This window comes from Aeromonas ichthyocola (genome assembly GCF_046087985.1).
In the GTDB taxonomy this organism is placed as follows: Bacteria; Pseudomonadota; Gammaproteobacteria; order Enterobacterales; family Aeromonadaceae; genus Aeromonas; species Aeromonas rivipollensis.
The window spans coordinates 57672-173014 of the sequence record NZ_JBJSWH010000002.1 but is presented as its reverse complement, the minus strand read 5'-3'; the positions used below and the strand labels follow the sequence as shown (position 1 = coordinate 173014).

Annotated in this window: 74 protein-coding genes, 1 tRNA gene, 20 pseudogenes and 1 riboswitch (2 of these 96 cut by a window edge); of the genes and pseudogenes, 67 read left to right on the top strand and 28 right to left on the bottom strand. The window is 59.4% G+C overall.

Features of this window, described 5'->3' with window-relative positions; all coding sequences use genetic code 11:
- The 3 genes from ACF2JD_RS05520 to ACF2JD_RS05510 all read left to right on the top strand — a co-directional run.
- Positions 1-758, top strand: partial view of an acyl-CoA dehydrogenase gene (locus ACF2JD_RS05520; protein WP_440986951.1) — the final stretch only. Its footprint begins 1567 nt before the window's first position; only the last 758 of its 2325 coding nucleotides appear in the window; its start codon lies beyond the left edge, outside the window; the stop codon is at positions 756-758.
- Positions 759-920: 162 nt separating this feature from the next.
- The gene (locus ACF2JD_RS05515) at positions 921-3983 is read left to right on the top strand and encodes an efflux RND transporter permease subunit (protein ID WP_440986950.1); all 3063 of its coding nucleotides are present in this window, start codon (positions 921-923) and stop codon (positions 3981-3983) included.
- Positions 3984-3997: 14 nt separating this feature from the next.
- Positions 3998-5032: an efflux RND transporter periplasmic adaptor subunit gene (locus ACF2JD_RS05510; RefSeq protein WP_440986949.1), complete on the top strand. Its 1035-nt coding sequence runs from the start codon at positions 3998-4000 to the stop codon at positions 5030-5032.
- Between the two features lie 66 nt (positions 5033-5098).
- Here ACF2JD_RS05510 and pyk read toward each other — a convergent pair whose 3' ends face one another.
- Together pyk and ACF2JD_RS05500 are read right to left on the bottom strand one after the other, a co-directional pair.
- Positions 5099-6538 (bottom strand): pyruvate kinase, encoded by a 1440-nt coding sequence (pyk, locus tag ACF2JD_RS05505; protein ID WP_106886329.1) that lies wholly within the window; start codon positions 6536-6538, stop codon positions 5099-5101.
- Between the two features lie 161 nt (positions 6539-6699).
- A complete protein-coding gene (locus ACF2JD_RS05500; RefSeq protein WP_167402227.1) occupies positions 6700-7554 on the bottom strand; it encodes a MurR/RpiR family transcriptional regulator in 855 nt (284 codons plus the stop codon).
- Positions 7555-7902: 348 nt separating this feature from the next.
- Here ACF2JD_RS05500 and glk point away from each other — a divergent pair, with 348 nt between their 5' ends.
- Complete coding sequence (gene glk, locus ACF2JD_RS05495; protein WP_440986948.1) at positions 7903-8871, top strand: glucokinase; 969 nt, start codon at positions 7903-7905, stop codon at positions 8869-8871.
- Between the two features lie 204 nt (positions 8872-9075).
- On the opposite strand, the gene ACF2JD_RS05490 is transcribed toward glk, so the two are convergent.
- The 7 genes from ACF2JD_RS05490 to ACF2JD_RS05460 form a co-directional block, all read right to left on the bottom strand.
- Complete coding sequence (locus ACF2JD_RS05490) at positions 9076-11175, bottom strand: HlyD family efflux transporter periplasmic adaptor subunit (protein WP_440986947.1); 2100 nt, start codon at positions 11173-11175, stop codon at positions 9076-9078.
- Complete coding sequence (locus ACF2JD_RS05485) at positions 11175-12515, bottom strand: HlyD family efflux transporter periplasmic adaptor subunit (protein WP_440986946.1); 1341 nt, start codon at positions 12513-12515, stop codon at positions 11175-11177. Before ACF2JD_RS05485 ends, ACF2JD_RS05490 begins: the two co-directional genes overlap by 1 nt.
- Positions 12508-13278, bottom strand: a complete 771-nt coding sequence (locus tag ACF2JD_RS05480; protein ID WP_440986945.1) for an efflux RND transporter periplasmic adaptor subunit — start codon at positions 13276-13278, stop codon at positions 12508-12510. The genes ACF2JD_RS05485 and ACF2JD_RS05480 overlap by 8 nt, the downstream gene beginning before the upstream one ends.
- Positions 13262-14794, bottom strand: a complete 1533-nt coding sequence (locus ACF2JD_RS05475; RefSeq protein ID WP_440986944.1) for a TolC family protein — start codon at positions 14792-14794, stop codon at positions 13262-13264. The genes ACF2JD_RS05480 and ACF2JD_RS05475 overlap by 17 nt, the downstream gene beginning before the upstream one ends.
- A gap of 12 nt (positions 14795-14806) precedes the next feature.
- Positions 14807-25903, bottom strand: coding sequence for a VCBS domain-containing protein (locus ACF2JD_RS05470; RefSeq protein WP_440986943.1), 11097 nt, complete (start codon positions 25901-25903; stop codon positions 14807-14809).
- A gap of 200 nt (positions 25904-26103) precedes the next feature.
- Positions 26104-27486 (bottom strand): ATP-binding protein, encoded by a 1383-nt coding sequence (locus ACF2JD_RS05465; RefSeq protein ID WP_440986942.1) that lies wholly within the window; start codon positions 27484-27486, stop codon positions 26104-26106.
- On the bottom strand, positions 27486-28160 hold the full coding sequence (locus ACF2JD_RS05460; protein ID WP_042649691.1) for a response regulator: 675 nt from the start codon (positions 28158-28160) through the stop codon (positions 27486-27488). The genes ACF2JD_RS05465 and ACF2JD_RS05460 overlap by 1 nt, the downstream gene beginning before the upstream one ends.
- Positions 28161-29117: 957 nt before the next feature.
- Between ACF2JD_RS05460 and rfbB the strand changes: the two genes are divergently transcribed.
- From rfbB to ACF2JD_RS05365, 19 genes and pseudogenes are all read left to right on the top strand, one after another.
- On the top strand, positions 29118-30203 hold the full coding sequence (gene rfbB, locus ACF2JD_RS05455) for a dTDP-glucose 4,6-dehydratase (RefSeq protein ID WP_440986941.1): 1086 nt from the start codon (positions 29118-29120) through the stop codon (positions 30201-30203).
- A complete protein-coding gene (gene rfbD / locus ACF2JD_RS05450; protein WP_440986940.1) occupies positions 30203-31090 on the top strand; it encodes a dTDP-4-dehydrorhamnose reductase in 888 nt (295 codons plus the stop codon). The genes rfbB and rfbD overlap by 1 nt, the downstream gene beginning before the upstream one ends.
- Before the next feature lie 81 nt (positions 31091-31171).
- A complete protein-coding gene (gene rfbA / locus ACF2JD_RS05445; protein WP_440986939.1) occupies positions 31172-32050 on the top strand; it encodes a glucose-1-phosphate thymidylyltransferase RfbA in 879 nt (292 codons plus the stop codon).
- Between the two features lie 62 nt (positions 32051-32112).
- Positions 32113-32661 carry a dTDP-4-dehydrorhamnose 3,5-epimerase gene (gene rfbC / locus ACF2JD_RS05440; protein WP_440986938.1) on the top strand — a complete coding sequence of 183 codons (549 nt, stop codon included), beginning with the start codon at positions 32113-32115 and terminating at the stop codon, positions 32659-32661.
- The gene (locus tag ACF2JD_RS05435) at positions 32627-33619 is read left to right on the top strand and encodes a glycosyltransferase (RefSeq protein ID WP_440986937.1); all 993 of its coding nucleotides are present in this window, start codon (positions 32627-32629) and stop codon (positions 33617-33619) included. Before rfbC ends, ACF2JD_RS05435 begins: the two co-directional genes overlap by 35 nt.
- Complete coding sequence (locus ACF2JD_RS05430; protein ID WP_440986936.1) at positions 33616-34659, top strand: glycosyltransferase; 1044 nt, start codon at positions 33616-33618, stop codon at positions 34657-34659. The genes ACF2JD_RS05435 and ACF2JD_RS05430 overlap by 4 nt, the downstream gene beginning before the upstream one ends.
- Positions 34656-35429: a glycosyltransferase family 2 protein gene (locus ACF2JD_RS05425; RefSeq protein WP_440986935.1), complete on the top strand. Its 774-nt coding sequence runs from the start codon at positions 34656-34658 to the stop codon at positions 35427-35429. Before ACF2JD_RS05430 ends, ACF2JD_RS05425 begins: the two co-directional genes overlap by 4 nt.
- Positions 35407-36609, top strand: a complete 1203-nt coding sequence (locus ACF2JD_RS05420) for an oligosaccharide flippase family protein (protein ID WP_440986934.1) — start codon at positions 35407-35409, stop codon at positions 36607-36609. The genes ACF2JD_RS05425 and ACF2JD_RS05420 overlap by 23 nt, the downstream gene beginning before the upstream one ends.
- On the top strand, positions 36602-37627 hold the full coding sequence (locus ACF2JD_RS05415) for an ATP-grasp domain-containing protein (RefSeq protein WP_440986933.1): 1026 nt from the start codon (positions 36602-36604) through the stop codon (positions 37625-37627). Before ACF2JD_RS05420 ends, ACF2JD_RS05415 begins: the two co-directional genes overlap by 8 nt.
- Entirely contained in the window at positions 37602-38678 is a 1077-nt protein-coding gene (locus tag ACF2JD_RS05410) for a glycosyltransferase (protein ID WP_440986932.1), read from the top strand. The genes ACF2JD_RS05415 and ACF2JD_RS05410 overlap by 26 nt, the downstream gene beginning before the upstream one ends.
- The gene (locus ACF2JD_RS05405) at positions 38647-39810 is read left to right on the top strand and encodes a hypothetical protein (RefSeq protein ID WP_440986931.1); all 1164 of its coding nucleotides are present in this window, start codon (positions 38647-38649) and stop codon (positions 39808-39810) included. The genes ACF2JD_RS05410 and ACF2JD_RS05405 overlap by 32 nt, the downstream gene beginning before the upstream one ends.
- Positions 39811-40827, top strand: coding sequence for an NAD-dependent epimerase (locus ACF2JD_RS05400; protein WP_440986930.1), 1017 nt, complete (start codon positions 39811-39813; stop codon positions 40825-40827).
- A 12-nt stretch (positions 40828-40839) separates the two neighbouring features.
- The gene (locus tag ACF2JD_RS05395) at positions 40840-42006 is read left to right on the top strand and encodes a nucleotide sugar dehydrogenase (protein ID WP_440986929.1); all 1167 of its coding nucleotides are present in this window, start codon (positions 40840-40842) and stop codon (positions 42004-42006) included.
- A gap of 71 nt (positions 42007-42077) precedes the next feature.
- On the top strand, positions 42078-43130 hold the full coding sequence (wecA, locus tag ACF2JD_RS05390) for a UDP-N-acetylglucosamine--undecaprenyl-phosphate N-acetylglucosaminephosphotransferase (RefSeq protein ID WP_440986928.1): 1053 nt from the start codon (positions 42078-42080) through the stop codon (positions 43128-43130).
- Between the two features lie 126 nt (positions 43131-43256).
- On the top strand, positions 43257-44330 hold the full coding sequence (locus ACF2JD_RS05385) for an LPS O-antigen chain length determinant protein WzzB (RefSeq protein WP_440986927.1): 1074 nt from the start codon (positions 43257-43259) through the stop codon (positions 44328-44330).
- A 94-nt stretch (positions 44331-44424) separates the two neighbouring features.
- Positions 44425-46140: a Wzy polymerase domain-containing protein gene (locus ACF2JD_RS05380; protein WP_440986926.1), complete on the top strand. Its 1716-nt coding sequence runs from the start codon at positions 44425-44427 to the stop codon at positions 46138-46140.
- Between the two features lie 177 nt (positions 46141-46317).
- The gene (locus ACF2JD_RS05375) at positions 46318-46770 is read left to right on the top strand and encodes a glycine zipper 2TM domain-containing protein (protein ID WP_216366572.1); all 453 of its coding nucleotides are present in this window, start codon (positions 46318-46320) and stop codon (positions 46768-46770) included.
- Between the two features lie 170 nt (positions 46771-46940).
- Positions 46941-47345, top strand: a pseudogene (locus ACF2JD_RS05370) (YceH family protein); the annotation flags it as partial.
- A gap of 126 nt (positions 47346-47471) precedes the next feature.
- A pseudogene (locus ACF2JD_RS05365) lies at positions 47472-51326 on the top strand (DEAD/DEAH box helicase).
- A gap of 119 nt (positions 51327-51445) precedes the next feature.
- Here ACF2JD_RS05365 and ACF2JD_RS05360 read toward each other — a convergent pair.
- A complete protein-coding gene (locus ACF2JD_RS05360) occupies positions 51446-52339 on the bottom strand; it encodes a DNA replication terminus site-binding protein (RefSeq protein WP_440986925.1) in 894 nt (297 codons plus the stop codon).
- A gap of 523 nt (positions 52340-52862) precedes the next feature.
- On the opposite strand from ACF2JD_RS05360, the gene ACF2JD_RS05355 reads away from it, so the two are divergent.
- From ACF2JD_RS05355 to ACF2JD_RS05325, 7 genes and pseudogenes are all read left to right on the top strand, one after another.
- Positions 52863-53072 (top strand): DUF1127 domain-containing protein, encoded by a 210-nt coding sequence (locus ACF2JD_RS05355; protein WP_005331430.1) that lies wholly within the window; start codon positions 52863-52865, stop codon positions 53070-53072.
- 273 nt (positions 53073-53345) lie between these two features.
- Positions 53346-54086: pseudogene (locus ACF2JD_RS05350) on the top strand (succinylglutamate desuccinylase); the annotation flags it as partial.
- Between the two features lie 116 nt (positions 54087-54202).
- Positions 54203-55290 (top strand): annotated as a pseudogene (gene pdhA, locus ACF2JD_RS05345) (pyruvate dehydrogenase (acetyl-transferring) E1 component subunit alpha).
- Complete coding sequence (locus ACF2JD_RS05340) at positions 55283-56269, top strand: transketolase C-terminal domain-containing protein (protein WP_440986924.1); 987 nt, start codon at positions 55283-55285, stop codon at positions 56267-56269. The pseudogene pdhA and the gene ACF2JD_RS05340 overlap by 8 nt, the downstream one beginning before the upstream one ends.
- Positions 56270-56363: 94 nt before the next feature.
- Positions 56364-57464, top strand: coding sequence for a 2-oxo acid dehydrogenase subunit E2 (locus ACF2JD_RS05335; RefSeq protein WP_440986923.1), 1101 nt, complete (start codon positions 56364-56366; stop codon positions 57462-57464).
- Positions 57465-57669: 205 nt separating this feature from the next.
- Positions 57670-57879 (top strand): cold-shock protein, encoded by a 210-nt coding sequence (locus ACF2JD_RS05330; RefSeq protein ID WP_005331438.1) that lies wholly within the window; start codon positions 57670-57672, stop codon positions 57877-57879.
- Positions 57880-57974: 95 nt separating this feature from the next.
- Positions 57975-58271, top strand: coding sequence for a hypothetical protein (locus tag ACF2JD_RS05325; RefSeq protein WP_167402303.1), 297 nt, complete (start codon positions 57975-57977; stop codon positions 58269-58271).
- Here the strand turns inward: ACF2JD_RS05325 and ACF2JD_RS05320 are convergent.
- Positions 58258-58506, bottom strand: a complete 249-nt coding sequence (locus tag ACF2JD_RS05320; RefSeq protein ID WP_025327553.1) for a TIGR02647 family protein — start codon at positions 58504-58506, stop codon at positions 58258-58260. The genes ACF2JD_RS05325 and ACF2JD_RS05320 overlap by 14 nt on opposite strands.
- A gap of 248 nt (positions 58507-58754) precedes the next feature.
- Here ACF2JD_RS05320 and ACF2JD_RS05315 point away from each other — a divergent pair.
- Both ACF2JD_RS05315 and ACF2JD_RS05310 read left to right on the top strand, forming a co-directional pair.
- A pseudogene (locus tag ACF2JD_RS05315) lies at positions 58755-59319 on the top strand (hypothetical protein).
- Positions 59320-59413: 94 nt separating this feature from the next.
- The gene (locus ACF2JD_RS05310; RefSeq protein WP_005331447.1) at positions 59414-59806 is read left to right on the top strand and encodes a DUF2750 domain-containing protein; all 393 of its coding nucleotides are present in this window, start codon (positions 59414-59416) and stop codon (positions 59804-59806) included.
- 86 nt (positions 59807-59892) lie between these two features.
- Here ACF2JD_RS05310 and ACF2JD_RS05305 read toward each other — a convergent pair whose 3' ends face one another.
- Positions 59893-61698: an extracellular solute-binding protein gene (locus ACF2JD_RS05305; RefSeq protein WP_440987206.1), complete on the bottom strand. Its 1806-nt coding sequence runs from the start codon at positions 61696-61698 to the stop codon at positions 59893-59895.
- A 137-nt stretch (positions 61699-61835) separates the two neighbouring features.
- Positions 61836-62729, bottom strand: coding sequence for an EamA family transporter (locus tag ACF2JD_RS05300; protein WP_005331452.1), 894 nt, complete (start codon positions 62727-62729; stop codon positions 61836-61838).
- Positions 62730-62943: 214 nt separating this feature from the next.
- Here ACF2JD_RS05300 and ACF2JD_RS05295 point away from each other — a divergent pair, with 214 nt between their 5' ends.
- Positions 62944-63132 (top strand): hypothetical protein, encoded by a 189-nt coding sequence (locus tag ACF2JD_RS05295; protein WP_005331455.1) that lies wholly within the window; start codon positions 62944-62946, stop codon positions 63130-63132.
- Here the strand turns inward: ACF2JD_RS05295 and ACF2JD_RS05290 are convergent.
- A pseudogene (locus ACF2JD_RS05290) lies at positions 63129-64263 on the bottom strand (HD-GYP domain-containing protein). The gene ACF2JD_RS05295 and the pseudogene ACF2JD_RS05290 overlap by 4 nt on opposite strands.
- A 221-nt stretch (positions 64264-64484) precedes the next feature.
- Here ACF2JD_RS05290 and rsuA point away from each other — a divergent pair.
- Positions 64485-65103: pseudogene (rsuA, locus tag ACF2JD_RS05285) on the top strand (16S rRNA pseudouridine(516) synthase RsuA); the annotation flags it as partial.
- 124 nt (positions 65104-65227) lie between these two features.
- On the opposite strand, the pseudogene ACF2JD_RS05280 reads toward rsuA, so the two are convergent.
- A pseudogene (locus tag ACF2JD_RS05280) lies at positions 65228-66126 on the bottom strand (DMT family transporter).
- Between the two features lie 155 nt (positions 66127-66281).
- On the opposite strand from ACF2JD_RS05280, the pseudogene ACF2JD_RS05275 reads away from it, so the two are divergent.
- Together ACF2JD_RS05275 and yfcE are read left to right on the top strand one after the other, a co-directional pair.
- Positions 66282-67918, top strand: a pseudogene (locus ACF2JD_RS05275) (peptide ABC transporter substrate-binding protein).
- Between the two features lie 10 nt (positions 67919-67928).
- On the top strand, positions 67929-68471 hold the full coding sequence (yfcE, locus tag ACF2JD_RS05270; RefSeq protein ID WP_440986922.1) for a phosphodiesterase: 543 nt from the start codon (positions 67929-67931) through the stop codon (positions 68469-68471).
- Between the two features lie 36 nt (positions 68472-68507).
- Here yfcE and flgN read toward each other — a convergent pair whose 3' ends face one another.
- From flgN to ACF2JD_RS05250, 4 genes are all read right to left on the bottom strand, one after another.
- Positions 68508-68924 (bottom strand): flagellar export chaperone FlgN, encoded by a 417-nt coding sequence (gene flgN / locus ACF2JD_RS05265; RefSeq protein ID WP_440986921.1) that lies wholly within the window; start codon positions 68922-68924, stop codon positions 68508-68510.
- Positions 68921-69241: a flagellar biosynthesis anti-sigma factor FlgM gene (flgM, locus tag ACF2JD_RS05260; protein WP_005334177.1), complete on the bottom strand. Its 321-nt coding sequence runs from the start codon at positions 69239-69241 to the stop codon at positions 68921-68923. The genes flgN and flgM overlap by 4 nt, the downstream gene beginning before the upstream one ends.
- A 91-nt stretch (positions 69242-69332) precedes the next feature.
- Positions 69333-69572 (bottom strand): flagellar basal body P-ring formation chaperone FlgA, encoded by a 240-nt coding sequence (gene flgA, locus ACF2JD_RS05255; RefSeq protein ID WP_440986920.1) that lies wholly within the window; start codon positions 69570-69572, stop codon positions 69333-69335.
- The gene (locus tag ACF2JD_RS05250; protein WP_440986919.1) at positions 69551-69889 is read right to left on the bottom strand and encodes a hypothetical protein; all 339 of its coding nucleotides are present in this window, start codon (positions 69887-69889) and stop codon (positions 69551-69553) included. Before ACF2JD_RS05250 ends, flgA begins: the two co-directional genes overlap by 22 nt.
- 268 nt (positions 69890-70157) lie before the next feature.
- On the opposite strand from ACF2JD_RS05250, the pseudogene ACF2JD_RS05245 reads away from it, so the two are divergent.
- The 14 genes and pseudogenes from ACF2JD_RS05245 (at position 70158) to mgtE (ending at position 84959) form a co-directional block, all read left to right on the top strand.
- Positions 70158-71066: pseudogene (locus ACF2JD_RS05245) on the top strand (chemotaxis protein CheV).
- A gap of 17 nt (positions 71067-71083) precedes the next feature.
- Positions 71084-71943: pseudogene (locus ACF2JD_RS05240) on the top strand (CheR family methyltransferase).
- Positions 71944-72118: 175 nt separating this feature from the next.
- Positions 72119-72518: pseudogene (gene flgB / locus ACF2JD_RS05235) on the top strand (flagellar basal body rod protein FlgB).
- Complete coding sequence (gene flgC / locus ACF2JD_RS05230) at positions 72518-72937, top strand: flagellar basal body rod protein FlgC (protein WP_005329775.1); 420 nt, start codon at positions 72518-72520, stop codon at positions 72935-72937. The pseudogene flgB and the gene flgC overlap by 1 nt, the downstream one beginning before the upstream one ends.
- A 101-nt stretch (positions 72938-73038) precedes the next feature.
- Positions 73039-73730, top strand: a pseudogene (locus tag ACF2JD_RS05225) (flagellar hook assembly protein FlgD); the annotation flags it as partial.
- 10 nt (positions 73731-73740) lie between these two features.
- Positions 73741-75099, top strand: a pseudogene (flgE, locus tag ACF2JD_RS05220) (flagellar hook protein FlgE).
- A gap of 146 nt (positions 75100-75245) precedes the next feature.
- Positions 75246-75992: a flagellar basal-body rod protein FlgF gene (gene flgF / locus ACF2JD_RS05215; RefSeq protein ID WP_111910120.1), complete on the top strand. Its 747-nt coding sequence runs from the start codon at positions 75246-75248 to the stop codon at positions 75990-75992.
- 93 nt (positions 75993-76085) lie between these two features.
- Positions 76086-76874 (top strand): flagellar basal-body rod protein FlgG, encoded by a 789-nt coding sequence (gene flgG, locus ACF2JD_RS05210; protein ID WP_033131136.1) that lies wholly within the window; start codon positions 76086-76088, stop codon positions 76872-76874.
- Positions 76875-76900: 26 nt separating this feature from the next.
- Positions 76901-77572, top strand: a complete 672-nt coding sequence (flgH, locus tag ACF2JD_RS05205) for a flagellar basal body L-ring protein FlgH (protein WP_111910119.1) — start codon at positions 76901-76903, stop codon at positions 77570-77572.
- A 61-nt stretch (positions 77573-77633) separates the two neighbouring features.
- On the top strand, positions 77634-78731 hold the full coding sequence (locus ACF2JD_RS05200; RefSeq protein ID WP_234569703.1) for a flagellar basal body P-ring protein FlgI: 1098 nt from the start codon (positions 77634-77636) through the stop codon (positions 78729-78731).
- 118 nt (positions 78732-78849) lie between these two features.
- Positions 78850-79962, top strand: a complete 1113-nt coding sequence (gene flgJ / locus ACF2JD_RS05195; RefSeq protein ID WP_262110829.1) for a flagellar assembly peptidoglycan hydrolase FlgJ — start codon at positions 78850-78852, stop codon at positions 79960-79962.
- Positions 79963-79965: 3 nt separating this feature from the next.
- The gene (locus tag ACF2JD_RS05190) at positions 79966-81954 is read left to right on the top strand and encodes a FlgK family flagellar hook-associated protein (RefSeq protein WP_440986918.1); all 1989 of its coding nucleotides are present in this window, start codon (positions 79966-79968) and stop codon (positions 81952-81954) included.
- A gap of 3 nt (positions 81955-81957) precedes the next feature.
- Positions 81958-83166: a flagellar hook-associated protein FlgL gene (gene flgL, locus ACF2JD_RS05185; protein WP_163149759.1), complete on the top strand. Its 1209-nt coding sequence runs from the start codon at positions 81958-81960 to the stop codon at positions 83164-83166.
- 155 nt (positions 83167-83321) lie between these two features.
- Positions 83322-83491: riboswitch (M-box (ykoK) riboswitch) on the top strand.
- 124 nt (positions 83492-83615) lie between these two features.
- Positions 83616-84959: a magnesium transporter gene (gene mgtE, locus ACF2JD_RS05180; protein WP_440986917.1), complete on the top strand. Its 1344-nt coding sequence runs from the start codon at positions 83616-83618 to the stop codon at positions 84957-84959.
- A 58-nt stretch (positions 84960-85017) separates the two neighbouring features.
- Here mgtE and ppx read toward each other — a convergent pair whose 3' ends face one another.
- From ppx to ACF2JD_RS05165, 3 genes and pseudogenes are all read right to left on the bottom strand, one after another.
- Positions 85018-86508 carry an exopolyphosphatase gene (gene ppx / locus ACF2JD_RS05175; RefSeq protein WP_106886364.1) on the bottom strand — a complete coding sequence of 497 codons (1491 nt, stop codon included), beginning with the start codon at positions 86506-86508 and terminating at the stop codon, positions 85018-85020.
- Positions 86498-88567, bottom strand: coding sequence for a polyphosphate kinase 1 (gene ppk1 / locus ACF2JD_RS05170; RefSeq protein WP_111910114.1), 2070 nt, complete (start codon positions 88565-88567; stop codon positions 86498-86500). The genes ppx and ppk1 overlap by 11 nt, the downstream gene beginning before the upstream one ends.
- 76 nt (positions 88568-88643) lie before the next feature.
- Positions 88644-89155: pseudogene (locus tag ACF2JD_RS05165) on the bottom strand (glycine cleavage system protein R).
- Positions 89156-89449: 294 nt separating this feature from the next.
- Here ACF2JD_RS05165 and ACF2JD_RS05160 point away from each other — a divergent pair.
- The 5 genes and pseudogenes from ACF2JD_RS05160 to ACF2JD_RS05140 all read left to right on the top strand — a co-directional run bounded on the left by ACF2JD_RS05160 (position 89450) and on the right by ACF2JD_RS05140 (position 95331).
- Entirely contained in the window at positions 89450-90226 is a 777-nt protein-coding gene (locus tag ACF2JD_RS05160; RefSeq protein WP_440986916.1) for a DUF2726 domain-containing protein, read from the top strand.
- Between the two features lie 254 nt (positions 90227-90480).
- Positions 90481-91898, top strand: a pseudogene (locus ACF2JD_RS05155) (sigma-54 dependent transcriptional regulator).
- A 105-nt stretch (positions 91899-92003) separates the two neighbouring features.
- Entirely contained in the window at positions 92004-93038 is a 1035-nt protein-coding gene (locus ACF2JD_RS05150) for a sensor histidine kinase (RefSeq protein WP_440986915.1), read from the top strand.
- 55 nt (positions 93039-93093) lie between these two features.
- Positions 93094-94428 (top strand): sigma-54-dependent transcriptional regulator, encoded by a 1335-nt coding sequence (locus ACF2JD_RS05145; protein WP_393935239.1) that lies wholly within the window; start codon positions 93094-93096, stop codon positions 94426-94428.
- A gap of 142 nt (positions 94429-94570) precedes the next feature.
- Positions 94571-95331 (top strand): annotated as a pseudogene (locus ACF2JD_RS05140) (Nif3-like dinuclear metal center hexameric protein).
- A gap of 109 nt (positions 95332-95440) precedes the next feature.
- On the opposite strand, the gene purN reads toward ACF2JD_RS05140, so the two are convergent.
- Together purN and purM are read right to left on the bottom strand one after the other, a co-directional pair.
- A complete protein-coding gene (gene purN, locus ACF2JD_RS05135; RefSeq protein ID WP_163153701.1) occupies positions 95441-96079 on the bottom strand; it encodes a phosphoribosylglycinamide formyltransferase in 639 nt (212 codons plus the stop codon).
- Positions 96080-96087: 8 nt separating this feature from the next.
- Complete coding sequence (purM, locus tag ACF2JD_RS05130; protein ID WP_139744143.1) at positions 96088-97125, bottom strand: phosphoribosylformylglycinamidine cyclo-ligase; 1038 nt, start codon at positions 97123-97125, stop codon at positions 96088-96090.
- Between the two features lie 175 nt (positions 97126-97300).
- Here purM and upp point away from each other — a divergent pair, with 175 nt between their 5' ends.
- From upp to hda, 3 genes and pseudogenes are all read left to right on the top strand, one after another.
- Positions 97301-97927: a uracil phosphoribosyltransferase gene (gene upp, locus ACF2JD_RS05125; RefSeq protein ID WP_005302745.1), complete on the top strand. Its 627-nt coding sequence runs from the start codon at positions 97301-97303 to the stop codon at positions 97925-97927.
- A 150-nt stretch (positions 97928-98077) separates the two neighbouring features.
- Positions 98078-99098: pseudogene (locus ACF2JD_RS05120) on the top strand (DUF2066 domain-containing protein).
- Positions 99099-99201: 103 nt separating this feature from the next.
- Positions 99202-99903, top strand: a complete 702-nt coding sequence (hda, locus tag ACF2JD_RS05115) for a DnaA inactivator Hda (RefSeq protein ID WP_440986914.1) — start codon at positions 99202-99204, stop codon at positions 99901-99903.
- Positions 99904-100000: 97 nt separating this feature from the next.
- Here the strand turns inward: hda and aceA are convergent, their stop codons facing one another.
- The 4 genes from aceA to ACF2JD_RS05095 form a co-directional block, all read right to left on the bottom strand.
- On the bottom strand, positions 100001-101314 hold the full coding sequence (gene aceA / locus ACF2JD_RS05110) for an isocitrate lyase (protein ID WP_111910109.1): 1314 nt from the start codon (positions 101312-101314) through the stop codon (positions 100001-100003).
- 72 nt (positions 101315-101386) lie between these two features.
- On the bottom strand, positions 101387-102994 hold the full coding sequence (gene aceB / locus ACF2JD_RS05105; RefSeq protein ID WP_440986913.1) for a malate synthase A: 1608 nt from the start codon (positions 102992-102994) through the stop codon (positions 101387-101389).
- 688 nt (positions 102995-103682) lie between these two features.
- Positions 103683-103823 (bottom strand): hypothetical protein, encoded by a 141-nt coding sequence (locus ACF2JD_RS05100; protein WP_172956306.1) that lies wholly within the window; start codon positions 103821-103823, stop codon positions 103683-103685.
- Between the two features lie 223 nt (positions 103824-104046).
- Positions 104047-104123, bottom strand: a tRNA-Pro gene (locus tag ACF2JD_RS05095).
- 340 nt (positions 104124-104463) lie between these two features.
- On the opposite strand from ACF2JD_RS05095, the pseudogene tadA reads away from it, so the two are divergent.
- The 9 genes and pseudogenes from tadA to ACF2JD_RS05050 all read left to right on the top strand — a co-directional run.
- Positions 104464-104944: pseudogene (gene tadA, locus ACF2JD_RS05090) on the top strand (tRNA adenosine(34) deaminase TadA).
- A gap of 205 nt (positions 104945-105149) precedes the next feature.
- Positions 105150-107389 (top strand): annotated as a pseudogene (locus ACF2JD_RS05085) (phosphate ABC transporter permease).
- Between the two features lie 51 nt (positions 107390-107440).
- Positions 107441-109090, top strand: a complete 1650-nt coding sequence (pstA, locus tag ACF2JD_RS05080; protein ID WP_262110819.1) for a phosphate ABC transporter permease PstA — start codon at positions 107441-107443, stop codon at positions 109088-109090.
- 107 nt (positions 109091-109197) lie between these two features.
- A complete protein-coding gene (pstB, locus tag ACF2JD_RS05075) occupies positions 109198-110016 on the top strand; it encodes a phosphate ABC transporter ATP-binding protein PstB (protein ID WP_005328825.1) in 819 nt (272 codons plus the stop codon).
- A gap of 171 nt (positions 110017-110187) precedes the next feature.
- On the top strand, positions 110188-110898 hold the full coding sequence (gene phoU, locus ACF2JD_RS05070; protein ID WP_025327511.1) for a phosphate signaling complex protein PhoU: 711 nt from the start codon (positions 110188-110190) through the stop codon (positions 110896-110898).
- Between the two features lie 192 nt (positions 110899-111090).
- The gene (locus tag ACF2JD_RS05065; protein ID WP_106886381.1) at positions 111091-112410 is read left to right on the top strand and encodes a hemolysin family protein; all 1320 of its coding nucleotides are present in this window, start codon (positions 111091-111093) and stop codon (positions 112408-112410) included.
- 19 nt (positions 112411-112429) lie between these two features.
- Positions 112430-112972 carry a hypothetical protein gene (locus ACF2JD_RS05060; RefSeq protein ID WP_162627170.1) on the top strand — a complete coding sequence of 181 codons (543 nt, stop codon included), beginning with the start codon at positions 112430-112432 and terminating at the stop codon, positions 112970-112972.
- A gap of 275 nt (positions 112973-113247) precedes the next feature.
- The gene (locus ACF2JD_RS05055) at positions 113248-114150 is read left to right on the top strand and encodes a homocysteine S-methyltransferase family protein (protein WP_440986912.1); all 903 of its coding nucleotides are present in this window, start codon (positions 113248-113250) and stop codon (positions 114148-114150) included.
- A 9-nt stretch (positions 114151-114159) separates the two neighbouring features.
- Positions 114160-115343, top strand: the 5' portion of a protein-coding gene (locus tag ACF2JD_RS05050; RefSeq protein ID WP_440986911.1) for a basic amino acid/polyamine antiporter. It continues 217 nt past the right edge of the window; only the first 1184 of its 1401 coding nucleotides appear in the window; it begins with the start codon at positions 114160-114162; the stop codon falls past the right edge of the window.

Sequence of the window (115343 nt, the reverse complement as noted above, 5' to 3'; positions counted from 1 at the left end):
GTCAGTTCAACAATGCCCCTGTGGCTGGCGAAACCGCCCGCTACTACAAGCAGCTTTCTCGCATGAGTAAAGGGCTGGCCCTGTGCGCCGACGTCTCCATGCTGATGCTGGGTGGCGATCTCAAGCGCAAGGAGATGATCTCCGCCCGTCTTGGCGACGTGCTGAGCCACCTCTACCTGGCCTCCGCCACCCTCAAGCACTACGAGGATCAGGGCCGCATGGTCTCGGATCTGCCGTTCGTGCAGTACGCGGTGGAGCGCAACCTCCATCTCATTGGCAAGGCGTTCGAGGGCTTCTTCCAGAACTTCCCGAACAAGGTGGTGGGCGCCGTGCTCAAACGCGTGGTCTTCCCGTTTGGCGTGGGCTACAAGATGCCGGCAGACGAGCGTTGCCACGCCATCTGTCTGGCCATGATGACCCCGGGCGAGTTCCGCGATCGTCTGACTGCACTCTGCTACGTGGGCAAGGATGACGCTGATCCGGTCGGTCTGATGGAGCGCGCCTTCCAGGCCATGGTGGCGGTGCAACCCATCGAGAAGAAGCTGGTGCAGGCCCAGAAAGAGGGCAAACTGCCCCGCAAGATGGCCCTGCCGGAGCTGGTGGCCGCGGCCCTGTCCCAGTCCATCCTCGGCAAGGAGGAGGCGGACAAGCTGCTGGCCGCCGATGCCCTGCGCTACGAGGCCATTCAGGTGGACAACTTCGCCCCGGGTGAGCTGGAAGGGCTGTCTCAACCGAACCCGGTTGTGCACGCCGCCTGATCCCGAGAGTAAACCGACAACCGGCCCATGTGGCCGGTTTTTTTGTTTGTTAACCAGGCATTTACAACCTCGATTAATTCCAGTTAAATGCAATGGCCCCCACCCTTGGGGCAGGAAGCAAGGCCAGCGGAATGGCCGATAACAACAACTCAGGAAGAGTGAATGAACCTCGCCAAAACGGCGATCGAACGCCCCATCTGGGTGGCGGTCTCGGTCGTGCTCATTTTTTTGCTGGGCCTGCTCAGCATCCGGGGACTGCCTGTCCAGCTGTTTCCCGACATCGATCGTCCTCACCTCAACATCTCGGTGGACTGGCGCTCGGCCTCGCCCCAGGAGATGGAGTCGGAGATAACCGACCCCATCGAGCAGGAGATGCAGGGGGTACAGGGGCTGAAAAACCTCACCAGCAACAGCTATCCCGGCTTTACCGAAATCGACATGGAGTTTGCCCTCGGCACAGACATGCAGCGGGCCCAGCTCGACGTCATCTCGCGCCTGAACCGGGTCTCCGGCCTGCCGGACAAGATCGGCGGCCCCTACGTCAACAACTACAGCAGCAACGACACCCTCACCTTCTTCTTCATCCAGCAACTGCCGGGTGCCAAGGGGGCGATCGACGATCACCAGGCGCTGATCGAGGCGAGGGTCAAGCCTGAGCTTGAGCGCATCCCCGGGGTGTCGACCGTGGAGGTGGAGGGGATCAACGAGCGTCAGATCCAGATCCGCTTCGACCCCTATCGCGCCGCCGAGCTGGGGGTGGAGATACCCGTGCTCGCCAGCCGGGCAACCACTGGCTGGGACGTGTCGGCCGGCACCCTCGACATAGGACGCTGGGAGTACAAGTTGCGCTTCGCCGGTCGCTACGACGTGGCCACCCTGGGGGACAAGGTGGTGGACTGGCGCGACGGCCTGCCCATCTACCTGCGGGACGTGGCGGAAGTCAGGGTTGCCCGGGAGGAGAACCCTGTGCTGCGCATCCAGAACGGCAACACCGCCATAGCGGCGCAGATCTTCAAGGAGAGCGGGGCCAATGCCCTGACGGCGCTGGAGGGGATCAAGCTCAAGGTGGAGGAGCTCAACCTGAAGGTGCTGGAGCCGGTCGGGCTGCACATGGAGCAGTCGTTCGATGCCTCCCTCTACATCAACCGGGCGGTGGGCATGGTGACCGCCAACCTGGGACTGGGGGTGCTGCTCTCCTGCGCCATCCTCTGGGTCTTCCTGCGCCAGCTCAAGGCGACCCTGATGATAGCGGTCGCTATCCCCATCAGCATCATGCTCACCTTCTGCCTGCTCAAGGTGATGGGCAGGACGCTGAACATCATCTCCCTTGCGGGGATCGCCTTCGCGGTCGGCATGGTGCTGGATGCCGCCATAGTGGTGCTGGAGAGCATCTACCGGCGCCATGAGCGGGGGGATCTCGGCAAGGCCGAGGCGGCGCTGGAAGGCACCAGCCGGGTGTGGACCGCCCTGGTGGCCTCCACCCTCACCACTGTCGCCATCTTCCTGCCGGTGCTCTTGCTCAACGATGTGGAGGGGCAGCTGTTTGCGGATCTCGCACTCACCATCGCCTGTGCCGTCACCGTCTCCATGCTGGTGGCGGTGACAGTGCTGCCCGCCGTGGCGGCGCGCTGGATGGGGCGCGAGCGGCTGGTCGATCCCTATGAATCACTGTGGCAGCGCACTACCCGCCATGTGATCCGCTGGACCGGCACGGTCCCCCGACGCTGGACCCTTATCGTCCTGATGATGAGCGGGCCAGTGCTGGCCAGCTGGCTGCTGTTGCCCAAGATGAACTATCTGCCGGACGTGAAGCGGGATGCCATCGACGTCTGGATGAGTTTCACCCCAGGGGTCAACCTCAAGGCCCAGCGGGAGGAGGTGATCGATACCCTGATCGCCCGCCTCGACCCCTACATGAAGGGGGAGAAAGAGCCTGCCCTCAAGAACTACTACATATTGCGCTACCCGGGTGGCGCCCAGATCGGGGTGCGCCCCAGGGACGAGACCCGGATCAAGGCGCTGGAGCAGCTCCTGATGAAACAGCTGCTGGTGGGCATACCCGATACCCGGGCCTTCGGCGGTCAGGGCTCCCTGTTTGGCGGCTTCGACAGCGAGAACGGCATCTCGTTGCTGATCCAGGGGGGCGAGCTGCCGGCGCTCTATCAGGCAGCCAGAGAGAGCATGGCCATGGTGCAGCGCGACTTGCCGGGGGCCCAGATAAGGCCTGAGCCCGGGCTCGACTTCAGCGCCCCCGAACTGCGGCTGGTGCCGCAAGACAGGCGTCTGGCCGAGGTGGGCTGGGATCGCAGCCCCTTGCCCGCCATCATCCAGACCTTTGGCGACGGCCTGCGGGTCGGGGAATATTTCGACGGGGAGGAGCGGCTCGACATCCTGCTGATGGGCCAGGCCTCCGCCAACCCGGACGAGCTGAAGGCGGTGCCGCTCGCCACCCCGTCCGGGCGCATAGTCCCCCTCGGCGAGTTGCTGCGGGTGGAGCCCGGCCTCGGGCCTGAGAGCATCTTTCGGGCCGACGGGCGGCGCAGCATCAGCCTGCAGATCACCCCGCCTGAGGGGATGAGCATGGAGCAGGTGCTGGAGACCCTGCAGACCAAGAGCTTCGCCGCCATCCGGCCGCTGCTGCCAGTCGGGGGCGAGCTGAGGGTTGCCGGCAATGCCGACAGCCTGCAGCAGGCGCTGGACAACCTCGGCGGCATCTTCCTGTTCGCCGTGATGATACTGCTCATCTTGCTGTGGGGGGTCTTCGCCTCCCTCAAGGATGCCGTACTGGTGCTGCTGACCCTGCCGCTCGCCACAGTGGGCGGCGTGCTGGCGCTGCACCTGAGCGGCCTGCTGGTGCCGCTGCCGATGGACCTACTCACCCTCATCGGCTTCGTGATCCTGCTGGGGCTGGTAGTCAACAACGCCATCCTGCTGGTGCACCAGACCCGCATGGCCGAGCGGGAAGGAATGAGCCGCCAGTCGGCGGTGGCCGATGCCCTGCAAAGCCGGATGAGGCCCATCGCCATGACCAGTCTCACCAGCATCTTCGGCATGCTGCCGCTGATGCTGAGCCCGAGCGAGGGGAGCGAAATCTACCGGGGGCTCGCCACCGTCATCGTCGGCGGCATGAGTTGCAGCACCCTGTTTACTCTGATCCTGTTACCCGCCTTCCTGCGGCTGGGTGAGCGGGTCGACGCCCCCCACGCCATCCGGCAGCGGGCCTGAGAAGGAGCCTATCGATGATGCAGATGTTCACAAGGATGATGATGACCCTGGCCCTGCTGGCAGCAGGACCTGCCGGGGCAAAAATGGTGACCCTGGCGGAGGTTACCCAGGGGGAGGCGGGGGCCAGCATCTGGGTCAGCGGCACTGTCGCGAGCCGCCAGCAGGCGGCCCTCAGCGCCGAGGTAAGCGGGCGGGTGGAGTGGATTGCCGAGTTCGGCAGCCGGGTGAAGGCGGGGGACGAGCTGCTGCGCCTGGACGCCGCCACCCTGCGCCTCTCCCTCGAGCAGTCCCGGGCCGAGCAGGGGAGGGAGGCGAGCAAGCTGCACTATGCTCGCGCCGAGTTCCAGCGCCTCGAGCGGCTGCACCAGCAGAAAAGTGCTTCCCAGAGCCAGTACGACAAGGCGCGCTATGAGGTGGAGCAGGCAGAGCTGGCGGAGCAACTGGCCCGGGTACAGGTGCGCCAGATCGAGGCTCAGTTGCAAAGGACCCACATCTTCGCCCCCTTCGACGGTGTGGTGAACGAGCACTTCATCCAGCCGGGGGAGCATGTGGACGCGGGGGAGCGGGCGCTGGAGCTGGTCAACCCGGCGCAGCCTGACATCCGGTTGCGGGCACCCATCGTCTGGGCCAGCCAGCTGGAAGCTAAGGCCAGGTTGCGGGTGGAGGGGGATCAGCTCAGCGGCCACGCCGTCTATTACCAGCGGGCGGCGAGCGCGGATCCCAAGTCGCGCCTCATCGAGCTGCGCCTCAGGCCAGAGCCGGGCCGTTTCATCATCGGCTCGCCGGTGCGGGTGGCGCTGCCGCTCGGGGAGCAGCAGACCATGTTGCTGCCGCGGGATGCCCTGGTGCTCGGCACCGAGGGGAGCGTGGTCTATCAGGTGGAGCAGCGCGGCGAGGCGCTGACCGTGAACCGGGTGCCGGTGACTGTGCTGTTCGGGGACAACCGGCAGGTGGCGGTGAGCGGTGCCCTCAAGCAGGGGGACAGGGTGGTGGTACGCGGCGCCGGCAGCCTGCAGGATGGGGACAAGGTGGAGCTGTTTCGTGGCTGAATCTGGTTTGGCGCCATAAAGAACGGCTCCCGCGGGAGCCGTTGTTGTCGATGTCCAAGCGAGGGATTACTCGACCATCATCACCTTGCAGGTGTTGGTACTGCCCACGGTTTCCATCTTGTCGCCATGGGTCAGCAGCACCATGTCGCCGCTCTGGACCAGGCCCTTGGCCTTGAGCACGTCCAGCGCCTCGCGGCACACCTCGTAGACCGGCTTGCTCTCGTCGCCGTCGAACAGCACAGGGGTGACACCGCGGTAGAGGTTGGTCCAGGCCAGCGTCTTGTTGTGGGGAGACATGGCGAAGATCGGCAGGCCGGAGCTGATGCGGGACATCAGCAGCGGTGTGGTGCCGGACTCGGTCAGTGCCACTATCGCCTTGACCCCTTCCAGGTGGTTGGCCGCATACATGGTGGACATGGCCACGGCCTCTTCCACCGAGGTGAAGGTGTAGCTCATGCGGTGGTTGGAGACGTTCAGGCTAGGGTGCTTCTCGGCACCCACGCAGACGCTGGCCATGGAGGTGACCGTCTCTATGGGGAACTGACCGGCGGCGGTCTCGGCGGAGAGCATCACAGCATCTGTGCCGTCCAGCACGGCGTTGGCCACGTCCATTACCTCGGCACGGGTCGGCAGCGGGGCGTTGATCATGGACTCCATCATCTGGGTCGCTGTGATGACCACGCGGTTCAGGCGACGGGAGTGACGAATGAGCTTCTTCTGCACACCCACCAGCTCGGGGTCGCCGATCTCGACGCCGAGATCGCCACGGGCCACCATGACGGCATCGGAGCCAAGGATGATGTCTTCCATCGCCTCGTCGCTGGCGACGGTTTCGGCGCGCTCGACCTTGGCCACTATCTTGGCGTTGGAGCCGGCTTCGCGGGCCAGTTCGCGGGCGTAGCGCAGATCATCGCCGCTGCGGGGGAAGGAGACGGCCAGGTAGTCCACGTTCATGCGGGCGGCGGTCTTGATGTCTTCCTTGTCCTTCTCGGTCAGGGCCGGTGCGGAGAGGCCGCCCCCTTTCTTGTTGATGCCCTTGTTGTTGGAGAGAGGCCCGGCCACTGTGACTGTGGTGTGAATGCGAGTGCCTTCGACCTGCTCGACTTTCAGTTGCACGCGACCATCGTCCAGCAGCAGGATGTCGCCGGCCACCACGTCGTTTGGCAGACTCTTGTAGTCGATGCCGACCTGCTCCTGGCAGCCTTCCCCCTTGCCGAGGGCGGCATCGAGAATGAACTTGTCACCGATGGCGAGGTAGATCTTGCCATCCTTGAAGGTGGAAACGCGGATCTTGGGGCCTTGCAGGTCCCCCATGATGGCCACATGACGGCCCAGCTTGGCGGCGATTTCACGCACCTGGTTGGCGCGCAGGATATGATCTTCAGGAGTGCCGTGAGAGAAGTTCATCCGCACCATGTCGGCACCGGCGCGAATGATCCCCTCGAGGATGCCGTCGCGATCGGTTGCCGGACCGAGTGTGGTTACAATCTTTGTACGTCTTGGCATGAAAGACTCCAATGTGAAGTTGATATGACTTGAAATACTGCCCCGTCAAGCATGTGGCATGGCGCCTGCTTGCAGGCCATCTGGGTGGCCTTGTGTTATTAAATTACGATACTACACCAAGCCCGGTGGCATAGACAGTCGGGGGCGGACCCCCGAATGATTCAGGAATTATGTGGGGTATCAAAGCGGGATTCGCGCAAACCTTCTTTGACTTTCTTCAGGTTTTCGCGAAATTTCATGCCACGGCGCAGGGTAAAGCCGGTTGCCAGCACGTCCACCAGGGCCAGCTGGGCGATGCGGGACGCCATCGGCATATAGACGTCGGTGTCTTCCGGCACGTCCATGGAGAGCACCAGGTTGCACTCCCGGGCCAGGGGGGAATCCTTGGCGGTCATGCCGATGACGGTGGCATCGTTTTCACGGGCCAGGGCCGCGATTTCCACCAGCGCCTTGGTGCGGCCGGTGTGGGAGATCAGCACCACCACATCCCCTTCGCTGCTGTTGATGCAGCTCATGCGCATCATGACGATGTCGTCGAAGCTCACCACGGGAATGTTGAAGCGGAAGAATTTGTTCTGGGCATCGCGGGCCACGGCGGAAGAGGCGCCCAGGCCGAAGAAGCTGATCTTCTTGGACTGGGTCAGGATATCGACGCAGCGGTTGATGGCGGAGATGTCCAGGCTGTTCTTGGCGGCATCGAGACAGGCCATGGTGGATTCGAAGATCTTGGCGGTATAGGTGTCGGGCCCGTCTTCCGCTTCCACGTGGCGGTTCACATAAGGGGTGCCGTTGGCCAGGCTCTGGGCCAGGTGCAGCTTGAAGTCGGGGAAGCCCTTGGTATCGAGACGACGGCAGAAGCGATTGACGGTCGGTTCGCTGACATCGGCCAGCTTGGCGAGGGTGGCAATGCTGGAGTGAATGGCGGTCTGGGGCGACGCCAGGATCACTTCAGCCACCTTACGCTCTGATTTACTGAAGCTTTCCAAATTGTTCGTAATTTTATCGAGGGTATTCATCATTACCACCAGGCATTTTTGTAATTTAACTTCAGTGTCTGTGCACTAAATTCACAGCTCAAGCAGGTTTCCAATCTACTTGATGACTATACAAGACAAGCGCTTATCGGAACTAATCTCGTCCCCACAAAGTATGACTCATGTCTAATTATTTCGTGCTTTTGGTTACAAACTTCCATCCGACCCTTGAAAACGCTTACAAATGTTGCAAAGCAACAACACTGTGAGCGGGCGCACAGTTGCATTCATCCGACGCGCCGCAAGGGAAGGGGCTCGGGTAGTATTGCAACCAAATAACAATGTCGGGACGGTAAGGGCCGCCCCGAGTCGGTAACGAAGGAGTTTGTTATGCAGCATACCCATGCGCTGGTGGGCGACGTAGGCGGTACCAATGCCCGGCTGGCCCTCTGCGAGTTGGCGACCGGCGCCATTTCCCAGGCAAAGACCTATTCCGGGCTGGCCCACCCCAGCCTCGAGGCCGTGGTGCGCCTCTATCTGGAGGAGCATGGCGTCAAGGTGGGCGAGGCCTGCATTGCCATCGCCTGTCCCATCAATGGCGACTGGGTCGCCATGACCAACCACAGCTGGGAGTTCTCCATCCGCGAGATGCAGAGCAACCTCGGCCTGGATCGCCTGCAGGTGATCAACGATTTCACCGCCGTCTCCATGGCGGTGCCCGTGCTCGGTGAGAGTGACCGCATCCAGCTCGGCGGCGCCGCCCCGGTGGCTGGCAAGCCCATCGCCATTTATGGCGCAGGTACCGGCCTTGGGGTGGCGCACCTGGTGCAGGCGGGCGAGCAGTGGCTCAGTCTGCCGGGGGAGGGCGGTCACGTGGATTTCGCCGCCAACACGGAAGAGGAAGATGCCGTGCTGCAGGTGATGCGTGGCGAGCTGGGCCATGTGTCGGCCGAGCGTTTCCTCTCAGGCCCGGGGCTGGTCAATCTCTATCGCGGCCTGGTCAAATCCGACGGCCGCGAACCCGAGCCCTTTGCCCCCAAAGACATCACCGAGCGGGCGCTGGCGGGTGACTGCCTCGATTGCCGCCGCACCCTGAGCCTGTTCTGCGTGCTCATGGGCCGCTTTGCCGGCAACCTGGCGCTCAACCTGGGCACCTTCGGCGGCGTCTATATCGCCGGTGGCATAGTGCCCCGCTTCCAGGAGTTCTTCATCGGCTCCGGCTTTCGGGTCGCCTTCGAGGACAAGGGTCGCTTCAAGCCTTATCTGAAGGACATCCCGGTGTTCCTCATCACCCATGAGGGCCCCGGCCTGCTGGGGGCGGGCGCCTATCTGCGCCAGTCCCTCGGGATACGCCTCTGAGGCGGATAAAGAATGCACAAATGGTTCAGTCCCGATTCAGTGACCCTGGCGTAGAGTGAGATCACGTACTCAAGAGGGCAGGGTTTCACAGGGAATTGGAAGCTGTCTTCATCCGCTGGGTGCGAATTGTCACCTGACAAGCCTGAACTGTTTCACCGGCCCTTGCGGCCGGTTTTTTTATGTCCGCCATTTCATCCATGGGGCCTAGAAGCCGCTTTCCCGCAGCAGCACGGCGAGCAGCCAGGTGCTCCCCTCGGCCAGCAGGCTGCGTCGGCTCCCCTCCAGCACCAGGGTGCCGCGGGTCTCCCGCAGGGTGGCCGGGGCCTCATCCAGCCGGATCCGCACCAGGAACAGGGGATGGGCTGGTTGCAGCTCCTCCCCTTGCGGGCTGGTGGTGATGGGGCCCCCGAAGCGGGCGCTCAGCATGGGGTGCTTGAGCTTGGCGACCCGGGTGGTGCCCAGATCGACCAGGGTGCCATGGAGGGGCGAAAGGGCGCCGTCCGGATAGAAACGTACCGGATCGCCGACCCGCAGACGCGCTATCTCATCCGCCGCCACATAGGCATCGACCTGCCACTGGCCGGGATCGATCAGGACGCCTATGGGGTGCTGGCTGTTGAGCCACTGGCCGGGCCGCTGCTCGGGATCCACATCCAGCCAGAGGCCGCTGAAGGGGGCCGCCAGCCTGAGCCTGTCTATCTCAGCCCGTGTCGCATTTGCCTCCCTGTATTGCACCCTGAGCCGCTCACGGGTCGCTATCTGTTCACTGAGCCCGAAGGGGTCATCCAGCATGCCGCCCAGGCGCGCCCCATAGGTCTGGATGCTCTGGGTGTTGCCCTGCACCTTCCAGTCGAGATCGGGATCCACCAGTTGCAGCAGGGATTCCCCCGCCTTGACGGGCCCGGCGGCCCGCAGGCTCTCCAGGCGGGCGGGGAAGGGGGTGAACACCTGCAGCTGGCGCTCCGCCCGCGCGACCCCGACTCCCTTGATTTGGCTATGCCATGGCAGGGCCAGCAGGATGAGCAGGGTGAGCAGCCCCAGCGCGAGCCCGAGCCGGCGTGGACGGGTCACCCTGGCGCGAGCCCGCCACCAATGGGTCAGCTCCCGCCAGACGGGAAGAAGGATGAACCAGCCGATTTCGACCATGAACAGGAGTATCCCCAGCAGTTTGAAGAACAGAAAGTAGACGGCGACCGCGATGCCGAGGAACAGCACCAGGCGATAGAGCCAGGTCAGGATGGCAAAGCCGATGAGCGCCCGGCGCTGGCGCACCGCAAAGGGCTCGGGCCAGGGCTCCATCAGGCCGAGCAGGGAACGGCGCAGGGCCACCCTGGCCAGGGCCGAGGCCCGCTCGTGCAGGTTCGGGAAGTTGAGCAGATCCGAGACGATGAAGTAGCCATCGAAGCGCATGAAGGGGCTGGCATTGAGGGCGAGTGAGAGGATCCAGCTGGTGGTGGCGAGGTAGAGCAGGCCGTTGCGCAGCGCCCCTTCCGCACACAGGGCCCAGCCCAGGGTGGCCAGCCCGGCCAGGGCCAGCTCGGTCAGTATGCCGGCGCTGGCGATGGCGAGCCGCTGGCGGGAGCGGGCCAGCTTCCAGCTCTCGCTGGTATCCGTGTAGAGCATGGGCCAGAGCACCACGAAGGCGATCCCCATGTGGGCCACCCGCACCCCGAGCCGGGTGGCGACCAGGGCATGGCCCAGCTCATGGAGCGTCTTGGCCAGGATCAGGGCGAGGGCGAAGCTCAGCAGGCCGTCGAGGGAGAAGGACTCCACCACGGCGTGGGTGAAGCTGTCCCACTGCTGCAGGGTCAGCAGTATGCCGAGCAGGCTGGCCCCCGCCACCAGCCAGGCGGTGAGGGGGCTGAACAGCCAGTCAAGCCGTGCCGCCAGCCGCTGGAGATGGCCCTGGGGGCGTAGCAGGGGGACGCGGAAAAACAAGTAGTGATGCAACCACCACTGTCCCTTCAGCCAGGCCCGGCCTTCGCTCGCCTGGCGCAGCCTGTCCACTGCCTGGGGGCTGGGGCGCACCAGCTGATGGCGCTCGAGAAACTGGCTGAAGGCGAGGATCTGCTCCACCTCGGGATGCAGGGCCGTCTCGTGCTGCAGCGCCTGCTGCAGGCGGCGGGGCGTCTGCCCGGCCCAGCGTACCAGACACTCGAACTCGAACCAGCCGATGCGGTAGAAGCGGTTGATCACCATGTCCTGAATGAGCCAGGCCGGCTCGCCGTTGGCGGTTCTGTCCGCCGGGCAGAGTCGCAGATCATCGCGCAGGCTCGGCAGGGGCAGATCGGCGGGATCCAGCATCAGAGGCCGCTCCAGGCGCGCAGGGCCGCCAGGGGACGGCGCAGCAGGTAGTAGCCGAGCAGCACGCGCTCGCCATAGAGCTTGGCGGTGCCGTGCAGGCCGAGACGGGCATGGGAGGGAGGCGACTCTATGGTGGCGAGCAGCCGGTAGGCGACCACGCCGTCGGCCCCCGGCTGGGCCTGATAGCTGGTCTCCAGGATCTTGCCGCGCAGGGGATCCAGGGGATAGGCGCTCAGGAACAGGGTGACGTCGGCCCCGGGTTCGAGGGCGATGGCATCGGCCACCGGCAGCAAGATGCGCATGGCGGGCTGGTGGGGATCGGCCAGCTGCATGATGCGCTCCCCGGTCACCACAGGTTTGCCGAGCCAGTCGTTGGCATCGCTGAACACGGCGACCCCGTCCCGGGGGGCCGTCACCTGGCTGCGGGACAGTTGCAGCTCGACCCCCGCCAGCTCGGCACGCTTTTGCTGGGCCCGGCCGGTGAGCAGGGTCAGCTCGCGCCGGCTCTGGGGATTGTCGAAGGCGCGCTGGCTGGCGGCGAGCAGTTCGGCATCGGCCACGGCCACCTCCTGGGTCAGCACCTCAGCCCGGTTGCGCAGCGTGGTCTCGTCCAGGCGAAACAGGGGAGCCCCCGCGGCCACCGCCTGATTCGGGCGCACCGCCATCTGCTCTATGACACCGGCGAGGGGGCTGCTGATCACCAGGCTGGTACGGGAGACCACTTCGGCCGGCGCCAGGGCGCTCTGGCGTGTGGGGATGAGCAGCATGACGCCGGCGGCCAGGGCCAGCAGGATGAGCTGACGTCGACTGGGCCGCCAGCCGAGCAGGGGCGGCTTGTGGGTCAGGCTGTGCCAGCAATAGGCCCAGGTCTGCCAGAGACCTTGCAGCAGGGGCAGCAGGGGGGCGGGTGGCTCGCTCTCGCGCAGCAGGCAGAACAGGCCAAGCCGCTCGCCATCGTCGCGCTGGATGGGGACGCAGAACACCCCCTCCGGCCACCACTCGGCCCAGCCTTCGGCCAGATCCTCCGGCAGGGAGAGGGTCTCGCGCGCCAGCCAGACGGGGTCATGACCCGAGATCTGGGCATCGAGCCAGCGGCTCATCCTGCCGAGCCAGATGAGATAGGGGGAGTCTTCGCTGGGCCTGGCCAGTCCGGAGACGCAGAGCAGCTCCTGGGACTGGCCATGGCGGGCAAACACCAGCGCCTGATGAAACGGCAGCAATTGATAGAGATCGTTGGCCATGGAGAAGGCGAGGGCATTGAGACTTCGGGCGGCCAGGGCCCGGTCACGCAGGGCATGCAAGGCCAGCAGCAGTTGAGGCGGCGGGAGCGATTCAGTCATGGGACTCCAGAATGCGGGCCACGCCACTCATGCCCGCGACCAGTTCGGGATAAGGGGCGTCCAGTCTGGCCTCCAGCTCGACTGTCTGGGCCACGGCGTCGACCCGGGCATTGATGTGGCTGATCCTGGCCTGGTAGGGCTTGCCCGTCTCCAGCACGTTGATCTCGAGGGCCTGCCCCTGTTGCAGCCCGGACAGCAGCCGGGAGGGGACGTTGAGGCGGACCTTGAGGGGGCCGTCACTGACCAGATCGAACAGGGGGGTGCCGGCGGTCATGGTCTGATAGGGCTTGGCCTGCACCTGGGCGATGCGACCCGCGAAGGGGGCCCGCACGTCGCAGTAGCTGGTGCGCGCCTGGGCCAGGGCATGGGCGCCCTCGGCTTTTTGTACCCCGGTGGCGGCGATGGCCACCTCGAGATCGCCCACCGCATCGAGCTTGCGCAGGTTGCGTTTGGCGGCGAGATCCTGGCGGGCCATCTGCAACTCCGCCTGGGCGACGCGGGCCTGAGCCTCGCCTTCCCGACAGTCGAAACGGGCGAGCAGGGCCCCCTGCTTGACGGGCTGGCCGAGACTGGCCTGCAGTTTACCCAGGGTGCCGCTCATCTGGCTGGAGAGGGTCGTCTCCAGGTTGGCGGTCAGCAGGATGCGAATGGCATTGGGATCGTCCTGCAAGGTGCCTGTGGCCGGAGCCAGGGCGGGGCTGGCCTGCGCGGCCAGCGGCAGCAGCAGAAGCCACCAGGGGCTGGTGTTAGTTGGGAAGGGCATAGGGCACTCCGCCATTGGAAGTCAGCAAGGCCTGGTTCTCCTGTTTCTTGATGGTTTGCTCGATGGCTTTCGCCAGGGTCTGGACGTCGTGCTGGGCGATGGCCTCTGGCTGCACGTCCAGGCCGACCGAGTTGTAGAGCCGGCCCCAGGCGGCCTGGGCCTGGGAGTAGGCGGCCTCGCGCTGATAGCGGGAGAGCAGGTAGCGCCCTTCGGTGCGGATGACCTCGAGCTCGGACCCCTGATCGCTGGTACGGGCGGCCTGGGCATAGCGGAGCAGGCTCTCGTCGACCCGCAGGCTCTCGTCGGCGAAGGCCACTTCCTGGGCGGCCAGGTTGTAGCGCAGCACCCCGACCCTGACCTGGGTCAGCACGGCCATGGAGAGGGCGACACGTCTGGCATCATCCGTGACCTTCTGGGAGACCTCCAGGTTCTGGATGGCGGGCAGACGCAGGAACTTGAGCAGGTTGATGGAGACCTGCAACCCTGTCTCGGACCAGTGGTTGTTGTACAGGTACTGGTTGGAGTCGTAGTTGTAGCCCCAGTTCAGGCTCACGTTGGGCCAGAGTTCGGCCTTGGCTATCTTGATGTCTTGCTGGTTGGCGCGCTTGCGATACCACTCCTCCATGATCTCGGGGCGGTTTTCCAGCGCCATCAGCTCCAGGTTGTCGATGCTCTGGGCCAGGGTTGGCAACTGGGGTTCGGGGGTATCATCGGCCAGCACCATCTTGCTGCCGGAGGGAAGGGAGATGAGGGCGGCGAGTTCGGCCCGGGCGAACTCGAGATCCTGGCGGCGCTGATTGAGCAGGGAAACGGAATCGATGAGGGCGCGCTGGTAGGCTAGCGCCTGCTGGCGCGGCAACAAGCCTTGCGTCTCGGCCTGGCGGGCAGAATCGAGCGCCACCCGGGTTCTGGCCAGCAGCTTGTCGACCTCGGGCAGCAGGCGCTGTGCCCCCAGGGCACGCCAGTAGGCGCTGCGCACATCTTGCAGCACGTTCTGGGCCACCTTGCGACGGCGCTCTTCGGCCATCAGCACCTGATCCCCCTTCTGCTGGTTGCGGTAATAGGCGACGCCGAAATCGAGCAGACTCCAGCTCAGCCCCAGACCGCTCAGATCGCGGTAGCGCTCCTGGGAGGTGGAGGCGCGCAGGCTCTCCTCACCGTCCTCGATCCCGATAGAGGTGCCACCCGAGTCGTTGCTGCGTCCGGCCAGCCCGGCGGAGGCGACCAGCTGGGGCAGCATCTCGTGGCTGGAGAGATCCCGCAGATCCGCCGCGAGCGCGCCCTCCATCAGTTTGAGGCGGTAGTCCAGGTTGTATTTGAGGGCCCTGGCCGCCGCTTCATAGAAGGTGAGGGGGTGGATCACGGGCTCTTGCTGATCGTACATCAGCTGACGATCGAAGCGTATCCGGTCTGTCTTGTCCTGCTCCGTGTAGGTCTCGGGTGGCAGGGTGCTGCAGGCACAGAGCAGCAGGCTGGAAGTCAGGGTCAAGGGGCGGGGAGCGAGTCTGGGCATCATCTGTCCTTAGAATCAAGTGCCTGATTTGGTGGCAAGGGTGGCTGTGCGCGCAGTGCCTGTCATGGCGCGGCCTGCCGCATCCTGCAATTGCCTGGTAAAACTGCTGGCCTTGCCAGCGGGATCGGGGGCGCCATGGGGCCGCATATCCTGTGGCGTCATGGCAAACACCGACTCATCGCTGAGCAGGCCGTCGGCGCTGAGGCTGACCCGGCCGTGACGACCGAGGAAGCTGGCCAGATCCTGTTCCTGGGCCAGCCAGCTCTCCTGCACGCTCTGGCTGACGAAGGTCCCCTCCAGCTGGCCCAGGCCCTGGCCTATGCTCTGGCTGTGGATCTCCGGGGTCAGGCCGAAGAACAGCAGGCTGCCGTCGGTGCGCTCTGAACTGGCGCCGAGCAGCCGGTTGATATTCTGCACCACTGGGGTGACGAAGATGGCCGGGGTCAGGTCGGGGAGCGGCGTACCCAGACCCCCCACAGTCCCCTGATCGAGATCATGGGGGCCGGCCCCTTTGGTGTCGGGCGGGGGCACATAGGGGGCTGAGATGTCCAGGTGGATCACCAGCTGGGCCTGATCGGTGGCCCCGCTGCCATCCCCCAGGGTGTAGGTAAACACATCCTGCAGCACCTGGCCGAGGCCGGCGGCGGCCAGCACCTCCGGGTTGGTCAGATCTATGGTGTAGCTATAGCTGCCATCCTGGTTGAGGGTCAGCCAGCCGTAGCGCCCGGCCAGGGGCTGGCCGAGGGTGCCCCCATTGCCGCTGCCGTCCTCGGTGCCGCTACGCACCCCGGTGACGCGCAGGGGATCATCGCCATCGACGTCACCATCGTTGGGCAACACCTGGCCCGAGGCATGGGGGGCCTGCACCTGATCGTTTGCCACAGCGCTGTCATCCTGGGCGACCGGGTTGTCGTTGGCCCCCTGAATGACGACGGTCAGGCGGGCCTCGGAGAGGGCTCCCCCCTGATCGCGCATGCGGTAGCTGAACACCTCGGTGAGGGTCTGGCTGGCCAGTCGCAGCGCCTCGACCTCGGGGTTGTCATTGTCAATCAGGTACTGGTAGCTGCCATCGGCATTGAGGATGAGTTGGCCATAGCGTCCCTGCAAAACCTGACCCGCATTGACGCTGTTGCCGAGCGCGTCGCTGACGGTGAGCACTGTCCTGGTCTCGCCATTGGCCTGGCTGTCCACGTCGCTATCGTTGTCCAGCACATTGCCGACGGGATCCAGCCCCGCCGCCGTGTTGTCAATGCCGCCGGCTTCGATGGCATTGGCCTTGTCATCCACGGCGATCGGCGTGTCGTTGCTGCCGCGAATGGTCAGGGTGAGCGTGCTGGCGCTGGCGGCGCCCCAGAGATCCGCGATCTGGTAGTTGAAGAGCTCGGTCAGGGTCTGGTCAGGCCCGCGCAGGGCCTGCACCTCGGCGAGGCTGTTGTCCAGACGGTAGTGCCAGCTGCCATCGGCATTCATCACCAGCTCACCATAGCGCCCCTGCAGCACAGTCCCCGGGGCGGCACTCTGGCCATCGGCATGCTGAACGCCCGTCACCGTCAGGGCATCGCCCTCCAGATCGCTGTCATTGCCGAGCACATTGCCGCCGGGATCCAGACCGGGTTGCCCGTTATTGAGCCCGCCCGCCTCGATCACCTGGGCCTGATCCGGGTTGGCGACCGGGGCATCGTTGCGCCCCCGTATGAGGATGGTGAGCTGGGCAAGATCGACAGCACCCGCCAGATCTTGCGCCTGGTAGGTGAAGTGGTCGTTCAGGGTCTGCAGGGGCCCCAGCCCCTGAACGGTGGCATTGCCGGTATCGAGGGCATATTGGTAACGGCCATCCTGATACAGGGTGAGGGTGCCATAGAGCCCGGTCAGGGTGAGGGGAAGGACCTGGGTGACGGCGGCCAGCGTGCCGCCTGCGGCTTCAGTTCCCGCTCGCCCACCGCTGAGGATAAGGCTGTCGCCGCTGTCGATGTCGGTATCGTTGCCCAGCAGGTTGCCGTTGGGATTGACCACATTGCCTGCACCATTGTCGGCGACGGCGATCCCGATGTCGTTGCTGGCCACGGGGGTGTCGTTGGCCCCCTGGATACGAATGGTCAGGGTGGCTGAGCTGCTGGCACCGTTGGCGTCCGTCATGCCGTAACCGAAGCTGTCGGTCAGTGTGTCGGCACTGGTTCGCAGGGCCTGGACCGCGGCCAGGCTGTTGTCGATCACATAGGTGTAGCTGCCATCCCCGTTGAGGGTGAGCCAGCCATAGTTGCCCCTCAGCTGGCTGCCAAGAGTGCCGGCTGTGCCGGCACCGGTCCGCACTGTGCTGACCGTCTTGCGCTCGTTGGGGTTGCCCGATTCGGGATCCGTGTCGTTGCCGAGCACGTTGCCGGTGGCGTTGCTGCCCAGGGTGCTGTTGTTGACGCCCCCCGCCTCGACGGCGGTGCCGTTGTCGGCGACTGCCACCGGGGTGTCATTGCGCCCCTGGATGCTGATGGTCAGGGTCTGGGCACTGACGAGGCCCCCGAGATCCGTGATCTGGTAATCGAACTGCTCGGTGAGGGTTTCCCCCGGCAGCAGTCGCTGCACTGCGGCATTGGCATTGTCCAGCACATAGCGGTAGCTGCCGTCGGCGTTGAGGGTGAGGGTGCCATAGAGACCGTTGAGCCCGCTGCCAATGATGCCGCTGGTGGCGCCTGTGCTGACCCCGGTGACGGTGAGCTGCTCCCCGTTGCGATCCGGATCAGTATCGTTGGTGAGCAGGTTGCCGGTGGGATCTGTCCCCAGTAGGCCGTTGTTCAGGCCGCCGGCCTCGATGGCGGTGGCGGTATCGGCCGTGGCGACGGGGGCATCGTTGGCTCCCTGGATGGTGATGGTGACGCTGGCCTGGCTGGTCGCGCCATTGGCATCCTGCATGGTGTAGCCGAAGCTGTCGGTCAGGGTATGGCTGCTCAGGCGCAGGGCCTGAACCGCCGCCAGGCTGTTGTCGACCACATAGGTGTAGCTGCCATCCCCGTTGAGGGTGAGCCAGCCATAGTTGCCTCTCAGCTGGCTGCCGAGAGTGCCGGCGGTGCCGGTGCCTGTCCGCACGGCACTGACCGTCTTGCGCTCGTCGGGGTTGCCCGATTCGGGATCCGTGTCGTTGCCGAGCACGTTGCCGGTGGCGTTGCTGCCGAGGGTGGTGTTGTTGGCCCCCCCCGCCTCGACGGCGGTGCCAGTGTCGGCCACCGCCAGCGGGGTGTCGTTGCGCCCCTGAATGGTGATGGTCAGGGTCTGGGCACTGACGAGGCCGCCAAGGTCGCGCATCTGATAGTCAAATGCTTCGACCAGGTTCTCGCCGGGCAGCAGTCGTTGCACCGTGGCATTGGCATTGTCCAGTACATAGGTGTAGCTGCCGTCGGCGTTGAGGGTGAGGGTGCCATAGAGGCCGCTTATTGCACTGCCGACGGTGCCGCTGGTGGCCCCGAAGCTGACGCCGGTGACGGTGAACTGCTCCCCGTTGCGATCGGGATCCGTGTCGTTGGTGAGGACGTTGCCGCCTGGATTGGTGCCGCTTGCCTGATCGATGCCTTCGATGGCGATGGCCGCATCCGGGACGGCGGTGGGGGTATCATTGGCCCCCTGGATGGTGATGGTGATGGTGGCCAGGCTGCTGGCGCCTGCGGCATCCACCAGGGAGTAGGTAAAGCGGTCGGCCAGAGTATCGGTCGCCAGACGCAGGGCCTGCACCGCCGCCAGGTCGTTGTCGATCACATAGGTGTAGCTGCCATCCCCATTGAGCAGCAGCCAGCCATAGTCGCCCCGCAACTGGGAGCCCAGGGTACCAGCAGTGCCCGTGCCCCCTGTGGTGCCGGTGCGGACAGTGGCGACATGCCGGGTTTCATCGGGGTTGCTGGCGTCGGGGTCGCCGTCGTTGGCGAGCACGTTGCCGGTGGCATTGCTGCCGAGGGTGGTGTTGCCGAGTCCCCCGGCCTCGACGGCGGTGCCCGTGTCATCCACCGCCACAGGGGCATCATTACTGCCGTTGATGGTGATCACCAGGGCGGCGATGTCGTGGAGGTTGCCCAGATCCGTGACCCTGTAGCTGAAGGTCTCGGTGAGGGTGTCCCCCTGCCTCAGGGCCTGGACGGCGGCATTGCTGTTGTCCACCAGGTAGCGATAGCTGCCGTCGGCCCCCAGGGTCAGGGTGCCGTAGAGCCCGACAATGACGGCACCATTGGCGCTGGTGCTGCCGCCGGGCACATCGGTTATCTGGCTGAGGTTGGTGTCCGGTCCCAGGGCGACCTTGCTGACCCCCTTGCCGTCTCCCGCATCGATGTCGGTGTCGTTGGTGAGCACATTGCCGATGGCATCCGTGCCGGCCTGGCCGACCCCCTGCTCGGTGGCGCTGCCTGCATCGTCGCTGCCCAAGGGGGCGTCGTTGGCGCCCTGGATGGTGATGATGAGACTGGCCTGATTGCTGACGCCCTCGTCATCGATCACCTGATAGTCGAACTGCTCGGTCAGGGTGTCACTGCCAAGGCGCAGCCTCTCCACATCGGGGTTGTCGTTGTCGAGGACGTAGCGATAGCCACCCCCGAGCAACACATAGAGGGTGCCGTACTTGCCGGTAATGCTGGCCTCGACATCGACCGAATTGGTGGTGGCACTGTTGCCGGTGGCCGTGCTGGTCACCTGGCCAAGGTGCAGGATGTCGCTGTTGGTGGCGATGTCCACGTCGGTGTCATTGCGCAGCAGATTGCCCTGGGGCGAGGTGCCGGGCAGGTTGTTGGCGGTACCGCCCGCTTCCCGCGCCGTGGTGGTGTCGTTCTGGGCGACGGGGGCATCGTCGACCGGGTTGAGGGTGATGAGGACGCTGGTGGTGGCCGTCAGGGCATCCTCGGCATTGCCGGGAATGCCGTCGCCGTTGAGCTTGTCACCCAGTTGGCCGTTGTCGTTGATCAGCACCGAGAGGGTGTCGCTGCCGTTGTAATCCTGGTTGCCACGGTAATTGAGGGTCAGCAGGGCGGCATTGAGGGCGGCCAGATTGCCGGTCAAGACCAGCTGGCCACCGCCGTTGTTGGTGACCACGCTCAGGCCGGTTGCGCTCCCCAGGGAGAGCACGCCCTGGGTCACCGTCAGGGTGAGGGTGAGAGTACCGCTGCCCGCGTCCATGTCGGCCACCGAGAGCCCGACCAGCTGGAGATCCTGATCTTCATCCACGCTCTGGGCCGGGGTCGTGTTGCCCAGGGTGGGCGCATCGTTGAGCTCCACATAGCCGATGTTGGCACCGGCTTCGAACTGGCCGGCGTCGATGCCGGCCTCGGTGAGCACTAGCCCGATCTGCCCCAGGGTGCCGCCGTCGCTGTCGATGCGAACCTGCAAGGTGCCATAGCCTGCATCCGTGACGGTGCTCCCCGCCGGCCCATCGAGTCGATAGACGCCCGCCGGCAAGATGCCAAAGGAGAAGCGGCCACTGCCATCCGTGGTGGTGGTGAAGCTCTGGTTGTCCCCGGCGGTGGCGAGGTCCCCATCCAGCCCGCCCCAGACCAGGGTGACCGTCTGGCCCGCGAGCCCGGGTCCATCCGGCTGGGTGCTGGCGGTGGCGCTGGCGGTGTCGTTCCACAGGGTGCCGCTGACGAGGCCAAGCCCGGCTGTGCTGGCGAGCACATAGTTGTTGAGGGTGTTGCCCTGGCCATCCTGGCCGGTGCGCTCGCCGCTGGCGCTGCCGTCCGTGCCGACGGTGGAGCCGCCCCAGCCGCTGAAGTCTTCCGGCAGGCTGGACCAGGTCAGGGTGGCGTCGGTGCCGGCAATGGTGGCGCCATTGGGCAGATCGACGCTATAGACCAGGGTCACCTCTGCGCCGCCATCGAGCCGGGAGAAGTCGACCGCGAAGCTGGCGCCCTGGGTGACCATGACGGTGACGCCCGGCGGCAGGCCATAGTTGTTGGCACTGTCGCCGCTGTCGTAGGTATAGAGGGTCCCCCCCAGGGTGATGGTCAGGCTGGTCAGCGCATAGTTGCTGCCGCCGGGGAAACCGTCGGTCAGGCGCGGCTCGAAAGCGGCCAGGCCCCCGGACTGCGCGAAGCTTATCTGGACCTGGGCGCGGCCGGTGTTGCTGTCGATGGCCCTGGGGTCGAAGGCGATCACCGTCTTGTCCAGGCCACCCAGGCTGGGCTCTATGATGTCCTGATAGAGGGTCTGGCTGGCCCCGCGCTGGATCAGATTGTCCGGATCCGCGCCCACATAATCCCTGGCGAAGACCCCGAGCTGGGTGCCGGCCTGATTGCCCGCACTGTTGTCGACCCGCACGTTGAACTCGATGGCAATGCCCTCGAGGTCGCCGTCCGCATCCAGGTTGGAGATATCTCCCAGCCGGAAGATGATGGTCTGGTTGCCATTGGCGTCGGTCACTATCTCGATCTGGGCCGCGTCGAGCAGGCCCTGCAAGCCATTGGCCAGGGTCGAAGAGATGGCCTGGGCGGCGCTGCTGGTCTCGTTGCCCGCCACGTCGGCGCCCGTGATGGCGCTACCGCTCAGGCTGCTGGTCAGCCCTCCGCTGGAGATGAGGGCGAGGCGCACCTGCTCCTTGTCGAGGAAGCTCAGCCCCTTGGGCAGGCTGACCCTCAGTTCATAGTTGTCGTTCTCCCCCTCGGGGATCAGGGCCACCACCTTGTAGCGGATGATCTCGCCGACAGTGACCTGCTCATGGCTGGCATCGGTGGCACCGCCCCCGGTGTCATCCACGCCGCCGACCCGGGAGATGAGGATGCCGCTGGCGATGGGGATCAGTGACTGGTTGATGGCGCGGTAGTCGTTGAGCACCTGGCTGGCGGGCAGGCCGTCGGCACCGGTGCGTTCACCGGCGGGATCGGCCGCGGTGCCGAGGTTGCCGTTCAGGCTGGTCCACTGCACCTCGGCCTGGTTGGTCAACTGGGCGAAGTTGGTGGCGCTGGCATTGACCACACCGCTTAGCACCAGGGTCAGCTGCTTGCCCACGGCGATATCCAGGTTGGCATCGGCCCTGGTCTGCAACTGATTGCCTACCAGTTCGAACTGGCTGCTGACATCGACGCCATCATAGATGACCGATACCAGGTTGTAGCCACTCAGCTGGCCGGGCAGCAGATCGCTTAGCCGGATGTCGAAGGCGTCGAGGGGGCCGTTGTTGCTGATCACTATGTTGAAGCTGACCGCATCCCCTTCTTCAAAGCCGTAGGGCGGCGGGGTCGTGATGAGGTTCTGGGCTATGGTGAGCACCGGCTCCTGGATGAAGGCGGAGGGAGCGGGGGCCGTGGTGACCTCTCGCGTCAGGGCGCTGCCGCCGGCGACGTCACCGTCGGGATCCAGGTAGTGCAGGGTAGCGCCATTGCTGAGGCCGGTGCCGGCCTGGTTGGACGCGACATTGTCGGCGACCAGCCGCAGCCGCAGGGTGAAGCTGTTGTTGCCCTCATTGTTGTCGGCGTTGGCGCCGCTTGCGCTGAAGCTGAAGAGGGCATCAGCGCCATTGGTGCCGACCCCGGCGCCCCCCAGGATTGGCTCGCTGATGCTGCCGGCAAAGCCGGTGGTGATGAGCTCATAACCCTTGCCGCCGTTGAAGCTGGTGTCGAGCCTGAAGCCGGGGGGAATGAGATCGCTGATGTTGAGCTGCTGGGTACTCCCCTCCGGCAGGGTCACCCGGATGTCATAGCCCATGCTCTCGCCAATCACCAGATTGGCCCCCGAGGTGTGGCCCGCACTGGAGGCGGAGGCGGCATCGCCATTGCTGAAGTCGATGGTGAGGGTCGGGGCGGCGATCTGCGCGTTCCCCTTGTCGGTCAGATCGACGGGGGTGAAGTCTTGCCCGTTGTTGACGCTGGCGTAATTGCTGAGGATGGCGCTGGTCTCCAGCGTGCTGCTGGCCCGGATGTCGCTGGCGACCTCCACCTCATAGGTGATGACGATGAGATTGCTGCCTGCATTGGCTGCCGCAGTGCCATCCCGTCCCGGCAACAAGGTCGCCACATTGCCGGCATCCAGGAAGCTGATGGTGTTGCCGCTCACCTGGTAGTCGGTCCCCAGCACCAGCGGGGTGCCATCGCCCCGATAGATCTGCAGGTTGGCCGCCGCCAGCGAGCCGTTCAGGAAAGAGAGGCCGGCGGGCAGGGTGATGCTGGTGACCACATCGAAGGCCCCGCCACCGCCCCGGTTCTCGATGGCCGTCGCCAGGCGCAGCCTATCAGCGCCATCTATGTCGGTGACGCTGCCATTCACCGCATTTATGTCGGTGATCGGGCCGGTGAAGGGGACCCCGCCGCTGCCCGGTGCCTGCCAGCTGCCGGTGGTGCCGGTCACTGTGCCGTTGCTCGATGAGACGACCCCGTGGCCGATGGCGAGATCCGGCTCGGCGATGGAGGTGATGACGGTGACGTCAGAGCTGCTGAGCTGGGTCTTGTTGAGGGTGGTCACCTGGCTCGATTGCGCCAGCACGTCCAGGGTGCGCTGATCGGCGAAGGGTTGATCGCCGACCCTGAGGGTGAACTCCACCTCGATGCGGCTGCCCCCCAATGCGCTGGTGGCATAGCTGCCGAAATCGAAGACGAGGGAGTTGCCGGGGCCATTGCTGATGCTGACCAGATTGCCGAGGTTGGTGTCACCGCTGCCGAAGTGCCACTGGCCGACGCCGCTTCCTTCGCTCCAGTTGATGCCCGTCAGATCGAACAGCGGCAAGGGCAGGTAAGCCGTCAGCTTGAACTGTTCATAGTCCCCGGTGACCAGATCGTAACTGAGTCGGAAGGTCACCTGATCCCCCGGGCGCAGCTCGATGGCGCCCCCCGGGCTGCCGACCCCATTGATGTTGGTCAGTGCGATGTCGACCTGGCTGGTGGGGATGCGCGTCGTGGTCTGGGAGCTGTCTGACTCGGTACCGCCGGTCAGGTTGGTGCCATTTTCAAGGACGCTGGCGGTGACGCTGGCGCTGTTGCCGATGGTATCCCCCTCGTTGATCTCGCTCTGGGGGTTGCCGGCCGGCGGTGTGTAGCTCTGGCTTATCAGGGCGCTGTAGCTCAGCAGCGCCAGGGTGGCCCCCTGCTGGTCGTCATCGAAGGCAAGATCCCCGGCAAGCCAGCTCAGCAAGGGGAAGGCGTTGACCAGGGACTGGCCGATGTCGAAGCTGATGCTGGTGGAGCCGTCGGCATTGACCGTCGTGGTGTAGACCAGGGCTATGGTCTCGTTCGTGCCATTGCGCGTCAGGGTCAGGGTGGGGGTGCCGGTCAGGGTCTGGCCGTCCCCCAGGGTATCGGTGACGACAAACTGACCCTCGCCAAACAGATTCTTGCCGAAGGCGAAGTAGTCGGAGAGGGTCATCTTGATGCTGTAACCCAGGGTATCGCCCGGCGAGATCCCGGCCTTGCCGCCGTCGATGGCGAGGCTGACCTCTTTTTGCAGGGCGATGGAGCGGGCGGTGAAGCCGATGGGGTCACCCTGGCCGGCGAAGTCGATGCTGGTGGCGGGAGGCGTCAGATCCCGGCTGTCGAGCGGGGTCCACTCACCGCTGGCGGTGGGGGCCGCGATCGTGATCTGTACCGCATCCCCACTGTTGGGGTTGATCACTTGCTGACCGTTGGCATCGGCCTCGGGTACGTAGAACTTGACCAGGGTATCGGTGGCGGCGGCGAGGCTGCTGTAGGTCACGGTAAAGGCCTGGATGAAGAGGCTGTCGCTGTTGATGGCCGCCGTGATGAGGGCCGGGTTGGTGAGGACACGACCATCCGAGAGGGTGACCGAGGTGAGGATGCCATTCTGCCCCGGGGTGATGGCGGTGACCTGGATGGTGGCGGGCAGGGTCTGGCTGATGACGACGTTGTTCAGGGTCTGGCCATCGGCCGGGATGGCCGTCAGGACCAGGGTGTGGTTGAAGTTGGGGCCGGTCGCCGTTTCGCCTTCGGGCATGTCGAGGCTGTGCTCGAAGCGGATGACGGTCGGTTTGACCACAAAACTGTGCAAGTCCCCCTCGACCAGGCTGGGATCGTCGAGGGGATTGTTGAGGGCGTCATTGCCATACTGGAAACCGCTGCGAATGCCGATGGTCAGATCCGGCGACGCCGCCGAGTAGCTGGTGTCGGCCAGATTGCTCAACTGGGCGGTGATCTGGATAGGAATATCCGGTTGACCCTGATTGACGCTGCCAAAGGGGATCTCGACGACCACCAGGGTGTCACCGGCACGCAGGCCGACGTCAGCCGCCCGGATGACGAGGGGGTTGCCGCTGTCATCGACCGCGAGGGGATGGGTGGCATTGCCAGAAGCGTCGAACACCACGCTGTGGGTCTTGAGTGCCTGGCCCAGATAGCTGGCCTTGATGAAGCTGACCCCATCGTCTCCATCCTTGCCGGTGCCGGGCAGGTAGAGATCCAGATAGGGGGCATAGCCGGTCTGGCTCGCCTCGTTGCTGACGGTGACAGTGAATTCGAACTGCTCGCCCAGCAGGACATTGGCGCTGCCAAGGGGCAGGCTGCTGCTGGGGTCGGCGTTGGCGAGCAGCCGATCGTAACTCTGCATCGCCGCCCGATCGAGTGAAAGGGGTTGACTGATGAGGCCCTTGCTCACCTCCAGCTCCCAGTTCCCCCCCTTGCTGCTGGCGCCGGTATCATCGCTGGATGCCGCCACATCGGCGCCGGTCCACTTGGCGAGGGCACTGACCAGCGCTCGTCCCGACTCCCCGGCACCGACCCGGCAGCCATACAGCTGGATGTCGGCTTGCTCGCTCAGGTGGGATTGCCAGCCTTGCAACTGCTGGCTGATGCTGGCCAGGTTGTCGGCCGTCAGGGTGCGGTTGCCGAGGGTGAACTGGCCGGCCGCGCCGTGGGAGAGGATCTGGACGGCATCAACCTGACCCAGCTCCGCCAGTTTGGCGCCGATGGCGGCCAGGGCGTCGGTCTGCTTGTCGATGAGCAGCAGGCTGACATGGCTGTCGAGGTTCTTGGTCAGCTGGCTTGCCTGCTCGATGCGGGAATCGATGACCAGCAGTTGGCGAGGCTGGGCCGTCTGCGTAGGCGCCCCATGATCCGGGGCGTCAGCCGGGGTGGCCTGGTTATCCTGGTTCTGATGCTCGGCGGCGACGGCGGCGGCGCCATCAAACAGAATGCGCGGCTCCAACGCCAGCATCTGCTGTTGGGGCCTGAAGAACGGGTTGGCAGGCTTGTTGACCGTGGCTATCGCATCCGTGCGTTAGTTAATGGTGTTAAGTTATGCCACAACCTTGGTTAAGTTTCTAATGCAGCCAGATGATAAATATGTATTTTTTGAGACCAAATGGGTCTGGAAATCACCTCTGGTATTCGGCCCCATATCTGGGGCCTGGGGTGTCAGGGGAGGGTGATATGGAACCTGGCACCGCCGAGTGGTGACTCGTCCACCCGGATCTTGCCGCCATAGCTGTGCACGATTTCGGTCACCACCGCTAGCCCTATCCCCTGGCCCGGGGAGCTGTCTGCCCGCACGCCGCGCTGGAAGATCTGCTGCGATTTGCCGGGGTCTATGCCGGGACCGTCGTCTTCCACCACGATGAGCAGGCCGCTGCCCTGGCGGCTGACCCGCACCTGGATCTCGCTGATGGCGAACTTGCAGGCGTTGTCGAGCAGGTTGCCCATCAACTCCATTAGGTCGCCCTGTTCACCGTGAAAGAAGACGTCGTCATCAAACTGGAAGACGGTTTGCAGCTTCTTGTGGCGGTAGACCTTGGTGAGGCTGGCCAGCAGCTTCTCGATGAGGGGCACAGGCTCGGTACCCTTGCTGGCAAGGCGTTTTCGTCCGGTGACGGCACGGCGCAGCTGGTACTGGATGATCTGATCCATGGTGGTGATCTGCTCACTGATGTTGTCATGGATATCGTGGCCGAGCTTGAGCTCCTGGGCGGTGATCTGGATGAGTGCCAGCCGGGTTTTCAGGCTGTGGGCCAGATCGTTCAGGGCGTGCTGATAACGCTGGGTCTGCTGGCGTTCGTTCTCCAGCAACTGGTTGACCGACTCGGTCAGCGGTGTCAGCTCCCGCTCGTAGTCGTTGGAGAGCGACTCCCGGGAGCCTGCGCGGATCTCGTCAATCTGCCGCGCCATGGTGCGCAGGGAGGAGAGACTCCAGAAGCTGGTGAGCAGCAGCAGGGCCCCGAGCAGGCAATAAGAGAGCAGCGCCTGACGAATGCAGCGGTAGAGATACTCCCGGGTCTGGGCCTGGTAACGCTTGGCGGAATCGACCATGACCACGTAGTAGGTGGTGGGGCCGTCGCCATGGTTGCGCAGGAAGCGCAGGCTGTAGATGAAGTAGCTCTCACCGTTCTTGATGGTGTGCAGCTTGAAGAAATAGTCCTGATCCAGGCCGCCAAGGTATTTCATCAGATCCCGGCAGATGGTCCCCTTCATGGTGATCACCTCGGGCATGTGCAGGCTGGACCAGCTCAGCTCACCATCGGAGCGGCAGATCAGGGTGTCGAGATTGGGGTCGATGGCATCCGGGGTGATGTTGCCGAGATCCGTGATGGCATGGGGATCGGGCTGCTTGGAGGAGAAGAGCTTGGAGAGATTCTCCTGCATGCGGATGCTGGCCTTCTGCGCCTGCTCCTCGGCGTGACCAAGATAGAGGATATAGACGGAGAAGGTCATGATGAGCGCGATGACCAGCATGGCGCTCAGCATCAGCTTGAGGTGCAGCGAGCGGCGGATCAGTTGCATGGGGTGCAGCATGAAACGGGGCATCAGCTGCAGGAGAGGTTGAAGATGTAACCCTGACGGCGGATGGTGGAGATGGGTGATATGACCCCTTCCGGATCCAGCTTCTTGCGCAGTCGGCTCACCATCACCTCTATGGTGTTCGGATCCCCTTCGCCATCACCATAGAGCTGATCCAGCAGCTGTTGCTTGGAAACCACCTGGCGTGCGTTGCGCATCAGGTATTCCAGGATCAGATACTCGAAACTGGTGAGCACAGTGACTTCGCCGGCGACGGTGAGCTCCTTGCGGGAGAGATCCAGCTCGTAGTCACCCGCCTTCACCCGGGGGGAGATGAAACCGGCGCTGCGGCGAACCAGGGCATTGAGGCGGGCCAGCAGCTCGTCTTTCTGGAAGGGCTTGACCAGATAGTCGTCGGCGCCGGCCTCCAGACCCTCCACCTTGTCTTGCCAGTTGCCCCGGGCCGTCAGGACTATGATGGGGAAGGGGATCTGCTGTTCGCGCAGCCGGCTGATGAGCTGCAGGCCGTCCATGTCCGGCAGGCCCAGATCGATGATGCCCACGTCGATGGGGTAGTCGGCCGCATAGTGCAGCGCCACCTGGGCACTGTCGGTGCTGTGAACTTGATTCTGGGCCTCGGTCAACAGCGTGGTGAGGTGATGATTGAGCAGCTTGTCGTCTTCGACCAGTAGGATTTTCATAAGATGCATGATGATAAGGGTCCAGGCTGTCAATTAGAGGGTGTCTAAGGGGGAGAGTCAACGAGGATCCTACATAACCCCCCTGTATCGGGACTGAATCATGTCAGCCTTTGTCTCCTCTACCCGTCCTTGCATCGGCAGCCATGCCTTTCGTGCTTTATTGTGAGTCATGCTGTCGAATCAGATGAGGACTGTTGGGGTTCCATTGGTGACTACTTGCGACTGTTCTGATCGCACTGATGGGGATGGATATGAGTTGTGCTGTGTTTGTCATCACGACTTGGTACCAGTCATTCCGGTCGTTAGGCCGAAGTCGGTATACTGTTGTAATCAATTGAACGGATTCAGTTTTATTGTTTGGCTCGGATGATTGGGGATAGCTCCGAGCGTGGTGCAGAGAGGAATGTTGAGCGTGAAAGGCCGGAAGGCTGAATGGGGGGGGGTTTTGAATCCCTACCGTACGAGAGGTTTTCTGCGGTTTTGACTATTCATCCCTGCGTCAAACGAGATAGAATCTGGCTCAAAATCGGGTTTGGGGCATAGATTGCCCAAGATGTGAGCAATGCAGGCTGCGGACTGCCTGGGTGTGCAATGTAATGCAACAACATTGTTAAACATCAATCAAAACAACAAGCTGGAGGATATTATGGCCAACAGCACGCACAATCAGGTTAAAAGCAGCATGTTGGGAGCTGTAACTCAGGGGCGGTAGCGTCATCATTTATGCATTTCAATCTTCCTCTGGTTTATCACGGTTAATCCTCTCGCCTTGAGGGCCATTTCTTAGCATAGGCAGATAAATATACATGCCTAAACGAGGAGCCTGGTCTGGAATTCAAGCATTCGTGGTCTCAGTGCAATCATTCTGCTCTACGAAGAAAAAACCAGAGTGATACGCAACTGCAGACCCTAACCGAAAATCTTCCTTTTCATTAGATTGCAATCGGGAACCTTTCAATGAAGATCCTTGTAACCGGTGGTGCCGGTTTTATCGGTTCGGCAGTGGTTCGCCACATCATTTGTGACACCCAAAATTCTGTCGTCAACCTCGACAAGCTGACCTATGCGGGCAACTTGGAATCCTTGGCGAGTGTGGCAAACAGTGAGCGCTATGCCTTTGAACAGGTGGATATCTGCAACAGCGCCGAACTGGATCGAGTTTTTGCCACCCACCAACCAGACGCCGTGATGCATCTGGCCGCCGAGAGCCACGTTGATCGCTCTATCACCGGTCCTGCGGCCTTTATCGAGACCAATATTGTCGGTACCTATATGTTGCTGGAAGCGGCACGCGCCTATTGGAATACGCTGGATACGAGTCGCAAGGCAACATTCCGCTTCCACCATATCTCTACCGACGAGGTGTATGGCGACCTGCCTCATCCAGATGAAGTCGCTGCCGGCACAGCGCTGCCACTGTTCACCGAAACCACTCCTTATGCCCCCAGCAGCCCCTATTCTGCTTCAAAGGCCTCCAGCGACCATCTGGTGCGCGCCTGGCGCCGTACTTACGGCCTGCCAACCATAGTCACCAACTGCTCCAACAACTATGGCCCCTATCACTTCCCCGAGAAGCTGATCCCGCTGGTGATCCTCAACGCGCTGGATGGCAAGCCGCTGCCGGTGTATGGCAAGGGCGACCAGATCCGTGACTGGCTCTATGTGGAAGATCATGCCCGCGCGCTCTATGCCGTGGTCACCACTGGCGTGATGGGTGAGACCTACAACATCGGCGGTCACAACGAGAAGCAGAACCTGGAGGTGGTGCATACCATCTGCGATTTGCTCGATGAGATGGTGCCGAAAGCCGGCTCCTATCGCGATCAAATCACCTATGTGACCGATCGCCCCGGCCACGACCGTCGTTATGCCATCGACGCCAGCAAGATGAGCGCCGAGCTGGATTGGCAGCCGCAAGAGACCTTCGAATCCGGTATCCGCAAAACCGTGCTGTGGTACCTGGAAAATCAACAGTGGGTCAACAACGTGAAGAGCGGGGCCTATCAATCCTGGATCGAGCAGAACTACGGAGAGCGTGCCTGATGCATATCCTGCTGTTTGGTAAAAATGGCCAGGTAGGTTGGGAGCTACAGCGTGCCCTGGCGCCACTGGGGCGCATCACCGCAGTTGACTTCGATTCCACCGACTATTGCGGTGATTTTAGCAACCCGGCCGGCGTGGCCGACACGGTACACCTGCTCAAGCCGGATGTGATTGTCAATGCAGCGGCCCACACCGCAGTCGACAAGGCCGAGAGCGAGCGGGAGTTTGCCGAACTGCTCAACGCCACCAGTGTGGCTGCGATTGCCAAAGAAGCCGAGGCGCTGGGTGCCTGGCTGGTTCACTACTCCACCGATTACGTATTCGATGGCAGTGGCGAACGCCCCTGGGTCGAGATCGATCAGACTGCACCGCTCAACGTCTATGGGGAGACCAAGTTGGCTGGGGAACAGGCTGCAGCGCTTTGTGCTCGCCATCTTATCTTCCGCACCAGTTGGGTGTATGCCGCCCGTGGCGCCAACTTCGCCAAGACTATGCTGCGTTTTGGCAAGGAGCGAAGTGAAATGTCGGTTATCAATGATCAGTTTGGCGCTCCGACCGGGGCCGAACTACTGGCCGACTGCACCGCTCACGCGATCCGCACTGCGCAAAGTAGGCCTGAGGTTGCAGGTCTCTACCATCTGATCGCTTCCGGCACCACGACCTGGTTTGACTATGCCCAGCTGGTGTTTGCCAAAGCGAGGGCTGCCGGGGTTGAACTGGCGGTCACGCAAGTCAATGCCGTATCCACCGGCGCCTTCCCTACCCCGGCCAAGCGCCCACGTAACTCACGCCTAGATACCAGCAAATTCCAGCGCACCTTTGATCTGGTATTGCCAGATTGGACCGTTGGTGTGGAGCGGATGTTGACCGAGATCCTGGGCAAGTAAATCAGTGGCAAGGGCTAAACGTAAATGTGAGCCATCAAACCACTCTTTTCTTTTGCAATTTAAAAATAAGAAACAAGCATCATGACCAAACGTAAAGGCATTATTCTGGCCGGTGGCTCTGGCACCCGTCTCTATCCGGTGACCATGGCAGTGAGCAAGCAGTTACTGCCCATTTATGACAAGCCGATGATCTACTATCCACTGAGCACCCTGATGCTGGCCGGTATTCGCGATATTTTGATCATCAGTACGCCGCAAGATACTCCTCGCTTTGAGCAATTGCTGGGTGATGGCAGCCAGTGGGGCCTGAATTTGCAATACAAGGTGCAGCCAAGCCCGGACGGGTTGGCACAAGCCTTTATTCTGGGTGAGGAGTTCATAGGTTCAGACCCCTGTGCGCTGGTGCTGGGCGATAACATCTTCTATGGCCACGACCTGCAGAAGCAACTGGAAGCTGCCGCCGCCAAAGAGATAGGTGCTACTGTCTTTGCCTACCACGTACACGACCCTGAACGTTACGGGGTAGTGGAATTTGATAAGCAGGGAACCGCTATTTCTCTGGAAGAGAAACCGCTGGAACCCAAGAGCAATTATGCGGTCACCGGTCTCTATTTCTATGACAACAGCGTGGTTGAGATTGCCAAGAGTCTGAAGCCATCGCCCCGTGGTGAGCTGGAAATTACCGATGTAAATCGAATCTACCTTGAGCAAGGGAACTTGTCGGTAGCCATGATGGGCCGTGGTTATGCCTGGCTTGATACCGGTACCCATGAAAGCATGATTGAAGCGAGCAACTTTATTCAAACTATCGAAACCCGTCAGGGGTTGAAGGTGGCGTGCCCGGAAGAGATCGCCTATCGCCAGAAATTTATTACTGCCGACCAGGTACGTGAGCTGGCTTCGCCATTGGCAAAAAATGCCTATGGGCAATATCTGTTGAAGATGGTCTCGAAAGACTGATGTGAAATTGGGGGAGGGAATATGCTTCCACAATAAAGATCAAATTAAATATGGATAGACAGATGAATGTAATCAAGACAGCAATTCCTGATGTGCTTATCTTGGAGCCCAAGGTATTTGGTGATGAGCGTGGTTTTTTCTTTGAAAGCTTTAATCATAAGCAGTTTGAAGAGGCTGTAGGATATCCTGTTACCTTTGTACAGGACAATCACTCAAAGTCGTCGAAAGGCGTGCTACGTGGATTACACTACCAGTTGCCACCCCATGCTCAGGGGAAACTGGTGCGATGTGTAGCTGGCGAAGTATTTGATGTGGCAGTTGATATCCGCAAAAGTTCACCGACCTTCGGACAATGGGTAGGGGTACACCTTTCAGGGGAAAATAAGAGACAGTTATGGATCCCGGAAGGGTTTGCTCATGGATTTTTAACGCTGAGTGAAACGGCAGAGTTTTTATATAAAACAACAAATTATTATAAACCAGAATATGAAGGCTCGATCAGATGGGATGATGTGAATATGGCAATAGATTGGCCATCCATTGATGTCTTAATCTCCTTGTCTATAAAGGATAGAAATGCAGATACTCTATCCCTTTGTGAGCTTTACTGATAATGGAATCAAATTTTTCGGATATTATATGGTAAGTGTTAGTGTGTTGATGCCTGTGTTTAATGTTGAAGAGTATATTTCAGAAACATTGGATAGTATTTTAAGTCAAAGTTCAATCGATTTTGAACTGGTTATAATCGATGATGCATCTACTGATAATACAGTTAGTGTGGTTGATCGATATAGGTCAATTGACTCAAGAATTAAATTTATAAAGAATGAAAGGAATTTGGGTATATCAGGAGCCTTAAATAAAGGGCTAGCAGTATGTACTGGTGAATATATAGCTAGAGTTGATGGTGATGACCTTATGTCTCCAGAACGGCTCATAAAACAATATGATTTTTTAGAAAAAAATCGAGACCATGCATTAGTCGGTTGCTGGGTAAAAAATATAAATGTGAACGGAGATATTATTGCTGAATGCAAGTATCCATGTGACCATGCAGCCATCACAAGTATGCTTCAATGGACATCCCCTGTATTGCATATATGGATGGCAAGAAAGTCTGTATATGATTCTTTGGGAGGCTATCGCAATACCAACCCAGCAGAAGACTATGATTTTCTTCTCCGCTGTATTGCGAAGGGGTTGAAAGTTGCAAACATTCCTTTTTACGGTGCATTTATTCGATTAAGGCAGGGGAATACACTATCAGTCGCTTCATTGAAACAAAGAAAAGCATTTAATTACTTATATTCATTATATAAGCTAGGTGCTATAAATAATAGTAACCATATGGACTTAAATGAAGTGGATGAGTTGAAAGTTACATATTTAATGAATCGCATTCATCTTCTATCATCAAAATTTTTGAGTGCTGGATTCGAGAGACGAAATAGCTATAAAAAGTATGTATATTTCTTTTTGTCATTGATTAGTCCATATACTATCCAAGATATATATAGGCGACTTATGTTTAAAAGGGCACTTAGAAAGTATAGAGGTGAAGAATGAAGGTAGCTATAGTACTTCCTTCATTGAAAAATGTGGGCCCCGTAAAGGTCGCGTTTGATTTGGTATCATCACTTTCTAGTGAAATTGATTTTACTGTCTTCTATATAAAGGAGTCATCTGGTTTCGTGTTTCCATGTATTACCAAGAAACTAACATGGCAAAATATTTTATCGTTATATAAATTTGATGTAATCCATAGCCATATGCTACGACCTGATTTTATAACCGCAGTTCTTCCTTTTTATAGAGGAAAAAAAATAACCACCATTCATAATATGGTTAAGGAAGATGTGTTCTTTACTCATGGTAAGTTTATTTCATCTCTTATTTCTCCTACTTGGATGAATATATGGAAGCGTTTTGATAGATTGGTTGTTCTGACTGATGTAGCAAGAAATTACTATCTTAACCTGGGTTTGTTAAATCATAAACTACATGTCATAAATAATGGTGTAGCGATATCAAAAGTCCCTGTATGTATTCCTAAAGAGGATAGAAAACTAATTTATGATTTTTCAAAGGGAAAGAAAATATTAGGTTCAGTATGTTTGTTTAATCATAGAAAAGGTTTAGATCAAATCATCCGTGCATTACCTATATTAAAGGATTTTTGCTTTGTTGTGGTTGGTGATGGACCAATTAAAAATGAGCTGAGCGAACTTGCTGAGTCATTGGGAGTGAGTGATAGGTTTTTAATTATAGGGTTTAGGGAAAATGCGAAAAAATATATAGATTTATTTGACATATACATGATGCCAAGCCGCTCCGAGGGCTTTGGTTTAGCAATGGTAGAAGCAGTCAGTGTCAAAAAAGCAGTAGTATGTTCAAATATTGATGTCTTTAAATCTATGTTTTCTGAAAATGAAGTATCTTACTTCAATCTTGAGGATATTAGCTCACTCGTTACTGCAATTTTCAATGCAGTTGAGCATTCCGATACATATTCTAATAATGCTTACTCAAGATGCCTACAATTTTACACAACAGATATAATGGCAAAGAAATATTTTGACGTATACAGTTTGAAAGGTGTGAATTGAAAAAAATATTTATAAGTGTTATCTCTCACAACCATGCCAACATGATTAAAAACATGGGGGTACTGAAGAGATTAGCATTATATTGCAATGTTGTAGTTAGATCTAATGTTAATGAAGATATTCAGGAGTATTGTTCTGAACATGGAATTATATATATTAATCCATCAGTAGTGATGGGTTTTGGGGAGAATAATAATATTGTATTTAGCTATTGTGTAAACTACTTGGGGATGGGAGAGAATGATATTTTCATTGTTCTTAATCCTGATGTGGATATTGAATGGAGGACCATACTATCTGTTGCCACGAAGATGGATGCTAATGATATAGATTTAGCTACAATAAATCTATATAGAGATTATAATATGGTAGCGTATGATAATTCGGTAAGAAAATTCCCTAATTTTCTTACCTTTATATCTAGTTATCTTGGATTTGGTAATAAGACTATACTAGATAAGTCTAAAATTAATGAGGATTGTTTGGTAGATTGGGCTGCGGGCTCATTCTTGGCAATTAGAGCATCTCTTTACAAAAAAATAGAAGGGTTTGATATTAAATATTTCATGTATTGTGAGGATATTGATCTCTGTTACAAAGCTCAATGTGCTGGCCATGGGCTAATGTACTTTCCCTCATTAAAGGCAGTACATTTGGCTCAGCATGCAAATAGAAGATTATTTTCAATTCATTTCATTTGGCATGTAAAAAGCGCTATACGCTTCTTAATAAAAAAAGTAGTGAGTGATGTTAAAAGAAAAATTAAATAAGATACTGAAGATAGTTGGAGGGAATGCATTTTCCCAAATAATAGTTATTATTGGTACGCCATTTCTTACTCGAGTCTATGAGCCTCAAGAATTTGCAGTTTTAGCTATAGTTACCTCTATTGTCATGGTTTTAGGTGTTGTTGGTTCTGGCCGCTATGACCAGTTGATATATAGCTTTGTAAAACATAACGATCATGCTAGATGCTACACTAATGGTTTATATATCTCATGTATTATTTCATTTTTAGTGTTCATTGTATCTATATTGTTATTTCTCTCTGTATCAATGAATATATCATATCTATTTCTAGCTCCATTGGTATTTTCATTTTCTTTGTATCAGTTATATGCATCTCTGGCCAGTATAAAAGGAGATTATGATTTTATAGTTAAGGGTAATCTCATTAGGTCCTTTTCATTGATATTCTCACAATACGCACTGGCTTCCTTTGGGGCTTTTGGGTTAGTCGTTGGGTTGTTGATTTCCCAGTTATTATCATTGCTAGCGATAATGTATTTTTATTATTCTAAATATGATTATAAGATTATAACAAGCCCTAATTTTTTTGATTTTAGAACCGCAGTTCTTAGTTCAGCGCAGTCTCTCGCTAATTCAGTATCATCTCAGTTACCCGTATTGGTTATTCCCATGCTATTTGGAATGACGGCATTGGGTTATTACAGCCTTGCCGTCAGACTTACTCAGCTGCCAATTACTTTTTTTACTAATGCGATAAGGCCATATGTCCTTGGTGAACTAAATAAGTATAAAGATAATCCTAGAACTACAGAAAGAATCCTAACTTTAGGGTCTTCATTTCTCCTAGGGTTAGGTGTGTTGGGAGTTTTTTTAATAAATTTATTCTCAACAAAATTCTTTTATTTTTATGCGGGGCCGTCTTGGGAAGTTTCTGGGGACATAGCATCCGGTCTATCATTATGGTTAATGATAGCTTTTGCTAATATAATCGCCGTCTCATATTTGACTGTAGCTACAAGATTTTTGGTTCTATTTTGGTATGACCTTTTATTGTTGATTTCACGTGTAGCTGTTTTATTGTTTAGTTGTTTTTTTAGTTTTGATTTCATATGTTTTATATACATTTATTCTATTGTTGGTATGGTGTTTAACCTATATATAATAAGTTATGCTATTTATACAGGGAAAAGAAATGCGTAATATATTGATCGTTACTACCTCGACAGGTTTTTTTGCACAAAACAAGATGCCGTGGAGTAGTATGGATGTTAGGGTAATAGCTGATTTTTTCAGTGATGCTGGTTTTAGTGTTGATATTGTTGATTTTAATTACTTATGTGAAAATATAAATGGCATCACTGAAAATATTATTATATATACTAGCTCTCAACGCGTTGAACATAAAAAATACATTGAGGATGTTGTTTTTTTATTGCAGGAGAATAATGTATTAGTACCTAGTTTTGAGGCTTTCATGGCTCATGACAATAAAGGGTTTCAGTGTATTTTAGACAAAAAATATAATTTGAGTCTAATCCCTTCAAAATATTATTCTGATATTAGTGAAATTGATGATGATATCTCATTCCCATGTGTTTTTAAACCAGCTAACGGAGCATCTTCAACTGGAGTCTCTATAGTTCATGATGTGGGACAACTTACTGAAATTTTAAATGATGTGAATACTTATACCATTCAGGACCTGAAGCGTAATATAAAGAAATATTTTTTCCCGAAAAAGTATAATCGCCATTGGGAAGAATATATCTCTTTTGGTAGAAAAAGGTTTGTTTTGCAGGAATTCATCCCAAACCTGAAGTATGATTACAAAGTTCTTATTTTTGGAAAGAAATTTTATGTCTTGAAACGTTTTGTAGCTAAAAATGATTTCAGAGCTAGTGGGAGTGGGATTCATGCAAGAGATTTGACTTTAGACGATAAAGAATTACTTATTGTTTTAAACAAAGCTGATGAGTTTAGAGGGAGTTTCAGATCGCACATATACTCTTTGGATGTCTGTGTTGTTAATAATGTAGCCTACCTTATCGAGTTCCAATTTACACATGTGGGTCCAGTTACTTTAAGTGAGTCGGGCTTATATTATGCTCGAGATGACTCAGGTGAATGGGAGGTAATAATTACGAAAAGCAATCTTGAAAATGAATTCTGTTTGGCTGTTTTGGAATATATAAATGAAAATTCTCCATCTTGTGCATAATTATTATGGGTTCAGTGGGGCTAGTCGCCAAGCCAAAAATATTGCAAAAGGTATTTCTGCTGCACACCCTGATATTGAGCAGCGTTTTTTTACCTTTAAGAGCAAGGTGTGTGAGCATGATGACGGGGACAAAAGTGATTTTATTGTGTATTCCTCAAAGCCTCATTCTATATCCAAAATATATAGTTTGTTGAAAGTTATAATTCTATATAGGCCGGAAATTATTCATTTCCATGGGGCTGACTTCTTAATGCTTATTGTATGCAAATTAATGGGCATTCAAGTTTACTGGAAGACGACTCTTTATGGCTCTGATGACTTTACCTCCCTTTTTTCTGGACGATTTGGTATCATAAAAAAATTTTTGACTCGTTTTATTGATATGAATAATACATTGACACATCAGATCCGGAAAGAACATAAAAATTTCTTATTGCCTGAGCGAATGGTGACAATTCCAAATGGCGTTAATATTCCATCAATAGTTAATGTTGATGAGAAAATAAACTTGGCTGTTATTGTTTCTGCAATTATCCCCAGAAAATCAGTTCTTGAAGGGATTTTTTTCTTTAATAAAAATCTCAGAGGATTGGGTTATAAGCTATTTATAATTGGTCCTAGCTCGCCTAGATTGGACGGTTTTTCTCCAGAGTATTTTGATGAATGTAAAAACCATCAGGACGACAATGTGATATTCCTTGGTGAAATATCGCATGAAAAGACATTGGACATACTTCGTAGAGCTCGCTTTCTCATACACCTTTCTCGAAGTGAAGGAATGCCTAATGTTGTGCTAGAAGCTATGGCATATTCAGTTTATCCTATTCTTTCTGATATGAATGGTCTTACTGAAGAGTTAATTGATGATGGCGTCACAGGTTTTAATGTAGAGAAGCGGAATGATTTTTCTTTGTTGAAACATTTATCTGATAACGCTAAGGGAAGAGATAGTGTTATTGAAAAAAATAGTTTTGATATTATTAGTTCGAAAACTGTAGACGTTTATGAGGTTTTAAAGAATGGTACGTCTCAAAGAAAAAATCACTCATGATAGCCGCATGAAATATAATGGAGTTGGTTTTTTTGGGCTGTTATGGTTTTATTTATGTGGGTTTTATTTAACCCAAGTAACATTTGTTAGCCCAGTGTATGTTGCTTATTTTATAACTTTTTTATATGCTCTTTTGATTTTTTCCTATAATAAGAATAAGCATTTCCCACTCTCAATATTTATTGTTTTTGTTTTTTGCTTTTTCGGTTTTGTTTTGGCTACATATTCTCCGTTATCTTTATCAATAAATTATTTTATATCTATATCATCCGTTCTGATAGTGGTTGTACTTTTCAGGAATAGAACTATAAAGTTATATCATTTTTTATTTATGCTTGGTATGTATTCTTTATTATTCGGGCTAGATGGAATTTGGAGATTCCTCAATCCTGATCTAACTCATATAGATAAGCTTGAAGAAATTGGTGTTGGATTCCAAATATATAAGGTTAACTCATTTATGTATGCGGATTCTAATTTTGTTGGAATCCAATGCGTTATGTTTTTTTCTGTGCTTCTGTATGTTTTTAATAATATAGAAATGTCTCGTAAAGATGCGTTTTTTTTTAAAATTGTTTTTCTTACACTAGTTTTTTCTACATTCCTGACGTTTTCTCGCTCTGCATATTTAGGTATTATATTAGCTTTATTGATGAATTTCCTTTGTAACAAAGAGAGAGCTTTTTATATTTTTTGTTTTTTTTTTCCTATATTTGTTTTTTTAGGGGGGTATTTAGTAAGTGATTATTTTTCAAATGATATTAGTTTTAGTAGTAAGTTTCATATCCTTCATCTTACTAATGAATATCTGAGTAATGCTGATTTACTAACGCTCCTTCTTGGCGTTGGTTTAGGAAACGCTGAGATGGAAATAGGTATGGGGGCTCATAACATCATTGTATCCCTTATGATTGAAACTGGAGTTTTTGGGTTGTTGTTTTTCATTATTTCAAATTTTATTTTTTTAGCTAAGCTGGGACGATACTTTTTTGTAATTTGTTTTCCTTTTTTATTTTCATCTCTTTCCTTAGGGACGACAGCCATACCATACTTCTATACACTTTCAGTATTTTGTATATTAATTAGAGGTGGTGATTTGTTAGTCACAACCAAGATCATTAAGGAGTGTTAATTGTATAAATATCTTGTAACCGGTGCTGCTGGATTTATAGGGGGCGCTGTAAGTAAAAGGCTTTGCGAGCAAGGGCATAAGGTCGTCGGTATAGATAATATAAATGACTATTATGATGTGTCATTGAAATTGGCACGTTTAGATAAACTAAGTGATGAGGTAAATTTTTCCTTTCACAAGTTGGATTTAAGTGATCGTGAGTTGATCGCCAAGTTATTTGCTGAAGAAAAATTTGATCGAGTTATTCATCTAGCTGCTCAAGCTGGTGTCCGCTATTCAATAGAGAGTCCATTTTCTTACGTCGATAGTAATCTCATCGGGCATCTTTCTATCCTTGAAGGGTGTCGTGACACTGGTGTTAAACATCTGGTGTATGCATCTTCTAGCTCAGTGTATGGCATGAACGCTAAAATGCCGTTTTCTACTGCTGATGCTGTTGACCACCCAGTTTCCCTGTATGCGGCGTCGAAAAAAGCCAATGAGTTGATGGCACATACCTATTCTCATCTTTATAGTATACCGACCACCGGCTTGCGCTTTTTTACAGTCTATGGCCCCTGGGGGCGACCTGACATGGCGCTGTTCAAGTTCACCAAAGCCATGCTAGCTGGCCAGCCAATCGATGTGTATAACAATGGCCAACTGAGCCGTGATTTTACCTATATCGACGATATCGTTGAGGGGATTTTGCACATTGCTGATGTAGTTCCGGTGGCTAATCCTGGCTGGCAGTCAGAGAACGGCTCGCCCGCTGACAGCAGCGCCCCTTATCGTATCTTCAATATCGGTAACGGCAGCCCAGTCAAATTGATGAGCTTTATTGATGCCCTTGAAAAGGCGCTTGGTATCGAGGCAATCAAAAATATGATGCCGATGCAAGCGGGTGATGTATACGCAACCTGGGCCGATACCGAAGATCTGTTCAAAACCACGGGCTATCGACCCGCCATGTCAGTTGAACAGGGTGTTCAGGCATTTGTTGATTGGTATAAAAATTATTATAAAGTTCAGCAGTAAGCGAGGTTAGTTGTGAAAATTGCTATTTGTGGTACGGGATATGTGGGTCTTTCCAATGCAATATTGCTGGCACAACACCACGAGGTGGTGGCTGTCGATGTGATTGCCTGCAAGGTTGAACTGATCAATCAGCGCCGCTCCCCCATCGTCGATAAAGAGATTGAAAGCTATCTGGCCAGCCATGATCTGAATCTGCGAGCCACCCTTAATAAAGAAGAGGCTTATCAAGGGGCTGATTTCGTTATCATTGCGACGCCAACTGATTACGATCCCGAAACCAACTACTTCAATACCAGCACGGTGGAGTCTGTGGTGAAGGATGTGATGGCGATTAATCCCAATGCGGTGATGGTGATCAAATCGACCATTCCGGTCGGCTTTACCGCTCGGCTGCGTGAAGAGTTGGGGTGTGACAATCTTATTTTTTCACCGGAGTTTTTGCGTGAAGGGCGCGCCCTTTACGACAACCTGCACCCGTCTCGTATTGTGGTGGGTGAACGTTCCGAGCGGGCTCAAGTGTTCGCCAATTTGCTATTGGAAGGGGCGATCAAGAAAGATGTGCCCGTGCTGTTTACCAACAGCACCGAGGCCGAGGCTATCAAGCTGTTTGCCAATACCTATCTAGCCATGCGAGTTGCGTTTTTTAATGAGCTCGATACCTATGCTCAGCTGCATGGTCTTGATAGTCGCCAGGTTATAGATGGTATCGGTCTCGATCCCCGTATTGGTAGCCACTACAATAATCCGTCATTTGGCTATGGTGGTTACTGCTTGCCTAAAGATACCAAACAGCTATTGGCCAACTACAACAAGGTACCGAATAACCTGATCCGGGCGATTGTTGATTCCAATACCACGCGTAAAGATTTTGTTGCCGACTCGGTGATCTGCAAGAATCCAAAACGAGTGGGTGTATATCGACTGGTGATGAAGGCGGGGTCCGATAACTTCCGAGCTTCTGCTATTCAAGGGGTCATGAAGCGGATCAAGGCGAAAGGGATTGAAGTGGTCATTTATGAGCCCACCTTGAGCGAACCCGAGTTTTTCCGCTCCAAAGTCATTACCGATTTGGCACAATTTAAAGAGAGTTGTGATGTGATCCTGACCAATCGTATGGATCCGGAACTGGCCGATGTAGCGGATAAGATCTATACCCGCGATCTGTTCGGTAGCGATTAATCAGACCTGATAGAAGATGCCTTGGAATTTTATTCAGTACATTGTATGCATGTGCTGTTAGGATGAAAAAAATGGAATATATCTATTTTTTTATTACAGCCTTCTTGTTTTTGTTTTTACTTCGCAAGCTGGCAAAAAAAATCAATCTCGTTGATCGCCCTAATGGGCGCAAGCAGCATCAAGGGGTGATCCCGTTGGTGGGCGGAATCGCGATCTATCTGACCTTGATGTTGGCGTTATGGTTTAAACCTGATTTATTAACTAGTTCAGATATCTATGTTTTGTGTGCCTCCGTCTTGGTTATCATGGGAGCAATAGACGATAAATATGATGTTGACTATCGCATTCGCTTAGTCGTGCAGATATTAATTTCTTGTGCAATGATATTTGGTGCAGGTCTTTCTCTCAAGAGTTTGGGGGGGCTGGCCTTTGGTCACGAAATTGTATTAGGACCTCTTGGTTATATTGTGACTGTTTTTGCTGTTCTTGGCGCAATCAATGCCTTTAATATGGTAGATGGTATCGATGGCTTGCTAGGTGGGCTCACTCTGGTCACTTTTGGAGGATTAGCTTACCTTAATTATGTTGATGAACAGTTATTATTGGCTCGTTTTTGTTTGTTAATGATGATCGTTGTAATCCCCTATGTTGTTCTGAATTTAGGTTTCCCTTTTGGAACTCGACGTAAGGTTTTTATGGGGGATGCAGGCAGCATGTTGATCGGCTTTACCGTGATTTGGGTATTGTTGCAGGGAACCCAAGGGCCAAAGGCACAGATGAACCCGGTCACTGCATTGTGGCTCATCGGCATTCCGCTGATGGATATGACCTGCATCATGGTTAGGCGTATTCGTAAAGGCGTCTCGCCATTCAGGCCGGATCGCGAGCATCTGCATCATATCTGCCTGCGGGCTGGACTTTCATCCCATCAAGCCTTGGTGGTGATTTGCGGTACTGCGGCCCTGCTGGCTGTTGTGGGCATTGCACTCGAATATGGCTCAGTGCCGGAGTGGGTCAGCTTGTTGTTATTTTCTCTGGTGTTTGTTCTCTATTATCAGTTGCTTAACAATATCTGGCGTATTCTCGCCAAAATTAAGCCAAAAACTGCCAGTGAGCCTAACTAAATTGGGGCTCTCCCACACAGGCTTTTGCCTGGCCGCTTATGGAAAATATACCCTTGGTCCTGTCTGACAAGGATCGTCAGGCCCCTTTTATTAACTCTCCAAACTGATTAGGAAATGACAGTTGTTATGACCAACAAAGAGATAACCCCCAAATCTGAAGCTCATTTACCACAGGGCTGGCAAGCCTCTTCCGGTGACGAGATCGATCTGCGCGAGCTGATCCTGGTGCTGTGGCGTGAGAAAGTGCTTATTCTGCTTATTGCGGTGTTATTTGCCGCTGTTGGTGTAAGTTATGCGCTGACAGCTCCCCAGCAGTGGTCCGCCAAGGCAGTGATCGCGGAGCCCAAGCCGGAAGATTTGCTACCGATGAAAAAGATATCGGTACAAGCCTCTGCACTAGGGCTCACAGGGTTTCCAGATGAAAAAAAACTCTATCAGGAATTTGTACAAGAGTTCAACGCCTATGAAAATCGTCGGGATTATCTGAAAGCCAGCCCGCTATTTGCTGCGCAGATAAAGGAATCAGCTTTGGATGCCAAGGCTCAGAGACGTTGGCTGCGTGACTGGGCCAATCTGGTGACGGCTAAACCTGTAGATAAGAAGGGCGAAGAGCCAGGGATTGCAATTACCTTTGCGGCTCCAGCCGCTGAAGCGTCGTTGGCGATGTTGGAAGGATATGTCGGCTACATCGTCAATTTGCAACAGCAGAAGTTGATCGAGCGACTAGGAGCACAGCGTGATCTGCAACTGGAAGAGATGAACACGCGCTATACCGTGATGCAGGAAGAGGCCAAGCGTGCGCTGCAGCAGGAAATCTTCGAGATAACATTGGCTAGCAGTGTGGCCAAGGCGGCTGGTGTGAGTACGCCACTGGAAAGGACCAGCAGCCAGGAGCGTTTCTCCATCGTGCAGGGTTCCAAGGCGCTGGAAGAGAAACTGGCCTTGCTGAAGTCACTCGATCTGGCGCTCTATCAGCCCGAATTGCAGAAGTTGCAGGCACAGATAGCGCATTTGAAGCGCATCTCTCTGGAAGGGATAAGCTTCCGTCCATTTTCTTATCTGGATGCACCCGATGAGCCCCAGAGCCGTGACAAGCCCAAGCGTCCCTTGGTCGTGGTATTGGCTACCTTGCTCGGCGGCATGCTGGGAGTGGGCATAGTGCTGGTGCGTCATATGTTTCGCAGGCCAGAGTCGGCATGATGGCAAGGAAGTGAACAAGTGGGCGATTGCCCCCTTTTACGTATTGGTTGCTTGGTGACGACACATGGAAATGACACTGCAGGGATCAGGGACGATGAGGACAACAACAGGGATCTTCGGCATGCTCAGCATCCTCTATTGGCTACTGGGCATGCACTTTTTCATGCACAACCCGGGCGGGGCCGGGCTCTATCTGCCTTTCAACGCCTGGGGCTGGATCTTCGCGAGCCTGGTGATGGCGCTGGGACTGTGGCAGGTCACCCTCAGCCAGCGGCTGGTGGTTTCGCCGCTGCTGACGGTCCTGTGGCTGGGGGCCTTGCTGCTGCTGTTGCCCATGGCATATCCGGGCTTCGAGCTCAAGGACTATGCCATCCCCCGCCTGTTGGGGCTCTTTGCCGGTCTGCTGTTTCTCGCTTGTCTCTATCAATGGCGACTGGACCGTCAGATGCGGGCTCGCTTGCTCTACCTGCTGCTGGGGGCGGTGGCCATAGAGGCGTTGCTCGGCCTGGTGCAGTACTACCTGCTGGTGCCGGGCAACTGGATAGGCTATGACACCAGGACCAATCGCCCCTATGGCATTTTCCAGCAACCCAACGTGATGGCGACCTTTATGGCAACCGGGTTTGCTTTGGCGATCTGGCTTCAGATGCGAGGGCACGCCAACCCCTGGCTCAAGGGGCTGCGTCATGGCGTGATCCTGGCGACCGCCTTGCTGCTGGTGGTGCTGCAGTCCAGGGTGGGCCAGCTGGGCGGAGCCTTGGCCCTGATCCTGCTGCTGCCGCAGTTGCATCGCGAGCGGCAACTGGGGCGGGTGTTGGGGCTGGTTGGGCTGGGCATAGCGCTCGGGCTGGCATCCCAGTACTGGATGGCGGGGGTCAGGCGGGGGCTGGAGATATATCAGTCCGGCGGCATGAGATCCATCTACTGGCCTTATGCCGCCAAGCTTATCGCCGAGGCGTCCTGGAGCGGCTGGGGCTATGGCAGTTTCGAGTCCGTGTTCCTCCAGCATTACATGGCGGACAAGGCGCTCAATCCCGCCATGGTGCAGATCGAGTACAACCTGGATCACCCCCACAACGAGTTTCTCTACTGGGCGGTGGAAGGGGGGCTCGCCCCCATGCTCGGCATGGCGCTGATGGGCGGGGCTCTGCTGTGGCGACTGGGTAGGGCTGGCTGGGTGAAGGGGGCAGCCTTGCTGGCGCTGGTGATCCCCATACTGCTGCACACCCAGACCGAGTATCCCTTCTACCACGCCATCGCCCTGTGGTGGGCGCTGCTGCTGCTCATCCATGTGCTGGATGCGGAAGTGGAGGAGGGGGGAACGGCTGGCCACGCCAACTGGCGGGAGTATGTCTACCGCCCCTGGCTCTTGCTGCGTTTCCTGGCCATTGGCATTCCCCTGATCGTCGTCCCCTTCATGCTGACGGCTCTGCATACCGCCTGGGTGGTGACCAAGTATGAGCGCGGCGGCTACAAGCAGCCTGCGTTGCTGCTCGACATCGTCAACCCCATGGCCTGGCTGACCCGGGTGGAGTTCGACGTCAACGCGGTGCGCCTGATGGTGGGCTTGCAGGCCAACAACAAGTCAGAGCTGGAAGCCTATCTCGACTGGGGGCAGGCGTTCGTGCGTCATACCCCCAGGGCCAACATCTACGCCAACATGGTGATTGCCCTCAATGCGCTGGGGCGGACCGAGGAGGCCGACCGCCTGCGCACCCAGGCGCTGATGCTCTATCCGGGTGAGCCCTTGCTCACCGCCTCGGCGGCCAAGTCGGTCGCCGCTACCCTGGAGCCCAAGCCCTCCTCATGAGCGGGCCGGGCACCGCTTTCCCTTCTCCCATCACGGCCGCCTTGCGGCCGTGATCATTTCCACCTCAGGCAAGCTCACAGTCAGGATCGGCGGTGTAGTCTCCCGAATGGGGATGGCGGGGCCGCGCAGGTGCGGTGCCGGCGCCATCGGGTCTCAGTCGTCATCGGAGTCGACATAGTGAAGAAGATTGCATTCATGGTTACCAGCCTGCTCATTCTGATGGGCACACCGGCCCTCGCAGGCACCAGCGCCCAGGTGGAATACGGCACGGTGCAAGAGAGCCGCATTTTGACCCAGGAGGCGGCGCCCCAGCAGGGCGGAACCCGGCCACTTCGCACCATAGGGGCCGCGGCCCTGGGGGCGGCAGTCGGCAGCCAATTTGGTGGTGGCTCGGGCCAGACTGTCGCCACCACTGTGGGGGCAGTGGCGGGGGCCGAGGCTTCCCGTCGCCGTCAGGGCAACCAGCAGAGCGTGCAGGGCAAGCAGACGGTCGAGCTGCTGATCAAGACCGAGGCGGGAAAACTGCTCAGCGTCGTGCAGGATCAGGAGCCCGCGCTCACGTTCAACAAGGGGGACAAGGTGCGCATCCTGACCACGGGAACGGATACCCGGGTCGACAAGTCCGTCTAGGGGGCTGCCTGGCGGTATGATGCCAGGGGCTAGCCCCTGGTTGCGGCCGGATTGTACGATGTTTCATCAAGGGTTTCATCGGCTCGCAAAAATGCGGTTCTGTGCTGGACGGCGAGAGCGCCTTGGCTAAGATAACCGTCTTAACGTCTTGTTTGGCAAGGGAGTATGAAATGGAGATAGTACTAGGCCCATTAGAGGCTCGCGTGATCGGCTGCCTGATAGAGAAAGAGATCTGCACGCCGGATCAGTACCCTCTCTCTCTCAATGCACTGGTCAATGCCTGCAACCAGAAGAGCAATCGCGAACCCGTGCTCGAGCTCGCCGAGCTGGATATCCGCGCCGTCATCGACGAGCTGATCCGCCGCCGTCTGGTGGTCAACACCGCCGGCTTCAATGCCCGGGTGCCCCGCTATCAGCACCGTTTCTGCAACACCGAGTTTGGTGAACTGAAGTTCAGCGCCCAGGAGCTCGGCATTATCTGCGAGCTCTTGCTGCGGGGCCCCCAGACCCCGGGCGAGCTGCGCTCGCGCACCAACCGGCTGTGCAGCTTCGACGATGTGACCGAGGTGGATGCGGGGACCCGATCCCGCTAAGCGGGAATCCCGCTATGGCCGTTTTTTTTGAGTTATTTCGCGGTTAAGGGTCGAGCCGCCGACGCTTTACCGTTAAAATTCCGCTTTTGCACCTGCCCGTGAGTCTTGATGTCTGCCTCCACCCTCTCTTCGGATAGTTATGCCCTGCTCAGCGACCCTGCAATTGCAGCGCGTCGCCAGTACCCGTTTGCTGCAAGATACGCTGGCGGTTGGCCATGCCCTGGCAGGCGCTGACGGACGCGCTGCAGTTGCCGGGTTGGTGAGATTGCGGCTGCGCAACGAGCAGCAGTGGAGCCTGACGGCGGAGGGCACCCTGGCCTTGATCCTGGCGGTGCGTGCCGGGGCTCTGCCCCATGCCGGACTGGACCCGGGTCCCCTCGGTCACGGGTCAGGAGATGGCACAAGGGGTGGTGCGCGAACTCTGCCTGGGGCAAGGCGGGGGAGATCCCGACCTACTTCCAGAGCGCGCGATCTGCTGACCCTGCTGGATACCCCGGATGCCCACCAACTGCTGGCGGGCTCCAGCCCCGCCTGGCAGCAACTGTTGCTGGAGCACTTCGCCCTGCAGACCCTGCTCGATGCCCCCTATGAAGCAGCGCTGGCCGCTGGCGTCCGTGACCGCGGTGCTGCGCCCCCGAGGTACAGCCCGGCAAGCCGAGGCGAGTGGCGCTGGCTCAGCGGGGATGGTGAGAGCTGGCCCGCTGGCCGGCGAGGTGCCGCCACCCACTGGCCGGCCCTGCAGGCGCTGGCCCAGCAGAGCCAGAGCAGCCCGCTGGCGGAGCGGCTGCTCGGCGCGCTGGGTCAGTGGCAGGCAACGGTGAGGGTCATGCCGGGCCCTGGCCCCGTGTTCAGCGCCCTGCTCTGGCTTGGCTGGTTGCAGCAGGCCGATCCCGTGCTCGCCAGCGAGCAGCGCAAGAAGTGGCAGCGCAGCCTGACCGGCCAGTTCCCCTGCTTTCGGATCTGTTGGGACAGTGGGCCGGTGATCGCCACGGTCAGGCGATAGGCCTGTTCGATACCCTGCAACTGCCGTTGGAGGAGCTCCACTGGGGCTACCTCTGGCTGGATCTCTGCGCCCTCGCGCGCCACGGCGAGCAGAGCCCCCAGGTCGCCATACTGCACAAGTGGGACCTCTCCCATGTGCTGGAGGCCGAGCCCCGTCATCGCCTGATGGCCTTCTGCCAGGATCTGTTGCGCCTCTTGCTGGGAGAGGGGGCCGAGCGTCCCCCGTTGCAGCAGTTGCGTGCCACCCCGATCCCCGAGGCGGCCAGCGACGCAGAGGATGAGGACAAGACCCCCGCCTCGGCCAGCTGGCTCAACTGGCTGCAGGGGCTGGGGCGCTCCAGCGGCGTGCGCAAGGCGCAGGAGCGGCTGGTATGGCTGCTCCACGCGGACGGGCCCGAGCTCGAGTGCAAGATCCAGAAGCAGAGCACCAAGGGGGAGTGGACCGCCGGGCGCCGGGTCGATCCTGCCCTGCTCTCCACCCAGTATGCCGCCCTGCTCGACGAGGCGGACTGGGCTCTGGTGCGCACCCTGCCAAGGGGCATGAGCAAGCTGCCGCGGGACGCCTGGGCTCCCCTGGCCAGCCATCCGCGCCTGTTCAACGCCAAGGGGCAGAAGCTGCAACTGGCCATTAGCGCCCCCTTGCTGCAGGTGGTCGCCACCGAGCAGGGCATGAGCGCCGTTTTGAGCCCGGCCGCTGCGGCGCGAGGGGCGCACATAGTGCCGCTTGCCCAGGATCTGTGGCAGCTCATCCTGACCCCGCAGGCCCTGCTGGACAGACTGCCTGCGCTGGAATCCATTCCGCTGCTGCCAGCGGACGGGCTCGCCGAGCTGCAACGTACCCTGGATGCCATTCCCGAGCTGCCCTGGCACAGCCAGGTGGTTGGGCTCAGTGGCAATGCCGAGTTGACCCCCTGGCCCGGAGTGCCCTCGGTCCAGCTGGACTGGCAGGATGGTCAGCTGCTGGTCCAGCTGGTGACCCGGGAGGGGGAGCTGCCGCCGCTGCCCCTTGGCAAGGGGGAGGCCATAGTGCGCCAGGGCGTCAGGGACTATCACTACTGGCAACGGGATCTGGCTGCCGAGAAGGCCGAGGCCCAGTTGCTGCGCAACCAGCTGCCCATAGGCCTGCCGGGCAACGAATGGAAGCTGGACGGTGAGCAGGCACTGACCCTGGTCAATGCGCTGCCCGAGCTGGTGGACGCCGGAGTGGTCGTTCACTGGCATCAGGACAGCGCCCGTCTCAAGAGCCTCGACGAGGCGGCCCTGAGCCTGCGCATCGAGCGTCGCCAGGACTGGTTCCAGGTGGAGGGGGCACTGGCGCTGGACGAACATCAGATCCTCGACTTGCGCCTCATCCTGCGCCAGCTGACCCCGGGCCAGCGCACCGTTCAGCTCGACGAGAAGACCAGCCTGATGCTGAGCGACAAGCTGGTGGAGCGCCTCACCATGCTGGGGGCCATGCTGGACACCGAGCAGCGCATCAACAACAAGCTGGCCTACCCCCTGGCCCGCCTGCTGTCGGCGGTGACCACGGCAGGGGATGATGCCTGGCACTCCCTGCAGCAGGAGTGGCAGCAGGAGGTGGAGTGTGCCCCCGAGCTCTTGACGGCGCTGCGGGACTATCAGAAGGACGGGGTGCGCTGGATGGCGACCCTGGCCCACCATGGCTTTGGCGCCTGTCTCGCCGATGACATGGGTCTTGGCAAGACGCTGCAGGCGCTCATGGTGCTGCGCATGCGCCAGCACCTCGGCCCCGCTCTGGTAGTGGTGCCCAAGTCCGTGGTCACCAACTGGCAGGAGGAGGTGACCCGGTTCGCCCCCGAGCTGGAGGTGGTGGTGTTCGAGAATCCCGCCGAGCGGGAGACCCTGATCCAGGAGGCCAAGGCGGGCCAGATCATCCTGGTCAACTACGGCATGCTCGGCAGTCTGGCCCAGTCCCTCAAGTCCCGCCGCTGGGCGAGCATGGTGCTGGACGAGGCGCAGCAGATCAAGAATGCCGGCACTCAGCGTGCCAAGCTGCTGTTCCAGCTCGAGGGGGATTTTCGCCTGGCCCTCTCCGGCACCCCCATCGAGAACCACCTGGGGGAGCTGTGGAGCCTGTTCACCTTCATCAACCCGGGCCTGCTCGGCAGCCTCGGCGAGTTCAAGCGCCGCTTCGGCAAGGCGGTGAAGGATCCCCAGCACATGGCGCTGCTGCGGGCGGTGATCAGCCCCTTCATCCTGCGCCGCCTCAAGCAGCAGGTGTTGACCGAGTTGCCGGACAAGACCGAGATCATCCACCACATCAGTCTCTCCCCCGAAGAGCGTCAGCTCTACGAGGCGACCAGGCGCGAGGTGGTGCAGCAGGTGCAAAGCGCCGATGGCCGCGCCCTGATGCACGTGCTGAGCGGCCTGACCCGCTTGCGGCGGCTCTGCTGCTCCCCCGAGCTGGTGATGCCGGAGTGGTCACAGACCAGCAGCAAGCTGGACGAGGCCATGGCGCTCCTGGAAGAAGCCATAGATGGTGGCCACCGGGTGCTGGTGTTCAGCCAGTTCGTCGATCTGCTGAGCCTGTTGCGAGCCCGCATCGAGCTCAAAAAATGGGACTACTGCTACCTGGACGGGGGCTGCTCCGCCAAGTCCCGCCAGGAGTCCATACTGCGTTTTCGTCATGAACCGGTTCCCCTGTTCCTCATCAGCCTCAAGGCGGGGGGCACAGGCCTCAACCTGACCCAGGCCGATACAGTGTTGCACCTGGATCCCTGGTGGAACCCAGCGGTGGAGGATCAGGCGAGCGATCGGGCGCACCGCATGGGCCAGACCCAGCCGGTGACAGTCTATCGACTGGTGTGCGAGCAGACGGTGGAGGAGAAGATAGTGGCGCTGCACGACGAGAAGCGGGCCCTGGCCGATGGCCTGCTGAGCGGCCAGTCCGAGGTGCGAGGCCTGGATGTGGAGAGCCTGCGCGCCCTGCTGATGAGCTAGGAGCGGTGCTGCCTGCCTGGGTGCGAGAGGGGGATGGTTCTGGTGGCCATCCCCCTTCTCTGTTTCAGGGGCTCATTGCCCGCGTCTGGGGCCCCTCTCATGGGTCTGGTTAAGAGGCGCTAGCCCTGATAGCGATAGAGGTGCAGCCGCTCTATGATGGCCTCGCCGCCAATCTTGCGATCCCGCCGCGCCTGGCGCAGCTTGGGCGGATAGTGGCCGAGGTGAGTGACGCTGGGCGGGTTGTCCGAGCAGAGCAGCAGGGGCAGGCTCGCCTTGAGCTGCTGCTTGCGGGGCTCCCTGTCCAGCCAGAGCAGGTTGATCATGGGGTGGGTCTTGACCGGTCGGCGGATCCGCAGCTGCGCATCCGCAGGCAGGCGGCGAATGTCATACACCTCCTGATCCACCATCTTGCTCCACTCCTCGTTGCTGGAGAGCGCCGGCACATAGCGGCGACTGCGCTCCAGCATCTCCAGCACCTGCTCGCGGCTGAGGCGGCTGATGCTCTGCTTGTCGGCCCAGGTGAAACCGAGGGAATGCAGCTCTCCGGTGAGCAGGGTCAGCTTGCGATAGACCTGCAGGGTGATGACCCCGGGCAGTGCGCTGTGCACCAGCTCGAACTTCTCGTCTCGCCCACCGGCGGCCTGCACCAGGGCCTTGAAGGCGAGCTTGTGGCCGTTGATCTCATCGAGCAGCGGCTGCAGCAAGGGGGCGCTGGTGGCGGGGAAGCGCAACCAGCCAGGCAGCCGGTGAGTCGCCTTGGTGGAGCAGCCGGGGCGGGCGCTGTGATCCTGAAAGGCCGTCACGGCCGCGGCCAGTGCCGCCTCGCCCGAGAGATAACCCACCTCTATGGCCTCGATAGGGTCATGCTCTTCCCCTTGCGGCACGGCGGGCAGGGGATAGACATGGGCCTCCAGCAACTCGAGCTGGCCGAGCAGTCTGGCGAGACGGGCAAGGGCCTCTTCCAGCGCGTCCATCTGTTGACGCAGGGCGGCGGTGGGGGTAAAGGTGTCCATCGGCATATCCTGTGTGTTCCCCCAATCCGTCGCCCTAAAGGCGGCGATCGGGGGGCATGATTAAACCACTGTATAAATAACCATACCAGTATGGCGGGAAGGCGCCAAGTGCCGCCTTTCAAGCGCCGTGCAAGGGCGGCTGCCGTGGCCGTCTTTCGGGGGTTGCCTGTCTGTATCATCCTGTTAAATAACGATCTTTAAGTGATCCAACGGTTAACAATTGGCGGTGCGGCAGGGGTGGCAGCGTCCTGTCTCGAACTCGGGCTCTGCATAGCTAACGTGGGAAACTGCATAGTTAGAAGCCGATGGGGCAGGAGAAAATGCTGCACGGCTGGGGGAGGGAATCTCTGGCTAATATTTCACATATAAATCAATATGTTGTATTTTACCCCATGGCGAGATCAGCCATTACTTTTACTAATCTCATGTATCAAAATTCGTCAATTGAGGCGCCTCCTCGCCCTGACTAAGCTTTGCGCATCAAATCCGAGCCTTGCGCAGAACTAGAGAGAGGAGCCATATCATGGCCAACATGACTTATACCGAAGCCGGTTACCAGGATTCCAGCGAATCGAATCTGGTTGCTCGCGTCAAGATGACCGTCCTGACCTGGCTGGAACGCAGCCGCAGCCGTCGCCAGCTCTCCGAGCTGCCCGCCTACCTGCTCAAGGACATTGGTCTGAACGAAGCTGACCGCTATCAAGAGACCACCAAGCCGTTCTGGCGTGGTTGATATACCGGGCATGGATGCCTCGTTTTCTTGCTGATCTGAACGGCTCTGCCTGATGCTCTTTGCCCCATAACGGGCCTGACTCTTCCCCTGTTGCCGCTTCCTGTCATTTCCCCTTGTCTGTTTTTCCTTCCGTTTGCCCCCTGCGGCATGAGTTGTCATCATCCCTCGCCAACTTTGTATCCTTACTGTTTGAATTTGTTTAAAAATTGATTTTAAGCCCGCCTGCCTTGCGTATAATCCGGCCATAGCATTCCAGACAAGAGGGTGAGATGGATGATTCCCCAGCATGACTTTTTGGCCCTGACCCGCCGCCACGAGTGGCAGCTCGAGCCCTTTGCCTTCGACCTGGCCAACGGCACCCGGGTGAGCGTGTGGGACACCGGCGTGCTCTGCCTGGAGCCCATGGGTGAGTCGCCTGGCGGGCGCAAGGACATAGTGCTCTCCTGCGGCATTCACGGTAACGAGACTGCCCCCATCGAGATCTGCAACCAGTTGCTGACCCGGTTGCTCGGCGGGGAGCTTCAGGCCCGCCACCGGGTGCTCTTCCTCTTTGGCAACCCGGCCGCCATGAATCAGGGCGCGCGCGAGGTGGAGGAGAACATGAACCGGCTCTTCTCTGGAGCCCACAGCAAGGGGGAGGGGCTGTGCAACAGGGAGCGCATTCGGGCCATGCGCCTGGAGCAGTATGTGAGCCGCTTCTTTGCCGATCCCGCCCGGCCCCGTTATCACTACGATCTGCACACTGCCATTCGCGGCTCCCGCCACGAGAAGTTTGCGGTCTACCCCTTCCCCCACGAGCGGCCACACTGCAAGGAGCAGGTGCAGTTCCTCGGGGCCTGCGGGGTGCGCACCATACTGCTCTCGAGCGGCCCGACCACCACCTTCAGCTATTACAGCTCGCACCAGCATGGCGCCCATGCCTTCACGGTGGAGCTCGGCAAGGTGCGTCCCTTTGGCGAGAACGACATGACCCGCTTCATCGAGGCGCGTCGAAAATTCAGCTCCTTCGCTACTTTAAAGAAGTTTCTACTGGTCTTACCTGAGTAAATCCCTTTGCTTTTTATTTAACAAGGTATTTACATCTAGGTGTCACCAGCATCGGTGACGCTCACAACGGCAAGGAGCCAGTTATGACCCATGTCGACATCCCTTTCCTTCGTTACCTCGATGCGGAAGGGTGCCCGGTCGCCACCTTACCGACCTGGCTGGACAAGGCGATACTGCACACCTTCTACCGCAATATGGTGATGGTGCGCAGCTATGACAAAAAAGCGATTGCGCTGCAACGAACCGGCAAACTCGGTACTTTTCCCTCCCATCTCGGCGCAGAAGCCGTGGGGATTGGCATTGGTCTCGCCATGCAGCCGCAGGATGTCTACGTTCCCTACTATCGGGACATGCCCACCCTCTATGTGCGGGGCGTGCCGATGGAGAAGAACCTGCAATATTGGGGCGGTGACGAGCGGGGCAGTTATTTCTCAAACCCGATGGGACTCCCTCTGAAGACTCCCCCATCTGCGTCCCCATCGCCACCCAGATCACCCACGCCTGCGGCATTGCCTCGGCCTTCAAACTGCGTAATCAACCGCGGGTCGCCGTAGTCACCATCGGCGATGGCGGCACCTCCAAGGGTGATTTTCTGGAGGGGCTCAACTGCGCCGGTGTCTGGCACCTGCCGATGGTCATCATCGTCAACAACAACCAGTGGGCCATCTCGGTGCCACGCAAGCTGCAATCGAGCGCTCCTACGCTGGCCCAGAAGGGGATTGGCGCCGGGGTGCGCAGCCTGCAGGTGGATGGCAACGATGTGGTGGCGGTCTACGATGCCGCCCGCAGTGCCGTCGAACGGGCCCGCAGCGGCAAGGGGCCGACCCTGATAGAAGCGGTCAGTTATCGCCTCGGCGATCACACCACGGCCGACGATGCCACTCGCTATCGCGATGGGGCCGAGGTCGAGGCCGCCTGGGCCAAAGAGCCGGTCAAGCGGCTGCGCCAGTTTATGCACAGCCAAGGCTGGTGGGATGAAGAGCAGGAGCAGAGCCTGCTGGCGGAGGCCGCCCGAGAGGTAGAGCAGGCGGTCGCCCGTTATGAGGCGATGGCGCCCCAGCCGCCGGAGGCGATGCTCGATTATCACTACGCCAGCCTGCCCGCCGAACTCTTGCCCCAGCGCGAGCGAGTGATTGCCAAGGGGATGAAGCAGGAGGTTGGCCATGAGTGAGATCAGTTTGCTGGAAGCGATCAATCTGGCGCTGCATCACGAGATGGAGCACGACCCCGACGTGGTGGTGCTGGGTGAGGATGTGGGGGTCAACGGCGGTGTGTTCCGTGCCACAGTGGGGCTGCGCGACAAGTTCGGCTTCAAGCGGGTGATAGACACGCCGCTGGCGGAGGGGCTGATCGCCGGGGTGGCGGTCGGCATGGCGACCCAGGGGCTCAAGCCAGTGGCCGAATTCCAGTTCCAGGGCTTCATCTTCCCCGGCATGGAGCAGATCATCTGTCAGGCGGCGCGGATGCGAAACCGTACCCGTGGCCGGCTCTCCTGTCCCATCGTCTACCGCTCCCCCTATGGCGCCGGCATCCATTCGCCCGAGCACCACAGCGAGAGCGTCGAAGCTCTGTTTGCCCATATCCCCGGGCTACGGGTCGTGATCCCTTCCAGCCCGAGACGGGCATATGGCCTGCTGCTCTCGGCCATTCGCGACCCGGATCCGGTGATGTTCTTCGAGCCGGATCGCATCTACCGCTCCATGAAGTCGGACGTGGTAGATGACGGCGTCGGCCTGCCGCTGGATGTCTGCTTCACCCTGAGGCCGGGACGGGATCTCACCGTGGTCGCCTGGGGGGCCTGCATCCAGGAGGCGATGAGAGCCGCCGCCCTGCTGGCGGAGCAGGACATCCAGTGCGAGGTGCTGGATCTCGCCACCATCAAGCCGCTGGATATGGGGAGCATCCTGGCCTCGGTGCGCAAGACCGGGCGTCTGCTGGTGGTGCACGAGGCCTGTGGCAGCTTCGGGGTCGGTGCCGAAATCGTGGCGCGGGTCACCGAGGAGGCGTTGACCTCCCTCAAGGCGCCGCCAAAGCGCCTCACCGGGGTGGATGCCGCCGTCCCCTACTACCGCAACGAGGAGTATTACCTCATCACCGAGCAGGATATCGCGGATGCGGCTCACCAACTGATGGAGAACAAGTGGCTATGACGTTTCTCAACTGTTGGCGCCCAGGCGTCCGAGCAAGGAAGAGCCATGAAGTCGGTCAATCTTTGGTGATGTTCCCGCGGATGGAGAACTGGTCATGAAATTTTTCAAATTACCGGATCTGGGCGAAGGCTTGGCCGAGGCCGAGATAGTCGAATGGAAGGTCAGTGCCGGCGATACCGTGAGTGTCGATCAGGTGCTGCTGTCGGTGGAAACTGCCAAGGCGCTGGTGGATGTGCCCTCGCCAGTGGCGGGGGTGATCGCCAGGCTGTGCGGCCAGGAGGGAGACATACTCCACATCGGCGCTCCCCTGGTGGAGTTTGAGGGGGGTGAGGACGACGGCACCGTGGTGGGCAAGGTCAGCGCCCATCAACAGCACATCGAGGATCACTTCGTGGTGGGTGCCATGGCGCCCGGTGGCGCCCTGGTGCAGGCCATGCCGGCGGTGCGTCTGCTGGCGCAAAAGCTGGGGCTGGACATCGATAGACTCAAAGGCACTGGCAGCGCCGGCATGGTGACCGAGCAGGACGTGCAGAGCGCCTTCGAAGTGTTGCAGAGCAGCGGCAACGAGTTCCTCAAGGGCTCGCGCCGGGCCATGGCCAAGGCGATGGAGCACTCCCATCAGTCGGTGGTGCCGGTCAGCATCACCGACGAGGTGGACCTGCGTCACTGGCGGGCAGACGAAGACGTGACGGTGCGTCTCATCAAGGCCATCGGTGTGGCCTGTCGCGCCGAGCCCTCCATGAATGCCTGGTTTGACGGGGATACCCTGTCGAGACGGCTGTTCAGGGAGGTCAACGTGGCCATCGCCGTTGACTCCAAACACGGGCTCTATGTGCCGGTGATGGAGAACGTGGCCGAGCGGGAGAGGGCGGACATTCGGCACGGGCTGGATCGGATGATCGCCGATGTGAAGGCGCGCGCCGTGCCGCGGGAGATGCTGCAGGGGGCGACCATCACCCTCACCAACTTTGGCGCCATCGCGGGCCGTTATGCCAGTCCTATCGTCACGCCACCCCAGGTGGCCATCATAGGGGCGGGCAAGCTGTTCGAAAAAGTGGTCTTCATCCATGGGGAGGCGCGGCCGGTCCGGGCACTGCCCTTGTCGATGACATTTGACCACAGAGCCTGTACCGGCGGGGAGGCAGCGCGCTTCCTCAAAGCCCTGGTTCAGGCACTGGAAGCGGCGGATGCGTAAGTGATTGCACCCTGCCCCCGGCGGGGTGCAAATTTGGTTGCGTAATCGACAAAGGCACGTATAATCTAAACCAGCTTGAAAGGGCGTTAGTTATGTCAATGAATATGATGTTTTGCATCTTTTCCTGTTGTTCATAAGTTAATCCCGTTTTTGAGCTTTATCCGCTGAAAAGCATAAGTAATTATTTTGAATACAGGTTAAAGATATGTCTAACATGATCACCGGTACCGTTAAGTTTTTCAACGAAACCAAAGGTTTTGGCTTCATCCAGCAAGAAAACGGCCCGGACGTTTTCGTTCACTTCAGCGCTATCAGCGGTAACGGTTTCCGTACCCTGGCTGAAGGTCAGCGCGTACAGTTCTCCGTGACCCAAGGTCAGAAAGGCCCGCAGGCTGAGAACGTAACTGCTCTGTAATTCTTACAGAATTTAAGAAAGCCGTGGTACATCTGGTGCCACGGCTTTTTGTTTTATGGCATATTCATAAACCACGTTTGCCAATGACCATCATCATGATCCCATCACTCTTGCTGACAGTGGCGCTTGCCAATACCACCGTGCCGGATCCCGCGGCAAACGAGGCCGTGACAGTGTGCCAGCAATTCGTGCAGGTCCGTTTGGGCAAGGCTGAGCAGCCCGAGGAGATCAAGGCGCAGCCTGTCCCGAAGCGGGCGGGGGAGTGGTTGATCGATGGCAAGGTAAAAGGACCCGAAGGTCCTTTGTTGTTTGCTTGTCTGCTGCGGCAGGGAAAGCGCTGGGAATTGCTCAACTTCTCGCTCTGGGCGCCGCAGGAACTCAATTCGGCTTGAGCGCCACCAGCAGGTGTTGAAGATGCTCCAGCATGGTCATGCCGAAGGGGGTCAGATAGCCGCCATCGACGGCACTGATCATGCCTTGTTGATGCAGACGCTGCGCCGCGAGGCACAACTCTTCAGACATGTCGCTGCGTAACTTGATCCCCAGACTCATGTTCGCCGGATCAAAGCATGCCAGTATTTTCAGCTCATTCACAAAATCGTCAGAAACCTGGTCGATCCCACTCATGGATGCACTCCTTACGCTAAAGATGTATGCAAACTAGCATTCCCGGTTTGACTTTAGTGGGCGCTGGCTCAAAGTATTGGGCTTTCTCTGGGCCGGCTTTGCCTGAACGCTGCTTTTTTGGCCGGAAGCGTCATGCCCCGGCTGGTTGGACGAGCAGAGTCTGCGTGCCAGCAAACATGGTAGAATAGTCTCTCTTTTGTCCTCCTGGCCAGGTACGAACCCAGGTCTTCCAGCTCAAGGCGCGTCTCATGATCACTGTCACTCTGGTATCTCTGCTGCACACCCTAGGTCCCCGCTTTCCTGTTTATGCACCTTCCTTGTTGCTCCCCTTGCTCGATGAGCATCAGGGGGATCTCTGGCTGCCATCCATCAAGGGGGCGGATGTCACCGCCCTGCGCCAACATGCCAAGGGGCGCGAGGCGCAAAGTCTGGCTCCTCTGGCGGCGGGATGGTGCGATTTCGGGGCTGGCGGCGAGGGTGAGACTCCCGAGCTGGACGCGCTGGCGAGTTACGACGAAGAGATGCTGGACAACCTGCTGATGTACTGGCACAGCCCTGGCAAGATCAACAGCCCGATCACCGATAACCTGTTCGAGCTGCGCCGTGGGGTAGTGGATGAAGCCCATGGCTCCAAGCTGGCGGTCGCCTGGGAGCAGCAGCAGCAGAGACGCTTCGAGCAGATCATGGCAGGGGCTTGGGCCTTGGGCCGGTCGGGCCCAGCTTTGCTTCGTGGAGGTGGAGTCCGCCTACTGGCTGCGCCAGCGTTTCTGCGAGACGGCGGAGATCACCCTGGTGACCCCGGTGCTGGGCTGAGATAGCCGAAACAGGAGTGACTGAGCACTCTTGCTGGACAAGGCGCCAGCAAGATGTGAACATGTCGCCCTTTATTGAATGAGAGACTTGACCAATGAGCTATGAACTTAGCGACACCGAGCGCAATGCCGCGCTGCAACTGAACGCCGACTACCGCTTTGATCACTTCATCAGCAAACTGGTCGAGCACGAAGAGCTGTTTGTTCTGACCGACGAGCACGGCGTCATGATGCTGACCACCGAAGACGAAGACTGCATCCCGGTCTGGCCGCATCCGGAATACGCCAAGGCGTGGGCCGAAGGCGAGTGGGCAGACTGCAAGCCGCAGTCCATCACCCTCAAGGTGTGGCTGGATCGCTGGGTAGACGGCATGGAGCAGGACGAGCTCTGCGTGGCCGTGTTCCCGACCCCGGAGCAGGAAGGCATAGTGCTGGATCCGGCCGACGTGGCCGACGCCATCGCACAAAAGCAGGCCAAGCGCGGCTAAGTCCCGCCCAGGCGCTGCTGCCACAAAAAAGACCCCGCCACAGTGCGGGGTCTTTTGTTTGTGCCGAGCGAGAGCGTGGAGAGGGCTCAGGGCTTTTGATAGCGGGTGTCGATCAGGGTGACGGGAGGGAAGGTCTTGCCCTGCTTGATGGCGGCTTTGGTCTCCGCTTTCAGCTCCTCGTCAATCCAGAGCAGGCCGCCGAAGCTGTAGCCCGAGTTGGCGCCATCCAGGGGCCAGTAGAGCAGATCGCTCTGGGGGGTTGCCGGGATCTTGGGCAGTTTTATCCAGCGCCAGGCGCCTGCCCGGGTATAGGGGACCTGATAGGCGGGGACGAAGCTGGCCAGCTCATAGAGCCGCTGCTGGATCTGCCGTGAGAGCTCGGCCTTCTTGCCGAAGTCGAAGGCCTTGTCATATTGCTCCACCAGGGCCGAGATGGCGTCGTCATCGAGGTTCATGATGTTGTTGGTCTGGGGCTTGTTGGCGTTGACCTTATGGAAGTGCTCCCAGTAGGCGGGATAGCGGCCACTGCTCCAGGCCATCCAGGCGCTCTGATGCTTCTTTTCCAGCATGGATTTGAAGCCGGCGGAGGCATCCATCAGGTTCAGCTCCAGATTGAGGCCCGCCTTCTTCGCCTCTTCCCGCAGCAGGGTCAGGCGCTGGGCATGCTCCGCCGTGGTGTAGGTGATGCTGAGGGAGAGGGGCTGGCCCCTGTCATTTTGCAAGATGCCATCCGGCCCCGTCTTGGTGAAGCCCGCCTTGGCGAAGTAGTCCCGCGCGAGCCTGGGATCGAAGGGGCGTGCCTTGATGTCGGTGTTGGTGAAGGCCCCCTGGCCCGAACCGTAGCTGTTGAGGCGCTGGTAGTCTCCCCGCAGCAGGGTGGCGATCATCTTGTCGAGGGCGAGGGCATGCTGGATGCCGAGCCGCACATTGAGATCCTTGAGCAGCGGGTCTGCGGTGTTGAGGTAAAGCCCCATGGGGGACTGCGGGGTCTGGTTGTAGAACCAGAGCCGCTCGATATAGCCCTTCTCGAATTCGGCTGTCTTGCTCTTGTCGTGCCACCAGTTGGGCATGACCAGCGGGAAGCTGTCGAGATCGCCACGCAGGAAGTGCTGCCAGGCGATGTTCTGATCCCTGAGCACCTTGATCTCTATCCGGTCCGGGTTGAAGCGGTGCTGGAAGTAGCGCTCCCCGTCACCCCACCAATCCTTGACCCGGTTGAAGGTGACCGACTTGCCCTTCTTCAGCTCGCCAATCTGGTAGGCACCGGTGACCGGCAGCACCTTCCAGTTGTACTCCTTGACCCAGTTGGCCGTGAGCTTGATGGCATGGCTCGGCTCCGGGCTGAACGGCAGGGATTCCAGCAAATCCTCCCGGCTCTTCTCGGTGCCGCTGGTGATGGCGAGGGTGTGATCGTCGAACCTGGTCACCTCGCTTATCTGGGTGCTGTAGTAGTTGTTGTACCAGGGATCGCTTATCTCCTTGCTGCGCATCATCTTGAGGGTAAAGAGCCAGTCATCGGCGGTGACGGGCTGGCCGTCCGACCAGCGCGCCTTGGGGTTGAGGCGAAAATAGAGGGTCTTGTGATCGGCTCCGAAGGCCCACTGGTTGGCCAGCATGGGAATGGGATTGCCGGTCACCGGATGGGTGGCGAGCAGGGGCAGATTGGTTTCACGGACGTAACCGGCGAAGCTGCCGTTGGAGTCGGGCCCGTACTTGCGCAAGGTGAGCGGGAAGCTCGACATGAAGTCACGGAAGGTGCCGCCCCGTTTGGCCTGTGGATCGGCATAGACGGGGTCTGTGTCGTTGCTCTCCCACTTGAGATCCGCCGGCAGGGTGGCACTCCAGCCGAAGGCGCTCCAGCAGAGGGGGAGCATCACGGCCGCGACCCGCATGACACGCGGCAAAGTGGGGATGACCGAGGGTGAACTGTGCAGCATGTCCTTGCTCTCCTGATGGTTGGCGTCCTGCCGGGGTCAAGCTGTGAGGCCCGTGAGGGCCTGATCCATCATGGGAAGTTTCCCCATCGAGGTCAATGTTCGGCTTGTGCCTTGAACAGCCTCATTTTTCCGCCCAGCAGATGGACCACGAAGCCGAGCAGCACCAGACCCGAGCCCAGCCACTGCAGGGTCGTGGGGTGCTCATCGAGCAGCAGGGCGGCCGCCACCATGCCGACGCAGGGCACCAGCAGGGAGAGTGGCGCCACCTGGGCCACCGGATAGCGCATCAGCAGCCGCCCCCAGAGGCCGTAGCCAAGCCAGGTGGCGACCAGCGACAGATAGAGCACGCACAAGAGCCCCTGCCAGCTGAAGTTGAGCAGGCTGGTGGCAATGACGTCGGGCCCCTCGAACAGCCAGGAGAGCGCGAAGAAGGGCAGTATGGGCACCAGGCCGCCCCAGGCGATGAGGCTGGGTAATGAGGTCTGATAGCGCAGCCCAATCTGGCGATTGATGACGTTGCCAAGGCCCCAGCAGGCGGCGGCGCACAGGGTCAGCACGAAGCCGAGCAGGGTCAGGTTGCCCTCGCCGTTGGTGGCGATGAGATAGAGGCCGGCCCCCGCCAGCGGCAGCGCCACCCAGTGGTGGGGCTGCCAGCGCTCCCCCAGCCAGATCATGGCGAACAGCAGGGTGAACACCACCTGGGATTGCAGCACCAGGGAGGCCATGCCCGCCGGCATGCCGAACTTCATGGCGCAGAACAGGAAGGCAAACTGCCCCAGGCTGATGGCACCGCCATAGGCCAGCAGCCAGCGCCAGGGCATGGCGGGTCTGGGCACCAGCAAGATGGCGGGGAAGACAACGCCGACGAAGCGCAGCGCTCCCAGCAGCAGCGGCGGTATGCCCTCCAGCCCCCATTTGATCGCCACGAAGTTGAGTCCCCAGCAGAGAATGACCAGGGCAGCCAGACACTTGTCCTTGGCTTGCATACAGCGTCCTTGTGTGAGAAGCAGAGCCATGAGATGGCGCCGGAAGGCAACGAGCATACCCGCGATGGGGTGGTCGGCGTCAAGCCGCAAGCGGGGTGGCGTGCGATCGCGCCGGGTGTTCGGGAGGAGAGGGCGGCATGTCGGGGGAGGACTAAGCTAGTAGGAGAGCGCCCGATGTGACGGGCGGGTTTCTATGGCTGACTGGAGGTGTACCATGAGCGACCATACCCTGCTGCCCCATGGTGAGGATCTGCGCCGCGCCGTACGCTGGCTCAGCGAACACCATGAACACGACATCCGGGCCATCGAAGAGGCCTGCGTCCGCTTCGATCTCTCCCCGCTGGATGAGGAGTTTCTCCTCCGCTACTGCCGCGAGCAGGCACCTGAGTCCCAGGCTCGCTAGACGAAGTTGGCCAGGTTGATGCCAAACTCCTTGGGATCGACCGTGCTCTCTATGCTCTCCTGCCCCCCGTTTCTGGCGAGATCCAGCCACTGCACCTCGAGGTAGTGGCGCTGGGTGGCGTGATAGATCACCTTGACCACCGGCTTGAGCGGTTGCTGTTCGTTGCGCTGCATCACGACCGCCAGCCGCTGGTTGGAGAGCTGCACCAGGGTGCCCACCGGATAGACCCCCATGCATTTGATGAACTTGGTGACCAGCTCGGCATCAAAGTGCTGATCGATGCCTTTGAGCAGGATGCGAAACGCCTGGGTCGGTTGCATCCCCTGCTTGTAGACCCTGTCTGCCGTCACCGCATCGTAGACATCGACGATGCCGCTCATGCGGGTATAGAGGGAGAGCTGTTCCCCCTTGAGCCGCTGGGGATAGCCGGTGCCATCGAGGCGCTCGTGGTGGTTGGCGGCCACCTCCAGCATGGTGGGGGTGATGCCGGCGGTATTGCTGAGGATGTCGTAGCTGTGCACCACGTGCTGGCGCATCACGCCAAACTCCTCGTCGGTCAGCTTGCCCGGCTTGTTGAGCACCTCGTCCGGGGTCATGATCTTGCCCACGTCGTGGAGCAGGCCGCCCAGGGTCAGCTCCTTGAGCACGTTGCGCTCAAGCCCGAGATAACGGCCGAAGTTGGCGAGCAGTATGGCCACGTTCATGGAGTGTTCCATCAGGTAGGCATCCTTGGCCCGGATCCGCGCCAGACAGAGCATGGCGTCGCCATGGGTGAACATGGTGTCCACCATCTCCTCGGCGACCGCCGCCAGCGGGGTGATGTCGATGGGTTCCCCGGCCTTGAGGTGGCGAATGAACTTGCCTTGCAGCTCGCGCGCCTCCTGATAGAGACGGCGGATCTTGAGCTCGCGCCCTTCGCCACTGCCTGTGGGACGCGCCGAGCCGGCGCTGTGGGACGGGTCGGGGAGGTAACGGCATCACTCTTGGCACTGCCCAGTTGCTGCGGGCCAGATCGATGCGTACCGTCAGTACCCCCTGACCACCAGGCTGCAATCTGGCCTCGTTGCTGACCAGCCCGCTCTGGGCGATTTCCATGGCACCGGTCTGGCTGGCGATGCCCATGACGTACATGCCAGGTTGCAACTGGTTGACGGGAATGACGGGATGGGGGGAGGCTTCGGCTTCATGAAGGGCTTCCTGCGCTTATTATTATGGTGTCGTGTCGGATTGCTCTGTCGGAGAGTGTAACATCGGATGGACGGTGGCGTCATAATTGGGCTCCCTTAACAGTGGCGTTGTCACGGTTGGACTATATAATGACGCCCCTTTATCGTTGGACTCCGAGGTTGTGAATGCGGCTCGATAAATTTCTTTGCGATTGTTCCGATTTGACCCGCTCCCTGGCGGGCAAACTGATCCGGCAGGGGAGAGGTCATGGTGGATGGCATTGTGGTCAAGCAGCCCGCTTTCATATCAATGAGCAGAGCCAGATCAAGTTTGACGGCGTGCTGCTGACGCCTGGAGCAGCGCAACCGCTATTTCATGCTGCATAAGCCGGAAGGGTATGTCTGCTCCAACGAGGACCCCGATCACGCCACCGTCTTCCACCTGCTGGATGAGCCCGCCATGGGCAAGCTGCACGTGGTGGGTCGGCTCGATCTCGACACCACAGGCCTGGTGCTGATCACCGACGATGGCAAGTGGTCCCACCGTATCACCTCGCCGCGCCACGAGTGTGCCAAGACCTATCACGTCTGGCTGGCCGACCCCGTGAGCGAAGAGGCCATCTCGCTGTTTGAAGATGGGGTCTACCTGCGCAACGAGACCGATAAAACCCGTCCTGCCCAGCTGGAAATTCTGGGCGAGTGCGAGGCCAGGCTGACCATCCACGAAGGCAAGTACCATCAGGTCAAGCGGATGTTTGCCTCCATCGGCAACAAGGTCGTTGGCTTGCATCGCGAGCGGGTCGGCGTCGATGCTGGACGAGACTGGATGAAGAGTTGGCTGACCCGAGGAAGTGGTGAATACCCGCGAACAATAGCTGACCGCTATCGATGGAGATTGCCCTGTTTTGTATTCGGGATGGTGCCGGGTGTCAGTGAGTGCTGAAACCCAGCACCAGCGCGGTGCCCAGGGTGGCGAGCAGGGCCCCCGCCCAGGCGGCAACAGGATGGCCGCTCCCCGAGTGCCACCACAACAGCGGCAGCAGTAGTACCGGGGTGGTGGAGGAGAATGGCCACCATGCCCACCTCGCCCTGCCGCAGCGCCATCAGGATCAGCGTCATCCCCAGCCCCATCGCCAGAAAACCGTTGGTGGCAATCATGGCGAGGATATGGCGATTGACCGGTTTGAGCGGCATGGCCAGGGGCAAGCGCCCCAGCCGCAGGACGCAATGGGCCAGCAGGGCACTGCCCATCCGTATACCCGAGGCGCTCACCGCATCCACCTCACCACTCATCATCACTGGCTTGGCAATGATGGCTCCCACGCTCTGACACAGTGCCGCCGTCAGGCCAAGGCCAATTCCCAGCGCCAGATTGCCACGGATCTGCTCCCACTCGTTGCTGCTATTGCGTCTGCCAAACAGGATCGCCAGCATCACGCCGGCAAAGACCAGCACGGCCCCCAGCAGTCGCCAGCCAGTCAGCTGTTCATTAAAGAGCCAGAGCCCAAGCAGGGCGGAGAAGAGCGCATGGCAGGAGAAGAGCAGGGCACTGCGCCTTGGCCCCAGCCGGTTCATGCAGGCAAACAGCGCGGTATCGCCCACGAAGATGCCGACCAGCCCCGAGATGGCGAGCAGGGGCAGGGCGCTTGCGGTGAGGGTCTTGCCAGCCACCGGTGAGCAGACTCATGGTGCCGAGCATCAGGCTGACCAGAAACATGCGCCAGCGGCTGTAGGCAAATGCGCCGAGATGACGGGCCGGTTTGACCGAAATTAGCGCTGCAATTGCCCATAAACTGGCCGACGCGAGGGCCAGCCACTCATAACCCATAAAAACTCCTGAAAAAATTAACCCGAAAGACTCCATCTCCCGGGCAAGCCCGATACAATACGGGGCGTTTTCGGGGATAACAAGAGCGGCATCAGGCATTCATCAGGCGCGCCGTCGGCCTTCCCCTCCTGCAGTGTTTTATTCGAGGTTTTTTCATGAGGTATGGTTTCTTCCCCAAGCTGGCGCAACGCTGGCTCTCCCCGCTATTGCTTGCCGTGCTGGCTGGGCCCCTGGCCCATGCCACCACCGTTGAGCAGCAGCCTCTGCTTGCCGATCGGCAAACCCTGGTCAAGGGCAACGGTGCCGAGCCGGAGTCACTGGATCCGGCGCTGGTGCGATCCGGTTTTCCGGGGGAGGCGGTACTGGTCGATCTGTTTGAAGGGCTGGTCAGCGATGATGGGCAGGGGCATATTGTCCCCGCTCAGGCCCAGCGCTGGGAGGTGAGTGAAGATGGACTGGAGTGGCGATTTTTCCTGCGCCCTCAACTGAAATGGTCCAATGGCGAGCCGCTGGTGGCCGCTGATTTCGTCTATGCCTGGCGCCGTCTGCTCGATCCGGCCATCAACTCTCCTTCTGCCGGATTGCTGCTGGCCACGGGGATCAACAATGCGCAATCCATCTATGCCGGTGCGCTGGAGCTCGGCAATCTGGGCATTGAAGCGCAAAGCGATCAGATTTTGAAAATCACCCTGGAGCGGCCGGCTCCTTATTTCCTGCAGCTCATCAGTCAACGCCCCTTTGTGCCGGTCAATCAGAAGGCGATAGCTAAATTTGGCAAGCAGTGGACCGAGCCCGGCAAGCTGGTGAGCAATGGTGCTTACCGGCTGGCAAGTTGGACGCCAAACGAGCGGATAGAAGCCGAGCGCAATATCCACTACTGGGATGACCTTCACACCCGTATCGGACGGGTCACCTATCTGCCTATCACTTCGCAACATGCCGAACGGCTGCGCTATGAGGCTGGTGAAATACAGCTCACCAACAAGGTCTCCCTCGGCTATTACCAGAAGATGAAGCGCGAATCTCCGGAGCGGCTCTGGGGCTTGCCGCTGTTTGGCACCTATCTCTATGCGTTCAATCTGAAGCGCCCCGAACTGCAGGATGTGCGGGTGCGTCAGGCGCTCTCGATGGCGGTTGATCGACAGCAGCTCATTGAATCGGTGAGCGGGCAGGATGAACAGGCGGCATGGTCGCTGTTGCCGGAGATGCCGGGTTATCCCCGGGTGATATTGCCTGTGGCGCTTGAGGATATGCCAACCCGCCAGGCCAAGCAGCAGCCCTGCTGTCTGCGGCCGGGTATAACAGTGCGAATCCACTCAAGCTGAGCATTACCTACAACAGCGCCGAAACCCACAAGCAGATGGCGATGGCCATCGCCGCTATGTGGCAGAAGCTGGGGGTGCAGGTCACCCTCAACAGTCTGGAGTGGGGTGCCTATCAGGTGGCCAAGGATAGCGGTGATTTTCAGGTGGCCAGAAGCTTCCTGTTTGGCGATTACGTGGAGCCGTCTGCCATGCTGGGCAGCTTCCGTTGTCAGGATCTGCGCAACGAGAGCGGCTATTGTAATCCCGACTTTGATCTGCTGCTGGAGCAGGCAGCCAATACGCTGGACAGCGCGAGTCGGGTTGAACTCTACCGGCATGCCGAACAGTTGCTGCTTGAGGAGGCGCCGATCCTCCCCGTGTATCATTACAATCAGATGAGACTGGTCGATCCCGCGCTGCGAGGGCTGCCCAGCCAGAATTTGAAAGGGACGATTGCCACCAAGGATCTCTATTTCAGCCCGCAGTGAGGAGCATTTCATGAAACTTGCCATCATTTCCGACATCCACGGCAGCATCATTGCGCTGGAGCGGGTGCTGACCCAACTTGAGCCCTGGCAGCCGGATCACTATCTGCTGCTCGGCGATCTGCTCAACCATGGCCCGCGCAATCCTCTGCCGGAAGGGTATAACCCGGCCGCGGTGGCCGATCGGCTCAATGAGTTGGCACCGCAGATCATCGCGGTGCGGGGCAATTGCGAGTCCGAAGTGGATCAGATGCTGTTGCACTTTCCCATCACCGCCCCCTACAACCAGTTGCTGGTCGATGAGCGGCGCTGGTTTGTCAGCCATGGCCATCTTTATCGCCCGGACGAGGTTCAGCTGCCGGCAGGTAGTCTGTTTCTGAGCGGCCACACCCATGTGCCGGTGCTGGAGTGGCAGGGGGAACGGATATTGATGAACCCGGGGTCGATCTGTTTCCCGCGCGGTGAGTTGCCTGCCAGTTACGGGTGCTATGAGGACGGGGTACTGCGCGTCAATGCGTGTGAGGACGGGCGAGAGCTGTTGCGACTGGTGCTTTAAAACGGAGATAAAAAATGCAAGGCCTGATAAGAGATGTCAGGCCTTGATACCGTAGGAGCGGGTGCCAGAGCGAGTATTACCCTTGGCGTCATAGGTCAGGCTGTTGCGATCGCGCAGCTGACTCAGAAAGGTTGCCAGACGACGGTTGGAGACGATGCTCAATTCAAGCAAGCGACCGTTGATATCATTTTGTGCCTGGCAAGCATCCAGTTTTGCACGAAGCTGCGCCATCTCGTCGGGATAGGCTGCCAGCTGCAGTGCCAGTTCCGGCATCTCTGCCAGGTCTTGTCCAGGGTTTCTATCGCAGCAAGCAACTGCTGTTTGCGCTCGGTCAGTGCGGGCAGGGCCAGTGCCTGATGCTGCTTCGAGCAAGCTGAACTCCTCTTCCAGAATGCCTTGCATCTGGCTGAGGTAATCATCTTGGGTGTGCAGTAACGAAGGTAAATCCATCATCCCAGAACTTTGTCCAGATTGGCCTCGAAACTGAACATCTTCTTGGCCACAGCGTCGCTGTTAACCTGATATTCGCCACTGGCAACGGCTTTTTTCAGCCGTTCGACCTTGCTCTCATTGCCGGTGGAGGCGGTATTGAGGTTTTGTTGCATCTTTTGCAATTGTTGCGCCTCACTGGTCAAGGAGACAGAGTCCAGCTTGACAGTAGCCGCTTTGTTTTCGGGCGATGAGGTGACTGACTTGCTGCCTGTCCCCTGGCTATTAGCGGTATTTTGCAACCGATTATTCGCCAAGTTGTTGATATTGTTGATGGCCATTTTAGTTACCTTCGTCTGCTTTAAGGTTTGCTTACCTGTTTATCGGTGCGGCAGGTCAAAACTTTAGAAAAAAGTTGTCAAGGATCCGGATTTAAAACGTGACCGATACGGCACCTACCGCACTGACTTTACCCTCAACGGTTTTGCCGGAGCGAATATTGACGAGTTTGATGATCTCTCCGAAGCTGCCATCTTGCAAGGCTCGGGCCATGGTTTTGATCTGGAAGTTGCTGTTTTCTGCCGTCAGGGTGACCTGATCCCCTTTGCACACGACACAAACCTGGCTCAAACGGATGGGCTGCCCCGGTTTTAGCTCCCGCTTGCTGCGCACCCCGATAAGAGGGCCGTGTCAGTCAGGTAGTCGCCGCGGATCAGGGTCTGATCCTGATAGGCCAACACCAGCTGGCTTTCGCTCAGCAGGTCCCCCTTGGCGATGGGGTTGGTCACAGTGACATAGGGCTTTTGAATGCTGACACGCACCGGGAGATAGACGTCCCAAGGTTTGTCTTCCTCACATTTAAGGTAAACTGTTGTATTACGGCGAATTTCCATTTTTGCTGGTAAGCTGATAGTGAGCAGGTTTTCGCAGCGGGTCAGTGGGAGCCGTTCATCCAGCGTGGCAGAGGTGACCTCGGCTCTGGCATCCAACGGAATATCCAGCTGGCTATAAACGAACTCTTGTGCCTTTTCTTGCAGATAAGTAGTGACGTCCGAGGCGTAGCTGGAAGATATGCTGCAAAAAGAGGCTGATGAGTAAAAGTCGGTTAATCATTTTCGCTCGTTGGTCGATAAGTTGTTCACGCATATCACCATATTTAACTATGATTGCTTCAGAATCTGTTCGTTGTCACATCGATAGTCTGACGCAATCCATCACGCATGCATGATTAATGCCAAGCGTTTTTAGGGAGTGTTTATGGCCAGTATCCTGGACTCGGTCAACCAACGTACCCAGCTAGTGGGGCAAAACCGGCTGGAGTTGTTGTTGTTTCGTCTCAATGGACGTCAAAGATTTGGCATCAACGTATTCAAAGTGCGTGAAGTGTTGCAGTGTCCCCCCTTGACCGTGATGCCCAAATTGAACTCCTGCATTCGTGGGGTCGCACATATTCGTGGCCAGACTATCTCGGTCATCGACCTCAGCATGGCGATGGGTAAACGCCCGATTGAAGATCTGAGCAAGTGCTTCATTATCATCTCCGAGTACAACCGCTCCATTCAGGGTTCCTGGTGCATTCGGTCGAGCGCATCATCAATATGAACTGGGAATCAATCCTGCCTCCGCCCAAAGGTGCGGGTCGCATCAACTACATGACAGCGGTGACCGAGGTTGATGGCGAGTTGGTCGAAATCTCGATGTTGAACGCATTTGAACGAAATTTCGCCGGTTGCACCGAGGTGAGTGAGGAGTTGGTGGAGGCCAGCGTCGACCATCCCCACTCTGGGGCGTCCTGTTCTTGTCGCTGATGACTCTTCGGTGGCACGCAAGCAGGTACAACGTGCGCTTGAGGCCATCGGCGTGCAGTGCGTGTTGGCAAAAGATGGCCGGGAAGCATTGAACATGCTGCTGGAGATGACCAAAAATGGTCCTATCAAGGATCAGATTGCGCTGGTTATCTCCGACATCGAGATGCCGGAGATGGATGGCTACACCTTCACCGCCGAGATCCGCAACAATCCCAACCTCAAGGATTTGCATGTTATCCTGCACACATCCCTCAGTGGGGTGTTCAATCAGGCCATGGTGCAGAAAGTTGGCGCGAACAACTTCATTGCCAAATTCCAGCCTGATGAATTGGCCAAGGCCGTACAAGGCGCTCTCTAATAAAGAAGAACAACTGCATGAAGACACTTTCGGACGACTTATACAGGCAATTCAGCAATTTTCTGGCGCAGCAGAGCGGCATAGTGCTGGGTGACAACAAACAGTATCTGGTCAAGAGCCGTCTTTCACCTTTGATGGCTCAGTTTGGCATCGAGAGTCTGTCTGATCTGGTTACCCGTGCAATGAGTGTGCGAGAGCGTGACCTGAAAATGGCCGTGGTGGATGCCATGACGACCAACGAGACCCTCTGGTTTCGCGATACCTATCCGTTTCAGCTTCTTACCGACAAGATTTTCCCGAGTTGGGGAAAAGTGGCCGCCCCATCAGATTTTGGTCGGCCGCATCCTCGTCAGGTCAGGAGCCCTATTCCATTGCCATGACGGCATTGGAGCAGCAGATGAAAAAGCCGGGTACCTTGCCTGGTGGCGTTCAGATTGTGGGGACAGATATTTCCACGACCATGCTCAATCAGTGTAAGGAAGGGGTCTACGACAGCCTGGCACTGGCTCGCGGCCTGTCACCCGAGCGCAAGCGGCTGTTCTTTGAGCCCTGTGGCGACAACAAGATGCGGGTATCGGAGCGTGTCAGAAAATTGACCAGCTTCCGGCCCCTGAACCTGCTGGAGAGCTACAGCCTGCTCGGCAAGTTTGACATCATCTTCTGCCGCAACGTGCTCATCTACTTTGCGCCAGAGGTGAAGTCCAAGATCCTCAACCAGTTTGCCAGCAGCCTCAATCCTGGTGGATATCTGATGTTGGGTGCGTCGGAGTCATTGGCCGGGTGGCGGGCCTCACCGACAAGGTTCGAGGCCTTGATATGCGGGTGCAACCCCGGCATCGTCTTCTTTATCTATACCTCAATCTCTCTATTCACCTGACATCTCCTGCCATTGCAAAAGTGGTTGAAACGCTGTGTTGGCCAGATGCCGCTCTCTGGCCGTAGGCACGACCTGACGTTTTCGGTCTGAAAAAGAGCTCATATTCAAATCATCGAAAGCGTTCTGCTTATGGCACACCTCTTGCTAAAGAAATATACCAAGCAGGAGGTGTGCTATGGCTATTTCATTTGACAAGGCATTCGGTGTGCATCAACACACCATAAGCGTTCGCGCCAAGCGTGCTGAAGTGCTTTCCAGCAACATTGCCAACGCCACACGCCGGGCTTCAAAGCCAGGGATATCAACTTCTCGCTCAGGCGTTGCAGGAGGCCCAGTCGCATCAGGGTTTTGGTCTGGCAACGACCAGTGAAAAGCATTTTGCCTTGAATATGGACGCGCCAGGCGTGACCCAGTATCGCAACCCCCTGCAACCGGATACAGGTGACGGCAATACCGTGGATGTGCAGCAGGAGCGCAGCGAGTTTCTGCGCAACAGCCTCGAGTACCAGGCCTCCCTCGAATTCATGAATAGCAAGATAAGCGGCCTGCTCAAGGCGTTGAAAGGAGATCAGTAATGAGTTTGTTCAAGGTCTTTGACATTGCAGGCTCTGCCATGAGCGCGCAGTCCGTCCGTCTCAATACGGTGGCCAGCAACATGGCCAACGCCGACAGCGTCAGCTCCAGCGTGGAAAAAACTTACCATGCCAGGCGGCCAGTCTTTGCCGCCCAGCTGGATCAGGCCATGTCAGACAAGCAGGCCTCGGTAGGGGTGGATGTGAAGGGCATAGTCGAGAGTGATGCGCCGCTGCTCAAGGAGTACAACCCGAACCACCCCATGGCGGACAAGGATGGCTTCATCTTCAAGCCCAACGTCAACATGGTGGAGGAGATGGCGGACATGATAGCCGCCTCCCGCAGTTACCAGACCAACGTCCAGGTGGCGGATGCGGCCAAGAAGATGCTGCAGCAGACGCTCGGCCTCGGCAAGTCCTGATAGAGGTGAACCCGGATGAGAGAGATCAGTGACGGTCTGCATGACCGCGACCATGGGTTCGACCTGAACGGCGCCCGGCATCAGCCGTACCGCAGCCCCAGACCAATACCACCAACACCCCGACCCAGAAGAAGGAGCTGGATCAGGAGTCTTTCCTGAAGCTGCTGACCATGCAGCTCTCCTACCAGGATCCGTTCAAGCCGGTGGATAACGCCCAGATGCTCTCCCAGATGACCTCGATGTCGACGTCCCAGGGGATCAGCAGCCTCTCCACCCAGATGGAGAGCCTCAACAGCCTGATGACCTCCAGCCAGGCGCTGCAGGCTTCAGCCCTGGTAGGACAAAACGTGTTGTTGCAGAGCAATATGGGTTATTTGGAAAGGGGAGCACTCTCTCCGGTGTTGTTGCTGTGGGAACGTCGGATAAATATTCGAGCATTAAGATAACCGTAGAGGATGAGAAAGGTCAGGTTATCAAGGAATTTCCCCTCGAAGGAGACAAGCAGGGCAACGTCGAAATTGTCTGGGATGGCAAAGACAAAGATGGAAACCGGGCTGCGCCAGGAAAATATGTCCTCAAAGCAAGCGGTACCGTAGATGGCAAATCGGAAAGCATCGCAACATTTGCCTATGGCAAGGTTGATAGCGTTGCCCTGGGCAATGCAAGCAATCCGACAATGCTCAATGTGAAAGGCCTTGGCAGCACATTATTGAGCAGCATCCTGCAAATTTCAGGAAGCAATTCAAATCCGGTGGTAACACCGTCAAAAACCACGTCGACAGCATCGATCTAAGGAGCTGGATATGTCATTTAACAATGCCTTGAGCGGTGTCAATGCGGCACAAAAAGATCTGAATGTCACCGCCAACAACATTGCCAACGTTAACACGATTGGCTTTAAAGAGTCTCGTGCCGAGTTTGCGGATGTTACGCCAACTCCATCTTTGTCAATGCAAAGACCCAGGTCGGTAACGGTGTGGCAACCGGTGCAGTGGCACAGCAGTTTCACCAGGGGGCGCTGCAGTTCACCAACAACGCCCTGGACTTGTCCATTCAGGGTAATGGTTTCTTTGTGACCTCCGATGGCCTGACCAATCTGGATCGCACCTTTACCCGTGCCGGTGCCTTCAAGCTCAATGAAAACAGCTATATGGTCAACAATCAGGGCCATTATCTGCAAGGGTATGAAATCAACGCTGATGGCACGCCCAAAGCGGTTAGTATCAATGCAACCAAACCATCCAGATACCGGACAAAGCTGGTGAACCTATTCAAACCAGCAACATTGACGCTAGTTTCAACCTGCCATCTAACGCTGATCCATTACCATCCGGTTTTGGTGGTGGTCACCGAGCTCAACGTTTGATCCCAAGGATTCCAAAACTTACTCATCATCCACTTCAGTCGTGGTATATGATTCGCTGGGGGAAACCCATGTGATCACCCAGTACTTCGTCAAGGAAGCGGATCCCGCGAACCTGACCCAGCCTGCGAGCCCGACGGCCTGGCGCATGTACATGTATGAAGGGGACAAGCCCATCGACGTCGTGGGCGGGCAAGCTACCACTATGGCCACCGGCGTCACCCAGGCCCCCTTGAGTGCCCGCGTCACCTTCGATGCCTCCGGCAAGATGCAGACCCCCACCACGCCAGCCGTCATCAAGACAGAGCCGCTGGGCACCCCGGGCGCCGGCATCATCACCAATGGCGCCGATGGCACCCAGGATATAGAGCTGAAGCTCGGCACAGTGACTCAGTACGCCTCGCCGTTCGAAGTCAACAAATTGACCCAGGATGGCTCCACCGTCGGCCGGCTGACCAAGGTTGAAATCACCGCAGACGGCATAGTCTCGGCGACCTACAGCAACGCCACCACCGTCAAGGTGGCCATGGTGGCCATGGCCAAGTTCGCCAACTCCCAGGGGCTGACCCAGGTGGGGGACACCTCCTGGCGCCAGTCCCTGCTCTCCGGTGATGCCCTGCCGGGCACCCCGAACTCCGGCACCTTCGGCTCCATCAAGTCGTCGGCCCTGGAGCAGTCCAACGTGGATCTGACCACTGAGCTGGTGGACCTCATCACCGCCCAGCGCAACTTCCAGGCGAACTCCCGTTCGCTGGAAGTGAACAGCTCGCTGCAGCAGAACATACTGCAGATCCGCTAAGGTTTTTCGCGGTGGCAAGGGGCGCTCATGCGCCCCTTGTCGTTTTCGGCGCGGCGTTTTTTCCTCCGCTGTTTCGCCCTTCCCATTCCTCTTGGCACTCAATTTGCAGTTGTCCTGCGAGAGTCATCTGTTTGACGGAGGATCCCATGGATCACCTGCTTTATATCGCCATGTCCGGGGCCAAGGAGAACATGAACAGCCTGGCTGTGCGTGGCAACAACCTGGCCAACGCCAACACCATAGGCTTCAAGTCTGACTTCGAGCAGGCGCGCAGCATGCAGGCGTTTGGCGAAGGACTGCCCACGCGGGTGTTCGCCATGACGGAGCGGCCGGGTCAGAATCTGCAGCACGGCCTGCTGCAGACCACGGGGCGGGATCTTGACGTCGCCGTCGACGGCCAGGGCTGGATTGCGGTGCAGGATCCCAATGGGGCAGAGGCCTATACCCGCATGGGCAATCTGCAGCTCAATGCTACCGGCAATCTGCAGACCTCCACCGGGCTCAACGTGGTGGATGACGCCGGTCAGCCCATAGTGCTGCCGCTGCCCATGGAGAAGATCGAGATCAACCGGGATGGCACCATCAGCGGCCGTCCCGAGGGGGCCGCCGCCAACCTGCCGGAGGATTTCCAGCGCATCAAGCTGGTCAATCCCCCGAGCGATGCGGTGGAGAAGGGCCAGGATGGCCTGTTTCGTCGCAAGGATGGCCAGAAGGAGGCCGCTTCTGCCGAGGTGGGCCTGATCGCCGGCTCCCTCGAGGGGAGCAACGTCAACGTGGTCGACGAGATGACCAACCTTATTCGCTTGCAACGTCAGTTCGAAACTCAGGTCAAGATCATGAAGACCGCCGAGGAGAATGACGAGGCCCAAACCCAGCTGCTGCGTATCAGCTAATCAAGGAGCATGACATGAACTCTGCACTCTGGATTCGCACATCAAAAGATGACATGACCCTGCACCCTAGATCCGCTAATTAAGGAAGATGAAATGAATCCTGCACTCTGGATCAGCAAGACCGGCCTCGATGCCCAGCAGACCAACATTTCGGTCACCTCGAACAACCTGGCGAACGCCAGCACAGTGGGCTACAAGAAGGCCCGCGCCATCTTCGAGGATCTGCTCTATCAGAATATCAACCAGCCCGGTGGTCGCTCTTCGGCGGATACCGAGCTGCCCTCCGGCCTGATGCTGGGGGCGGGGGCCAAGGTGGTCGCCACCCAGAAAAACCACAGCCAGGGCAACGTCCAGACCACGGACAACTCCCTGGATCTGATGATAAGCGGCCGCGGCTACTTCGAGATCCAGTTGCCGGACGGCAGCGCGGCCTACACCCGCAACGGCCAGTTCACCCTCAATGACGAGGGCACCATAGTGACCCCGGGCAACGGCTACCCGCTGCAGCCGGAGATCCAGATCCCCGAGAATGCCCAGAGCGTGACGGTGGGGGAGGATGGTCAGGTGTCCGTCCAGCTCAAGGGGGATGGTCAGTCACAGGTGGTGGGCCAGATCAACACCACCGACTTCGTCAACCCGACCGGCCTGCAACCCATGGGGGAGAACTTGTTCCTCGAGACCCAGTCGAGCGGCGCCCCCATCCAGGGCACGGCCGGCGCGGACGGCCTGGGGGTCGTCAAGCAGGGGATGCTGGAGACCTCCAACGTCAACGTGACCGAGGAGCTGGTGAACCTGATCCAGGCCCAGCGCGTCTATGAGATGAACTCCAAGGTCATCTCGGCAGTAGACTCGATGATGTCCTTCCTGACCCAGCGCACCTAATCCTGAAACATAAGCGGAGGCCCATGATGAAAGCCCTATGGATGCTGGGCCTGCTGACACTGGCAGGCTGTACCAGCACCCCCAATACCGCCAGACCCGACGACCCCGAATTCGCCCCCGTGTATGGCGAGTCGGAGCCGGTGTCGGTGCGCCCGACCGGGGCCATCTTCCAGCCCGAACAGGTCAACGGCATCTACTCGGACATCAAGGCCCATAGAGTGGGTGACATCATCACCATAGAGCTGGCGGAATCGACCTCGGCGTCGAAGAAGGCCAATACCCAGAGCGGCAAGAACAACAAGATGGAGCTGGAACCCGTCACTCTGGGCGGGGTGCCGGTGACGGCAGGCGCCTATGATCTGTCGGCTTCCATCGGCCAGAGCAGCGCGTTCAAGGGGCAGGCCAAGGCGGATCAGAGCAACAGCCTGCAGGGCAACATCTCGGTCAGCGTGATCAAGGTATTGCCGAACGGCAACCTGCTGGTGCGCGGCGAGAAGTGGATCATGCTCAACAACGGCAACGAATACATCCGCATCACCGGTCTGGTGCGCCCGGAGGACGTGAGTTCGGAGAACAGCGTCTCGTCCCAGCGGGTCGCCAATGCGCGCATCCATTACGGCGGCACCGGCGATCTGGCCAACACCCAGGAACAGGGGTGGCTGACCAGCTTCTTCAACGGTCCCTGGTGGCCCATTTAATACTCGGGCCCCGGGTCGTCAGTGGCGACCTGGGGCCGGAATGGTTTAGTTAGGAGATGTCATGAACCGACTCCGTTTGCTCGGCCTGCTGTGCTGTATCTTGCCGCTTGGGCTGGCGCACGCCTCCCGCATCAAGGATCTCAGCTCGGTGGAAGGGGTGCGCAGCAACCAGTTGATCGGCTACGGTCTGGTGGTGGGCCTGCCCGGCACGGGCGAGAAGAACAACGCCTTCACCGAGCAGACCTTCAGGACCATGCTCAACAACTTCGGCATCAAGGTGCCGGACAACATCAAGCCCAAGATCAAGGACGTGGCGCCCGTGGCCATCCACGCCGATCTGCCCCCCTTCTCCAAGCCGGGGCAGACCATAGACGTCACCGTCTCCGCCATCGGCGAGGCGAAGAGTCTGCGGGGCGGCACCCTGCTCCAGACCTTCCTCAAGGGATTGGACGGCCGCGTCTATGCGGTGGCCCAGGGCAGTCTGGTGGTCGGTGGTCTCGGGGCCGAGGGGGCGGATGGCTCCAAGGTAGTGGTCAATACCCCGACAGTGGGGCGCATCGCCAACGGGGCGACAGTGGAGCGTGAAGTGCCAAACTCCTTCTCCCAGGGGGACACCATCACCTTCAACCTGAACCGGCCCGACTTCACCACGGCCCGCCGGGTGGCCGACGTGGTCAACGATCTGGTGGGCCCCAATACGGCCCAGGCCCTGGACGCCACCTCCATCAAGGTGTTTGCCCCGCGGGATCCGAGCCAGCGGGTCTCCTACCTCGCGACCATCGAAAACCTGGAAGTGGATCCGGCCACCGAGTCCGCCAAGATCATCGTCAACTCGCGCACCGGCACCATAGTCATCGGCAGCGAGGTCAAGCTGCGGCCTGCCGCCATCAGCCATGGGGGCCTGACGGTCACCATAGCCGAGAACCAGCAGGTCTCCCAACCCAATCCGTTGGCGGGGGGCGAGACGGCGGTCACCAACAACTCCACCATCAATGTGCAGCAGGATCCGGGGCGTATGTTCAAGCTCGACACGGGGGCGACCCTGGACGATCTGGTGCGGGCGGTGAATCAGGTGGGGATAGCCCCGGGGGATCTGATGGCTATCCTGGAGGCCCTGCAGCAGGCGGGCGCCATTCAGGGACAGCTGGTCATCTTGTAACAGGCTGTCCCGGCGAGTCTCTGGGTTGGCGGCGCAGCAGCCAGCCCAGAGAGCCAATAGGTAATACAGTCATTTCTTGAGCGGCAAGAGGTTGCCACGGGCGGCAAAGAGGAAGGTTATGGCAGAGTTCGACACCCAGAGTGGTATCAATCTTGGCATGGTGCAGGACGTTCAGAACCTGGACAAGCTGCGCCAGATGAGCCACAGCAAGGAAGGGAAGCAAGAGGCACTGATGGCGGCGGCCCGCCAGTTCGAGTCCATCTTCACCCAGACCCTGTTCAAGGGGATGCGCCAGGCCAACTCGGTGCTGACCCAGGATAACCCGATGAACAGCAGCTACACCCAGTTCTACGAGGGGATGCTGGACGAGCAGCGGGTCTCCGATATGTCGAGCAAGGGGGGTCTTGGCATCGCCGAGATGGTGGCCAAGCAGTTCTCTCCCGAGAAGACCTTCACCCATAACGACGGCCGGGTTCTCAAGCTGCCCCAGCGCACCGAGCGGGTCTACAAACCCTATGAAGCCCCCAGCGCCTCCAACGATCTGATCGCAGCCTCCAAAGTTGGCAAAGATTTTGCTGATAACGAAATGAAGAGTGAGATGAAGGGTGAGCTGAATGGGGCCGAGTCTCCGTTGAACCTGCCCAGACGCCCCCATCGCACCGTGCCTCCCATGGGCAGCAGCCCGCGGGCCTCGGCCCTGGATGAGAGCGCCAAGGTGTTCGACAGTCCGGAGGAGTTCGTCGAGCGTCTGATGCCGCTGGCCAAGAAGGCGGCGGACAAGCTGGGACTGAGCCCGGCGGTGCTGGTGGCCCAGGCCGCCCTTGAGAGCGGCTGGGGCAAGCGGGTGATCAAGGATGGGGAAGGGCAGATGAGCCACAACCTGTTCGGCATCAAGGCCGATCCCCGTTGGGAAGGGCCCAAGGCCGTGGTGAGCACCCTGGAGTACGAGCAAGGGGTGGCGTCACGCCAGAAGGCGGCGTTTCGCTCCTACGAGTCGTTTGAAGAGAGCTTCAACGACTATGTGGACTTCCTGACCTCGGGGACCCGCTACAAGGGGGCGCTGGCCAAGGTGGACAGCCCGGATCGCTACTTCGAGGCGCTGCAGCAGGCCGGTTATGCCACCGATCCCCAGTACGCCAGCAAACTTAAACAAGTGTTGCGCAGTGATGCCATCGCCGGCTACTCGATGCCCGGCAACGCTGCGACCAGGAACACAGAGATGGAGCTGTAAGCTATGGCAAGCGATCTGCTTGGAATCGGGACTTCGGGTGTATTGGCCCAGCAGCGACTGCTGCAGACCACCAGTAACAACATAGTGAACGTCAACAGCCAGGGCTATGTACGTGAACGCACCCTGATCTACACCAATTCCGTCGGATTGGGCACGGGTGACATGGTGAGCGAGCGGGTCATCAACGCCTACGCCCAGGCTGAGGTGCGCCGCGATACCTCCGCCTACCATGCCGCAGGCTCGCGCTACGATCAGCTATTCCAGCTCGACAGCCTGCTGGGGGATGCCAGCAACAGCGTGGGCACCACCATCACCTCCTACTTCAAGGCCTTCCACACCGCCAACGAATCGCCGGCGGAAGTGGGCGGGCGCAAGACCACCCTGAGCGAGCTCAGCGGCATGGTTGATCGCTTCCACACCCTCTCCGCCCAGCTCGACAAGCAGAGCGACACCATCAACTCCACCATAGGGGACGAGACGGACAGGGTGAACAGCCTGCTGAACAGCATCAACGATCTGAACCAGGCCATAGTCCGCACCCAGGGCTCGCCGGAGGAGAACCTGATGCTGTTCGATCAGCGTGACGAGGCGATCCGCCAGCTCTCCGAGAAGATGGAAGTCCGCACCGTGACCCAGCCCAACGGCAGCATGCTGGTCAACATGAGCACGGGGCACTCCCTGGTGCTGGACGGCGGCGTGGCCCAGTTCAAGGTGGTGCCGGGCAGCCCGGACTCCCGGGATGCGAGGCTGCAACTCACCCTGGGGGCCAACCAGGCCAACATCAATGACAAGGATCTGGGGGGCGCCATCGGCGGCCTCTTCACGGCGCGCAACGATCTGGAGCCCGCCAAGCGGGAGCTGGGCCAGTTGGCGGTCGCCATGGCCGATGCCATGAACCAGCAGAACCGCCTCGGCATGGATCTGGACAACGAGCTGGGGGGGGATCTCTTCTCCCTCAAGGGGAGCAAGGGGCTCCCCTATGCCGGCAACCAGGGCAACGGGGCGGCCAGCGTGAACTTCGTGCCCGGCAAGGGCTCAGAGGTGACCACCTTCGATTACGAAGTGCAGTTCAACAGCGCCACCGGTTATGAGGTCTTCTCCATCGACGGCTCAGGCCAGCGGACCTCGGTGGCGACCGGCACCACCCCTCCCGCCAAGTTCGAGGTGGCGGGGCACGGCATCGAGATCGACCTGTCCGGCACCCCGGTCGGGGGCGACAAGATAGTGCTGCAACCCACCAAGCACGCCGCCGCCGGCATGGAGCAGGCCGCCACCAGGCCGGAAGACATTGCCCTGGCATCCCCCATCAAGGCGGACAAGAATTCCCAGAACCTGGGCTCGGGCGAGATCAAGGTGAACAGTGTCTACAACACAGGCACGGGGTCTGGCTTTGGCACCAATAGCCTGGACCCGAACGCTCCCCAGGTCATCAAGATCGACGGCAGCGGCAACTACGAGGTCTATGACAAGAACAACAACCTGCTCGGGGTGGCCCCTGCCTCCAGCAAGGGGCAGAACCTGATGTCCGCCCTCGAGATGCCGCTGGGGACGCCCATAGTGCCGGCCCTGACCCCGGGCTACGACTTCAGCATCACCGGCAAGGTGGAGGCAAACGACAGCTTCACCCTGAGCTACAACAAGGATGGCTTTGCCGACAACGGCAACGGGCTGGCGCTGGCGGAGCTGCAGAACAAGGAGCTGGTGCGCAAGAACAACAACGCCGCCACCAGCAACGACAAGATGACCTTCAACGACGCCTACAGCGCCCTGGTGACCGGGGTGGGCAACAAGGCCAGCCAGGCCAAGACGCTGCTGCAGGCCAATGAGGCCAAGCTGACCCAGAGCACCGCCATCTTCGAGAGCGTCTCCGGGGTCAACCTGGAGGAGGAAGCGGCCAACCTCATCCGCTTCCAGCAGTCCTATGCGGCCTCGGCCCAGATAGTCAATACCGCCAAGACCATCTTCGATACCCTGTTGTCTTCCGTGAGGTAAGTCATGCGCATCACCACCAACATGATCTATGACCGCAACCTTGCCTCCATGGGCAAGGTCAGCGAGCGTCAGAATACCGCCTATGAGCAGCTGATCTCGGGGGACAAGTTTTCCCGGGCGGGGGAGGACCCCGCCGGCATGAGCCAGAAGCTGGCGCTGACCAAGGAGATCGATCTCTTCAAGCAGTACGGCGTCAACGGCAGCCTGCTGGAGAACAGCCTGGGCCACGAGGAGACTGTGCTCACCTCCCTCAACAACGCCATGCTGAGTGCCCAGACCCTGATCCAGAAGGCGAACAGCTCGGCCATGGGCTCGGAGGAGCGCAACGCCATCGCGAGCGAGCTGGAGGGGCTGCAAAAGCAGATGTTCGATCTGATGAACAGCAAGAACTCCCAGGGGGAGTTCATCTTCGGCGGCAACCAGAGCAAGACCCAGCCCTTCGTGAAAGATGCGAGCGGCAACTATGTGTTCCAGGGGGACACCGGGCAGCGCAGCATCCAGGTCTCCTCCACTGTGCAGATCCCGGCCAATGACTCCGGCTTCGATCTGTTCGAGATGGTGGCGACCCGGCGCACCGCCAGTGGCACCAGCGCCAACATCAAGGTAGGGGTGGGGGATCAGGGGAACTTCGAGAGCTTCTATCGCAACAACTACGATTCGTCTCTTGCCAGCAACCAGTTCACGGTGAGCACTCAGGTGGGACCGCCGGACAGGTACGAGATCCGGGACAGCGGCGGTGGTCTGATCCAGGACGGGGACTACAGCGCGGGCAACAAGATAGCCTTCAACGGACTGGAGCTGACCCTGGACCTGCCGGCAGGGGGCGCGGATCAGACCTTAGTGCTGGACAAGCCGAAGAACGACAGCGTGCTCAACGGCATGTCCGATTTCCTCACTGCCCTGCGCGACCCCAGCCTCTCGGCTGACGGCTTCCAGCTGGCGGTGGCGGATGCCACCACCCACATGAACAACGCCAGGACCAAGATAGACAGAGGGCTCGGCGAGCTGGGTGGCCGGATGAACAGCCTGGAGCAGGTGATGGGGTCGAACGACGGGCTCAGCACCCTGAACCAGCAGGCGCGGGCCAAGGTCTCCGAGGCGGACATGTACGAGGTGATTGCGGCGCTCTCCAAGGAGGACGCGGCCATGAGCGCCTCCCAGCTCGCCTTCGGCAAGATAAGCAAGCTGACCCTGTTCGATTACATCCGCTGATGGCTGACTCCCCGGGCAGGGGGAGTCCGCTCTACCTACTGCCCCTTTTCCCCTCCAATTTGTAACAACCCGTTGCCAGCAGCCCAATGGCCTTGACTCGGGGAGGCCCCGGATAGATGATGCCGCCCGCACCACCCAGGTGGCGCGCATTTTTCGCAGCATCTCGTTAGGCGAGGCTCCTGCATAAACACAGGCCACTGATCTCACGACGTCCAGAGACGCCCAAGATCAGGACAGTTTTCATCGGATTAAGGTGTCAACCCAAGTGGCTTCCGGCGTGCCGGATACGTTATGCAGTGCTAAAGCTGGTACGTGGGGATGAAGACACGCCGGACGGCGTCATTTCCTGCCTGTTACTCGTCAATCAAATTGCTGTTTTCTTGTCGACAGCGACCGGTGCGAGCCGGTTGCCTTCAGGCCCTGCCTGAAATCACATGAGGATATCTGTGATGAAGAAAACACACACCCTGCTCAACCGTCATCAACTGCTCGATCTCGCCGCCCTGCAGGGCTGGCTAGACCATAACCTGGACCCGGTGCAGCGTGCCGATCAACTGCTGACCCTGCGCCCGGAAGAGCTCAACTGCGTCTTCGATACCCTGCCTGCGCCGCGAGGAGCCGCCCTGCTCGCCTCCCTGTCGGCGGAGAGCGCAGGCCAGCTGCTGCTGCGCCTGCATGGCAGCATAGTGGGCGTGCTGCAGGAGGCCATTCCCCGGCGTGATATGGTGGCCATCTTGCGCAAGCTGGGCTCTCAGGATCGCACCAGGCTGCTGGCCCGTTTCCCGACCCAGGCGCAGGCCATCTACGATGCCCTGCTGGACTGGCCGAGCGAGTCGGTCGGTGCCAACATGCGCCACGAGTACCTGACCGTCGACCAGGGGACCACGGTGGAGAGCGCCAAGCGGCTGATCCACGACGCCTGGGACAAGGCCCAGCTGTTTCAGCACCTCTATGTGGTCGACGGCGAGCGGCGCCTGCTCGGCAGCGTCTCCCTCAAGTCCCTGCTGATCGCCGATCCCCTGCGGCCGGTGAGCGAGCTGATGGAGCGGGAGGCGGTGCGGATCAATGCTCGGGCGGATCAGGAGCTGGCCGCCCGTCTGCTGATCGATCGCGACATCTCGACCCTGCCGGTGGAGGATCAGGGGCGTCTGGTGGGGGTCTTCCACGTGGATGACGCCGCCGACATCCTGGAGCTCGAATCCACCGAGGATGCGGAGTTGCAGGGGGGCTCATCCCCCCTGGATACCCCCTATCTGCAGGCCACTCCCTGGCAGCTGTGGCGCAAGCGGGTGGGCTGGCTGCTGATCCTGTTCGTGGCGGAGGCCTATACGGGCACAGTGCTGCGGGCCTTCGAGGAGCAACTGGAGGCGGCTATCGCCCTGGCCTTCTTTATCCCGCTGCTCATCGGCACCGGCGGCAACAGCGGCACCCAGATCACCACCACCATAGTGCGGGCCATGGCGGTGGGGGAGGTGAGCCTGAAAAACCTTGGCACAGTGCTCAGAAAAGAGCTCTCCACCGGTCTGCTCATCTCGGTGGCCATCGCCATCGCGGCCTGGGTGCGGGCCTGGAGCCTGGGAGTGGGCCCCGAGATCGGCATGGTGGTCACCCTCACCATCATCGCCATAGTACTCTGGAGCGCGACGGTCGCCTCCATCATCCCCATGGTGCTGCGTCGCCTGCGCATCGATCCGGCCGTGGTGTCGGCCCCCTTCATCTCTACCCTGGTGGATGGCACCGGCCTCATCATCTATTTCGAAATCGCCAAGTGGCTGCTGCCCGAGCTGCAGTGACAACGACAGAAAGCGAAAAGGCAGCCATCGGCTGCCTTTTTTCGTTTGAGGTGAACGATCACCCGAGCTGGAACAGCAGGGGCCAGCCCTGCTCCTGGCAATAGCGGTGCTCCTTCTCCAGGTTCTGGATCAGCAGGCGGTTCTCCTCGCACCAGTCGGTTGGCAGGGTGACCACCAGCTGATCCCCGGCGGCCTGCACTCGCCACTCTGGCAGCAGGTTGTCCTGGCGCCTGTGGTGGGCGGCCACCGCGAGGCGCAGTATGCGGATGCAGCGCAGCACCGTCTGCTCGTCGTGGTTGGGCAGGGCGGGCAGCTCGGAGAGCTTGAGCCCCTTGCGCTGGAAGCGCACCAAGGCGGCCAGCAGGGCCTGATCGTCCTGGTTGAAGCCGGGCAGATCCGTGTTCTGCAGAATGTAGGCGGAGTGGCGATGGATGCCGCTGTAGTTGATGGCCAGACCAATCTCGTGCAGCCGCGCCGCCCAGCCGAGGATGGCGCGATAGGGCTCGATGGGCATCTCCCAGGGATCGCTCAGGGCATCAAACAGGGCCAGCACGCTCTGCTCCACCCGGGTGGCCTGGCGCTTGTCGATGTGGTAGTGGGAGCTGAGGGCCAGGGCGGTGCGCTCGCGAATGTCGTGGTGCTGCAGCCGCTCCTCGAACTCATAGAGCAGCCCCTCGCGCAGGGCGCCGTCGGAGTACTCCATCCGATCGATGGGCAATGAGGTGAAGAGCCCGAGCAGTATGGCCACGGCGGCGGCAAAGACCCCCTGGCGCTCCTCGGTGAGGCCGGCGAGTTTGAGCTGGTCGACCCGCTTGTGCCTGAGCATCTCCTCTTTCAGCCGCTCCAGTCCCGCCAGCGTGATGGCGCCATCTGTCCACTCTTCCCCCTGCAAGACGTCGCGCACTGTGCGAATGGAGCCCGAGCTGCCGAGGCAGCTCTGCCAGCCGAGCTTGCGGTACTGGTTGATGATGGGGGCGAGCTGATGCTGCGCCTCCAGCACTGCGCTGTTGAAGGCCTTCTCGCTCAGCTTGCCGTTGCCAAAGAAGCTCTGGGTGAAGCTGACGCAGCCCATCTTGCGGCTGGTGAGGGCCTTGTGTTCGAAGCCCTCACCTATGATGAGTTCGGTGCTGCCGCCGCCGATGTCCACCACCAGCACCTGGCCTTCGATGTGCTGGGTATGGGCGACCCCCTGATAGATGAGGCGCGCCTCTTCCTGGCCGCTGATGATCTCGATGGGATGGTTCAAAACCTCGGCCGCCTCGCGCACGAAGTCGCGGGCGTTGCTGGCGCGGCGCAGAGTGTAGGTGCCGGCGATGCGGATCTGATCCGGCTTGATGTTGGTCAGCCGCTCGGCGAACAGGGCGAGACAGTCGAGCCCCCGGGCCATGGCTTCCGCCGACATGCGGCGCTGTTCATCCATCCCTTCGGCGAGGCGAACCCGCTCCTTGATGCGATCGACTATCTGCATCCGCCCCTCGTTGAGGCGGGCGATGACCATGTGGAAGCTGTTCGACCCCAGATCGACAGCGGCGTACAGACTATTGTCCATTGTTTGACTCGATACGTTTGAGATAGTCGTAAATCGCAACCTGGGAGCGAATCTTGCGGCGGTTGCCCCGCTTCACGTATTCGTTCTTCTGGTCCGCATCGATGACGCGCGCCTTGCAGGTGTCGCTCAGCTGCAGTTCGAGGATGTCCAGGATGCGTTGTTTCAGCCGATCGTCGTAGATGGGGGTGCCCACCTCGATCCGGCCATCGATGTTGCGGCTCATCCAGTCGGCGCTGGAGATGAACAGCTGGGGGTTGCCCTTGTTGTGGAACACCATCACCCTGGGGTGCTCGAGGAAGCGGTCTATGATGCTGATGACCTGGATGTTGTCACTGAGGCCAGGCACCCCGGGACGCAGGGCGCACATGCCGCGGATGATCATCTGGATGGGCACCCCCGCCTGGCCGGCGGCATAGAGGCGGTTGATGAGGTCTCTGTCCACCAGGTTGTTGATCTTGAGCGTGATGCCGCTGGGCTGGCCCGCCTTGGCGTTGGCCAGCTCGCTGTCGATGAGACGATAGAGCTGGCGGCGGCTGTTGATGGGGGAGACCAGCAGGTGGTTGAATTTGTAGCGTTTATAGGGGTATTCGATGTATTCGAACACCCCCTCCACCTCGGCTGTGATGTCTGGGTGGCGGGTCAGCAGGGAGAAGTCGGTGTAGATCTTGGCGGTCTTCTCGTTGAAGTTGCCGGTGCCGATATGGGCGTAGCGCACCGCTTCCCCATGCTCATGCCGGGTGATGAGGCAGAGCTTGGAGTGGATCTTGAGGCTCGGCACCCCGAACACCACCTTGACCCCCGCATCGGTCAAAATGTTGGCCCAGTCGATGTTGGCCGCCTCGTCGAAGCGGGCGCGCAGCTCCACCACCACTGTCACCTTCTTGCCGTTGTTGGCGGCGTCGATGAGGGAGTGGATGATCCGCGACTTCTTGGCGACCCGGTAGATATTGATGCGAATGGCGCTCACCGCCGGATCGAACGCCGCCTGGCGCACCAGCTCGGTGAAGTGGTGGAACTTGTGATAGGGGTAGTAGAGCAGTATGTCCTGCTTGGTGATGGCGTCGAAGGCGTTGACGAAACCGTCGAAATCGCGGCAATCGAGGGCCGGCAGCTTGGGGTTTTCCAGATAGTCCCGGCCCACGTTGGGGAAGCCGATGAAATCCTTGAAGTTGTGATAGCGCCCGCCCGGCATGATGGCGTCGTAGGAGCTGATCTGCAGCTTGAGTTTCAGGAAGCTAATCATGGCCGCGGGCATCTCCCGCTCGTAGACAAAGCGCACCGGCATGGCGGTGAGGCGCTGCTTCAGGCCATCACTCATCTTGTCCACCAGGCTCAGGTCCAGCTGGTCGGAGAGATCGTACTCCGCATCCCGGGTCAGCTTGACCGCATAGGCCGCTATCTCGTCGTAGTCGAAGAAGCCCTTGAAGATCTCGTCGAGACAGAAGCGGATGACGTTGTCCAGGATGATGATCTGCTTCTTGCGGCGGGTCCCCTCCGGCGGCAGCTGGAAGAAGCGGGGCAGATCGTCGGTCGGCACCTCCACCAGGGCGTACTGGATCACCTGGCCGTTCTTCTTCATCTCGATGGCGAGATAGGTGTGCTCGTCTTTGAGGAACTTGACCGGGTTGACCTCCTTGTTGAGGAGGATGGGGATGATGTGGCGCAGCACCTTCTCCCTGAAGAAGACCCGCAGCCACTGCTGGATCGACTCGGAGAGCTGGTTCTCGTTGACCAGGAAGATGTTGTGGCGGGCCAGGGCGATCAGCAACTCCTTGTAGGTGTTGTCAAACGCCTCGCCGAGCGCCATCACCTTCTGCTGGATGGCGCGCAGCAACACCTTGGCCTCGTCATCGCCACCGTGCACCTCGTTGATGAGGATACGGCGCTTGACGTCCGAGACCCGTACCTTGAAGAACTCATCCTGGTTTGAGGAGAAGATCCCCAGAAAACGGACCCGCTCGATGAGGGGGACCGTCTTGTCCATTGCCTCTTGCAACACCCGTTCATTGAATGAGAGCCAGCTAAGCTCTTTCTCTTCATACTGCTTGTCGGTGCTCATCTGGTGCCTCTGTACTCAGGTTGCGTCTGCGCGGAAGTTATGGCGTCAAACCATGACAAATTTATGACAACCCGCGTTATTCGGTCAGATCGTGATCGATGTCGACCACCAGATCGTCCGAGAGGGACTCCAGCGCGGTGATCAGGGTGTCCATCGCCAGTCCGTCAGGCAGGGCAACCAGCGCATGGGCGTAGAAGAGCGGGGCGCCGGAGTGAGGGGCCGGCTCGCAGCCAGTGGTAAGGTCGGCCACGTTGATCTTGAGCTGGCGCAGGATGCTGGCCACTTCGTGGACGATGCCGGGGCGGTCGTTGCCGGTGACCGTCATCATCACCTGATGGGCCGGTTCCTGCGGTGAGCTGTCCCTTCGGCAAAGCTGATAGTGAGGCCGGGTAACAGGGCCAGCGCCTCGCACAGGCTGCGATAGTGTTCGGGGACAGAGACGTGGAGGATACCGGCAAATTGGCCCGCCAGCTCGCTCATGGCACTGCCCAGCCAGTTGCCCTGCTCGTGGCTGATAACGGCAGCCAGACTCTCGACGATACCGGGTTTGTCTGCACCGATCACGGTGACCACCAATTGCTTTTGCATCCTGCTCTCCTTGGAAATGGGATGTTATGCCTGTTGCCATTGTGCCTGCAGTGGCTGGTCATATGAAGCCCCGCAGACTGACCAATAGATAAAAATCCGGTGCTTTGACATTTTCCAAACGCTTGACTGCTGCCTTGCCCTGTTGCGGCTGTGGTAAAGTGGTGCCCCTTTCGTGTTGTGAACTGGATCGTGCTCTGATGAATACCTTTGTCGTATCGGGATTGCTGTTGTTGGCGCTGCTGGTGCTGGCGATCTTCTGGAGCAGATTCAACAAGGTGCAAGAGCGTCTGCCCTATGATCTGCAGGAGACCCTGTTCAGTCCGGCGGAGCGCGCCTTCCTCGGCGTGCTGGAAATTGCGGTGGGCGACAAGGCTCGGGTCTTTGCCAAGGTGCAGGGTGGCGGATGTGCTGACGCCGCAGGCGGGGCATGGAAAGAGCAAATGGCAGCAGCACCTCAACAAGATCAGCGCCAAGCATTTCGACTATTTGCTGTGTCACCCTGCCGATCTCTCTTCATCTGTGCCATCGAGCTCGATGACAGTTCCCACCGTCACCAGAAGCGCAAGGTACGCGACTCGGTTCTGCAAAACCGCCTGCGACAGCGCGGTCTGCCGCTGCTGCAGATCCCGGCCGCAGCCATTATCAGGTCGACGAGCTGCGCGAGCAGATTGCTGCCGCTGCTGGTCAAAAGCGAGCCTTCCGGTGGAGGATCGTTGCCGGGGGAGCGCCGCGAGCCGACCTTCAATCCCTTGCTGCTCGATGGTGTGGATGTTGAAGTGCCGTCCCACCATGGCGGGGGAGCGCATCGCCCGGGCGCCGTTCATGAGCCGAGCCACGCAGGTACAGCTTGACGGCAGGAGCCGGTGCTGGGGGATGGACAACCCCTTCATCGATACGGAGGATGATGAAGAGCAGGACGCTTCCGCCTCTGCGCCCCACTGCCCCCGCTGCGCGGCGCCCCTGGTGGCGCGGGAAGCGAAAAAGGGTCCCCATGCCGGCCGCCTGTTCCTGGCCTGCAGCCGTTTCCCCGAGTGCCGTTACGCCGCCCCCCAGGAGCAGGCCAGGCACTGATCCCCTCTCTGGCGCCGGCAGTGGCCGGCGCCTTGCACCTCCTGCACCGCGTTCAACCCCGTCCCAGGGCGCCTAGCCGACAGAGGCTGTTTGAGTGTGATCCCCATCCCGGTCGGACCGCGCTGATCGCGACAAGTTTTGACAAACCGCCAGAATTTTGGCACTTTGTGCCCTCTGCAACACAGTGCATAGCTCAATATCATAAGCACTTAAAAAACAATAACTTGGCGTCAGGTGTGTAAGGAAGATAAATTATGATGGCTATGGGGGTGTTGATCGTTGATGCCGATGAACAGCGGCGTCAGCAACTGGGAACCGTGCTCTCCTTCATGGGGATCCCCTGGCAGGAGGTGGTGGAAGCCGATCTCGATGTGGCCATCGAATCCTCCGGCCCGCTGCAAGGGATACTGACGGGCAAGCTGGCCGCCCGCCGGGCGAGCTGCTGACCGGATTCCCCGGAACCCTTTCCTCTCGCTGGTCGAGGCCGAGCTGCCCCAACAGCAACTTCATCGGTGGCAGCGACGAGCCCTATACCTATGAGTCCCTGACACGTCACCTGCACTTCTGTCAGGCCTTCATCTCCCTCCATCCCCGTCAGCAGGTGCACGACAAGGGCCAGACCCTGTTGCGACTGCTGGTGGGCAAGGGGCGGGGGATCCAGGAGGTGCGCCGCCTCATAGGCCAGGTGGCACAGACAGACGCCAATGTGCTGATCCTGGGGGAATCCGGGACCGGCAAGGAGGTGGTGGCCCGCGCCATCCACGAACTCTCTGCCCGCAGCGCCGGCCCCTTCGTGCCCATCAACTGCGGCGCCATTCCGGCGGAGCTCCTGGAGAGCGAGCTGTTTGGCCACGAGAAGGGGGCCTTCACCGGCGCCATCGCCGCCCGTCGCGGCCGCTTCGAGCTGGCCCAGGGGGGTACCCTGTTCCTCGACGAGATTGGCGACATGCCGCTGCCGATGCAGGTCAAGCTGCTGCGGGTGCTGCAGGAGCGGCTGTTCGACAGGGTCGGGGGTGGCAAGCCTATCCAGGCCGATGTGCGCATCATAGCGGCGACCCACAGGGATCTGGAGGCGATGATCCGTACCCAGGGTTTTCGCGAGGATCTCTACTATCGCCTCAACGTCTTCCCCATAGAGACGCCGCCCCTGCGCGAGCGCTGCGACGACATCCCCCTGCTGCTGCAGGAGCTGCTCAACCGCCATGCGGAGCAGCACAGGGGGATCATCCGCCTGACCCAGCGGGCCATGGAATCCCTGATGCAGTACCCCTGGCCTGGCAACGTGCGAGAGCTGTCGAACCTCATCGAGCGGTTGCTGATCCTCTACCCGAACCAGATCATCGACGTGGCGGACTTGCCAGGTCGCTACCGTCTGCTGCCAAGCGAGCCCAGGGACGAGCGGCTCACCGAGATGGACGAGCGGGATGCCCTGGCCGCCGTGTTCCAGACGCCTCCCGTGCTGGATCCCGGCCTGGCCGCGCCGCTGCCCATGCAGTTGCCCCAGGAGGGGCTCAATCTCAAAGAGATGCTGGCGGATCTCGAGGTGGAGCTGATCCGTCAGGCCCTGGAGTCCCAGGACGGGGTGGTGGCCCGGGCTGCCGACCTGCTGAGCATGCGCCGCACCACCCTGGTTGAGAAGATGAAAAAGTACGGCATGAGCAAGGACAACTGAGGTCAATGCTTTGACGGCTATAGTCAAGGCATTGATATATAACTAGTAATTTACTGGCATGGAAATTGAATAAGCTGACCCAATCGCCAGTTTGAGGTCAGCTTTATGACAATCTCGCAGCAGGACAATCCGCTCCAGTCACACGAAGTGAGTCAGCTTTATGCCATCTTCACGGCACTGCCGACCGGCGTGCTGCTGCTCGATGGTGAGGGGCGGATCACCCGCGCCAACCCGGCCGCCCTGACCCTGCTGGGGGAGCCGCTGGAGGGGCAGGCCTGGCGCCAGATCATCGCCCGCTGCTTCCAGCCCAGGGAAGACGATGGCCACGAGATCTCCCTGCGCGATGGGCGCCGGGTGCAACTCTCCACCCAGCCGCTGCCGGATCAGCCCGGCCAGCTGGTGTTCATCACGGATCTCACCGAGACGCGCCAGTTGCAGGACAGGGTCAACCACATGAAACGGTTGTCTGCCCTGGGCAACATGGCGGCCTCCCTGGCACACCAGATCCGCACCCCCCTCTCCGCCGCCATGCTCTATGCGGCCAACCTCGCGAATCGCACCCTGAAACCGGAATCCCGCACCCAGTTCCAGCAAAAATTGATGGCCCGATTGCAGGATCTCGAGAAGCAGATTAACGACATACTGCTGTTTGCCCGCAACGGCGACAACCAGGTGGTGGCCCCGGTCTCGGTACAGGGGCTGCTGGCTGAGGTGCAGGCCGGTGCCGAGGCTTTCTGCCAGCAGCAGGGCTGCGCGCTGCACATGGAGGCGCCTGAGCCGGATCTCTGCCTGCTCGCCAACAGCAGCGCCCTGGCCGGTGCCATCAACAACCTGATCGCCAACGCCCAGCAGGCCGGAGCCGATTCGCTCTTGGTGAGCGCGGTGCGCAGCGGCAACCGGGTGGAGATGCGCATCCTCGACAATGGCAAGGGGATGCCTGCCCAGTTGCTCAGCCAGATCTTCGAACCCTTCTTCACCACCCGCTCCCAGGGCACAGGCCTCGGGCTTGCCGTGGTGCAATCCGTGGTGCGTGCCCATCAGGGGGAGGTCAGCGTGGCCTCGGTCCCCGGAGAAGGGACCTGTTTTACCCTGTCGTTCCCCCTGCATCAGCAAGCGGTGCAGCTTGGAGGTGTAGCATGAATCCCATCTTGTCCCTGTGGTGCAAGGCCTGCGGGCCGGTTGTTGGAGGTGTGGCATGACCCAGGCCCGCATTCTGGTGGTGGAAGACGACAACGGTCTGCGCGAGGCGCTGGTGGATACCCTGCTGCTCGGCGGTTACGAGTGCCGCGAGGTGGACAGCGGCGAGCGGGCCCTGCTGGCGCTCTCTCGCCAGCGCTTTGACATGGTGATCTCCGACATTCAGATGGGAGGCATGGACGGCCTCACCCTGCTGGCCAACATCCGCCAGCAATATCCCCAGGTGCCTGTACTCCTGATGACGGCCTACGCCAACATCGACGGTGCAGTGCGCGCCATGCGGGAAGGGGCCATCGACTATCTGGCCAAGCCCTTCTCCCCCGAGGTGCTGCTCAACCAGGTCAGCCGTTATGTGCCGGCCCAGAAGGTGGAGAAGCGTGCCGTAGTGTACGGGGATCCCAAGACCGCCGAGCTGTTCCAGCTGGCGACACGGGTGGCCAGAAGCGAGGCCACCGTCATGGTGACAGGCCCGAGCGGGACGGGCAAAGAGGTGCTGGCCCGCTACATCCACGACAACTCCAGCCGCGCCGAGCAGGCCTTCGTCGCCATCAACTGCGCCGCCATCCCGGAAAACATGCTGGAGGCGACCCTGTTCGGCTACGAGAAGGGGGCCTTCACCGGCGCCGTGCAGGGGTGCCCGGGCAAGTTCGAGCAGGCCCAGGGGGGCACCCTGCTGCTCGACGAGATCACCGAGATGGATCTGGGGCTGCAGGCCAAGCTGCTGCGGGTATTGCAGGAGAAAGAGGTGGAGCGGCTCGGCAGCCGCAAGATGATCCCGCTGGATGTGCGGGTCATCGCCACCAGCAACCGGGATTTGAAAAAAGCAGTGCAGGATGGCCTGTTCCGCGAGGATCTCTACTACCGTCTCAACGTCTTCCCCCTGCGCTGGACCTCCCTCTGGGAGCGGCCCGGCGACATACTGCCGCTGGCGGAGCACCTGCTGGCGCTCCATGCCAGTCAGCAGGGGCTGCCGACGCCGCAGCTGGCCGATGAGGCGCGCGAGCGCCTGCTGGCCCACCCCTGGCCCGGCAACGTGCGCGAGCTGGACAACGTGGTGCAGCGGGCCCTGATCCTCTGCCCCGAGGGGCTCATAGGTTGCGAGCATCTGATCCTGGAGGAGACGGACGAGGAGCTGGTGCGCCCCCTCGAGCGTCTGTCGGGGGAAGGGCTAGGCGGCGAGCTCAAGCAGCAGGAGCACCAGATCATCCTGGACACCCTGCAGGAGTGCAACGGCAGCCGCAAGGAGGTGGCCGACAAGCTCGGCATCAGCCCGCGCACCCTGCGCTACAAGCTGGCCCAGATGCGTGACGCCGGCATAGAGCTGCCCGCCTAGCCCCTGTTGCCGGTGTCATGGCCTTGCCGGCCCGGCTCGATTATCATGGGGCCCTCGGCATCATGAGCCTGGGCCCCGTTGTCACTGCAGACAAGAGTCTGATCGCAGACAAGGGGGAGCAGCGCCTTTACAAGGGACTCCTATGATCTCTCATCGCAAACTGGAAACCGTGCTCAATCACCTGCTCGAGCCTCACGCCATCAAGGACTACTGTCCCAACGGGCTGCAGGTGGAGGGGCGCGAGCGCATCCGCCGGGTGGTCACCGGCGTCACCGCCAGCCAGGCCCTGATCGATGCAGCCGTGGCCCTGGATGCCGATGCCATCCTGGTCCATCACGGCTACTTCTGGAGCGGGGAACCGCCCCAGATCACCGGCATGAAGCAGCGCCGTCTCAAGACCCTGCTGACCCACGACATCAACCTGTTCGCCTACCACCTGCCGCTGGACGTGCACCCCGAGGTGGGCAACAACGCCCAGCTCGCCAGGCTGCTCGGCATCAAGGTGCGCCGCGGCCTGGAGCCCTGGAACAGCAAGAGCGTGGCCATGGTGGGCAAGCTGGAAACCCCCATGAGCGGCGGCGACTTCGCCAGCTGATTGCCGAGCGCCTCGGCCGCGAGCCACTCCACTGCGGCGACAGCGGCCCCGAGCTCATCAGCTCGGTGGCCTGGTGCACCGGCGGTGGCCAGAGCTACATCAATCAGGCGGCCGAGCAGGGCATAGACGCCTTCATCTCGGGGGAAGCCTCGGAGCAGACCATACACACCGCCCAGGAGATGGGGATGCACTTCTACGCCGCCGGCCACCACGCCACCGAGCGCTACGGCGTCAAAGCGCTGGGGGAGTGGCTGGCCACAGTACATGGCCTGGATGTGACCTTTATCGATATCGACAATCCGGTGTAGGTTCGATTAGCCGCGTAGCGGCGTAATCGGACGTGACCGCAGCAATAGGTAGAAATGACAAGGGAGGCCTAAGCCTCCCTTGTTACATTTTGCATGCAGCGAGTAGCGGCTACTCGCTGGCATAGCCCGCGGGGCCGAGTTCGGCGCCATCCAAGAGGGCTGCGCCCTCCTGCATCTTGAGCCGTCCCTCGCAGAACCACTGCACCACCAGGGGGTAGATGCTGTGCTCCTGGGCCTGGACCCGGGCCGCCACCTCGTCGGCACTGTCACCTTCGAAGATGGGGACGCGTGCCTGCAGGATCACCGGGCCGCCGTCCAGCTCTTCGGTGACGAAGTGGACGCTGGCACCGTGCTCGCTGTCCCCCGCCTCGATGGCGCGCTGGTGGGTGTGCAGGCCCTGGTATTTCGGCAGCAACGAGGGGTGGATGTTGATCATCCGCCCGGCGAAGTGACGCACCAGATCGGCACTCAGGATCCGCATAAAGCCAGCCAGTACCACCAGATCCGGCTGATAGTCCGCCATCAGCGCCAGCAGGGCGGCGTCATACTCGGCCCGGCTGGCAAACTGCTGCTGGGCCAGGATGGCGGTGGCCACCCCGGCTTCCCTGGCGCGTACCAGCCCATAGGCATCGGCCCTGTTGCTGATGACGCCGACCACATCACCGGCAATCTTGCCGCTGGCGCAGTGGTCGAGAAGGGTCTGCAGATTGCTGCCGTTGCCGGAGATCAGCACCAGGATCCGTTTCATAGGGGAGGTCATTTTATGATGACTTGTTCTTCGCCATCGGCCGCCTTGGCGATATGGCCTATGTGCCAGGCATTCTCGCCTTCGGCCTTGAGCAGGGCCAGCGCCTTGTCCAGCTGATCCGCCGGCAGGGCAATGATCATGCCGACGCCGCAGTTGAAGGTGCGGTACATCTCGTGGCGGGTGACGTTGCCGGCCTGCTGCAGCCAGCTGAACACCGCCGGCCACTGCCAGCTCTGCTCGTCGATGACCGCCTGGGTATTGGCGGGCAGCACGCGGGGGATGTTCTCCCAGAAGCCGCCACCTGTGATGTGGGACAGGGCGTGGATCTCGCACTCCTTGATGAGCTTGAGTACCGGTTTGACGTAGATACGGGTTGGCTCCAGCAGGGCGTTGGCCAGGGTGGTCTCACCCAGCGGCTGATGCACGTCGGCCTGGGAGACCTCCAGGATCTTGCGCACCAGGGAGAAACCGTTGGAGTGGGGGCCGCTCGCGGCCAGGGCGATCAGGGCATCCCCTTCGCCGACCTTGCTGCCGTCGATGATGTCGCTCTTCTCCACCACACCGACGCAGAAACCGGCGATGTCGTAGTCTTCCCCTTCATACATGCCTGGCATCTCGGCGGTCTCGCCGCCCACCAGGGCGCAACCGGACTGCTCGCAGCCTGCACCTATGCCGGTGACCACGGCGGCGGCGGTGTCCACATCCAGCTTGCCGGTGGCATAGTAGTCGAGGAAGAACAGGGGTTCGGCGCCTTGCACTATGAGGTCATTGACGCACATGGCCACCAGATCGATGCCCACTGTGTCGTGCTTCTTCAGGTCGATGGCCAGACGCAGCTTGGTGCCCACACCGTCGGTACCGGATACCAGTACCGGCTCCTTGTAGCCAGCAGGGATTTGACACAGGGCCCCAAAGCCGCCAAGACCACCAAGGACTTCAGGACGACGAGTGCGCTTTGACACGCCCTTGATACGTTCAACCAGTGCATTGCCGGCATCGATATCTACGCCAGCATCCTTGTAGCTCAGTGAGGTTTTGTCAGTCACGCGTATTCCCCGTCATATAGAGAAGTGGAGGGTAAAATTCGGGGCGTATTCTACCAGTGGGCGGGTAAAAGCAGAAAGAAAATCGTTTGCGCGTTTTTACGTGGAAAAGCTCTACAAGCCGTGGCTTTTGTTGTATGATTCCGCGATTTTTTGGCGCCGGTTCGAGGAGATAATAATGAAAGTCGTTGAAGTCAAACACCCCCTGGTCAAGCACAAGATCGGCCTGATGCGCGAAGGCGACATCAGCACCAAGCGTTTCCGTGAACTGGCCAAGGAAGTGGGCAGTCTGTTGACCTACGAAGCGACCTCTGACTTCGAAACCGAGAAAGTTACCATCGATGGTTGGAACGGGCCAGTGGAAGTTGACCAGATCAAGGGCAAGAAGGTCACAGTCGTGCCCATACTGCGCGCCGGTCTTGGCATGATGGATGGCGTGCTCGAGCACATGCCGAGTGCCCGTGTCAGCGTGGTTGGCATCTATCGCGATGAAGAGACCCTGCAGCCGGTTCCCTATTTCGAGAAGATCGTCAGCAACATCGAAGAGCGTCTGGCCCTGGTCATCGACCCCATGCTGGCCACCGGCGGCTCCATGATAGCCACCATAGATCTGCTGAAAAAGAAGGGCTGCCAGTCCATCAAGGTGCTGGTGCTGGTTGCCGCCCCGGAAGGGATCAAGGCGCTGGAAGCCGCTCACCCCGACGTGGAGCTGTTCTGCGCCTCCATCGACCAGGGGCTGAACGAGAAGGGCTACATAGTCCCGGGTCTGGGAGATGCCGGTGACAAGATCTTCGGCACCAAGTAAGTTGATGTCTTTAACCTGCTTCCTCATCGGGAGTGGTGATCTGAGCCGGCGTTGTGCCGGCTCTGTTGTTTGTGGCCGCTTGTGCCCGCCTTGCCGCAGAGGCGCCTTGCCGCTACCATAAGCACACGCTCCCATTTCGAGACTCTGTTGATGTTCAAACGTGTTGTGACCGCCCTCTGCTGCGGCTTGTCATTCATGGCCTCGGCCGCTCAGGTGACCGACCTTTATCAGGGCAAGGCGCCGACCAGCGGCGACATGGCGGCCGCTCAGTCTCAGGCGCTGGGGCAGGTGCTGATCAAGGTGACCGGCAAGCGCGACATCCTCACCCAGCCGGTGGTGGTCAAGGCGCTGGCGGCGCCGGGCGACTATGTAAAGAGCTATGGCTATCAGGATCTGGACTCCGGTCAAGTATCTGAAAGCCGAGTTCAACAGTGACAAGGTCAACAGCCTGGTCTCCGAGAGCCAGTTTGCCCTGCTGGGTCCGGCGCGTCCCCAGATGGCGATCTGGTTGGTGATGGATCAGGGGGAGCGTCGCCTGCTGGCGGATCAATCCAGCGATGGCTGGGCGCAAGCCTTGCGCGAGCAGGCCCAGATGCTGGGGCTGCCCATCAGCATTCCGCTGATGGATCTTGACGACAACATGGCGGTCAGTACCACCGATGTGTGGGGCCGTTTTGCCGATCCGATTCTGCAGGCGAGCCAGCGCTATGGCGCCGAGATGGTGGTGCTGGGCAAGCTGACACCGGAAGGTGACAAGTGGAGCATCGACTGGGGACTCTACGGCCCCAAAGCAGCTGGCGAAGTGGCCGAGCTGACCCGTGGCAACAGCAGTGGCACTCAGGCCGAGGTGGCGCAAGGGTTTGCCGATACCCTGGCGGCCTGGCTGGTGAAAAATTATGGCGCCCGTATCTCGGGTCCGGCAACCAGCCAGACCCTGGTGGTGGATGGGCTCTCCGAGGTGGACAGCATGATCGCCGTGCAGAAAATGCTGCAGGGGATGGCCAGCGTCAGCAAGGTGGCGATCGGCAAGCTGGAGGGGGATCAGGTGACCTTCAACTTCACCCTGCAAGGGGATCCGGCAGAGCTGGGGCGAGCGTTGCAACTCGAGAGCCGCCTGCGCAAGGTTGACGATAATGGCAGCGGTTTGCGTTACCAATGGTCGCAGCCCTGATTTTATAAGGCTTTTGTCTACCGCCCGGCATGACCCGGGCCGTTCTCTATCTGCCGCTCTGGTGATACACTTGCCCGCAAATATCACAGTCAAAGCCCAACGAGTGAAGCAACCGGCCCAACTGTCTTTAGCCGTACAATTACCGGATGATGAAACCTTCGTCAGTTTCTATCCCGGCAACAACGCCCATCTGATCACCGCCCTCAAGAATGCGGCCATCGGTCAGGGCGCTCCTTTCCTCTATTTCTGGGGAGCCAAGGGCTCCGGACGCTCCCACCTGCTGCACGCCACCTGCGCCGAGGTCAATGCCCGCGACGCTGCCGCCGCCTATCTCTCCCTGGATCAGTTCGAACAGCTGGATCCCAGCATGCTCGACGCCCTCGAAAGCCTGCCCCTGGTCTGTCTCGACAGCCTGGAAGCCATCGCCGGCAATGGGCTCTGGGAGCGGGCCCTGTTCGATTTTTACAATCGCTGGCGGGAGAAGGGAGAGGGGACCCTGGTGGTCACCGGCTGCAGCGCGCCGCGCAAGCTGGGGCTGCGACTGCCGGATCTCGCCTCCCGCCTCGACTGGGGAGTGAGTTTCCATCTCGACGAGCTCGATGACGAAGGCAAGCTCAGTGCCCTGCAGCTGCGTGCCGAGCTGCGGGGCTTCAAACTGCCCATAGATGTGGGCCGCTTCCTGCTCAACCGCTTGTCCCGCGACATGCGCACCCTGCTAACCACCCTCAATCAGCTCGACAACGCCTCCTTTCGCGCCAAGCGCAAGCTCACCATCCCCTTTGTCAAAGAGATACTCGAGCTCTAATGCTGTCGATTGCGTGTCTGACCGACGTTTAAATGGCAGATAAAAAGAAACCCCGGCCTCAGGCCGGGGTTTTGCTATCTCAAGGGGGCTCTGTCTATCAGTGGAACTGATCTTCTTCGGTTGAGCCGGTCAGGGCGGTCACTGACGATTGGCCACCCTGAATGACGGTGGTCACCTTGTCGAAGTAACCGGTACCGACTTCCTGCTGGTGTGCCACGAAGGTGTAGCCACGCTCGGCGGCGGCAAATTCCGGCTGCTGCACCATCTCGACGTAGTGCTTCATCCCTTCGCCACGGGCGTACTGGTAGGCCAGCTCGTACATGTGGAACCACATGTTGTGGATGCCCGCGAGCGTGATGAACTGGTACTTGTAGCCCATGTCGGACAGCTCCTGCTGGAAGCGGGCGATTGTGGCATCGTCCAGGTTCTTCTTCCAGTTGAAGCTGGGGGAGCAGTTGTAGGCCAGGATCTTGTCCGGGTACTGGGCCTTGATGGCTTCGGCAAACTGACGTGCCTCGTCCAAGTCCGGCTTGGCGGTTTCACACCACACCATGTCGGCGTAAGGGGCATAGGCCAGGCCGCGGGAGATGGCCTGCTCGATACCGGCCTGCACCTTGTAGAAGCCCTCGGCGGTACGCTCCCCGGTCAGGAAGCCGGCATCGTAGGGATCGGCGTCCGTGGTCAGCAGGTCGGCGGCGTTGGCGTCGGTACGGGCGATCACCAGGGTAGTGGTGCCACAGACGTCCGCGGCCAGACGGGCGGCGATCAGTTTTTGCACCGCTTCCTGGCTCGGCACCAGCACCTTGCCACCCATGTGGCCGCACTTCTTGACCGAGGCCAGCTGATCTTCGAAGTGCACGCCGGCGGCGCCCGCTTCAATCATGCCTTTCATCAGCTCGAAGGCGTTCAGCACGCCGCCGAAACCGGCTTCGGCATCCGCCACTATCGGCAGGAAGTAGTCGATGAAGCCGGCATCCTGCGGGCCCACCTTGTTGGCCCACTGGATCTGGTCGGCACGGGCGAAGGAGTTGTTGATCCGCTCCACCACGGACGGGACAGAGTTTGCCGGGTAGAGAGACTGATCCGGGTACATGGTGGAGGAGAGGTTATTGTCCGCCGCCACCTGCCAGCCGGAGAGGTAGATGGCCTCTATGCCCGCCTTGGCCTGCTGCACCGCCTGGCCGCCGGTCAGGGCGCCGAGGCAGTTGACGTAACCCTTCTTGGCGCCGCCGTGGATCAGCTCCCACAGCTTGTCGGCACCGCGCTGGGCCAGGGTGTGTGCCGGCTGCAGGCTGCCACGCAGGTTCACCACGTCTTCGGCGCTGTAGCCGCGTTTGATCCCTTTCCAGCGGGGGTTTTCTGCCCAGTCTTTCTCGATAGCCTGGATCTGTTGCTCACGGGTCAGTGCCATATCAGTTCCCTCTTTCATTGATTTCACGTTTCCATTGATTTGTTATGGACGAGTCCCTTTCGGGGCCCGGATTCAGAGCCGCTCGTAACCGGGCAGCGTCAGAAAATCGATCAGGGTGTCGGCGCAGGTGATCTGCTCCATCAGCTCGCTCGCCTCGGCAAAGCGACCTGCCTGCCAGCGGGTCTCGCCCAGTTCGCGTCTGACCACCTGCTGCTCCTCGGCCAGCATCTGGCGGAACAGCGCCTTGGTCACCACCTGGCCGTTCGACAGGCTCTTGCCGTGGCGGATCCACTGCCAGATGGAGGTGCGGGAGATCTCGGCGGTGGCCGCATCTTCCATCAGGCCGTAGATGGGCACGCAGCCGTTGCCGTTGATCCAGGCCTCCAGATATTGCAGGGCGACCCGGATATTGGTGCGCATGCCCGCCTCGGTGCGTTCGCCCTCGCAGGGGGCCAGCAGCTCGGCGGCGGTGATGGGGGCATCCTGCTCGCGCAGTACGCCTATCTGGTTCTTGGCGCCAGCCGGGATGGCGGCGTTGAACACCGCCATGGCGGTATCGGCGAGGCCGGGGTGGGCGACCCAGGTGCCGTCGTGGCCGTTGTTGGCTTCACGCTCCTTGTCCGCTTTCACCTTGGCAAAGACCTCGGCGTTCACTGCCGGATCCTTGGCCGGAATGAAGGCGGCCATGCCGCCCATGGCTAGGGCGCCGCGCTTGTGGCAGGTCTTGATCAGCAGCCGTGAGTAGGCACTCAAGAAAGGCTTGTCCATGGTCACCACCTGGCGGTCCGGCAGGACGCGATCAGGGTGGTTCTTCAACGTCTTGATGTAGCTGAAGATGTAGTCCCAGCGGCCGCAGTTGAGGGCGACTATGTGATCCTTCATCTGATAGAGCAGCTCGTCCATCTCGAACACAGCCGGCAGGGTCTCGATGAGGACCGTGGCCTTGATGGTGCCGCGGGGCAGACCGAACTTGTCTTCGGTCCAGGCGAACACCTCGCTCCACCAGCGTCCTTCCAGATTGCTCTGCAGCTTGGGCAGGTAGAAGTAGGGGCCCGAGCCCTTGGCCAGCAGCGCCTTGTGGTTGTGCAGGAAGTAAAGGGCGAAGTCGAACAGGCCGCCGGGGATGGCGTCGCCATCGAAGGTGACGTGTTTTTCCGGCAGGTGCAGGCCGCGTACCCGGCAGATAAGCACTGCGGGATCGGGATTGAGGGTGTAAGCCTTGCCTTCCGGACTGGTGTAAGAGACGGTGCCGTTGACCGCATCGCGCAGGTTGATCTGACCCTCGATCACCTTGTTCCAGGCGGGAGCCAGTGAATCCTCGAAGTCCGCCATGAACACCTTTACGTTGGCGTTGAGGGCGTTGATGACCATCTTGCGCTCGACCGGTCCGGTGATCTCCACACGGCGGTCTTGCAGATCGGCGGGAATGCCGCGCACCGTCCAGCTGCCTTCGCGGATGTGGGCGGTTTCGGGCAGGAAGTCCGGCAACTCGCCGCCATCGATGCGGGCCTGGCGAGCCACCCGTTGTTTCAGCAGTTCATTGCGCTGAGGAGCGAAGCGTTCCACCAATTCGGAGACCAGAGCCACCGCGTCCGGCGTCAGAATTTGCGCGTATTCGGGCAGCATCTCGCCCTGGATGCGAAGGCGGGCGCTGCAGTGGGTCTGAGCCGGTGCCGACATAAGGTTCACTCCTTTGAGAATTACATTTTGAACTTTACTACTAACTACGACTAAAGTCGAATCCCTGTTCCTGAAACGTTCCCGTAACACCGGGATAACACGATTGATAAGGTGCGAAATATTGTTGAGTACGTCAACAGTTTTTTTTAAACACCTGTTTTTTGGATATTTAAGTCGATGTTTTTTATCGCTTTATGTGATTGGTATAAAAGCTCTACGCAGATGGTTATGCTCCTGTCTTTTTCCCATCGGACAACGGCTAATTTGGGCCGTTGCGGCCCCTCATTTTGTAACTTATTACGTAATAAAATTACAAATGCAAAAACAAATCCCGACCTTACTCCAGGCTTTGCCAAAACAGCCGTATAAATTGCGTTTGAATATGTCATTTAGGGTTCTGCCTTTGCTAGACCTAGTTGGTGAACGTGCGTTTTAAACTTGTGTGGTGACGCAGGCTCTGTTGGCACCAGCTGTTGCAGTGATGGAAAGTGAAGCGCAATAACGTAGGTTTGTATCAATTGTCGGGGCTAATGGCAGGGAGGTGAGGGAGACGCATTAGCTCAATAATACTGCCATCCTTGATAGAATTAGCAGTTTGTCGTTTTTTGCAGATTTCTCCAAGTGGTGTGAAAAAGAGACGTTAAACGGAGGGAGTAGCCCCAGTGATCGAGCGGCCATCTGGCCGGGCTCAATAGTCATCATCTGGCTCGGCCAAGTCAATCACATCCAGCTGGATGACATATTCATCTTCGTTTTCGCTGTTGCAAGGGGTGTCGTGAGGAACGGAATAAAGCGGAGTTGCGGGTGTGAAATCGGTGGTCTGGTGCATGCCTGGTCCTGTGTTGCACGCAAGCCGGTCAGTGATCCCTTCACTCGTGTTTCCACCTCCCTGTTTTGTCTACCGGCGGAAAGGTGCGCATCTTAATGAGTTCATCAAAAAGATTCAAGTGGTTCTGAGCTGTTTTTTGTGCTTGGTAGGCTGGCATCGTCAGGAGGATAAATCGGAGGCAAAAAAATAGCCCAGTCGTTTGACTGGGCTATTCTCGGGGAAATGGTCGGTGTGAGAGGATTCGAACCTCCGACCCTCTACACCCCATGCAGATGCGCTACCTGGCTGCGCTACACACCGACGGAGTCAGCTCGGCTGACGGGAAAGGAGTCTAATAGGATGATCCTAAGGGTGCAACTCCTTTTTTATCAGGGAGATGCCGATTGCTTCTTTATTGCTCAACCAAGATGCAACTTGGGCCTTGGCGGGAGTTTTGGCATAATCGCCGCCCACCTCGCCCGGTGCCGATGCCCTGTATCCGGGCCGAGCGGACAGGCGTCATGTACCCGGTTCATCCGACATGGCATGGATAGCAGGAATCAGCACAATTGAATCAATATAGAGAGGGGATGGGCGTGAAACCATCAGAGGTCACAGAGATACAGTCAGCACAGAGCAAACCGAGCAGGATGAACAGTGGATGCGCCATGCCATGGCATTGGCCGCCCGGGCTGAAGGGATTGGCGAGATCCCGGTCGGGGCCGTGCTGGTGCTGGATGGTCAGGTGGTGGGGAGGGGTGGAACCGCTCCATCAGCGAGCACGATGCCTGTGCCCATGCCGAGGTGATGGCGATCCGGGCTGCGGGCGGCAGCTGGCGAACTACCGCCTGCTCGACACCACCCTCTATGTGACCCTGGAGCCCTGCTGCATGTGTGCCGGCGCCCTCATCCACAGCCGGGTGAAGCGGGTGGTCTACGGGGCCCGCGATCTCAAGACGGGGGCGGCGGGCTCGGTGTTCGACATTTTGCAGGACCCGCGCCACAACCACAGGGTGGCGTTGACGGGGGGGGTGCTGGCAGAGGCCTGCTCGGCCCAGCTGTCGGACTTCTTCAAGCGGCGGCGCGCCGAGAAGAAGGCGGCCAGAGAGGCGCTGAAACAAAGTGGTGGCCCCGCCCTCTGAGGCGGACGGGGGGCATCATCTTGCCCCCGCTCTGAATTTATTCACATATCCTCATATAAAACAGAGGGTTGGCACTGCTGCTTGCCCTCACCCTCCTGCCTGCATCCCCCCTGAAATAACCTCTTCACAGAGGCTCTTGATGTAACAAAACTGTCATGCAACCGCCATATAATGCCGCCAAGCCTAGCTCACATTGAGGTCTTGCATGTCATCGGAATCGTTAAACCTGGTCATGGCGGGCAGTAGAAAACGCCGGATCAAGGATAAATTGGCCAAATACGGCGTCACCACAGGGGGAGCCCTGGTACTGGTGGCCCTGCTGCTTATCTTCTTCTACCTGCTCTATGTGGTGAAACCCATCTTCAATGGCGCCAGCGTGGAGGCGACCTCCTCCTTTACCCTGCCGACGCAGGGCAAGACGGCCTGGCTCGGCGTCGAGGAGCAGAACGAGATAGGGTATCGCTTTAACGACCAGGGTCAGGTCAGCTTCTTCGCCGTCAAGGCGGATGGCGGCGTCAAGGTAGGCCTGGTGCTGGGCCAGGCCAGTTGTCGCCGGTGACGTCACAGCCGTCGCCGTGCCGGCGCCGGGCCAGAAGCTCATCGCCTATGGCTTTGCCGACGGCAAGGCCACTGTGGTGCAGCCCTCTTTCAAAGTCTCCTATCCGAACGACGTGCGCGTCATCGAGCCCAGCCTGCAATATCCCTTCGGCGAAGAGCCTGTGGTGATAGATCCCCAAGGCAAGGCGCTGACCCGCATGGTGTTCGAGGCGACCAAGGACAAGATGGCCACCGCCGCCGTGACCGAGGATGGCCGCGGCGTGATGACGGTGATGAGCGGTGAGGAGAACTTCCTCTCCGGGGAAGTCGAGTGGAGCAGCCAGAACTACGCCATTCCTTCCCTGCCTCGTCACGTGGATCAGATGCTGCTGACCCCCAACCTGCGCATCCTATTCGTGCGTGAAGGCAATCGCCTGTCGGTCTATGACATCCACAACCTGAGCGACATCTCCCTGCGCGACGTCATGGAGATCAATGCCCCCAACGCCGACGTGACCCAGGTTGCCCTGCTCTCCGGCGCCTCCTCCCTGCTGGTGGGCAATGACAATGGCGTCATCTCCCAGTGGTTCGAGGTGGCAAAAGACGGCAAGCGCCAGTTCACCCAGATTCGTGACTTCAAGGGCGACGGCCCGGTCGCGCTGCTGACCCCGGAGCATTTCCGCAAGGGCTTCATCAGCGCCGCCAAAGACGGCACCATCAACTTCTTCCACGCCACCGGCGAGGCCAAGCTGCTCCGGCGAGACCATAGAAGGCGGCGCCCTGGCGGCCCTGGCCATCTCTCCCCGCCACAACCTGCTGCTGACCCAGCAGGGGAATGACTTCAAGGTCTTTGAGGTGGAGAACGATCACCCCGAGGTGACCTGGTCTGCCCTCTGGCAGCAGGTGTGGTACGAAGGTTATCCCGAGCCCATGTATGTGTGGCAGTCCACCTCTGCCAGCAACGACTTCGAAGCCAAGCTGAGCCTGGTGCCCCTGGTATTCGGGACCCTCAAGGCCTCCTTCTACGCCATGCTGTTTGCGGTACCGCTCGGGGTGGCCGGTGCCATCTACACCGCCTACTTCATGTCGGCGGGCCTGCGCAAATACGTCAAGCCGACGGTGGAGATCATGGCGGCGCTGCCGACCGTTATCCTCGGCTTCCTGGCGGGTCTCTGGCTGGCGCCCATCATCGAGGGGGCGCTGCCCGGGGTGATCCTGCTGCTGCTGTTGCTGCCGATGGGCATGTTGCTCACCGCCCTGGTGTGGAACTACCTGCCGGAGCGCGGCAAGTCCTGGCTGCCGGAGGGCTGGCACGCCATCCTGCTCATTCCTGTGCTGCTGCTGATTGGTTGGGGCGCCTTCGCCTTGAGCCCGCTCATCGAGAATGCCTTCATGCACGGCGATTCACGCATCTGGCTGACCCACGAGATGGGCATCAAGTTTGACCAGCGCAACTCCCTGGTGGTCGGTATCGCCATGGGCTTCGCCGTCATACCCACCATCTTCTCCATCGCCGAAGATGCGGTCTTCTCGGTGCCCAAGCATCTCACCCAGGGATCTCTGGCGCTCGGGGCGACCCCCTGGCAGACCCTGAGCCGGGTGGTGATCCTGACCGCGAGTCCAGGCATCTTCTCGGCGGTGATGATGGGCCTGGGCCGCGCCGTGGGCGAGACCATGATAGTGCTGATGGCCACCGGCAACACCCCCATCATGGACTTCTCCATGTTCCAGGGGCTGCGTACCCTGGCGGCGAACATAGCGGTGGAAATGCCGGAGTCGGAAGTGGGCAGCTCCCACTACCGGGTGCTCTTCCTCGCGGCCTTCGTCCTCTTTGTGTTCACCTTTATGTTCAACACCCTGGCCGAGTTCATTCGTCAGCGGTTGCGCGAAAAATACAGCTCTCTGTAATGAGCCGTTCTCTTAAAAAGCGGCGTTCTGTATATGGACAAGGAATCAACAATGGGTAAGTGGTTTAAATCAGGGGCCCCCTGGATCTGGATGACAGGCGGCGCCGTCAGCCTGAGTCTGGTAGCCGTACTGGGTCTGTTGCTGCTGATCGGCTGGCGTGGTCTGGTCTACTTCTGGCCGCACCCCATCTATGAGTGGCAGCTTGAAGACGCCAGCGGCAACAAGAGCGTGCTCATCGGCGAGATCAACGACCGCGAGATGGTACCTGTGGAGCGGCTGCGCGCCGCGGGCCAGGCGCTGGAGGGGGAGGAGCGCGAGCTGCTGACCCGTTATCTGGTCAAGACCGGCAACCGTGAGTTTGTCGACCTCGATTTTCGCTGGGTGCTGGAGACCGACATCAAGTCCCAGAGCCAGCCGGCCGAGCTCGCCATGGTGGAGCGTGCTACCAACGGCAACTTCTACGGCTACATCACCTCGGTGAAAGAGGATGGCAAAGAGCTGACGGCAGATCTGCATCCTGCCCTGCAACGGGTACTGGCTCGTGCCAACGCCCTGTCGGAGCAGGCCAACGATCTGCAAAAGGGAGACATCGGCGGCATCAACTACCAGCTGGAGCGACTGCGTCTGAAAGAGCGCAAGGCGGAGCTGGAAGGGGAGCTGACCGACGCGCTCAAGGCGGATCTCGCCGCCCAGCGCCAGGCCCTGAACGATCGTTATCTGGTGCTGGAGAAGGAGCTCTTCTCCCTGCGCGCCCAGGCGGATCGTGACGCCATCACCGTCAAGGATATGCGTGGCGAGCTGGTGACCATGCCCATGTCCAAGGTGCTGGACGTGGTCTGGCCCAACGACATGAGCCTGATGGCCAAGGTAGGTCACTGGTTCCACCAGATTGGCAAGTTCGTCTCCGACGATCCCCGTGAGGCCAACACCGAGGGCGGCGTCTTCCCCGCCATCTTCGGCACCGTCTTCATGGTGTTGCTGATGGCCATCATAGTGACCCCCCTCGGCGTGGTGGCCGCTGTCTACCTGCACGAGTACGCTGGCAAGAACAGCCTGACCAAGATCATCCGCATCGCGGTGATCAACCTGGCGGGTGTGCCCTCCATCGTCTACGGCGTGTTTGGCCTCGGCTTCTTCGTCTACACGCTCGGTGGTTCGTTAGACCAGCTGTTCTACCCGGAAGCGCTGCCGAGCCCGACCTTTGGCTCACCCGGCGTCATCTGGTCGGCGCTGACCCTGGCCATCCTGACCCTGCCGGTGGTGATCGTCTCCACCGAAGAGGGGCTGGCCCGGATCCCGAGCACCATACGCCAGGGTTCCCTGGCCCTGGGGGCCACCCAGGCCGAGACCCTGTGGCGCATTGTGCTGCCCATGGCGAGTCCGGCCATCATGACAGGCCTCATCCTGGCGATAGCCCGGGCCGCCGGTGAAGTGGCACCGCTGATGCTGGTGGGGGTGGTGAAGCTTGCTCCCACGTTGCCGATGGATGGCAACTTCCCGTACCTGCACGTGGAGCGCAAGTTCATGCACCTGGGCTTCCACATCTATGACGTCGGCTTCCAGAGCCCGAACGTCGAGGCGGCGCGGCCCCTGGTCTATGCCACCTCCTTCCTGCTGGTGACAGTGATAGTGGGCCTCAACCTGACGGCTATCGGTATTCGTAACCACCTGCGCGAGAAATTCCGGTCGCTGGAGCATTAATCCGGCCACCTGACCGAGACAAGAGATGCGCGGCCCAGCGGCCGCCATCAACAGCATGATGGTCGCCGGAATGTATCCGGCCACCCCAGAGAGATTTGAGGTAACAGATGATCAACGTAACACCGACTTCGACCCAGCATACCGCCCTGGACCTGCTCAACCTGAGCCCGGAGCAGACCGCCCTTGAGGTCAAGGATCTCAACCTGTATTACGGCAACAAGCAGGCGCTGTTCAACGTCAACATGAAGATCCCGAAAGGGCAGGTGACGGCCTTTATCGGCCCGTCCGGCTGTGGCAAGTCGACCCTGCTGCGCTGCATCAACCGGATGAACGATCTGGTGGAGATCTGCCGCATCGAGGGGGAAATCCAGCTGCACGGCCACAACATCTATGACAAGAGCGTGGATGTCTCCGCCCTGCGCCGTCAGGTCGGCATGGTGTTCCAGCGCCCCAACCCCTTCCCGAAATCCATCTACGAGAACGTGGTCTATGGCCTGCGTCTGCAGGGGATCAACGACAGACGCACCCTGGACGAGGCCGCCGAGCGCTCACTGCGCGGCGCGGCCCTGTGGGAAGAGGTGAAGGATCGCCTGCACGACAACGCCTTCGGCCTCTCAGGTGGTCAGCAGCAGCGTCTGGTGATCGCCCGGGCCATCGCCATCGAGCCGGAAGTGCTGTTGCTCGATGAGCCGACCTCGGCGCTCGACCCCATCTCCACCCTCACCATCGAGGAGCTGATCAACGAGCTCAAGAGCCAGTTCACCGTGGTGATAGTGACCCACAACATGCAGCAGGCGGCGCGGGTGTCGGATCAGACCGCCTTCATGTACATGGGTGAGCTTATCGAGTACTCGAACACCAATACCATCTTCACCACCCCGGCCAAGAAGAAGACCGAGGACTATATCACCGGTCGTTACGGCTAAGAGATGAGGATGACTGACATGAACCACAAGAAACAGATTGGCGGTCGGTTCAACGGCTAAGGCATGGTTGGTGCAACAAGGGTTATTGGTATGAACAAGATGAGCATCAATAAACAGATTACCGGTCGGTTCAACGGCTAAGGCATAATCGGAGCAACAAGGATTATTTGTATGGACAATATGAACCTCAATAAACACATCTCCGGTCAGTTCAATGCCGAGCTCGAGAACGTGCGCAACCAGGTGCTGGTGATGGGCGGTCTGGTGGAGCAGCAGCTGACGGACGCCATCTCCGCCATTCACATCCAGGATCTGGATGCGGCGCGCAAGATAGTGGCCAACGACCACAAGGTCAACGCCATGGAAGTGGCCATCGACGAGGAGTGCACCCGCATCATCGCCAAGCGCCAGCCCACCGCGTCCGACCTGCGCCTGGTGATGGCCATCATCAAGACCATCACGGATCTGGAGCGCATCGGCGATGTGGCGGACAAGATAGCCCGCATGCTGACCGACAACGCCAACAAGCCGCAGCCGCCGCTGGTGTCCCTCGAGAACATGGGCCGTCGCACCATCAAGATGCTGCACGACGTGCTCGACGCCTTCGCCCGCATGGATCTGGAGGCGGCCATCGCCGTCTACAAGGAAGACGACAAGGTGGACAGGGAGTACGAGTCCATCATCCGCGAGCTGATGACCTACATGATGGAAGATCCGCGCACCATTCCCCAGGTACTGAACGTACTGTGGGCGGCGCGGGCCATAGAGCGGGTCGGCGACCGCTGCCAGCACATCTGCGAATACATCGTCTACTACGTCAAGGGCAAGGACGTGCGCCACACCAAGGCGGACGAGCTGAGCGACCTGCTGGGCAAGCATTGAGACAGAAATGAATAAAAAGGCGCCTTGAGCGCCTTTTTTATTGCATTGGGGGGCGGCTTAAGATAACGCGCCCCACGGGGCGCTTTTCTGCTAGAATATGGCCCCTGTGTGAGTCCCGGATGGAGTCACGGTCCGGTTTCCCGGGCCCAGTTTGCCGTCTTGTGCTAAGGCGGCTGTAGCAATAGGTTAATCATGAGTTTTGCCGATAGTTTGTTCTTTTTGATGCTGCTGGTCGCCGGCAGCGTGTTCTTCTCGCTTTCCGAGATCTCTCTCGCCGCCTCCCGCAAGATCAAGTTGCAGGTGATGGCCGACGAGGGCAATCGCCATGCCGAAAAAGTGCTGGCACTGCAGGCCCAGCCGGGTAACTTCTTTACCGTGGTGCAGATAGGCCTCAATACCGTCGCCATCCTGGGCGGCATCCTGGGCGAATCCGCCCTGAACCCCGCCATCAAGTCGTTGATCTCCGGCTTCTATCAGGGCCCCTGGCTCTCCCAGATAAGCTCGATCGCCTCCTTCGTGTTCGTCACCGGCATGTTCATCCTGATAGCGGACTTGATGCCCAAGCGCCTGGCCATGACGATGCCGGAACGGGTTGCGGTGGTGGTGGTACGCCCCATGCTGCTGTGCGTGACCCTGCTGATGCCGCTGGTGTGGTTCTTCAACGGCCTGGCCAACGCCCTGTTCCGCCTGCTGCGGGTCTCCATGGTGCGCAACGACGAGATCACCTCGGACGACATCTATGCGGTGATGGATGCGGGCGCCGAGGCCGGCGTCATCCAGCGTGAGGAGCATCAGCTCATCGAGAACGTGTTCGAGCTGCAGTCCCTCGGCGTCACCTCCGCCATGACGGCCCGCGAGAGCCTCATCTACTTCACCCTGCAGGAGGGCGAAGAGAGCATCAAGGCCAAGATTGCCGAGCACCCCCACAACAAGTTCCTGGTCTGTGACCACAACCTCGACAGCATCAAGGGCTTCGTCGACGCCAAGGAGCTGCTGATCCGCGTCATCAGCGGCCAGAGCATAGATCTCAACAGCGGCTCCCTGGTGCAGAACGTCATCATCATTCCCGACACCTTGAACCTCTACGAGGCGATGGAGTACTTCAAGAATCATCGCGGTGATTTCGCCGTGGTGATGAACGAGTACGCCCTGGTGGTGGGCATAGTCACCATGAATGACCTGATGAGCACCGTCATGGGCGAGTGGGCCACCCATGCGATGGAAGAGCAGATAGTGCAGCGGGACGAGAACTCCTGGCTGGTGGACGGAGTTACCCCCATCTCCGATGTGATGCGGGCCTTCGATATCGAGGAGTTCCCGGGGAACCAGAACTACGAGACCATCGCCGGTTTCATCATGTTCATGCTGCGCAAGATCCCCAAGCGCACCGACTCGGTGAAATACGCGGGCTACAAGTTCGAAGTGGTCGACATCGACAGCTACAAGATCGATCAGTTGCTGGTCACCCGGGTGGAGCCTGTGCTGGCCGAGAAACCCGCCCTGGAATCGTGAAAGGAGTTACCAAGGAGTCATGAAGATGCCGTCTTATTCCCGTGCGTTGAGCTGTGTGGCGCTCGCCCTGGCGCTGGGGGCCTGCAGCCAGAGCGCTCCCCGCAAACCCGCCGCCGCCCCCAAGCCCGTGGCCCCCAAGGCCGCTGTGGTGGCGCCGCAGCCGGACCCCGATGCCGTGGTGCAGAGCGCAGTGGCGGAGCCGAGCCCGGTGTTCGATGAGGAGTACCATGGTCCGGATCAGGGGTCGCTGGAGTCGGTGACCGCCCTGTTCGCCCGTGGCTACATAGAGTCGGCCATGCGTGAGACCATGCTGGCGGCGGTGCACAGCGATTACCCCTTGCTCGGCATGCGGGATGTGCGCCTGACCGACCCTGTGGCCAAGTTCCTCACCTCGGCCCAGGCCCGCACCACGGCCCACGACTACCTCTATGCCGGTGTGCAGCGCAGGCTGGGCCGCCCCCTGAGTCCGGCCCAGTGGGAGCAGATCTGGCAAGGATTCCCCCAGCAGGGGAGAGTCTCCGACTGGGTCAAGCAGACCAAGCGGGTACTGGCAGGGCGCTGAGTCGCCAGCCCATCCATGCTTCACAAGAGGCCACCCACGGGGTGGCCTCTTGTCGTTCAGGCCTGTGGACTCGGGCCCTGGGTGGCAGAGATGCGGCGCCTCCTTTTGCCGCTATCATCCTGAGCTTGCTCAGATTTGTTCCTAGTTCCCGATTGCCTCTCCCTCTGCTTTGCGCCATGATGCACAAGACTTATAGCCGTCTAGATGTTTTGATGGCTTAATGTTTTTTCACACAATAAACACCCGTCATGACGGGGACACGCAGAGAGACAGAGATGGATACAAAGGATTTGTGGGTACTGGATGGTGGCATGGGGCGTGAGCTGGCACGGCGGGGCGCGCCGTTTCGCCAGCCGGAGTGGTCGGCCCTGGCCCTGATGGAGGCACCAGAGACGGTGCGCGAGGTGCACCAGGCCTATGTGGCGAGCGGGGCCAGAATCATCACCACCAACAGCTATGCCCTGGTGCCGTTTCATATCGGTGACGAGCGCTTCGCCGCGGATGGCGAGACGCTTGCGGCCCTGGCCGGGCAGCTGGCCCGCGACGTGGCCGACGGGCAGGCTGGTGCCGTGCAGGTGGCCGGCTCATTGCCACCGCTGTTTGGCTCCTACCGTGCCGACCTGTTCGAGGCGGACAGGGTGAGCGAGCTGGCGACCCCGCTTATCCGGGGCCTCTCACCTCATGTGGATATCTGGCTGGCCGAAACCATGAGCCTGATTGCCGAGCCGCTGGCCCTCAAGGCTCTGCTGCCAGGCGATGGCAAGCCGTTCTGGGTCTCCTTCACCCTGGAGGACGAGGCGCCGGGGAGCGAACCCAGACTGCGCTCCGGTGAGCGGGTGGCCGATGCGGTCGCCGCGTTGGCGTCGGCTGGGGTGAGCGCCATCCTGTTCAACTGCTGCCAGCCCGAGGTGATTGAAGGGGCGCTCAAGGTGGCGAGCGCCGGCTTGCAGGCCCTGGGCCGCACCGACATTCGCCTCGGCGCCTATGCCAACGCCTTCCCGCCCCAGCCCAAGGAGGCCACCGCCAACGACGGGCTGGACGAGATCCGCGCCGATCTGGGGCCGCGGGATTACCTCGGCTGGGCCGAGCGCTGGCGCGCGGTCGGAGCGAATCTTATCGGCGGCTGCTGCGGCATAGGCCCGGAACACATTCAGGCTCTGGCCAGCCGGCTGCGCTAAGGAGAGTCCATGAAAGAGAGCAAGATAGGCCTCTGGTCCCTCACCGCACTGGTGTTCAGTTCCATGGTGGGGGCGGGGATCTTCAGCCTGCCCCAGAACATGGCCGAGGTGGCGGGGGCCCGCGCCGTGCTGATCGGCTGGGCTGTCACCGGGGTGGGCATTCTGGCGCTCGCCGCGAGCTTCCTCTATCTGTCGCGGTTAAGACCCGAGCTAGACGGCGGCATCTACAGCTATGCCCGCGCCGGTTTTGGGGACCTGGTGGGCTTCTTCTCCGCCTGGGGCTACTGGCTCTGTGCCACCATAGGCGTGGTGGGCTATCTGGTGATCGCCTTCGCGGCGCTGGGCAGCTTTGTCGATACCCCCGAACAGATCTGGTTTGGTGACGGTAATACGCTGGCGGCCTTTATCGGCGAGTCCTGCATCCTCTGGGCGGTGCACCTGCTGGTGGCCCGCGGCGTGCAACAGGCGGCCCTGTTCAACCTGGTGGCGACCCTGGCCAAGAGCCTGCCGCTGCTGCTGTTTATCCTGTTCGCCTGCTACTGGTTCGATCCTGTCACCTTCGTGGCGGATCAGCAGGGCAGCACGCTGGCGGTGCCGGTTTCCGAGCAGGTGCGCAACACCATGCTGATCACCCTCTGGGTCTTCACCGGCATCGAGGGGGCGGCCGTGCTCTCGGCCCGGGCGCGAAACAAGCGGGACGTGGGCACGGCCACAGTGCTCGGCGTGGTGCTGGCACTGCTGCTCTATGTGCTCATCTCTGTGCTGGCGCTCGGGATATTGAGTCGCCCCGAGCTCGCGGCCCTGCCCAACCCCTCCATGGCGGGGCTGATGGCCCAGATGACGGGCTCCTGGGGCAAGGTGCTGATAAGCGTCGGCCTCATCGTCTCTGTGCTCGCCTCCTACGTGAGCTGGACCCTGTTCTCGGCCGAGGTGCCCTTCAGCGCGGCGCGCCACGGCGCCTTCCCGGCCATCTTCCGGCGCCAGAACCGCAACGGCACCCCCATAGCCTCGCTCTGGCTCACCAGCCTGACGGTGCAGGGCTGCCTGCTGCTGGTGTGGCTGCTCGGCAAGGGGTATACCAACCTGCTGCTCATCTCCACCTCCATGATACTGGTGCCCTACCTGCTGATCGGCCTCTTCCTGCTCAAGCTCTCCTTAAGCGGGCAGGGCAGTGGCCTGGTGCGGGTGGTGGC

Bases quoted from the DNA above. Each gene is read 5' to 3' on its own strand.
- glk (WP_440986948.1), top strand. From the start codon at position 7,903: ATGCAGCATACCCATGCGCTGGTGGGCGACGTAGGCGGTACCAATGCC.
- ACF2JD_RS05305 (WP_440987206.1), bottom strand. From the start codon at position 61,698: ATGCGGGTCGCGGCCGTGATGCTCCCCCTCTGCTGGAGCGCCTTCGGC.
- flgM (WP_005334177.1), bottom strand. From the start codon at position 69,241: ATGGCCATCAACAATATCAACAACTTGGCGAATAATCGGTTGCAAAAT.
- ACF2JD_RS05380 (WP_440986926.1), top strand. From the start codon at position 44,425: ATGAGGACAACAACAGGGATCTTCGGCATGCTCAGCATCCTCTATTGG.
- phoU (WP_025327511.1), top strand. From the start codon at position 110,188: ATGGACAATATGAACCTCAATAAACACATCTCCGGTCAGTTCAATGCC.
- ACF2JD_RS05480 (WP_440986945.1), bottom strand. From the start codon at position 13,278: ATGCCCTTCCCAACTAACACCAGCCCCTGGTGGCTTCTGCTGCTGCCG.
- ACF2JD_RS05410 (WP_440986932.1), top strand. From the start codon at position 37,602: ATGAAAATTCTCCATCTTGTGCATAATTATTATGGGTTCAGTGGGGCT.
- purN (WP_163153701.1), bottom strand. From the start codon at position 96,079: ATGAAACGGATCCTGGTGCTGATCTCCGGCAACGGCAGCAATCTGCAG.
- ACF2JD_RS05415 (WP_440986933.1), top strand. From the start codon at position 36,602: ATGCGTAATATATTGATCGTTACTACCTCGACAGGTTTTTTTGCACAA.
- ACF2JD_RS05485 (WP_440986946.1), bottom strand. From the start codon at position 12,515: ATGACTGAATCGCTCCCGCCGCCTCAACTGCTGCTGGCCTTGCATGCC.
- ACF2JD_RS05145 (WP_393935239.1), top strand. From the start codon at position 93,094: ATGACCCAGGCCCGCATTCTGGTGGTGGAAGACGACAACGGTCTGCGC.
- ACF2JD_RS05330 (WP_005331438.1), top strand. From the start codon at position 57,670: ATGTCTAACATGATCACCGGTACCGTTAAGTTTTTCAACGAAACCAAA.
- flgJ (WP_262110829.1), top strand. From the start codon at position 78,850: ATGGCAGAGTTCGACACCCAGAGTGGTATCAATCTTGGCATGGTGCAG.
- yfcE (WP_440986922.1), top strand. From the start codon at position 67,929: ATGAAACTTGCCATCATTTCCGACATCCACGGCAGCATCATTGCGCTG.
- pstB (WP_005328825.1), top strand. From the start codon at position 109,198: ATGATCAACGTAACACCGACTTCGACCCAGCATACCGCCCTGGACCTG.
- rfbA (WP_440986939.1), top strand. From the start codon at position 31,172: ATGACCAAACGTAAAGGCATTATTCTGGCCGGTGGCTCTGGCACCCGT.
- ACF2JD_RS05060 (WP_162627170.1), top strand. From the start codon at position 112,430: ATGAAGATGCCGTCTTATTCCCGTGCGTTGAGCTGTGTGGCGCTCGCC.
- ACF2JD_RS05465 (WP_440986942.1), bottom strand. From the start codon at position 27,486: ATGCCCCGTTTCATGCTGCACCCCATGCAACTGATCCGCCGCTCGCTG.
- rfbC (WP_440986938.1), top strand. From the start codon at position 32,113: ATGAATGTAATCAAGACAGCAATTCCTGATGTGCTTATCTTGGAGCCC.
- ACF2JD_RS05385 (WP_440986927.1), top strand. From the start codon at position 43,257: ATGACCAACAAAGAGATAACCCCCAAATCTGAAGCTCATTTACCACAG.
- ACF2JD_RS05475 (WP_440986944.1), bottom strand. From the start codon at position 14,794: ATGATGCCCAGACTCGCTCCCCGCCCCTTGACCCTGACTTCCAGCCTG.
- pstA (WP_262110819.1), top strand. From the start codon at position 107,441: ATGGGTAAGTGGTTTAAATCAGGGGCCCCCTGGATCTGGATGACAGGC.
- ACF2JD_RS05160 (WP_440986916.1), top strand. From the start codon at position 89,450: ATGATCTGCAGGAGACCCTGTTCAGTCCGGCGGAGCGCGCCTTCCTCG.
- ACF2JD_RS05360 (WP_440986925.1), bottom strand. From the start codon at position 52,339: ATGGACACCTTTACCCCCACCGCCGCCCTGCGTCAACAGATGGACGCG.
- pyk (WP_106886329.1), bottom strand. From the start codon at position 6,538: ATGCCAAGACGTACAAAGATTGTAACCACACTCGGTCCGGCAACCGAT.
- ACF2JD_RS05295 (WP_005331455.1), top strand. From the start codon at position 62,944: ATGAGCGACCATACCCTGCTGCCCCATGGTGAGGATCTGCGCCGCGCC.
- rfbB (WP_440986941.1), top strand. From the start codon at position 29,118: ATGAAGATCCTTGTAACCGGTGGTGCCGGTTTTATCGGTTCGGCAGTG.
- ACF2JD_RS05150 (WP_440986915.1), top strand. From the start codon at position 92,004: ATGACAATCTCGCAGCAGGACAATCCGCTCCAGTCACACGAAGTGAGT.
- ACF2JD_RS05340 (WP_440986924.1), top strand. From the start codon at position 55,283: ATGAGTGAGATCAGTTTGCTGGAAGCGATCAATCTGGCGCTGCATCAC.
- upp (WP_005302745.1), top strand. From the start codon at position 97,301: ATGAAAGTCGTTGAAGTCAAACACCCCCTGGTCAAGCACAAGATCGGC.
- aceB (WP_440986913.1), bottom strand. From the start codon at position 102,994: ATGTCGGCACCGGCTCAGACCCACTGCAGCGCCCGCCTTCGCATCCAG.
- ACF2JD_RS05500 (WP_167402227.1), bottom strand. From the start codon at position 7,554: ATGAATACCCTCGATAAAATTACGAACAATTTGGAAAGCTTCAGTAAA.
- ppx (WP_106886364.1), bottom strand. From the start codon at position 86,508: ATGGACAATAGTCTGTACGCCGCTGTCGATCTGGGGTCGAACAGCTTC.
- flgF (WP_111910120.1), top strand. From the start codon at position 75,246: ATGGATCACCTGCTTTATATCGCCATGTCCGGGGCCAAGGAGAACATG.
- ACF2JD_RS05420 (WP_440986934.1), top strand. From the start codon at position 35,407: ATGTTAAAAGAAAAATTAAATAAGATACTGAAGATAGTTGGAGGGAAT.
- ACF2JD_RS05490 (WP_440986947.1), bottom strand. From the start codon at position 11,175: ATGCTGGATCCCGCCGATCTGCCCCTGCCGAGCCTGCGCGATGATCTG.
- flgN (WP_440986921.1), bottom strand. From the start codon at position 68,924: ATGATGGATTTACCTTCGTTACTGCACACCCAAGATGATTACCTCAGC.
- ACF2JD_RS05055 (WP_440986912.1), top strand. From the start codon at position 113,248: ATGGATACAAAGGATTTGTGGGTACTGGATGGTGGCATGGGGCGTGAG.
- ACF2JD_RS05355 (WP_005331430.1), top strand. From the start codon at position 52,863: ATGGCCAACATGACTTATACCGAAGCCGGTTACCAGGATTCCAGCGAA.
- ACF2JD_RS05405 (WP_440986931.1), top strand. From the start codon at position 38,647: ATGGTACGTCTCAAAGAAAAAATCACTCATGATAGCCGCATGAAATAT.
- ACF2JD_RS05065 (WP_106886381.1), top strand. From the start codon at position 111,091: ATGAGTTTTGCCGATAGTTTGTTCTTTTTGATGCTGCTGGTCGCCGGC.
- aceA (WP_111910109.1), bottom strand. From the start codon at position 101,314: ATGGCACTGACCCGTGAGCAACAGATCCAGGCTATCGAGAAAGACTGG.
- mgtE (WP_440986917.1), top strand. From the start codon at position 83,616: ATGAAGAAAACACACACCCTGCTCAACCGTCATCAACTGCTCGATCTC.
- ACF2JD_RS05510 (WP_440986949.1), top strand. From the start codon at position 3,998: ATGATGCAGATGTTCACAAGGATGATGATGACCCTGGCCCTGCTGGCA.
- ACF2JD_RS05460 (WP_042649691.1), bottom strand. From the start codon at position 28,160: ATGAAAATCCTACTGGTCGAAGACGACAAGCTGCTCAATCATCACCTC.
- ppk1 (WP_111910114.1), bottom strand. From the start codon at position 88,567: ATGAGCACCGACAAGCAGTATGAAGAGAAAGAGCTTAGCTGGCTCTCA.
- ACF2JD_RS05325 (WP_167402303.1), top strand. From the start codon at position 57,975: ATGATCCCATCACTCTTGCTGACAGTGGCGCTTGCCAATACCACCGTG.
- flgG (WP_033131136.1), top strand. From the start codon at position 76,086: ATGAATCCTGCACTCTGGATCAGCAAGACCGGCCTCGATGCCCAGCAG.
- ACF2JD_RS05200 (WP_234569703.1), top strand. From the start codon at position 77,634: ATGAACCGACTCCGTTTGCTCGGCCTGCTGTGCTGTATCTTGCCGCTT.
- flgH (WP_111910119.1), top strand. From the start codon at position 76,901: ATGAAAGCCCTATGGATGCTGGGCCTGCTGACACTGGCAGGCTGTACC.
- ACF2JD_RS05515 (WP_440986950.1), top strand. From the start codon at position 921: ATGAACCTCGCCAAAACGGCGATCGAACGCCCCATCTGGGTGGCGGTC.
- ACF2JD_RS05470 (WP_440986943.1), bottom strand. From the start codon at position 25,903: ATGCTGGCGTTGGAGCCGCGCATTCTGTTTGATGGCGCCGCCGCCGTC.
- flgC (WP_005329775.1), top strand. From the start codon at position 72,518: ATGAGTTTGTTCAAGGTCTTTGACATTGCAGGCTCTGCCATGAGCGCG.
- ACF2JD_RS05435 (WP_440986937.1), top strand. From the start codon at position 32,627: ATGCAGATACTCTATCCCTTTGTGAGCTTTACTGATAATGGAATCAAA.
- wecA (WP_440986928.1), top strand. From the start codon at position 42,078: ATGGAATATATCTATTTTTTTATTACAGCCTTCTTGTTTTTGTTTTTA.
- ACF2JD_RS05190 (WP_440986918.1), top strand. From the start codon at position 79,966: ATGGCAAGCGATCTGCTTGGAATCGGGACTTCGGGTGTATTGGCCCAG.
- ACF2JD_RS05310 (WP_005331447.1), top strand. From the start codon at position 59,414: ATGAGCTATGAACTTAGCGACACCGAGCGCAATGCCGCGCTGCAACTG.
- rfbD (WP_440986940.1), top strand. From the start codon at position 30,203: ATGCATATCCTGCTGTTTGGTAAAAATGGCCAGGTAGGTTGGGAGCTA.
- ACF2JD_RS05100 (WP_172956306.1), bottom strand. From the start codon at position 103,823: ATGCACCAGACCACCGATTTCACACCCGCAACTCCGCTTTATTCCGTT.
- ACF2JD_RS05320 (WP_025327553.1), bottom strand. From the start codon at position 58,506: ATGAGTGGGATCGACCAGGTTTCTGACGATTTTGTGAATGAGCTGAAA.
- ACF2JD_RS05335 (WP_440986923.1), top strand. From the start codon at position 56,364: ATGAAATTTTTCAAATTACCGGATCTGGGCGAAGGCTTGGCCGAGGCC.
- ACF2JD_RS05300 (WP_005331452.1), bottom strand. From the start codon at position 62,729: ATGCAAGCCAAGGACAAGTGTCTGGCTGCCCTGGTCATTCTCTGCTGG.
- ACF2JD_RS05430 (WP_440986936.1), top strand. From the start codon at position 33,616: ATGAAGGTAGCTATAGTACTTCCTTCATTGAAAAATGTGGGCCCCGTA.
- flgL (WP_163149759.1), top strand. From the start codon at position 81,958: ATGCGCATCACCACCAACATGATCTATGACCGCAACCTTGCCTCCATG.